At 40.9% G+C, this 115,343-nt stretch carries 100 protein-coding genes and 2 other annotated features (1 of these 102 running past the window's edge); of the genes, 15 read left to right on the top strand and 85 right to left on the bottom strand.

Going from position 1 to position 115,343, the window contains the following annotated elements:
* The 11 genes from I6N96_RS17160 to chvE form a co-directional block, all read right to left on the bottom strand.
* Positions 1–1,162, bottom strand: the 5' portion of a protein-coding gene (locus I6N96_RS17160; RefSeq protein WP_209558799.1) for an oleate hydratase. Its footprint begins 545 nt before the window's first position; the window shows 1,162 of its 1,707 coding nt (coding positions 1–1,162); its start codon is at positions 1,160–1,162; the stop codon falls past the left edge of the window.
* Between the two features lie 89 nt (positions 1,163–1,251).
* Entirely contained in the window at positions 1,252–1,833 is a 582-nt protein-coding gene (locus tag I6N96_RS17155) for a TetR/AcrR family transcriptional regulator (protein ID WP_209558798.1), read from the bottom strand.
* A gap of 419 nt (positions 1,834–2,252) precedes the next feature.
* Positions 2,253–2,459 (bottom strand): hypothetical protein, encoded by a 207-nt coding sequence (locus I6N96_RS17150; RefSeq protein ID WP_209558797.1) that lies wholly within the window; start codon positions 2,457–2,459, stop codon positions 2,253–2,255.
* Positions 2,460–2,663: 204 nt separating this feature from the next.
* The gene (locus tag I6N96_RS17145) at positions 2,664–3,584 is read right to left on the bottom strand and encodes a helix-turn-helix domain-containing protein (RefSeq protein WP_209558796.1); all 921 of its coding nucleotides are present in this window, start codon (positions 3,582–3,584) and stop codon (positions 2,664–2,666) included.
* Between the two features lie 209 nt (positions 3,585–3,793).
* Positions 3,794–4,807 (bottom strand): Holliday junction branch migration DNA helicase RuvB, encoded by a 1,014-nt coding sequence (gene ruvB / locus I6N96_RS17140; protein WP_209558795.1) that lies wholly within the window; start codon positions 4,805–4,807, stop codon positions 3,794–3,796.
* Between the two features lie 16 nt (positions 4,808–4,823).
* Positions 4,824–5,429: a Holliday junction branch migration protein RuvA gene (ruvA, locus tag I6N96_RS17135; RefSeq protein WP_209558794.1), complete on the bottom strand. Its 606-nt coding sequence runs from the start codon at positions 5,427–5,429 to the stop codon at positions 4,824–4,826.
* 383 nt (positions 5,430–5,812) lie between these two features.
* Complete coding sequence (locus I6N96_RS17130; protein ID WP_209558793.1) at positions 5,813–7,495, bottom strand: peptide ABC transporter substrate-binding protein; 1,683 nt, start codon at positions 7,493–7,495, stop codon at positions 5,813–5,815.
* Between the two features lie 437 nt (positions 7,496–7,932).
* On the bottom strand, positions 7,933–8,271 hold the full coding sequence (locus tag I6N96_RS17125; protein WP_209558792.1) for a PTS sugar transporter subunit IIB: 339 nt from the start codon (positions 8,269–8,271) through the stop codon (positions 7,933–7,935).
* A 23-nt stretch (positions 8,272–8,294) separates the two neighbouring features.
* Positions 8,295–9,497 (bottom strand): multiple monosaccharide ABC transporter permease, encoded by a 1,203-nt coding sequence (mmsB, locus tag I6N96_RS17120; RefSeq protein ID WP_209558791.1) that lies wholly within the window; start codon positions 9,495–9,497, stop codon positions 8,295–8,297.
* Positions 9,481–11,031, bottom strand: coding sequence for a multiple monosaccharide ABC transporter ATP-binding protein (mmsA, locus tag I6N96_RS17115; RefSeq protein ID WP_209558790.1), 1,551 nt, complete (start codon positions 11,029–11,031; stop codon positions 9,481–9,483). The genes mmsB and mmsA overlap by 17 nt, the downstream gene beginning before the upstream one ends.
* Positions 11,032–11,169: 138 nt before the next feature.
* Positions 11,170–12,210: a multiple monosaccharide ABC transporter substrate-binding protein gene (gene chvE / locus I6N96_RS17110; protein WP_430650174.1), complete on the bottom strand. Its 1,041-nt coding sequence runs from the start codon at positions 12,208–12,210 to the stop codon at positions 11,170–11,172.
* 304 nt (positions 12,211–12,514) lie between these two features.
* Here chvE and I6N96_RS17105 point away from each other — a divergent pair, with 304 nt between their 5' ends.
* Genes I6N96_RS17105 through I6N96_RS17095 form a run of 3 tightly spaced genes read left to right on the top strand, consistent with a single transcriptional unit; the run spans position 12,515 to position 16,480 of the window.
* Entirely contained in the window at positions 12,515–13,477 is a 963-nt protein-coding gene (locus I6N96_RS17105) for an ABC transporter substrate-binding protein (RefSeq protein WP_209558788.1), read from the top strand.
* Positions 13,478–13,488: 11 nt separating this feature from the next.
* Positions 13,489–14,931 (top strand): sensor histidine kinase, encoded by a 1,443-nt coding sequence (locus I6N96_RS17100; RefSeq protein WP_209558787.1) that lies wholly within the window; start codon positions 13,489–13,491, stop codon positions 14,929–14,931.
* Positions 14,924–16,480 (top strand): response regulator transcription factor, encoded by a 1,557-nt coding sequence (locus tag I6N96_RS17095; protein WP_209558786.1) that lies wholly within the window; start codon positions 14,924–14,926, stop codon positions 16,478–16,480. Before I6N96_RS17100 ends, I6N96_RS17095 begins: the two co-directional genes overlap by 8 nt.
* A gap of 101 nt (positions 16,481–16,581) precedes the next feature.
* Here I6N96_RS17095 and I6N96_RS17090 read toward each other — a convergent pair whose 3' ends face one another.
* The 9 genes from I6N96_RS17090 to I6N96_RS17050 form a co-directional block, all read right to left on the bottom strand.
* Entirely contained in the window at positions 16,582–18,321 is a 1,740-nt protein-coding gene (locus tag I6N96_RS17090) for a carboxylesterase family protein (RefSeq protein ID WP_347339095.1), read from the bottom strand.
* Between the two features lie 342 nt (positions 18,322–18,663).
* A complete protein-coding gene (locus I6N96_RS17085; protein WP_209558785.1) occupies positions 18,664–19,125 on the bottom strand; it encodes a GNAT family N-acetyltransferase in 462 nt (153 codons plus the stop codon).
* A 41-nt stretch (positions 19,126–19,166) separates the two neighbouring features.
* Positions 19,167–19,583, bottom strand: coding sequence for an SMI1/KNR4 family protein (locus tag I6N96_RS17080; RefSeq protein WP_209558784.1), 417 nt, complete (start codon positions 19,581–19,583; stop codon positions 19,167–19,169).
* Between the two features lie 170 nt (positions 19,584–19,753).
* Positions 19,754–20,188 (bottom strand): peptide-methionine (R)-S-oxide reductase MsrB, encoded by a 435-nt coding sequence (gene msrB, locus I6N96_RS17075; protein WP_209558783.1) that lies wholly within the window; start codon positions 20,186–20,188, stop codon positions 19,754–19,756.
* Positions 20,189–20,399: 211 nt separating this feature from the next.
* Positions 20,400–20,891, bottom strand: a complete 492-nt coding sequence (locus I6N96_RS17070; RefSeq protein WP_209558782.1) for an acyl-CoA thioesterase — start codon at positions 20,889–20,891, stop codon at positions 20,400–20,402.
* Between the two features lie 12 nt (positions 20,892–20,903).
* Complete coding sequence (locus I6N96_RS17065; RefSeq protein WP_209558781.1) at positions 20,904–21,467, bottom strand: Maf family protein; 564 nt, start codon at positions 21,465–21,467, stop codon at positions 20,904–20,906.
* 21 nt (positions 21,468–21,488) lie between these two features.
* Positions 21,489–23,636, bottom strand: a complete 2,148-nt coding sequence (mutL, locus tag I6N96_RS17060; protein WP_209558780.1) for a DNA mismatch repair endonuclease MutL — start codon at positions 23,634–23,636, stop codon at positions 21,489–21,491.
* A 24-nt stretch (positions 23,637–23,660) separates the two neighbouring features.
* Entirely contained in the window at positions 23,661–26,231 is a 2,571-nt protein-coding gene (gene mutS / locus I6N96_RS17055) for a DNA mismatch repair protein MutS (protein WP_209558779.1), read from the bottom strand.
* A 1-nt stretch (position 26,232) separates the two neighbouring features.
* Positions 26,233–26,604 (bottom strand): YlbF/YmcA family competence regulator, encoded by a 372-nt coding sequence (locus I6N96_RS17050; protein ID WP_209558778.1) that lies wholly within the window; start codon positions 26,602–26,604, stop codon positions 26,233–26,235.
* Positions 26,605–26,792: 188 nt separating this feature from the next.
* On the opposite strand from I6N96_RS17050, the gene I6N96_RS17045 reads away from it, so the two are divergent.
* Positions 26,793–27,125, top strand: coding sequence for a hypothetical protein (locus tag I6N96_RS17045; protein ID WP_209558777.1), 333 nt, complete (start codon positions 26,793–26,795; stop codon positions 27,123–27,125).
* Between the two features lie 59 nt (positions 27,126–27,184).
* Here the strand turns inward: I6N96_RS17045 and I6N96_RS17040 are convergent, their stop codons facing one another.
* From I6N96_RS17040 to rny, 3 genes are all read right to left on the bottom strand, one after another.
* On the bottom strand, positions 27,185–27,982 hold the full coding sequence (locus I6N96_RS17040; RefSeq protein WP_209558776.1) for a TIGR00282 family metallophosphoesterase: 798 nt from the start codon (positions 27,980–27,982) through the stop codon (positions 27,185–27,187).
* 353 nt (positions 27,983–28,335) lie between these two features.
* Positions 28,336–30,000: a peptide ABC transporter substrate-binding protein gene (locus tag I6N96_RS17035; protein WP_209558775.1), complete on the bottom strand. Its 1,665-nt coding sequence runs from the start codon at positions 29,998–30,000 to the stop codon at positions 28,336–28,338.
* A gap of 276 nt (positions 30,001–30,276) precedes the next feature.
* Positions 30,277–31,833, bottom strand: coding sequence for a ribonuclease Y (gene rny, locus I6N96_RS17030; protein ID WP_209558774.1), 1,557 nt, complete (start codon positions 31,831–31,833; stop codon positions 30,277–30,279).
* Between the two features lie 682 nt (positions 31,834–32,515).
* Between rny and I6N96_RS17025 the strand changes: the two genes are divergently transcribed.
* Positions 32,516–33,103, top strand: coding sequence for a TVP38/TMEM64 family protein (locus tag I6N96_RS17025; protein ID WP_209558773.1), 588 nt, complete (start codon positions 32,516–32,518; stop codon positions 33,101–33,103).
* A gap of 71 nt (positions 33,104–33,174) precedes the next feature.
* Positions 33,175–33,969 (top strand): LssY C-terminal domain-containing protein, encoded by a 795-nt coding sequence (locus I6N96_RS17020; RefSeq protein WP_209558772.1) that lies wholly within the window; start codon positions 33,175–33,177, stop codon positions 33,967–33,969.
* Between the two features lie 94 nt (positions 33,970–34,063).
* On the opposite strand, the gene recA is transcribed toward I6N96_RS17020, so the two are convergent.
* The 3 genes from recA to I6N96_RS17005 form a co-directional block, all read right to left on the bottom strand.
* Positions 34,064–35,116, bottom strand: coding sequence for a recombinase RecA (gene recA, locus I6N96_RS17015; protein WP_209558771.1), 1,053 nt, complete (start codon positions 35,114–35,116; stop codon positions 34,064–34,066).
* Positions 35,117–35,219: 103 nt separating this feature from the next.
* Positions 35,220–36,467 carry a competence/damage-inducible protein A gene (locus I6N96_RS17010; protein WP_209558770.1) on the bottom strand — a complete coding sequence of 416 codons (1,248 nt, stop codon included), beginning with the start codon at positions 36,465–36,467 and terminating at the stop codon, positions 35,220–35,222.
* 163 nt (positions 36,468–36,630) lie between these two features.
* On the bottom strand, positions 36,631–37,254 hold the full coding sequence (locus I6N96_RS17005) for an NAD(P)-dependent oxidoreductase (RefSeq protein ID WP_209558769.1): 624 nt from the start codon (positions 37,252–37,254) through the stop codon (positions 36,631–36,633).
* A 252-nt stretch (positions 37,255–37,506) separates the two neighbouring features.
* Between I6N96_RS17005 and I6N96_RS17000 the strand changes: the two genes are divergently transcribed.
* Positions 37,507–38,019, top strand: coding sequence for a hypothetical protein (locus I6N96_RS17000; protein ID WP_209558768.1), 513 nt, complete (start codon positions 37,507–37,509; stop codon positions 38,017–38,019).
* 190 nt (positions 38,020–38,209) lie between these two features.
* Here the strand turns inward: I6N96_RS17000 and lepB are convergent, their stop codons facing one another.
* The 9 genes from lepB to I6N96_RS16955 all read right to left on the bottom strand — a co-directional run bounded on the left by lepB (position 38,210) and on the right by I6N96_RS16955 (position 48,950).
* Entirely contained in the window at positions 38,210–39,106 is an 897-nt protein-coding gene (lepB, locus tag I6N96_RS16995) for a signal peptidase I (protein WP_209558767.1), read from the bottom strand.
* Entirely contained in the window at positions 39,103–39,786 is a 684-nt protein-coding gene (locus tag I6N96_RS16990; protein ID WP_209558766.1) for a hypothetical protein, read from the bottom strand. The genes lepB and I6N96_RS16990 overlap by 4 nt, the downstream gene beginning before the upstream one ends.
* A gap of 21 nt (positions 39,787–39,807) precedes the next feature.
* A complete protein-coding gene (locus I6N96_RS16985) occupies positions 39,808–40,929 on the bottom strand; it encodes a WxLIP family cell surface protein (RefSeq protein ID WP_209558765.1) in 1,122 nt (373 codons plus the stop codon).
* Between the two features lie 157 nt (positions 40,930–41,086).
* Positions 41,087–41,833 carry a WxL domain-containing protein gene (locus tag I6N96_RS16980; RefSeq protein ID WP_209558764.1) on the bottom strand — a complete coding sequence of 249 codons (747 nt, stop codon included), beginning with the start codon at positions 41,831–41,833 and terminating at the stop codon, positions 41,087–41,089.
* 83 nt (positions 41,834–41,916) lie between these two features.
* Positions 41,917–42,726, bottom strand: coding sequence for a WxL domain-containing protein (locus I6N96_RS16975; protein ID WP_209558763.1), 810 nt, complete (start codon positions 42,724–42,726; stop codon positions 41,917–41,919).
* Positions 42,723–43,127: an LPXTG cell wall anchor domain-containing protein gene (locus I6N96_RS16970; protein WP_209558762.1), complete on the bottom strand. Its 405-nt coding sequence runs from the start codon at positions 43,125–43,127 to the stop codon at positions 42,723–42,725. The genes I6N96_RS16975 and I6N96_RS16970 overlap by 4 nt, the downstream gene beginning before the upstream one ends.
* 15 nt (positions 43,128–43,142) lie before the next feature.
* Positions 43,143–46,751: a pectate lyase-like adhesive domain-containing protein gene (locus I6N96_RS16965; RefSeq protein WP_209558761.1), complete on the bottom strand. Its 3,609-nt coding sequence runs from the start codon at positions 46,749–46,751 to the stop codon at positions 43,143–43,145.
* Between the two features lie 194 nt (positions 46,752–46,945).
* Entirely contained in the window at positions 46,946–47,641 is a 696-nt protein-coding gene (locus I6N96_RS16960; RefSeq protein ID WP_209558760.1) for a winged helix-turn-helix domain-containing protein, read from the bottom strand.
* Between the two features lie 196 nt (positions 47,642–47,837).
* Positions 47,838–48,950 (bottom strand): tyrosine-type recombinase/integrase, encoded by a 1,113-nt coding sequence (locus I6N96_RS16955; protein ID WP_209558759.1) that lies wholly within the window; start codon positions 48,948–48,950, stop codon positions 47,838–47,840.
* A 1,732-nt stretch (positions 48,951–50,682) separates the two neighbouring features.
* Between I6N96_RS16955 and I6N96_RS16950 the strand changes: the two genes are divergently transcribed.
* Entirely contained in the window at positions 50,683–51,738 is a 1,056-nt protein-coding gene (locus I6N96_RS16950; protein ID WP_209558758.1) for an ankyrin repeat domain-containing protein, read from the top strand.
* A gap of 117 nt (positions 51,739–51,855) precedes the next feature.
* On the opposite strand, the gene I6N96_RS16945 is transcribed toward I6N96_RS16950, so the two are convergent.
* The 8 genes from I6N96_RS16945 to rplM all read right to left on the bottom strand — a co-directional run bounded on the left by I6N96_RS16945 (position 51,856) and on the right by rplM (position 58,983).
* Positions 51,856–53,565 (bottom strand): metallophosphoesterase, encoded by a 1,710-nt coding sequence (locus I6N96_RS16945; RefSeq protein ID WP_209558757.1) that lies wholly within the window; start codon positions 53,563–53,565, stop codon positions 51,856–51,858.
* 364 nt (positions 53,566–53,929) lie between these two features.
* The gene (locus tag I6N96_RS16940) at positions 53,930–54,583 is read right to left on the bottom strand and encodes a hypothetical protein (protein ID WP_209558756.1); all 654 of its coding nucleotides are present in this window, start codon (positions 54,581–54,583) and stop codon (positions 53,930–53,932) included.
* A 156-nt stretch (positions 54,584–54,739) separates the two neighbouring features.
* Positions 54,740–55,453, bottom strand: coding sequence for a hypothetical protein (locus I6N96_RS16935; protein WP_209558755.1), 714 nt, complete (start codon positions 55,451–55,453; stop codon positions 54,740–54,742).
* A gap of 85 nt (positions 55,454–55,538) precedes the next feature.
* Positions 55,539–57,035, bottom strand: coding sequence for a hypothetical protein (locus I6N96_RS16930; RefSeq protein ID WP_209558754.1), 1,497 nt, complete (start codon positions 57,033–57,035; stop codon positions 55,539–55,541).
* Complete coding sequence (locus tag I6N96_RS16925) at positions 57,028–57,372, bottom strand: hypothetical protein (RefSeq protein ID WP_209558753.1); 345 nt, start codon at positions 57,370–57,372, stop codon at positions 57,028–57,030. Before I6N96_RS16925 ends, I6N96_RS16930 begins: the two co-directional genes overlap by 8 nt.
* Positions 57,369–57,680 (bottom strand): TIGR04197 family type VII secretion effector, encoded by a 312-nt coding sequence (locus I6N96_RS16920; protein WP_209558752.1) that lies wholly within the window; start codon positions 57,678–57,680, stop codon positions 57,369–57,371. The genes I6N96_RS16925 and I6N96_RS16920 overlap by 4 nt, the downstream gene beginning before the upstream one ends.
* A gap of 468 nt (positions 57,681–58,148) precedes the next feature.
* Entirely contained in the window at positions 58,149–58,541 is a 393-nt protein-coding gene (rpsI, locus tag I6N96_RS16915) for a 30S ribosomal protein S9 (RefSeq protein ID WP_086348639.1), read from the bottom strand.
* Between the two features lie 13 nt (positions 58,542–58,554).
* Positions 58,555–58,983, bottom strand: coding sequence for a 50S ribosomal protein L13 (rplM, locus tag I6N96_RS16910; protein WP_236674733.1), 429 nt, complete (start codon positions 58,981–58,983; stop codon positions 58,555–58,557).
* Positions 58,984–59,228: 245 nt separating this feature from the next.
* Between rplM and I6N96_RS16905 the strand changes: the two genes are divergently transcribed.
* Positions 59,229–59,771: an AlkZ-related protein gene (locus tag I6N96_RS16905; RefSeq protein WP_209558751.1), complete on the top strand. Its 543-nt coding sequence runs from the start codon at positions 59,229–59,231 to the stop codon at positions 59,769–59,771.
* 135 nt (positions 59,772–59,906) lie between these two features.
* On the opposite strand, the gene I6N96_RS16900 is transcribed toward I6N96_RS16905, so the two are convergent.
* The 3 genes from I6N96_RS16900 to I6N96_RS16890 form a co-directional block, all read right to left on the bottom strand.
* A complete protein-coding gene (locus tag I6N96_RS16900; RefSeq protein ID WP_209558750.1) occupies positions 59,907–60,134 on the bottom strand; it encodes a hypothetical protein in 228 nt (75 codons plus the stop codon).
* Between the two features lie 202 nt (positions 60,135–60,336).
* Positions 60,337–60,753: a DUF3788 family protein gene (locus I6N96_RS16895; RefSeq protein WP_209558749.1), complete on the bottom strand. Its 417-nt coding sequence runs from the start codon at positions 60,751–60,753 to the stop codon at positions 60,337–60,339.
* A gap of 12 nt (positions 60,754–60,765) precedes the next feature.
* Entirely contained in the window at positions 60,766–61,338 is a 573-nt protein-coding gene (locus I6N96_RS16890) for a GNAT family N-acetyltransferase (RefSeq protein ID WP_209558748.1), read from the bottom strand.
* Positions 61,339–61,484: 146 nt separating this feature from the next.
* On the opposite strand from I6N96_RS16890, the gene I6N96_RS16885 reads away from it, so the two are divergent.
* Together I6N96_RS16885 and I6N96_RS16880 are read left to right on the top strand one after the other, a co-directional pair.
* On the top strand, positions 61,485–62,447 hold the full coding sequence (locus I6N96_RS16885; RefSeq protein ID WP_209558747.1) for an N-acetylmuramoyl-L-alanine amidase: 963 nt from the start codon (positions 61,485–61,487) through the stop codon (positions 62,445–62,447).
* Positions 62,448–62,550: 103 nt separating this feature from the next.
* Complete coding sequence (locus tag I6N96_RS16880; RefSeq protein ID WP_209558746.1) at positions 62,551–63,480, top strand: tyrosine-type recombinase/integrase; 930 nt, start codon at positions 62,551–62,553, stop codon at positions 63,478–63,480.
* A gap of 174 nt (positions 63,481–63,654) precedes the next feature.
* Here the strand turns inward: I6N96_RS16880 and I6N96_RS16875 are convergent, their stop codons facing one another.
* The 15 genes from I6N96_RS16875 to fitA all read right to left on the bottom strand — a co-directional run bounded on the left by I6N96_RS16875 (position 63,655) and on the right by fitA (position 80,010).
* On the bottom strand, positions 63,655–64,491 hold the full coding sequence (locus I6N96_RS16875) for a histidine phosphatase family protein (protein WP_209558745.1): 837 nt from the start codon (positions 64,489–64,491) through the stop codon (positions 63,655–63,657).
* Between the two features lie 410 nt (positions 64,492–64,901).
* Positions 64,902–65,741 (bottom strand): histidine phosphatase family protein, encoded by an 840-nt coding sequence (locus I6N96_RS16870; protein WP_209558744.1) that lies wholly within the window; start codon positions 65,739–65,741, stop codon positions 64,902–64,904.
* Positions 65,742–66,041: 300 nt separating this feature from the next.
* Positions 66,042–66,809 carry a tryptophan synthase subunit alpha gene (gene trpA, locus I6N96_RS16865; protein WP_209558743.1) on the bottom strand — a complete coding sequence of 256 codons (768 nt, stop codon included), beginning with the start codon at positions 66,807–66,809 and terminating at the stop codon, positions 66,042–66,044.
* Positions 66,806–68,002 (bottom strand): tryptophan synthase subunit beta, encoded by a 1,197-nt coding sequence (trpB, locus tag I6N96_RS16860; RefSeq protein ID WP_209558742.1) that lies wholly within the window; start codon positions 68,000–68,002, stop codon positions 66,806–66,808. The genes trpA and trpB overlap by 4 nt, the downstream gene beginning before the upstream one ends.
* Positions 68,002–68,601, bottom strand: a complete 600-nt coding sequence (locus I6N96_RS16855; RefSeq protein ID WP_209558741.1) for a phosphoribosylanthranilate isomerase — start codon at positions 68,599–68,601, stop codon at positions 68,002–68,004. Before I6N96_RS16855 ends, trpB begins: the two co-directional genes overlap by 1 nt.
* Complete coding sequence (trpC, locus tag I6N96_RS16850) at positions 68,598–69,356, bottom strand: indole-3-glycerol phosphate synthase TrpC (RefSeq protein WP_209558740.1); 759 nt, start codon at positions 69,354–69,356, stop codon at positions 68,598–68,600. Before trpC ends, I6N96_RS16855 begins: the two co-directional genes overlap by 4 nt.
* A gap of 1 nt (position 69,357) precedes the next feature.
* Positions 69,358–70,371, bottom strand: coding sequence for an anthranilate phosphoribosyltransferase (trpD, locus tag I6N96_RS16845; RefSeq protein ID WP_209558739.1), 1,014 nt, complete (start codon positions 70,369–70,371; stop codon positions 69,358–69,360).
* Positions 70,364–70,945, bottom strand: coding sequence for an anthranilate synthase component II (locus I6N96_RS16840; protein WP_209558738.1), 582 nt, complete (start codon positions 70,943–70,945; stop codon positions 70,364–70,366). Before I6N96_RS16840 ends, trpD begins: the two co-directional genes overlap by 8 nt.
* Complete coding sequence (gene trpE / locus I6N96_RS16835; protein ID WP_209558737.1) at positions 70,942–72,309, bottom strand: anthranilate synthase component I; 1,368 nt, start codon at positions 72,307–72,309, stop codon at positions 70,942–70,944. Before trpE ends, I6N96_RS16840 begins: the two co-directional genes overlap by 4 nt.
* A 195-nt stretch (positions 72,310–72,504) precedes the next feature.
* Positions 72,505–72,735, bottom strand: a binding site (T-box leader).
* Positions 72,736–72,816: 81 nt separating this feature from the next.
* Positions 72,817–74,046 carry a peptidase T gene (gene pepT / locus I6N96_RS16830; protein WP_209558736.1) on the bottom strand — a complete coding sequence of 410 codons (1,230 nt, stop codon included), beginning with the start codon at positions 74,044–74,046 and terminating at the stop codon, positions 72,817–72,819.
* 14 nt (positions 74,047–74,060) lie between these two features.
* The gene (locus I6N96_RS16825) at positions 74,061–75,698 is read right to left on the bottom strand and encodes a peptide ABC transporter substrate-binding protein (RefSeq protein WP_209558806.1); all 1,638 of its coding nucleotides are present in this window, start codon (positions 75,696–75,698) and stop codon (positions 74,061–74,063) included.
* A 206-nt stretch (positions 75,699–75,904) separates the two neighbouring features.
* Positions 75,905–76,138, bottom strand: a binding site (T-box leader).
* A gap of 132 nt (positions 76,139–76,270) precedes the next feature.
* The gene (locus tag I6N96_RS16820) at positions 76,271–77,224 is read right to left on the bottom strand and encodes a siderophore ABC transporter substrate-binding protein (RefSeq protein WP_209558735.1); all 954 of its coding nucleotides are present in this window, start codon (positions 77,222–77,224) and stop codon (positions 76,271–76,273) included.
* A 118-nt stretch (positions 77,225–77,342) separates the two neighbouring features.
* Positions 77,343–78,101, bottom strand: coding sequence for an iron chelate ABC transporter ATP-binding protein FitD (gene fitC / locus I6N96_RS16815; RefSeq protein ID WP_209558734.1), 759 nt, complete (start codon positions 78,099–78,101; stop codon positions 77,343–77,345).
* A complete protein-coding gene (fitB, locus tag I6N96_RS16810) occupies positions 78,098–79,066 on the bottom strand; it encodes an iron chelate uptake ABC transporter family permease subunit FitB (RefSeq protein ID WP_209558733.1) in 969 nt (322 codons plus the stop codon). Before fitB ends, fitC begins: the two co-directional genes overlap by 4 nt.
* Positions 79,063–80,010, bottom strand: coding sequence for an iron chelate ABC transporter permease FitA (gene fitA, locus I6N96_RS16805; protein ID WP_209558732.1), 948 nt, complete (start codon positions 80,008–80,010; stop codon positions 79,063–79,065). The genes fitB and fitA overlap by 4 nt, the downstream gene beginning before the upstream one ends.
* Before the next feature lie 379 nt (positions 80,011–80,389).
* Between fitA and I6N96_RS16800 the strand changes: the two genes are divergently transcribed.
* Positions 80,390–80,827 (top strand): YueI family protein, encoded by a 438-nt coding sequence (locus I6N96_RS16800; RefSeq protein ID WP_209558731.1) that lies wholly within the window; start codon positions 80,390–80,392, stop codon positions 80,825–80,827.
* 66 nt (positions 80,828–80,893) lie between these two features.
* Entirely contained in the window at positions 80,894–81,301 is a 408-nt protein-coding gene (locus I6N96_RS16795; RefSeq protein ID WP_209558730.1) for a hypothetical protein, read from the top strand.
* Positions 81,302–81,379: 78 nt separating this feature from the next.
* On the opposite strand, the gene I6N96_RS16790 is transcribed toward I6N96_RS16795, so the two are convergent.
* The 15 genes from I6N96_RS16790 to I6N96_RS16720 all read right to left on the bottom strand — a co-directional run bounded on the left by I6N96_RS16790 (position 81,380) and on the right by I6N96_RS16720 (position 102,075).
* A complete protein-coding gene (locus I6N96_RS16790) occupies positions 81,380–82,456 on the bottom strand; it encodes a ComEA family DNA-binding protein (RefSeq protein WP_209558729.1) in 1,077 nt (358 codons plus the stop codon).
* Positions 82,457–82,529: 73 nt separating this feature from the next.
* Positions 82,530–83,603: a ComEA family DNA-binding protein gene (locus tag I6N96_RS16785; protein ID WP_209558728.1), complete on the bottom strand. Its 1,074-nt coding sequence runs from the start codon at positions 83,601–83,603 to the stop codon at positions 82,530–82,532.
* Positions 83,604–83,882: 279 nt separating this feature from the next.
* Positions 83,883–88,097 carry an RCC1 domain-containing protein gene (locus I6N96_RS16780; RefSeq protein WP_209558727.1) on the bottom strand — a complete coding sequence of 1,405 codons (4,215 nt, stop codon included), beginning with the start codon at positions 88,095–88,097 and terminating at the stop codon, positions 83,883–83,885.
* Positions 88,098–88,111: 14 nt separating this feature from the next.
* On the bottom strand, positions 88,112–88,807 hold the full coding sequence (locus tag I6N96_RS16775; RefSeq protein ID WP_209558726.1) for a hypothetical protein: 696 nt from the start codon (positions 88,805–88,807) through the stop codon (positions 88,112–88,114).
* A 99-nt stretch (positions 88,808–88,906) separates the two neighbouring features.
* Positions 88,907–89,677 carry a hypothetical protein gene (locus tag I6N96_RS16770; RefSeq protein ID WP_209558725.1) on the bottom strand — a complete coding sequence of 257 codons (771 nt, stop codon included), beginning with the start codon at positions 89,675–89,677 and terminating at the stop codon, positions 88,907–88,909.
* Positions 89,678–89,739: 62 nt separating this feature from the next.
* Positions 89,740–90,756: a BsaA family SipW-dependent biofilm matrix protein gene (locus I6N96_RS16765; RefSeq protein WP_209558724.1), complete on the bottom strand. Its 1,017-nt coding sequence runs from the start codon at positions 90,754–90,756 to the stop codon at positions 89,740–89,742.
* A 74-nt stretch (positions 90,757–90,830) separates the two neighbouring features.
* Positions 90,831–91,727: a signal peptidase I gene (locus I6N96_RS16760; RefSeq protein ID WP_209558723.1), complete on the bottom strand. Its 897-nt coding sequence runs from the start codon at positions 91,725–91,727 to the stop codon at positions 90,831–90,833.
* Positions 91,728–91,832: 105 nt separating this feature from the next.
* A complete protein-coding gene (locus tag I6N96_RS16755) occupies positions 91,833–92,525 on the bottom strand; it encodes a winged helix-turn-helix domain-containing protein (protein WP_209558722.1) in 693 nt (230 codons plus the stop codon).
* A 343-nt stretch (positions 92,526–92,868) separates the two neighbouring features.
* Positions 92,869–93,963: a tyrosine-type recombinase/integrase gene (locus I6N96_RS16750; protein WP_209558721.1), complete on the bottom strand. Its 1,095-nt coding sequence runs from the start codon at positions 93,961–93,963 to the stop codon at positions 92,869–92,871.
* Between the two features lie 575 nt (positions 93,964–94,538).
* On the bottom strand, positions 94,539–95,237 hold the full coding sequence (locus I6N96_RS16745) for a glucosamine-6-phosphate deaminase (RefSeq protein ID WP_209558720.1): 699 nt from the start codon (positions 95,235–95,237) through the stop codon (positions 94,539–94,541).
* Between the two features lie 208 nt (positions 95,238–95,445).
* Positions 95,446–97,443, bottom strand: a complete 1,998-nt coding sequence (locus tag I6N96_RS16740) for an FtsX-like permease family protein (protein ID WP_209558719.1) — start codon at positions 97,441–97,443, stop codon at positions 95,446–95,448.
* Between the two features lie 6 nt (positions 97,444–97,449).
* The gene (locus I6N96_RS16735) at positions 97,450–98,205 is read right to left on the bottom strand and encodes an ABC transporter ATP-binding protein (protein WP_209558718.1); all 756 of its coding nucleotides are present in this window, start codon (positions 98,203–98,205) and stop codon (positions 97,450–97,452) included.
* A 188-nt stretch (positions 98,206–98,393) separates the two neighbouring features.
* Complete coding sequence (locus tag I6N96_RS16730; RefSeq protein ID WP_209558717.1) at positions 98,394–99,386, bottom strand: sensor histidine kinase; 993 nt, start codon at positions 99,384–99,386, stop codon at positions 98,394–98,396.
* Position 99,387: 1 nt separating this feature from the next.
* Positions 99,388–100,065 carry a response regulator transcription factor gene (locus I6N96_RS16725; RefSeq protein WP_209558716.1) on the bottom strand — a complete coding sequence of 226 codons (678 nt, stop codon included), beginning with the start codon at positions 100,063–100,065 and terminating at the stop codon, positions 99,388–99,390.
* A 180-nt stretch (positions 100,066–100,245) separates the two neighbouring features.
* Positions 100,246–102,075 carry a glycerophosphoryl diester phosphodiesterase membrane domain-containing protein gene (locus tag I6N96_RS16720; RefSeq protein ID WP_209558715.1) on the bottom strand — a complete coding sequence of 610 codons (1,830 nt, stop codon included), beginning with the start codon at positions 102,073–102,075 and terminating at the stop codon, positions 100,246–100,248.
* A gap of 581 nt (positions 102,076–102,656) precedes the next feature.
* Between I6N96_RS16720 and I6N96_RS16715 the strand changes: the two genes are divergently transcribed.
* On the top strand, positions 102,657–103,094 hold the full coding sequence (locus I6N96_RS16715) for a hypothetical protein (protein WP_209558714.1): 438 nt from the start codon (positions 102,657–102,659) through the stop codon (positions 103,092–103,094).
* 91 nt (positions 103,095–103,185) lie between these two features.
* Here I6N96_RS16715 and gshAB read toward each other — a convergent pair whose 3' ends face one another.
* The 4 genes from gshAB to I6N96_RS16695 form a co-directional block, all read right to left on the bottom strand.
* A complete protein-coding gene (gene gshAB / locus I6N96_RS16710; protein WP_209558713.1) occupies positions 103,186–105,471 on the bottom strand; it encodes a bifunctional glutamate--cysteine ligase GshA/glutathione synthetase GshB in 2,286 nt (761 codons plus the stop codon).
* A 155-nt stretch (positions 105,472–105,626) separates the two neighbouring features.
* Complete coding sequence (gene treR / locus I6N96_RS16705; protein ID WP_209558712.1) at positions 105,627–106,340, bottom strand: trehalose operon repressor; 714 nt, start codon at positions 106,338–106,340, stop codon at positions 105,627–105,629.
* A 191-nt stretch (positions 106,341–106,531) separates the two neighbouring features.
* Entirely contained in the window at positions 106,532–107,182 is a 651-nt protein-coding gene (gene pgmB / locus I6N96_RS16700) for a beta-phosphoglucomutase (RefSeq protein ID WP_209558711.1), read from the bottom strand.
* Positions 107,182–109,845, bottom strand: a complete 2,664-nt coding sequence (locus I6N96_RS16695) for a glycoside hydrolase family 65 protein (protein WP_245187019.1) — start codon at positions 109,843–109,845, stop codon at positions 107,182–107,184. Before I6N96_RS16695 ends, pgmB begins: the two co-directional genes overlap by 1 nt.
* A gap of 330 nt (positions 109,846–110,175) precedes the next feature.
* Between I6N96_RS16695 and treP the strand changes: the two genes are divergently transcribed.
* On the top strand, positions 110,176–112,173 hold the full coding sequence (treP, locus tag I6N96_RS16690) for a PTS system trehalose-specific EIIBC component (RefSeq protein WP_209558710.1): 1,998 nt from the start codon (positions 110,176–110,178) through the stop codon (positions 112,171–112,173).
* An 86-nt stretch (positions 112,174–112,259) separates the two neighbouring features.
* Here the strand turns inward: treP and I6N96_RS16685 are convergent, their stop codons facing one another.
* The 5 genes from I6N96_RS16685 to I6N96_RS19795 all read right to left on the bottom strand — a co-directional run.
* Positions 112,260–112,508 carry a hypothetical protein gene (locus I6N96_RS16685; RefSeq protein WP_209558709.1) on the bottom strand — a complete coding sequence of 83 codons (249 nt, stop codon included), beginning with the start codon at positions 112,506–112,508 and terminating at the stop codon, positions 112,260–112,262.
* 13 nt (positions 112,509–112,521) lie between these two features.
* Positions 112,522–112,710, bottom strand: coding sequence for a hypothetical protein (locus I6N96_RS16680; RefSeq protein ID WP_209558708.1), 189 nt, complete (start codon positions 112,708–112,710; stop codon positions 112,522–112,524).
* Positions 112,711–112,866: 156 nt separating this feature from the next.
* Positions 112,867–114,042 carry an LPXTG cell wall anchor domain-containing protein gene (locus I6N96_RS19965; protein WP_209558707.1) on the bottom strand — a complete coding sequence of 392 codons (1,176 nt, stop codon included), beginning with the start codon at positions 114,040–114,042 and terminating at the stop codon, positions 112,867–112,869.
* Between the two features lie 101 nt (positions 114,043–114,143).
* On the bottom strand, positions 114,144–115,049 hold the full coding sequence (locus tag I6N96_RS16670; RefSeq protein ID WP_209558706.1) for a hypothetical protein: 906 nt from the start codon (positions 115,047–115,049) through the stop codon (positions 114,144–114,146).
* Positions 115,050–115,079: 30 nt separating this feature from the next.
* A partial coding sequence (locus tag I6N96_RS19795; RefSeq protein WP_245187018.1) for a hypothetical protein occupies positions 115,080–115,343 on the bottom strand: 264 nt, incomplete at its 5' end.

Below are 115,343 nucleotides of genomic sequence, written 5' to 3'. Positions count from 1 at the left end.
AAAATGCTTCGATGCGTTTCAACAAGCTGTTTCCTCTACAGGTAACTGTGAAGCTTTGCCAATTGGTCTCCTGCTCGTTCCCAAAGAACGGCTCAGGATTCCCTAATCCTGGCTTCTTCGTCGCAATATTTCTCCACAGCTGTGCAGAACGCGGCATTTCAGTTGTTTCCGGCGCAGGCGTGCCCCAGCTTCCTTCGGTTGTACAATCCGTCATGGTTCCATTGGTCATCATCACGACATCATTATCTCCCAATGCCAGACTCGATCCATCCTTCAATACCAACTCTGTCACAGTGATTTTCGATCCCGGCTTAAAGACTAAGTCAACAACATCCATATTCAATGTAAAATCGACACCTTGCTTTTCCAAATGATCTTTCAATGGAAGAATCAAGCTCTCGTATTGGTTCAGCGGTGTTCTCGTCACCCCTTCCAATGTGTTGATTCTTGAAAATTCCAGGATCATTCGATTCATATAACGGCGAAGCTCAAACAAACTGCTCCACTTTTGGAAGGCAAACGTCGTCTGCCACATATACCAAAAATTCGTTTCAAAAAAGCCCGGTCGGAACCAGTCCTTTATCTTCAATCCATCCAGCTTTTCTTCCGGTAGTGCCAAAAGCTTAGTCATAGCAATCCGATCTTCATTACTGAAGCCCATTGTATACGTATCAACAATTTCTTGGTTTTTCGTGACTAATCGTGCCTGAGAATGTGTCGGATGCAGATTATCAAAATTCAATATTTCTTCAGTGACACTGTGATTCGGCCATTTAAGAGATGGGATGCTGCCAAAAAGCTCCCAAAGATTCTCAAAGGTTTCCTCATTTAGCATACGACCACCGCGAGCAACAAATCCTTGCTCATTCGTTCCTGTCCCGTCATTACTGCCGCCAAGAATATGACGTCCTTCAATCACGTGAATATTTTTTCCGTCAACATGCGCGTCACGAATCAAGTAAGCTGCCGCTGCCAGCATCCCAATTCCTCCGCCGATCAAATAGATATGTTGTTCCTTCAATTTCCGTTTTCCATGAAGCATCTGATTATTTCCAGTTTTTTTCTCTGTCTTGTTCTCTGTTTTTTCTGTGTGCACTTTTTTAGCAAGATACATTGCTCCTAATGCACCCATGATCGCTAAAGCTGCATTTCTCTTTTTCATAAAACACCATCCTATCAATAAGATAGGTATATATTACATTATTTCTTTATAAAAGTCTCTCTTTTTTTTCTTTTAGAAAAAATAATCAATCAAAAAACCGAATCATCAATATCTTGCTGATAAATTCGATAAGAAAAAAATTCGATATCTTTTGCCAACCGAAAAAGCTGTGTAGCAATCGTCAACGGTGTTTCCTGATAACCAGCCAGAATCCAATTCAGCAGCACGCCGCTGCAGCCGTAGGATAAAAAGCGGGCATAAAATTCCTTGTCTTCCGGTAAGAGTTCTTTGTCTGCATCCATCTCCTCGAACAAAGCAAATAACAGCTTCTTGGTTACAGCAGAAAAATCATTCTGGAGAATATCCGGGCAGGCCTTGACTGTATTGAAGAAAAAATCCTTCTCTTCGATAATCGCCTTCAGCATTTTCAATGCCTGCTCTTCCCAATTATCAATATTGACATCCTCTGTGTTCAAGTAAATAAATGCATCCTGCTGATAAATCCAGCGCAGCAAATCGAATTTATCTGAAAAGTGATAGTAAAATGTCTGCCGATTCAGACCGGCTTCTTTTGTAATATCCTGAACACTGATTTTATCAAATGCTTTTGTCTGGCTCAGCTTGATCAATGCCAGTGCAATCGTTCTTTTTGTTGCTGAAGATCCGCCCATCTATCTTCCTCCTCTATCAGAGATCTATCCTTTATCTTAAAACAGTTATTTTCTTGTATTATACTATACTGGCTTCGAGAGTTACATTCTGGATAAACTTTGGCAACAAAAATGGAAGGCTTCTCTCAACTTTTTTGTTTATGCTGTAGGCAAAGAACACTAATTCAACATTTGGTGTCGTCTCATTATAAAAATCAAGACAGAAAAAAGGACACCCTAGCTAAAAGTGTCCTCTTCTCCTCTATTATTTAACCAGACCCAATTAAGAACAATCTATCATTGCCCTATCTCTTTTATTATCGATAAATAGCACTTTATTGATTATTTACCGATAAGAAAAGAGGCATCCAACCACAACTAACACCATCTCCCCTTTCAAAACAAGTTGTTTATTAGAAAAATCGAACCATCTTTGATTGTTAGACAATCTCGGATATTTCAACTTTATCAACAATATCGCTGCTTAAGGAAAGAATTTTTTTTTCCCATTTCTTTAGCATGATGATCTTGAACAGCTCACCATTTAAAACTACCTTCAACAATTTTTCATTTTCCTCTTCATTATGGATGACAAGGTTTTGAATGGTTATTTGCTTGGTTTCTATAGAATACTCTACCTTATCCAACCGTTCTCCTCCTTTAATAAGCCACCCAATGTGCTCCTAATTTAATTAGAATTAGTAAACTGAATAGAACACGCATCTATACTGCCTCCTCTGCATTCATAGGTTTATTTAACATGAGTACAGTATAGATAATTACTAGATTATTCAACAGGACATAAATGTCCTGTAAAAAAAATCCAGACTATTTTAAGTCCAGATTTTCTCTTAATTCTGATAGTCGTTTTTGAATTTTTCCAAATCAATTTCCCATTCTTCTAAAATCTTTCCACTTAAAAATGAATCTCCGAACAACTTAGCACATTGTGCTCCATCTACATATTTCTGTTTTGCTTTTTCTACATCTTTTTGAGAGAAAAGCCAATATTTCCCTTCACACATATCAATAGCTGGCTTCTTTTGAAAATCTTGACTTATCTGCATGATAACATTTGAAACCTTGACAGCGTCTATCAATTTATTATAGTTATCGTATTCCATAAAAACGCTAATAGCTATCAACAAAAGTTTATTGAGTAAAAATAATTCAATATCTACAGAATAGTCTATCTGCTCTATTACTTTATTGAACAGAGACATAAACAATTCTTCATCATAATCTTTAAAATGAATACAGTGAAAATATAGTTCGATAATTAATAGGTCGTTAATAGAATACTCAGTTTTATTAATAATTTGAGAAAAGTAATCGCTAAGAATCCCTTCACCGAAATCAGCATTTTCTGCCAGATGAACATCCATCGTTGCTTGTTGCACATCAATCGCTAATTGTTCTTCTTCTGGTAAATTATCATAGTAGTTCTCATAAATTTCATCAAAATATTTTTCTCTTAGAGTCAATCTTTCCTCTTCGTTATAAGTAGCTACTTTATATAACTTATACTTCAACTGTAGATATCGTTTCGGCAATTCAATATGTTCTTCATCAATCAAGTGATGGATCGGTATGGCTAGGCGTTGTGAAATAAATGTCAATTTAGGCAATGTCGGTAGAGACTGTCCCGCTTCGATTCTCGTTAACTGTCTTACTGTCAGTTCAAGTTCATCGTCACAGAAATCTTCTCTAGTCAAACCCTTCTTTTCTCTAAGCAATCTGACTTTCTTCCCTAACTCGGCTTTTATATCCATAACTATCCTCCCCTGTTCCCTTTTTTCTTTATTGTATCTCTATTCACAAACATTAAGCAACAGCTATCTGGCAATTTACGTATAAATTAGCAATTTTTATGCAAACGTCATGAAGCCATCATCAGATTTAAAAGACTACTTAACATTTTTGTAATAAACCTGCCATTTTCCAATCAAATAACATATGTTTTTTATGAATTATGATAGAATCATTCTCGATCAAAGTAAGGGAAGTTGAAATGCTCATAGGCTCTTGCCGTCGCGATCCTGCCTCGAGGAGTCCGTTTGATAAAGCCTCTCTGGATCAAATAAGGCTCATACATATCCTCTACTGTTTCAGTCTCTTCTCCGATATTGACAGATAGCGTACTTAATCCAACCGGACCGCCTCCATATAGCTCAATCAACGTTCGCAGCAGCTTCTGATCAACATAATCCAGCCCTTGATTATCCACCTGTAGTAATGTCAGCGCTTGATCGGCAACAGACTTATTGATTACGCCATCTGACTGTACCTGTGCAAAGTCTCTTACCCGTTTCAACAGCCGATTAGCGATTCGCGGCGTCCCACGTGAACGTCTGGCGATTTCAAAAGCTCCTTCTTCTACAATTTCTGTTTGAAAGATATCTGCTGAACGAAGAACGATTTCCTTAAGATCCTGATCTTCATAGTATTCCATGTGAGACACGATCCCAAAGCGATCCCGTAAAGGGGCTGAAAGCATCCCTGCTCTAGTTGTTGCACCAATTAGGGTAAATGGCGGTAAAGGGAAATGAACTGGATGTGCCGTTGTTCCTTGACCTACCATGATATCTACAAAGAAATCCTCCATCGCTGAATACAGCATCTCTTCCACCACTCGAGGCAAGCGATGAACTTCATCGATAAATAGAACATCTCCCGGCTCCAACTCATTCAAGATTGCAACCAAATCACCAGGTCGCTCAATAGCCGGCCCGCTGGTGGTACGAATATTCACTGCCATTTCATTAGCGATGACCATTGCCATGGTCGTTTTCCCAAGTCCCGGTGGTCCATAAAGTAGTGTATGATCCAATGATTCCTGCCGTCTCTTCGCCGCTTCAATATAGATGCTCAATTCCTGCTTTACTTTATGCTGACCAATGTAGTGCTTCAATAATTTGGGACGCAAGGAGACTTCCAAAATCTCTTCCTGCTCGTTCCCTTCTGCTGAAAGCAGACGCTCTTCTTCGTTGTTCATTTGTCTGCCTCCTCCTTTAGCGCTTCATCATCAGCTTCAAGGCTGTTCGTAAATATTCATCCGTCTGTGCCGGTTCCAGTTCTTCCAGCTTCGGCGTGACTTTCTTGATTTCTTTGTCACTGTACCCCAATGCTCCTAGTGCTTCCAGGGCCTCTGTCAACGCTTGATTATTACTTGATGGTACTGATTGTGCCATTGCCGCTACCGCGGATTCCGAACGTTCAAGATCCCCTAATTTCCCTTTCAGGTCAAGAACCATCTGTTGTGCCGTTTTCTTCCCAACTCCCGGGAATTTCGTCAGATAAGCCGCATCTTCGCTTTCGATTGCGTTGATTAGCCCACCGTGATCTTCTGAGGCCATGATTGCCAACGCACTCTTAGGACCGATGCCGGAAACACTGATCAATTTCAAAAATAATTGCTTTTCTTCCAGATCGCCAAAGCCGTAAAGTACATGTGCGTCCTCGCGAATCACTTGATGCAGATACACCATAACTGCTTCCGTCTTTCCCGAATATCGGTAAGGATTACCGACAGAAATTTGATACCCAATACCATTTGTTTCTAAAACGATATAGTAAGGGCTGATATATGTAATTGTTCCAATGATATACTCGTACATGCTGTCTCCTCTTTGTCTTTTACTAGATATTTTCGCAGAATTATTGAAAAAATCATCGCTGCTTTTCATACCTGAATTGTCTATAGTTTATCATAAAGAGAGGCAAAGCAATAGCTTCTAACGTACGAACATCAGTTTTCTTAGCAATTCTTTAGAGTATGAAAATAAAGGACTAGGAACATCAGCCATATTGCCAACATTCCCAGTCCTTAAATACAATTGAGCAAAGTTTATACCTAAATACCGCAACTTTACTATTGTAAACTCCCCAACTTCTACGAGAATAACTTCTGTAAAACCACTCTCCAAAGCTGAGTTGACATCTATCGAAAGAATATAACACTGCACTCACTTAATCATTGAAAGAACCATTGGCATTTCAATTATTCTTCAATGTACGTCCATTTGTAGTCATATTGTGCACCAGCTGCGTGAGCAACTACACCTTTGACTTTTGAACTGCGCATATGTGCTTCTGATTTTTGGTACATAGGAATCACACCCATGTCATCCATCAATAGCTTCTCAGCTGCAACCATGTCATCCCAACGAGCTTCAGGATCAGCTGCATGAGTTGTGTTGGAAGCTTCGATCAGCTTGTCGTATTCTTTATTAGAGTAACGTCCTCTGTTATATGAGTTTCCTGTTACAAACAGGTCCAGGAAGCTGCTTGGATCAGCATAGTCGGCACCCCAGCCGCCCATGATTGCTTCGAAGTTCCCGCTGTTCCCTCTATCCAAACGTACAGAGAATGGTACAGGTGTTACCGTTACATTGATACCATCTAATGTGTCATTCAATGCGCCTTGAATATATTCCGTCAATTTCTTCGTTGAATCGGTATCATCATGCACGATATCCATATCAAATGTTTCGATACCCAATTCTTTCTTCGCTTTCTCCCAATACTCTTTTGCTTTGTCAGCATCATAAGTCAGAACAGTCTTATTCTCTTCTGAGAAGTCTGTATTATCTGTTGGAGAGAATGAAAGTTCTGAAGGTACTAAACCTTGTGAAACGATTGAGCCATCTCCTAAGATACTGTTGACCAATGCATCTCTATCAATTGCATAAGAAATTGCTTTACGCAGGTTTTCATTATGATATGGAGAGTCTGCATCACGCTGATTCAACTCCATGTAAACCGTACGACCATCTTTTTGGCTGACAAATTCTGGATCGTTCGCCATTTGTTGAGCCAGCTCACCATTAAGGATCACGTCATCCGCCTGACCATCTTGGAATAGGTTCAATGATGTCGGTGCTTCTTTTACCACGTCAACATTGATCTTATCCAGTTGGACAGTATCTTTGTCCCAATACTCCTCATTCTTCGTGTAAGACCATTGTGTATCTGTTCCTGGTCCATCAAAGTCCGTTAAAGTAAATGGTCCGTTATAGATTGCATTGTCGCTTGATGTTGCATATTCTTTGCCGTGTTCTTCCACAACTGACTGTTTTTGCGGGAAGAATGATGGGAATGCCAACAGGTAATCAAAATACGGCGTTGGTTTTTCCAGTGTGATTTCCAGTTCATGATCGCTCACTGCTTTGATCCCTAATTCTGACGCATCTTTTTCTCCGGCACTGACTGCTGCTCCGTTTTTAACTAATTCGAACAGGTATGCATATTCTGCCGCTGTCTCAGGGTTTGCTGTACGCTGCCAGCCATAAACATAGTCATCTGCAACAACAGGATCACCATTCGACCATTTTGCATCTTCACGCAACTTGATTGTATACGTTAAATTATCGTCGCTGATTTCAGCCATTTCAGCAGCTCCTGCTGCTTGAGGTTTGCTGTTCTCATCTAAACGATATAGACCTTCATAAACATTGTTCAACGCTGAAAAGCTGATTGTGTCTGTCGCTAAGGACAAATCCGCACTTGGCATTTCCTGTTGAACGACTACTCTAAATAATTGCTCCCCAGAAGCATTCTTTGAGTCTGAACCACCACTTGTACTTGATGAATCTGAGCTTCCTCCTGTTGATCCACATGCTGCTAGAACCAGCGTAGACAACAAAACGATACTGGTAAATTTCTTCACGCTATTCCTTTTCATCTTCTTCTCTCCAATGCTTCATATTTTTCTCTTTGTTTTCTAATTTTTAGAATATTCTTATAATACTAAAAAATAGGAAGCAGTGCAATCATTTTTTCTCGATAGAAAGAAAAAAGATTGTTTTTCTTAGAAGCAAACAGCTGCATAGCTTTAGACAATCTGTGATTAAATAATTATTAAAACCCTGTAGCCATCTTCTTTCTGTCTCATTTCGTTCATGTTTTTTATTTATGTTTTATGCCTAAATAAGCAAATAAAAAAATAAGTGAACAAAAGTCGTTTTCACAACTTTTGTCCACTAAGAGCATTGGATGACTGCAGAGTCTGTTAAATAAAAACTCTGAGGGGCTATCAGCCAATAGCAAAACTCTTCATTTTTAATTACGTGCCTCTTCTCTGAAAATGAGAAGTTCTCACAAAGGCCGTTTTGACTTTCCTCACGATCCTTGCAACAGCTGCAAGCTCTCCTTCAATACGGCTTCTCCATCTAAGGTTTCATAATCCTCTTTTGAAATCAGCTTGTAAGGTACTGCTTTATAGTTTAGAAAATCCTTCAATCGATTGACTTCATATTTGGATTGCGGTCCAATCAGCAACGCATCCACAGCCTGTGTCTGAATAATTTGCTCAGCAACGATAGCCGGAGCAGAATAGACATGAACATCTACACCTTGTTCATCTGCCGCCTGCTGTACATTTCTTACCAAAAGCCCTGTAGTGATCCCTGCTGTACAGATCAACAGGATCGTTTTTTGTGCTTCATTCTCGTTAGCCATTGCCTCTGTCCTTTCTTCCGTCTTTAAGAAATCTTTTTCTTCTTATTGTAGATATCCAGAACAACCGCCAGCAACAGGATCAAGCCTTTGATCGCCTGCTGCCAGTCAACCCCGATACCCAGAATCGACATCCCGTTATTCAGTACACCCATGACCAGACCACCGACAATCGCACCCATGATTGTTCCGATACCACCGGAAGTAGACGCACCGCCAAAGTAAACAGCTGCCATCGCATCCAGCTCCATTGACGTCCCAGCCTGTGGAGTTGCTGCATTTAGACGAGCAGCAAGAATCAATCCAGCCAAAGCTGCCATCGCACTCATATTGACAAACACCCAGAAGGTGATTTTTTTCGTTTTGATCCCAGATAGTTCGGCTGCTTTCTTGTTGCCGCCTGTCGCATAGATTTGACGACCGGCTACCGTTTTATTCGTCAGGAATCCATACACAGAAACGATGACACCCAAAATAATCAGGATGATCGGATACCCTTGATAGGCAGCAAATATGTAGGTCACGCCGACCACGATAATACCAGTAAAGATCGCTTTAATGAAGAACGCATTCATGGATTCTACTTCAAACAAATTCTTTTTACGACGTTCTCGTGTTCGCCACTGTCCCAATATCAACACTGCTGCAATGATTACACCAATGATCATCGAAAGGAAATGAAGATGTTCACCACCCGCTATATCCGGCAGATATCCAGTGGAAATTTTTTGAAAGGCGCTTGGAAACGGCGCTAGTGACTGCCCACCCAAAACAACCTGAGTCAAACCTCTGAACATCAGCAAACCCGACAGAGTAACAATAAACGCCGGAATCCCTACATAGGCAACCCAGAACCCTTGCCATGCACCAATCAGGGCACCGATACCGATACAAATCGGCACTGCCAGCCATGGATTCATTCCGTTATTTACCATCAGCATGCCGGCAATTGCACCGACAAACGCCATCACTGAACCAACCGACAAATCTACATGTCCCAACAGTACAACCAGCAGCATGCCAGCCGCCAGAACTAAAATATGACTATTTTGCAACACCAGATTGGTGATATTCAACGGTCGCCAGAAGATACCATCTGTCATTATTTGAAACGCAATCAACAGCACGACTAAAATGATTACCATACTATAGCGGCTGAAGATGTCCATTGCTTTATCTTTTAAGTTAAATCCTTTTTTCTCTTTTCCCAATTTATCTGTATTTTCCATATTCGCTCACACCCTCTTCTTCCATGGTCATCAAGTTCATCAATACCTCTTGATTGGCATCTTCTCTCATCACTTCTCCTGTGATCCGACCTTCATTCATCGTATAGATCCGATCACACATTCCAAGTATCTCCGGCAGCTCTGAGGAAATGATACAGATACTTTTTCCAGAAGCCGCCATTTCTTCAATGATTGTGTAAATTTCATATTTCGCACCAACATCGATTCCTCGCGTCGGTTCATCTAAGAAAAGAATATCCGGCTCAGTCATCAGCCACTTTGCCAGAACGACCTTCTGTTGATTTCCTCCACTGAGGCTGCCGACATTTTGGAAAACAGAGCTGGTTTTCGTCCGCATTTTTTTGCGGTATTTCTCTGCTGCCAAGACTTCTTTTTCCTTATCGATGACGCCGCTGCGGCTGATTTTCCCCAGACTGGCAATCGTTGTATTCTCACAGATATCCATTAAAAGATTCAGCCCTAATGCTTTTCGGTCCTCAGAAACATACGATAAGCCATTTTTAATAGCTGCCGGGACATCCTTCACAGATATTTCTTTTCCTTCTTTATAGACTTTTCCGCTGATGTTGCTTCCATAGGAATGACCAAACACACTCATCGCGAATTCTGTCCGTCCCGCACCCATCAAACCAGCAATACCAATGATTTCTCCCTTTCGAATCTTAATATTGACATTGTTGTTCATGATACGATTGCTATCAATCGAATGATGGACCATCCAGTCCTTCACTTCAAAATAAACCTCGCCGATGTTTGGGTGTCGATCCGGATAACGGTTTGTTAAATCACGCCCAACCATTCCTTTGATGATTCGTTCCTCGTTGATATCCTCGTTCTCCAACGTTTCGATTGTTTGACCATCCCGCAGGATCGTGATTCGGTCAGCAACCGTTACGATCTCATTCAGCTTATGGGAAATAATGATCGATGTGATCCCCTGCGCTTTAAATTCTTTGATCAGCTCCAATAGATTCGCACTTTCTTCTTCATTCAACGCTGCAGTCGGTTCATCTAAAATCAGTAATCGAACAGACTTGGAAAAGGCCTTAGCGATTTCCACAAGCTGCTGATGTCCAACCCCAATTTGTGAAACCAACGTATTCGGATCGATCTTCAATCCAACTGTTTTTAGTAAATTATCCGTCTTTTTCTCTGTCATATCCCAATCAATAATGCCGTGCTTTGCTTGCTCATTGCCTAAAAATATATTTTCTTTTATGGATAAATAGGGACTTAACGCTAATTCTTGATGAATAATAACAATTCCTTTATTTTCACTGTCACGTAAATCTTTGAATTTACAGAGTTCTCCGTCATAGATGATCTCACCCTCATAGCTTCCATAAGGATACAATCCGCTGAGAACGTTCATCAATGTCGATTTTCCCGCGCCATTTTCACCGCATAATGCATGAATCTCACCGCGTTCGATATTAAGATTGACATTATCGAGTGCTCGGACACCGGAAAATTCTTTGATGATATTCTTCATTTCCAGAATATGATCTGCCATCATTCCCATCCTTTCTTTTCATTTTTTAAGAGGTTGTGCCAGAAGTGCTGCGCTCTGAATAAAAGGCGACCAAAAGTCAGATGTCTCGGAAAGCTTCCGAATCCCATTGACTTTTGGCTCAACCTCTACCTTTACATGCTAGTTTTTCAACTCAGCTTCTGTGTAGTAATCTGTATCGATCAACTCTTCTTTGTAGTTGTCGATATCAACAGAAACCGGATTTGCCAAATACGTCGGAACGACTTTCACGCCGTTGTCATAGGTTTCCGTATCATTGACAGGAACATCTTCGTCTTTGTTGATGGCTTCAATCATTTCGATCGTGTTTTTCGCAAGAATACGAGTGTCTTTAAAAATAGTCTGCGTCTGTTCTCCGGCAATGATTGATTTCACACCGGCAACGGTCGCATCCTGACCTGTGATCACTGGTAATGGTTTATCCGTAGAACCATAGCCTACCCCTTTAAGAGAAGAAATGATTCCCAGACTGATTGGATCATATGGAGAAAGTACTGCATCCAATGTTTTGTCGGTATAATTCGCACTTAACAGATTATCCATCCGAGCCTGAGCCGTAGAACCATCCCAGCGCAAGGTTGCGATTTGGTTGAAGCTTGTCTGACCAGAAGGGACTTTCAGTTGATCGCTATCCAGATAAGGCTGGAAGACAGACATCACACCATTGAAGTTGATCAGCGCATTGTTATCATCCGGCGAACCGCCAAACAACTCGATGTTGAACGGACCTTCGCCGTCTTTCAAGCCCAGCTTGTCTTCAATATAGGAAGCCTGCAGGACACCTACGCCAAAATTGTCAAAGGTTGCATAATAATCAACATACTCGGAATTCATCAGTAGACGATCGTAGGCAATCACCTTGATATCTTCATTGTGAGCTTTTTCCAGAACATCTGTTAACGCTGATCCGTCAATTGAAGCGATAACCAATGTATCTACACCCTTCGTGATCATGTTCTCGATCTGAGCTACTTGGTTTTCTACCTTATCCTCCCCATATTGAAGGTCTGTTTTATACCCAAGCTTTTCAAGCTCATCGACCATGTTGTTGCCGTCAGCGATCCAGCGTTCCGCTGATTTAGTCGGCATTGCGATTCCAACATACCCTTTGTCGCTGCTCCCTGCAGAATCAGAGCCTCCGCTACAAGCTGTTAATATCATTCCTCCAGCCAATAACAATGCAGTGAGTGCCGCAGCTTTCTTAAATCCAACTTTCATCTTTATCCCTCCAGAATTTATAATTGCTTTACACTCAGAAGTATAGCCTTTAAAGACACCGCTTACATTAAATGTTTTTCATCTTTTCTGGAAATTCTTTTTGCTCGCTCCTGCACAAAAGATCTTTTCTAGGAATTCTTTTGATTCTCTTGATTTTTTTTCGTTTCCAACAAAGCAGCACCTTAAACAGGCAATAATTTGGTAAAATGAAGATAAGAAAACGCTTTATATAGAAAGAGGGAGGACTATGAAAAAATTACTGGCTGTTCTTTTTCCATTGCTGTTTCTTTTAAGTGCCTGTACAGCAGCTGCCGATGTAGAAGAAGAGAAAAGCTTGGTCATCGGCTTTTCCCAATCCGGAACAGAAAGTAAGTGGCGCAAAAGACATACAGACTCCATCAAGAATGAACTGGAAAAGGAAAATCAGGTACTGTATCGAAACGGCTACATGAGTCAGGAACGGCAAATTCAAGATATTCGTACCTTTATTGCCTACAAGGTGGACTTGATCGTATTCACTCCTTTGCAAGAGGATGGCTGGGAGCTCATATTGAAAGAAGCCAAGCAGGCTGAAATTCCTGTTATTGTCGTTGATCGCCATATCAGCGTCAGCGATCAAAGTCTCTATATCACACATATCGGTCCCAGCTTCAAAGCAGAAGGGAATCGCGGCGGTTTATATGTAACCAACTATTTTTCTGACAGCCCAAAAGAAGAAATCAATATTTTGGAGCTTGCCGGACTGACAGATACCTCACCGACGACCTTACGGACCGAAGGCTTTCAAGAAACGATTTCCCGTGATCCCCGCATGAAGGTAGTGGATACCTTATCCGGAGATTATGTCCGGATGAAGGGCAAGGAACAAATGGAGGCATACATCAAAACCCATGACCTATCTAAAATCGACGTGCTTTACAGCCATAATGACGAAATGACACATGGTGCTCTTGAAGCACTTGAAGAGACGGACATTATTCCAGGAAAAGATCTCGTGATTGTCACGATCGATGCACAAGAGGATATGATCAAAAAGCTCCGGGCCGGAGTCGTCAACTGTGTGGTGGAATGCAACCCGAATGCCGGCTGGTTTGTTGCTAATGCCATTAATCGATATTTTGACGGAAAAGATTTGTCCCATGAAATCTACATGCCGGAAACTGTTTTTTCTGAATCAAATCTGGATACGATCCCTACCAGAAACTATTGAAGGAGGGCCTTATGAAGAAGAAAACACCCAGCATTCAGCAAATTTTTTCTCAGGCAAATAAACTGATGTTTGCTCTGGCTGTCATTCCTTTACTGATCAGCATCCTCCTTTATTCCAGACAGCTGTTCATTTACCAACGAACAGTCGCCAATATTCAGGAAGCTAGTGCCATTGCCGCTAAGGTAGATGATACGGTGTTAGAGGAAATGTGGGATGTCGTGACTGGACAAGTACCGTTGAAGCAATATTCAAAGAACAGCATTGTCGATGAATTACGTACAGATATCTCCCATATTCAGGATAATATCAGCACAAAGGGGGAGCGGAGCATTCTTGAAGTTGCCTTGAGGATCATCGACTCCATGGAAAGCTATCAAGAAGATATTCTAAACAACCTGTCTGAAGAAAACTCCTATGAAAAAAACAAAGAAGTTATGACGCAGGTCGAATCTGTCACACAGCTGCTTTCAGATATTCTGCAGGAGTTCGTCCGGATCGAAATCAATCTTGCCAGTCAGAAAAATACTGAGATGGTTCAATCTGTGATGGTCCTCAGTGTTGTAGAGCTATTGATTGTTGTCGCTATTATCTATTTCGTTCGTAAAAATCGCCGCTTCTTGAATGAGCGGATTCAGGTTCCACTGAACGATCTGATCCACATGTCTAATGAGCTGGCAAAGGGTCATCTAGGCTATCGCCTAGCTTTACCGGAAACACCGGAGCTTTCTTCTTTAACGGAAAGTCTTAATAAAATGGCGGACGATCTTACACAGCTGTTGGAGGAAAACGCCTTGAAGCAATACCATCTGGCTCAAAGCGAGGTACGAGTACTTCAGGCTCAGATCACTCCGCATTTTGTCTACAATAGTCTGGACGCCATCGTTTCCTTGATCGAACAGGAACATTATGAGAAGGCGAAAGAAATGACCTTTGCCTTATCCGATTTTTTCCGTATCTCTCTGAGTAAAGGAAAGGACTGGATCAGTGTCGACACAGAAATCAAACACATTCAGGATTATCTGGTTATTTTACAGATCCGTTATGGCGAGATGCTGCAATTTAAGATTGATGTTCCTGATTCACTGCGTGACTACCAGATATTGAAAATGATTTTACAGCCATTAGTTGAAAATGCTGTTTACCATGGCATCAAGTTCATCCGTCGAGTTGGGCTCATTCAAGTCTCTTTAGAAGAGCAGGGAGAAAGTCTTGTTTTCACTGTCACGGATAATGGAATTGGTATTTTACCTGAACGATTGGATGAAATTCAAGAAGAGCTGGCAAAAGGTGTCGACTCTGATTTCAGTACCGGGTACGGATTATACAATGTCAACAAACGATTGCTGCTCTATTACGGCAGCGAGGCGGGGATAACGCTCGAAAGTCACTACCGGAAAGGAACGACAATCAAAGTGACCGTTCCTAAACGACAGGAGGGACAAAAAGATGTATAAAGTTTTTATTGTAGAAGACGAGCATTTGATTCGCGACACGTTACGTAAACAGATTGTACAACTTAGTGAGAATTACCCGATTGCCTTCAGTGGAGAGGCTGGAGATGGGGAAATGGCGCTCGCTTCGATCTTGGATCTGCAACCAGATATTATTTTGACAGATATCAAAATGCCATTCATGGACGGATTGACCTTCGCCAAAGAAGCCCGCAAGCTTTTGCCTTGGACGCGAATCATTTTTATCAGCGGCTTTGATGATTTCAGCTATGCCAAAGGAGCCATTCAGGTCCAAGCCGACGAATACCTGCTGAAGCCCTTCAAAAGCAGTGAGCTGGAAAACACCATTGCCAAGGTTGTGGAATTGCTGGATCGACAAAAGCAAGCGGCAGCTCCTAAAGCCAACTCAGATGCCTTTCTTTTAGATGTAAAAAAGAACCATTTTTTAAACGGTCTTTTCAAGGGAGAATTAGCGATTTCTGCAGCTATCAAGGAAGTGGAAAGCTTTCATCGGTCGATCATCGGAAAAAAATTTACCGTACTTTTAGCAACTAACCAGTTCAACAGTGCCTTTGAAGATTATACTCACTTCAGTGAATATTTGAATTTCCTTTTCAACGAGGATGATACCTTGCTCTTTTCCAGCGTCTCCTCTCGCTTCATCAAGTTTCTGATTTTTGACAGTAAAAAGGAAGCTGTGTTGGAAAAAAGCTATCAAATTGCGCATACCTTGATTCATGAATTGGAGCAAACTTCTCAGGATGACCTAGCTGTCGCAATTGGTCCTGTAGTTGATCGACTAAGTGAAATTCCAGATTCCTTCGAAAAAGCCAGAGAAATGTTGGGAACCTATGGTTATTTTCGAACAGAAAAAATCATCAGCTACGAGGATGATATGAAAGAAGGCGAGCTTTCCCCGACCCATCCATTCAAGATGGATCTTGCAAAGGAGATTTCTGCTTTGACGCAGGATAACAGTGAGAGCCTTATCCAAAAGCTGACACAGGAGCAAGGCAGCTTCGAACGTACGCGGATGATCCGCTTCTTTATTCTGACTGAACTGAACGGATTGGTAAAAAAGAAACAGCAGACTGCTGCCGTCGCCTTTCCTTCCCAAGATTCTCTGACTGATTTGATGAGTGTTTCCTCTGACAGTAAAAAGTACGACCAGCTGTTGCGGAGTATGATCCGTTATCTGATTGAGGTGAATATCCACCCATCCATGTCGAAATATCAAAGTGTGATTCATCATGCTGTTGCCTTTATTAATAATAATTATACAGATCCTGATATTTCATTAAACATGGTGGCAGATGAGCTGTCCTTGAGTCCCGCCCACTTCAGCACAATATTTTCTCAATCGATGGGAAAGACCTTTATTGAATACCTGACGGATCAACGAGTGGGGTTAGCCAAAAATTTACTAAAGGAAACCAATCAAAAGCTATCCGAAATCGCCTTTGAAATTGGATATAACGATCCGAATTATTTCAGCTTTCTTTTCAAAAAGAAACAAGGGATCTCCCCAAAGGAGTATCGACAAACACATTAGGATCAATTATCAGTAGACATAGAAAGGGTCTGAAGCCTTCGTCAAAAAGACGTTGCTTCAGACCCTCTTTGTATTGTTGTTAGACAGAAATAAGCTCTGTTCTACTTATCAAAAGTAGATAAATTTCCAAATTCTTCATCCAGTGTATGACTGAACCAACGTCCGTTCATGACCTCAGCTAACAAAATTTTCTTCTGTTCATCAGTAATCGAATCATCTTTTTTGATTGCTTCTATCACTTGCTCGTAGTCAAATTCTTTCTTGCCCATTTCAGCAGCTGCTGTTGATTTATCCGCATCAAGGAATAGAATATTCTTTTCTGCATCCTTTTTCCACTCTGTCCATTCAGTCAAATCAACCCCATTCGGATCACCGTTACTAATGAATTCAAACAGATAGTTTTGGAACATGACACTAAGCTCCTTTGCCCCATCTGATTCATAAGAATCAGTGACTAGCCCAGCATAGTTCTGACTGTCAGTATCTAGCAACGGGACAAATACACCATGGAATGAACCTAACTTCGCCATTTCTTCACTGACAGCATCTGCATTTTCTCCAAATAGAATTTCCATACCGTAAATAGGTGCTTCATAATTGTCACTCATCTTTTGTGCAGAATCTTCTAAATTGAACAGGCTATACAGCTGCCCGCCATACGTATTCACAAAGTCGTATTGATTGGAAATCTCTTTATCAGTATCGATTGAACCATCTGCAACGTACTCACCAAAATACGAATCAAAGCGACCGAACAGTGAAAATTCCTGCTCCCCTGTCAGCATCAATAGCGGAACAGAATTGTAGCTGGTTGTATCAAAACCGTCTTCTGGAATCACAGTCCCATCGTTGTATAAGTGTGGGAAGACACTCATACGAATCCCCGCATTCCCCATCAAGCTGACCAAGCGATCCCCATCTAAATCATAAAGATAGTCTTTAACCTCCGTCTCTGAAGTCAACAACCACTTTTCAGCCTCTTCTGTCGTTTCTTTTACGCCATCCTCAACAACCAATGGGGCAATCGCTTCTGCAAAAACAGTCTGACTCTTCTCCTCATCTGCAATGGTCATTCCTCCGCTGAATGAGACAGCTTTATCGAATTTCCCTTCAAACGTTGGAGAAATCAGCATAGCCATCACATCCCGACCACCTGCAGAAAATCCGGCAATCGTCACATTTTCACTATCTCCGCCAAAATTACTGATGTTTTCACGTATCCAATCTAATGATTTCGCCAGATCAAGCATCGTATAATTCCCAGAATTTTCCTCTTCACTTCCTGTTTTCAGTGCCGGCAATGGATTGAACCCTAGCGCACCCAATCGGTAATTTACAGAAACCACTAACGCATCATGAGTGCTTACAAAGGATGTCCCTGAAATTTCCTGTGCATGCCCTGTCTGGTTATTACCGCCATGCACATAAACAAGTACGGGTAATTTTTCTTTGTCATTATTCGGACGATAAACATCCAAATTCAACGCATCCTCTGATCCCACAACACCATCGGAACCAGCTTGTAACGCTAAGCTGCCAGCTTCTGTTGCATCCAACTCATCTGTCCAAGGTTCAGGATCGGTCGGCGCCTTCCAGCGGTTTTCTCCCGATGTATCTCCTCCATATGGAATCCCCTTCCAAACCAATGCCTTCTCGGACTCAAGTCCTTTTACCTTCCCAAATGCAGTTTCCCGAACGACAGTTGTAGAAATTTCTTCAGAGCCTGCAACCGTTGATTCAGAAGAATCGGTCCCTGCGTCCTTCTGCTGATTACATCCCCCAATAAATAATACTGTCACTGCTAAAACCGCTGCCCACTTCATTTTTTTTAGCTTCTTCACTTCTTTTCCTCCTTTAAAAAATATAAAAAACCTAAACACCTCCTGAAAATAATTTTCAAGAAATACTTAGGTTATGCCCGAATGGTAACATTCCATAGATTTTTCATTCAATTTTTTTATATTATATACTAATTGTAAAACGCATTCAATAACAATATTTATTTTTTATTTGAATTCCATTCAAAAACTATAAAAAATGGGGTTATTAATCACAGCGATTTTCGATATATTCTGTTCATTTTTCGGGCATTCTGCTTGCTTAAGATATGTGTACATTCCTTCAACTAGTTCTTCGAAATGCTTACCCACAGCTGATTTTACTCTTTGATAAAGAAGAGGTGCTCACGATAATAAATGTGCCATCGGTATAAAGCGAATACCATTGATACTTTGCTCCTGATCCAAGACTGTAAATCCAAGCCTTTGATAAGCAGTTACTGCGTAAGGAGAGGAATTGACTGTTACTGTGTTACAGCCAGTATTCAGACAATGATCGATCACTGTTGTGTATAGCTTCCGTGCGATGCCTTTACGATGATGCTCCTTAGCAACAAACAATAAGGAGATATGGCTGTTGTCCCGCACCGCAATCATACCAGCCAAGTCATCTGCTTCATAGAATCCCCAAAATATCAGGTTATCCTCTGCTATTTTTTCTCTTATATTAGTCGGAGCTATAAATTCTTTGAACTCTTGAATGCCCGCTTCAGAATAATCCGGCGCTTCAAATTCAAGAAACGTGCGCCACACTAACGCCAAAGCTTCGGCTAGTTCAATCGGATCGTTACTAATGTTTTTTATCATCGTTTCCCCTCACTTTTTTCCTATACACGCTCGTCTTTTACTCAGGATTCAAACGCCTCTGCATGTTGAATAAATTCCTTTAAATTTGAAAAAATTTCCTCCGGCTCCTCATGCTCATGGTTTTTATGATAAATCCTTGATTCCCCGCTCATCATACAAAGAAAATTCCCAGTTCCATTTTCTGCAATAGCAATAAACGCTGAAGGTAATCCCTCTGTTCTTTTCAGCTTTGTGTTTCTTACCACATCATCAAAGGTTTTCTTTAGATTGTTCTTGTCCTTTATAGGATAGAAGCACCATTCTCCATATTCCGGAGCATTCACGATTTTAATTAAATTCTTGTATTGTTCATCTAATAGTACAGCTAATAATTGTTCGGTTTCTTGTAAACATAAAGCGGATACTCCCTTTTTCTTTGTAGCACTTTTCTTTGCAAATTGCTCCATTTCATTCTCCATTGTCATCCTCCGATTTGTCCGGATATCGTCGTCCCTTTGTTATACTATTATTAGTATAACAAGTTTAAGAAGTCCTGAATACTGGCGTAAAATCATTGATGGGGTTTAACGATAATTAAAAAAGCTGTAATAAGCCTCCCTCATTCAGGTGCCCACTACAGCTTTTATGACTAAACAAACAAATCTTTGTATTCCCCGTATCCTTCTTTTTCAAGATCTTCAACAGGAATAAACTTCAACGCAGCTGAATTGATGCAATAGCGCAAACCACCAGCATCCTGAGGCCCATCCGTAAATACGTGCCCCAGATGTGAGTCAGCATCCTCACTGCGAACTTCTACACGATGCATGCCGTGAGAGAAATCCGCTTTTTCTTTTACTACTCGTTTTTTAATCGGCTGAGAAAATGCCGGCCAGCCGCAACCGGCGTCATATTTATCTTTAGAGCTGAATAACGGCTCTCCACTGACAACATCCACATAGATTCCTTCTTTGTAAAAATCATCATATTCCCCGCTAAATGGTCGCTCAGTCGCACCTTCCTGTGTAACTGCATATTCCATGTCTGTCAAGCTCTTCCTAAGTTCATCTTCTGATGGTTTCATAGTGAATCACTCCCCTGTATTTATTTTTATAGTAGCACGCCTTTTCAAAAAGCAGAAGCAGGAAGTCTTGTATCTATATAAATCCTGTTAATCAAATGACAATTACTTCTAATTCCTTTGCTATATGTTTCTGGCAAAGATCACTTTTCGTGCAGTACTATGTTTTCATCCTTCTATAAAAATAAACCCTGACAGCCTTTCAGAGATCACTTTACTTCCAGGGAGTATCTAAATCGATATGTGCTGCAAAATCCAAGCTTTCAGATCGTTTTTGTTGTCTAACAGCTCTTCGTTCCTCGTATCCTGCACAAATAAATCGTTCTTCTTCTGTAACAGGTTCAATCATCGGCAACTCATGCCCCTTAGGAACAACAAAGGTCATAAAGCTGGTTCCCGCAAGATAACGTTCACCAGAAACCAGATCCTCTCCAATCACCTTAGCAAAAACCTCCATGGAACGACGACCAGCTCCGGAAATAAACGTTTCTATGCATACAGAGTGTCCCGCTTTCAAAGGAGCTAGAAAATCCAGATGATCAACAGAGGCTGTAACAATAGGCACTCTTGCTAGACGAATCGCAGATATCCCTGCTGTCTCATCCAGCCAAGCCATCAACTGACCGCCAAATAGGGTTTCATGGAAATTCAAATAAGGAAATGTAATAATATGTGTCTGTACGGATCTTGTTTCAGAGCATTTCACAGTTGTTCACCTCTATATCTGTTCATAGTCATGCTTGAGCATTCTGGCTAATGTAGCAATCGGCAGCCCCATGATGGAGTAGTAATCGCCTTTGATTTCCTTCACCAGCAGCGCCCCTTGCTCTTGGATGCCATAAGCGCCGGCTTTATCCTTGTACTCATCGGTATCCAAATAGTCTTCGATTTCTTTTTCAGAAAGCCGATAAAACTCAACTTCTGCCGGAACAACCGTGGTCACTGTACGACCTTCTTCCATAACAGCAATAGCTGTATAAACTGTATGTGTCTGTCCGCTCAGCTTTTTTAAAATTTGAAAAGCATGTTCTCTTGAAGTCGGCTTTCCAATAATTTCGTCCTCGTACACAACAATCGTATCACAGCCAATCACTTGATCTTCTGGAAATTGTTCAAAAATACTGGCCGCCTTTTCCATAGCCATATCGTGAACATATTCAGTTGGCGTAATTCCCGGACGCACCTCTTCGTTGATGTCTGCAACTTGTATTTTAAATGACGGCACGACTCGCTTCAGCAGCTCCTGCCTACGTGGTGATTGGGAAGCTAATACTACACCCATCTATGACAACCTTTCTTTTGATCAATGCGGATCTTGGATTCGCTTGAACATTTTTTCCATATCTGAATTGGTAAAATGAATCAACACCGGACGACCGTGCGGACAGTTGAACGGGTTCGCACACTCTGCCAAATCATTTAGCAAGATTCGTGCCTGTTGCTCGTTCAAATAGTGATTGGCCTTGATCGAGCGTTTACAGCTCATCATGATCGCTGTCGCTTCACGGAATTTCTTCACATCGACCTGTCCTGTCAGCAGCAGCATATCGATCATGCCTCGAATGATTTCTTCCTCTTCGCCACCTGGATACCAGGTCGGATGAGCTCTGACTATAAAGCTGTTTTGCCCGAAGTCTTCCAGATAAATGCCGACACCTTCCAATTTCTCTTTTTGTTCATTGATTTTGATAACATCACTGTTTGGGTAATCTAATACGATTGGAACAAGCAACTCCTGTAAATCATTCGATACTTCACCAATTTTTTCACGGAAATATTCATACTTGATACGTTCTTGTGCCGCATGCTGGTCAATGATGTAAAGCCCCTCCTTGCTTTGAGCAAAAAGGTATGTACCATGCATTTGACCGAAATATTCCAGCACGGGAAAACGTTCCGGCTTTTTCTCATGCTCCAAACGATCCACTGTTCGATTCAGCTCTTTGACTGTATCCTTGCTTGTCATATCAAAAACAGGATGATTGCGTTCTTCCTCTTCCGCAGTAACAATAAACGAATCTGGAGATGGTTCTTTTACCTCCTGTTGTTGCACCTGCTCAATAGTCCCTTCAGGCAAATGCTCTTGCGGCAAGGATTCTGTTGTTTCTGATATTTCAATATTCTGTGTATCCAATGGGTGACCGGCTGTCTTTTCAGTCTCTAAAACTTTCTCAGCAGAATAATCGACCGCAGCACTCTCTTCAACTATCATTGCCTCGCGGTCAACGGTAGTGTCATCTGTAGTCGGACGCTCTGCTGTCTCAGCATTTTTTTCTCCTGCTACGAAGAAGCGGCCGCTTTCAGAATCATAATTCAGGCTGCCTGGTTTACGCACGCCGTCAGAGGTGTATGTGCTGGTTTCTGTTTTTTCTTCTGCTAACGGAATTTCCATCTGCTCGACAGCTTCCTGTCTTTCCACTTTTTTCTTAAATTGAAGATTCGCTGCAGCGTTTGGAATCAACTGTTCCTGACTTAGTGCCTCTTGAATTGCCTGTGTGATCAGTGCCATCAGCTCTTTTTCTTTACTCAGACGAACTTCCTGCTTCGTTGGATGAACATTCACATCCACTAATAGAGGGTCCATTGTCACCTCTAATACCGCAATCGGAAAACGACCAACCATTAATTTTGACCCATATCCATTGATGATTGCTTTGTTCAGCATAAAATTCTTGATATAGCGCCCATTGATGATGGTTGATAAGTAATTACGACTGGCACGGGTCACTTCTGGTAAAGAAACAAAGCCGCTGACTTCAAAATCCAAATCCTTTGCTTTGATTTCCAGCATTTTCTTAGCGGTACTGATTCCATAGATACCGGCAACTGTCTGCTTTAAATCACCACTGCCTGTCGTACTCATCATTTTATTGCCATCATGAACCAGTCGAAAAGCGATCATCGGATGGCTCAGTGCTAAACGATTCACGATATCCCCAACTGTTGCCAGCTCCGTCTGAATCGTTTTCACATATTTCAGACGAGCCGGTGTATTGAAAAACAGATTCTCTACGGTGATTTTCGTTCCTTTTCGAAGAGCACCAGGACGATGCTCTTCGACCTTACCGCCAATCAGCTTTACATAGCTGCCCTCTTCTTCATCAGCGACAGCTGTCTCCAACGTCACCTCTGAAACAGAGGTAATACTTGGTAAGGCTTCTCCACGAAAACCAAGACTGCGAATCCTGAACAAATCATCTCTAGTATGAATTTTACTGGTGGCATGTCGCTTAAAGGCGTTCAACACATCATCCTTCGCGATCCCGTCACCGTTGTCGATAACCTGAATGGTTTTCAAGCCCGCTTCTTCAATAAAAATATCGATTTGTGTACTGCCCGCATCGATTGCGTTCTCTACCAGCTCTTTGACGACAGATGCAGGCCGCTCAACCACTTCACCGGCAGCAATCTGATTCGCCAGCTGTTCGGATAGTTCTTTGATTTTTCCCATCGATTTTCCTCCTCTTATGGAGACTTAAATTCGTTTTTGCAGATCATATAAAACATTTAACGCATCCATCGGCGTCATTTCCAGTAAATTCATCTTTTTCAACGTATCGATCACGCTTAATTCATCCGTTGATACTTCCTTGAATAGAGACAGCTGTTCACTGTCCTCGTTGATTATCGGCGCTTCATTTTTGATTGGCGCATGACCGATTTCCTGTGATTCTAATGCAGATAGAATCGTTGCCGCTCGTTCAAGAAGCTCTGTCGGCAATCCGGCAATTTTCGCTACATGAATCCCATAGCTTTTATCAGCAGGCCCCTCCATGATTTTATGCAGGAAAACAACCTCGCCGTTTTTCTCTACCGCTCCTACATGGATATTTTTCAACCCCTTCAAGGATTCGTCTAAAACAGTCAGCTCATGATAATGCGTTGAAAACAAGGTTTTTGCCTTAACATTCTTCTGGATATACTCGATGATTGCCTGTGCCAGTGCCATCCCATCATAGGTTGCTGTTCCTCGACCCAGCTCGTCAAACAACACCAAGCTATTTGGCGTTGCATGACGCAATGCCTGATTGGCTTCCATCATTTCCACCATGAAGGTACTTTGACCGGCAATCAGATCGTCTGATGCCCCAATACGGGTGAAAATTTGGTCAAAGATCGGCAATTCTGCCGATTCAGCAGGAACAAAACAGCCAACTTGCGCCATTACAACCGTTAATGCCAATTGACGCATATAGGTACTTTTACCAGACATATTCGGACCAGTGATCAGTAGAATCAAATCTTCGGGATTCATATGAATACTGTTAGGGATATATTCTTGATGCCCCAAAACCTTTTCCACAACTGGATGTCGTCCTTCTTTGATATGCAGCTCGCCGTTTCCAGCCTTCAAGGTTGGACGGACATATTGGTACCGTTCACTCACTGTCGCAAAGGCTTGTAGAACATCTACCGTGCTCAATGATTTTGCCAAACGCTGTAGACGATCAATACTGCCTTTGACCTGTTCGCGTACTTCTAAAAACAGCTGATACTCTAAATCGACAGATTTTTCCTCTGCTTCAAGAATCAATTTTTCCATTTCCTTCAATTCAGGTGTGATAAAGCGCTCGGCATTCGCCAAGGTTTGTTTTCTATCATATTTTCCTTCTTCGAGGTTCGCCAGATTGGCTTTGGTTACTTCAATATAGTAACCAAACACTCGATTAAAGCCGACCTTCAATGTCTTGATGCCAGTTTCCTGACGCTCACGTGCTTCCAATTCAGCCAACCATTTTTTACCATTTCGCATTGCATCACGGTATTCATCCAGCGTTTCATTATAGCCGTCCTTGATCACATTTCCTTCTGTGATCTGAAGTGGTGCTTCCTCCATGATTGCTTCATCGATCAGCTCGACAATATCCTCAATCGGGTTCAGCTCAACCAACAGGTCATTCCACTCCCCCTGATTGATCCCGATGATCAATTCACGAATCATCGGCACTTGCTCCAAAGAGGTTTTCAACTGGATCATGTCTCGTCCATTGATACTACCGAAAGCCACTCGTCCGGCTAAACGTTCTAAATCATAAACTTTCGCAAATGCCGCCTGTAGATCCACACGTTCAAAATAAGCATTCAATAGAGACTGAACCATTTCCTGACGCTTGAATATCTGCTTCTCTTGAATCAGCGGACGATCAAGCCACTGCTTCAATAAGCGGCCGCCCATCGCTGTTTTCGTTTCATCCAGCAGCCATAATAGTGTGCCTTGCTTTTTCCCTGAACGGATAGAGCGAGTCAGCTCCAAATTAAATTTAGAATAATAGTCCATTTTCAAATAATGATTCGGCTGATACTCCACTGCCTGTTGAATATGTCCCAAACTTCTTTTTTGTGTAACTGCCAGATAAGTCAGAAGCTTTTGTGTCACGTCGATTTCAACGGGTTGTGACAATGTGCTTGTCAGAAAACTGAACTCTGCGTTCTCTTCTACTTCAAACTGCTCAGAAAAGACCACTGTCAAGCGTTGTTCCAAGACCAAAATCAAGGATTCCGGTACATTACTTCCAAGAACGATTTCCTTAGTTTGTAAAGCAGCCGCCTCATTCACGACATGCTCCTCTTCCGTCAAAGTCGTACTTTTCAGCTCTCCGGTAGATAGGTCCACATAAGCCAAGCCATACTGCCCTTCACTCTCTACGATCGCTGTCAGATAGTTGTTGTCCTTCGCTTCTAAACCCTTACTCTCCATAACAGTTCCGGGAGTTACCAGCTGAACAACTTCACGTTTGACCATTCCCTTGGTAGTCTTAGGATCTTCCACCTGCTCACAAATTGCGACTTTGTAGCCCATTTCAACTAATGTATCGATATACCCCTGTGCCGCATGATGAGGGACACCACACATAGGGATTGGATCGTCGGCATTTCGATTTCTACTTGTAAGCGTCAGTTCAAGCAACTGTGTCGCCTTTTCCGCATCTTCATAGAACATTTCATAAAAGTCACCTAAACGGTAAAAAAGAAAGGCATCCGGATACTGCCCCTTTATCGTCAAGTATTGTTCCATCATTGGTGTGTTTTTTGTTTTTTGAGGCAAATCATAGCCCTTCCTTCTCTAGTTGATCATTGATCCCGCGTTGGATCATTGCTGTAATATGCTGCAAGAGGTCATTCGCCTCACTTAGCTGTTCTCTGTAGGCAACGACTAGCGGGTGCTCATCAAATTGTGCGGTTAACTCATCTGCACGCTTGATTGCTTCCTGTTCAGCTGTCGGCTTACCGTAATGGGCAAACTGGACAGCATCCTTTTGCGCCTGCTTGATTTCTTCCACAAGCTGCGTCAGTTTTTCATTGTTCTTTACTCGTTGTTCAATCTGTTTATAGCGTTGGATCGTTTCATTTTGATCCAACATTTCCAGCAGCTTGTCCAGCTCTGCTTCAATATTTTTATCTCCAATGGAATAATCCATAGTTCACACCTTCACTCATTGATTTTATCAAAATATGTATATTTATTTTAACACATTCAGTTTTTTTGCCAAATCCGTTTTTCGCTTAAAAACACAACTATTTTTCCTTTTTTTGATTTCCTGATTTTACTCCTGCTATGGATTCTTTCTGATATACTGATATCATACTTAAACTAAGGAGGGTATCTATGGAAAAGAAAATGACTCCAACGCAAAAGAAAAAAATGCTATTTGGTACATTAGTTGCTGTTGCAATGATCGCGGCATTGATCCTGTTCATTATTTTTGGAACTGCAGGTGGGAAACGATGGCAGAAAAATCTACAGTCCAGTGTCAACAACGGCTTGAACCGTGAGATTTTAGTTTATAATGCCGACGGTTCTGTCATCTATGAAGAAACTGGCAAATTTGATATCAATTACGGTGATGGACGAATCGAATATATCGATGCCGACACCGGTCTCAAAACAAACATCTATATCGGCTATAATGCAACCGTGATCGTTAACGAACTGGAGTAAACAGTTCTGTCATAATAAAAAAGTTGAAGCACGTAACAGCTACCTGCTTCAACTTTTTATTACTCTTGAAACGGGCGATCTTCGCTGATTTGAATCAATTGAATATCTTTGGCACGCCCTGTTAAATCATCCAGCTCAATAAAGCAGGCAGATAAAATACTGCGGCCTTTTTCAACAACCTCAAACCTTTGAGGCAGCGCTGTCCAGAATTTCTCCAGTACTGCTTCTCTTTTCATCCCCAAAATTCCATCATATGGACCCGTCATCCCAACATCGGATAAATACGCTGTCCCATTTGGCAAAATTCTTCTATCGTTCGTCTGAACATGTGTATGTGTACCAATCACTGCGCTGACCTTGCCATCCAAGAACCAACCCATCGCTTGTTTCTCACTCGTTGTTTCTCCATGAAAGTCAACAAAAATCAGCGGTGTCCGCTTTCTTGCTTCCTCAACCAGCTGCTCGGCTTTTCTAAATGGATCATCCAAGTCCACCATGAATGAACGTGCCTGTAAATTAATGACTGCCAGCTCAAGCTGATTGACCTTGACATAGACGATTCCCTGACCCGGAGTTCCTTCCGGAAAATTCGCCGGCCGAACCATTTTTTTTGCATCATTGATAAATTCGAAGATATCTCTATTGTCCCATGTATGATTGCCTAGAGTAACGACATCAACACCATCCTGTAAAAACTTCTTATATATTTTCCCAGTGATCCCTCTGCCGGCTGCAGCATTCTCTCCGTTCGCGATCGTCACCTGCGGCTGGTACTTCTTCTTCAACTTCGGCAAGTATTCAGTGATCGTTTCTCTTCCAAGCGAACCCACAACATCTCCAATAAATAATATACGCAAACACTTTTCCTCTTCTCTCTTAGTCTTACTGTTTTATTATAGAGGTTTTCTTCCAGAATGAAAAGATTTGTTGATTAAATAAAGGAAAGCTGAACAGACTTGCTCAACTTCCGAGCAATAAAGGAACTTGACCCAATGATGCCCTTTATCATTGAGGGCAAGTTATCTTATTGTCGAGGAAGTTAGTCTGTGAAGCTGGATAAAAGGAAAGCTGAATGAGTTTGGGTAGGTTTTGAGTAACCAAGTAGGTACTGTTCAACATCAACTCATTCTTCCTTGTACTGCGCAACAACTAAAGAAAAAGAGAAGAAGCAATTTTCTGCTTCTTCTCTTTAATTGAATAGCTATAAAGCTTACTCTTCGATATATGCCCACTTGAAGTCATATTTCGCTCCAGTAGAGTGATAGAACATGTCTTTCACTTTTGGAGAACGTAAATGAGCTTCTGCTTTTTGGTAGATTGGGATAATACCCATGTCATCCATAATCACTTTTTCTGCATCCAGCATATCTTGCCAGCGAGCTTCCGGATCATTAGCATTTGCTGTAGACGCACTTTCAATCAGCTTATCATACTCTTCACTAGAATAACGTCCACGGTTATAAGAGTTTCCTGTCACAAACAAATCAAGGAAACTACTTGGATCTGCGTAATCTGCTCCCCATCCGCCAACTGCAACTTCAAAATCGCCCTTGCTTGTGCGATCCAAACGTACAGAGAATGGTACAGGACTGACAGTTACATTCAATCCTTCTAACGTGTCACCAAGTGAACCTTGTAGGAATTCAGCCATTTTCTTAGAACCATCTGTATCATCAACTAACAGATCCATGTCTAAAGAGTCGATTTTTAGTTCTTTCTTCGCTTTTTCCCAATATTCTTTGGCTTTATCTTCATCGTAAGAAATCGGATTGCCCGCTTCTTCAGCAAAATCTTCGTTTGTATCAGGGTTGTTTGACAGCCCCTTTGGTACTAGTCCTTCAGCAACAGTTGAACCGTTAGCCAAAATTTGAGTAACCAATGATTCACGATCAACTGCATAAGCTAATGCTTTGCGTAAATTGATGTTATGGTACGGTGAATCTTCGTCTCTTTGATTCATTTCCAAATAAAAAGTAGACGCATCTTCAAGAATAAGATAATCAGGATCGTCTTTCATTTGTAGAGCCAGTTCACCAGTTAAAGGTGTATCATCTGTCTGACCATCTTGGTATAAGTTCAGAGATGTTGGTGCTTCTTTTACCACATCAACAACAACTTTATCCAATTTCACTGTATCTTTGTCCCAATAAGTATCATTCTTAGTGTAAGACCAAGCTGTATCCGTTCCCGGACCATCAAAATCAGTTAAAGTAAATGGACCATTGTATACTGCATTGTCGCTTGTTGTTGTATAGTCTTTACCGAATTTTTCAGCAATATCCTGACGTTGTGGTAAGAATGAAGGGAAAGCCAATAAGTAATCAAAGTAAGGTGTTACTTTTTCAAGAGTGATTTCCAATTCATAATCACTAACTGCTTTGATTCCAAGTTCTTCTTTATCCATTTTGCCTGCTGTGATTTTTTCAGCATTTTTTACAGGTGCAAACATATAAGCATATTCTGAACCTGTATCAGGATCTACCGTTCTCTGCCAACCATATACATAATCATCTGCTGTTACAGGCTCGCCATCTGACCAGACTGAATCTTCTCTCAGCTTGATTTTGTATGTCAGTCCATCTTCGCTGACCTCTGCTAATTCTGTAGCACCTGCTGGTTGCGGATGATTATCCTTATCCATACGATAGATACCTTCATATACATTGTTCAAAGCGATGAAACTCACTTCATCTGTTGCTAAAGATGGATCTGCACTCGGCATTTCCTGTCTTTCAATGTATTTTAATACTTGTTCCCCACTTGCAGAGCCACCGCTATCAGATGTATTGCCTCCTGTGGTTGTCCCACACGCAACCAAAGTTAACGTACAAATAGATGTAACAAGCCCTAAAGCTGCTTTTTTCTTGATCCCCATTAGAAAACCTCCTATATTTAATTAGACCTATTAGAAATATATCAAAGAAATACTAATATCGCAATGATATGCACCTCTACTAAACTAAGCAAATAGTAAGTTTTCATGAAGAATCAAATGAGAAATTTCCTATTTATTTTCTTCCCATACGCTATCCGACTGCACTTGCCATTGTTACTCGGCATTTTTTCTTTCTGATTTCTATTTTTCACTATAGTTACTTTTTAACCAACAAAAAAACTGCCTTCTATCGAAACTGATAAAAGGCAGTTCTTTCTATTTAGCGTAATCTACTGCTCTGGTTTCTCGAACAACAGTTACTTTGATATGACCCGGGTAATCCAAATCATCTTCAATTTTCTTACGGATATCACGTACTAAGCGTACGGCTTCCAGATCAGAAACTTCTTCTGGTTTTACCATTACACGAATCTCACGACCTGCCTGTACAGCAAAGCTTGATTCTACTCCGGCAAAACCATTCGAGATATTCTCAAGGTTTTCTAAGCGACGGATGTAATTTTCCAGAGATTCACTACGAGCACCTGGTCTTGCTGCTGATAACGCATCTGCTGCTGCAACCAGTACGGAAATAATCGATGTTGCTTCGATATCACCATGGTGAGAAGCAATGGCATTGATTACTGTTGCGTTTTCCTTATACTTCGCGGCTAATTCTGCCCCGATCTCCACGTGGGAACCTTCGATTTCATGATCCAAAGCTTTCCCTATGTCATGAAGCAGCCCTGCCCGTTTCGCCAACTGAACGTCTTCTCCCAGCTCAGCTGCAAGTACGCCTGTCAGTTTAGCAACTTCTATCGAGTGATTCAAGACATTTTGACCGTAGCTGGTACGGAAACGTAAACGTCCAAGAATCTTGATCAAGTCCGGATGCAGTGTATGAGCACCGACTTCAAACGCAGCCTGTTCCCCATACTCACGAATTCGTTCATCCATTTCTTTACGAGACTTCTCTACCGTTTCTTCGATTCTGGCTGGATGAATCCGTCCATCCTGAATCAATCGTTCAAGAGTCATACGTGCAATTTCTCTTCGAATCGGATCAAATCCGGAAAGTACTACTGCTTCCGGCGTATCATCAATAATCAAGTCGATCCCAGTCAATGTTTCTAATGTTCTGATGTTTCGACCTTCACGACCGATGATCCGACCTTTCATTTCATCGTTCGGCAAGCTTACTACCGAAACAGTCGTTTCAGATATTGAATCTGCTGCACAACGCTGGATTGCTAGAGAAAGCAGGTTCTTCGCTTTGCGATCTGCTTCTTCCTTCGCGCGCTGCTCTGATTCTTTTACCAGTACAGCAAGTTCGTGGTTCAATTCTTGTTCTGTTGATTTCATGATAATGTCTTTTGCTTCATCTTTAGATAGGGATGCAACACGTTCGATTTCCTGATGCTGCTTCTCTACCAGCTGTTCTACTTCTTTTTCCCGCTCATCAATTAATTGCCGCTTCGCGACCAGCTTGTCTTCTTTGTCTTCCAGTGAGCTTTCACGCTTTTCAAGAATGTCATCTTTACGATCTAATGTTTGTTCACGTTGTAATAGACGATTTTCCTGTGTTTTTAACTCTAATTTACTCTCTTTTAACTCACTTTCAATCTCTGAACGATACTTCTGGTTTTCTTCCTTGGCCTCCAGCAAAAATTCCTTTTTTAAAGTCTCTGCTTCTTTGCGGGCATCTTCAACAATACCGACAGCGGAGTTTTTTGCACCATCCACTGCCTTTTCATGACGGGATTTTGCAATTAAAAATCCTCCTCCAAGACCGACAATTAATGCGACGATAGCAAGGGGAATTACTAAACCCATTGTTTCCACCTCCATACTATCTATTCACTTCAATATTCATGTAGTTTTATTGACAAAAATTATTGTCATTATCAATACATCAATCATGTATGCACAGAAAATGCACACAACTTTATTCTAATTGTTGTCAATGAGTGTGTCAACTCAAAATAGCTATTCTACTCCACGCTCGCTCTATTGAAAACACCTGTTCTGAATCTAAAAATGGAGCACACAGAAAATCACCTGACTCTCTCGGATAAATACCGAAGAGCATTCATGCAAAAATCAATTCTAAATCCTGTAAATAAATGCCTGTCGATTTTAAGAAAGGCTTTTCATAATGTCCATTGTTCCAGTAATTCCCCCTGTAAATAATTGTACTTGAAACAGTGAGCCACTGTATCTAAAACGGCACTGTTGACAGTTCCTCTTCTCTCTCGTTCAAAGGATGCCCACTCCAAGAAAAAGGAAGTGATATAATGCTGATAATTGTTTAATTCAGGTAGAAGAATATATAATTGTGAAGAAACCATTCTTACTACAGTTATTGAATTAGCCTTTATCGCTATAGTGATTTATGCCTCGTTCTTCACCTGTGAAACACAGAGAAATTGAGGGTTATGAAATAGAAGAGGTGTTTATTAATAGGCAGTGAATAGCTGTAATTGAACATCTTATCTATTGAAAAGGAGGGCGCAGTATGACTCGTCTGCAGAAATTCATCCGTGTACTACCTTTTTTAGGACTATTCATTCTTTTCAGCTTAGTCTTGTACGGCCTACATCTAGGTATTTTCAAATCGCCAGTACTTCTAAAAAATTTCATTCATCAGTTTGGACAATGGGCAATCCTTGTCTTTATTCTGCTGCAAATCGTTCAAGTAGTCATCCCGATTTTACCCGGTGGTATTTCTTCAGTCGCCGGTATGCTGATGTTCGGGAATATCTATGGTCTTATTTATAGCTACATAGGTTTGATAATTGGTGAAGTGCTTGCCTTTTTACTAGTACGACATTACGGGAAAGGGTTCGTCAAAGCCATTTTATCCCCGAAAAAATATGAAGAATTTACAGACTTGGTCGGTACCAATGATGAGAAAAAAATCCAAAAGCTGCTGATCTGGACATTGCTCATTCCTTTTGCGCCAGATGACATTGTTTGTCTAGTTGCCGGTATGACAGATATCTCCTTCACAAAATTTTTAAGAATCATTCTACTCCTGAAGCCTTGGTCAATTGGTGTTTACAGCTATATCATGGTTTATCTGTTTGAGCATCATCCTTTTTGAGGCAGTCTAAGCAGCATTGCCAATTACCCGAATTAAACATGCCCTATTTTTTAAGATCGAAAGGAGCCGCTATGAAAAGACAGACAATCATCAATACTATTTTTAGAACCTTGCGTTTCATCCTCATTATCATTGCAGGTTATCTGGTCTACAAATCCTTGTTTGAAGAAATTCTAACGAGAAAAATCCACATCATCACATATGTCATTCTATGGCTGTTTAGCTCTTACCTCGTTCTTCCATGGATCAATAAAATAATGACCAATCGTTACTTACCTGATTATTTTATTGGCCGATCACGGACAAGCGACGGATTGCTTGGCGATCCCATCAATTTAGCCTTTATCGGCGGAGAAAACGAGCTTATCCAATTATTTGCAGACAGCGGATGGACCTTAGCAGAACCATTGAGCTTTCGCTCCAGCCTACACATGGTTCTAGCCAGTGTACTTGGGCGCTCCTACCCCAGTGCCCCAGTCAGTTCATTATTTCTATTTGGCAAAAAACAAGCATTGGCCTTCGAACAGGAGATTGAACATAATCCAAGAAGGAGACACCATGTCCGAATTTGGCAAACACCAGAGGATTGGTATCTACCGGGAGGAAAAGAAGCAGATTGGCTTGCTGCTGCAACCTATGATCGAAAAGTTGGATTTTCTGCATTTACCGGACAAATCACCCATAAAATCAATTCAGATATCGATGAAGAAAGAGACTTCGTTTTGAACACATTCAAGCAATCTAAGCTTCCTGTTACTGTTGAAGTCATCGAGCATTTCACCACTAGCTATCATGGACTTAATGGAGGAGGCGATACTATCTACACCGATGGGGCACTGCCATTCATCAAAATCGAGCCTAAATAGTTACTTAAGAAACCTAAAAACTGCTCCTGATGAACAAGAAGCCTTCTTGTCTCTCAGGAGCAGTTCTATTCTAGTAGAATAAATCTACTATATTCTATTCTTCGTCATCTAGAGGCAGTTCTTCTTGCCCTTCTACTTCTTCAACAACAATTGATCCATCACCGATACCAAATGCAGACCGCACTTTAACAGAAAGCTCCTCAACCATTTCAGGATGCTCCATCATATACGCTTTTACATTTTCACGTCCTTGACCAATTCGCTCGCCGTTGTAGCTGTACCAAGCACCACTCTTCTCTACAAGATCCTTTTCAACTGCCATATCCAGTAATTCACCTTCTTGGGAAATTCCCAAGCCGTACATTACATCAACTTCGGCTACTTTGAAAGGCGGCGCTACTTTATTTTTTACTACCTTGATTTTTGTTCGGTTTCCGACGATATCTGTTCCTTGCTTCAACTGTTCCGCACGACGTACTTCCAATCGGACTGTCGCATAGAATTTCAGCGCTCGTCCACCGGGAGTTGTTTCCGGATTACCAAACATCACGCCGACTTTCTCACGGATTTGGTTGATAAAGATAGCAATCGTCTTTGTTTTATTGATAGAGCCGGAAAGCTTACGCAACGCCTGAGACATCAAACGCGCCTGCAAACCAACGTGGCTGGCACCCATTTCCCCATCTATTTCCGCACGAGGGACTAAAGCTGCAACCGAGTCAATAACAACAATATCAATGGCACCACTTGATACTAAAGCATCAGCGATTTCCAAGCCTTGCTCACCTGTATCCGGTTGTGAAAGCAGTAATTCATCAATATTCACACCTAGTTTTTGCGCATACTGAGGGTCCAATGCATGCTCTGCATCGATAAAGGCAGCTGTTCCGCCTTGTTTCTGTACCTCTGCAATCGCATGAAGAGCAACGGTCGTCTTACCTGAGCTTTCAGGACCATAGACTTCAATGATTCTGCCTCGAGGATATCCGCCGACTCCTAAAGCAACATCTAAAGCCAGAGATCCACTTGGGATTGTAGATATTTGCTGGTCAATTTTCTCCCCCAGCTTCATGATTGAGCCTTTCCCGAAGTTCTTTTCTATTTTTTTCAACGCAGCATCTAATGCTACTTTACGATCATCAGCCAATTGATAATCCTCCTTATATATAAACATAGTTTTATTTCCAGTGATTATATCTTACCTGTTTTATCAATAAAAATCAAGAAAAAACGAACAGACATTCGCATTTTTATTTTTCCTTTAGAACTGCACGACGAATCAAATCCAAGCCTTTCATGGCAGCACTGTATCGAACATACTGTCGATCCCGACTGAAATGATAAAGTTCGGCAGTCGGTTTCTTGCCCTTTTCTGCAATCCCTATCCACACAGTTCCAGCTGGATGCCCTTCCAGTTCATCCGGACCAGCTGCTCCAGTAAAGGAAACCGCTAAATCTGATCCAACAAGTTGTAATGTACGTTCAGCCATAGCAATTGCACAAGCCTCGCTGACAGTTCCATGCTCTTTGATCAAACTTTCTGGGATTCCCAGCAATTCCGTCTTCATTGCTGCTGAGTACGTAACAAAGCCGCCTTGGAGTACTTTGGATGCACCCGAGACATTCCCAATCATACTCTGGAAAAGTCCTGCTGTCAGGCTCTCGGCGGCTGCCAGAGTCTTATTGTGTTTCGTCAATAGTCGAACAGTTGTTTCTTCCAGACTATTCTCATCGCCATAACCGTAAAAGAACTCTCCCACGATTGCCAGCACCTGCTCCTCCAACTGTTGAAGCATTGCCTCACCTTCAGCTTTTGACGAAACTTTGGCAGTTAAACGCAATGTCACTTCATTCGGCTTGGCGTAAGGAGCCAAAGTCGGATTGGTCTGCGCATCAATCAGCTCTTTCAAATCAGTAACAAGCTGTGACTCTCCAATTCCATAAAAACGTAAAACTCTTGAGAGCAACTGTTCCTTCGTTGGAAAAAGTTCCTGAAGCAACGGACGTACATGCTGAAAGAACATCGGTTTCAGCTCGCTTGGCGGTCCCGGCAACAATAAGTAGCTAGTTTCTCGTTCCATCACGAGTGTTCCGACAGCTAGTCCGGTAGGGTTAGGGATACTTATGCCGCCTTCTATGATCAATGCCTGCTGTAAATTATTCTCTGTCATTTTCCGTTGTGAAAATCGGAAAAATTCTAATAATTTAGCCATCCCTTCTGGGTCTTGAACTAGTTCTTTTTGAATGTGCAGTGCAACGCCATCCTTTGTCAAATCATCCTCCGTGGGTCCTAGTCCTCCACACAGAACAATTAAATCACTTCTTTGCTCTGCTTCATTCAATACATCAAGCAGACGTTGCAAGTTGTCTCCGACTACTGTATGATAATAAACTTCTATACCTAGATCTGCCAGCTCTTCTGAAAGAAAAGTTGCGTTGGTATTTACTACCTGTCCGAGCAGCAGCTCTGTTCCGACAGCGATAATCTCTGCTTTCATGTTTTACCTCTTCTCAATTAATCTACGTAAAAAAACATAATTTCATTTTAACACATAGAAAATTCCATTCAAAAACATTCTAAATATCGCAACGATTCACTTTACTCCTAAAAAACAGGGGGGAACAGCTATTTGTATGACCTATTACTGCCCAAAACAGAAATCATGAATAAACACTGATCCGCTGGTTCAAATGAGCAGCATGTTCAATCTCATCTGCCAACGCAATAGCATAATCAGCGTAACTGATATAGCTTTTCCCAGCTGCGTTTCGTGTAAGAACTTCTCCTGCCAGCTGATAATGACCAGTTCTTTCACCATGCGCATCAAATGTTTCCGCCGGACTGACATAAGTCCAAGTCACACCAGACGAGTGCTTCAACAGCTGCAGGCTCTCACTCATAGCAGTCGGAACTGCTTTATATTCCTTCGGAAAATCAGGGCTATCCTTCAATTCTATTGTTTGCTCTGCGTCTATATAGAGGCTGCCAGCCCCTCCCACTACCACTAACCGTACAGAAAGTCCTGCTAAAATAGTAAGCAGATGCTCCATAGAAGAAGAAAATTCTTCAACGTGGTCTCTAAAACCAAGCGCACAGACCAATACATCAAAGTCTTTGATATCATTTGCTGAAAGTGAGTAAATGTCCTTTTCAATTGTAGGTACCTTCTCTTCCAACTTGTTTTTCGACCGAACAATTGCAGTAACATCTAAATTCCTTCTTATAAGCTCTTTAATAATCAATGAACCGGCTTTACCATTCCCACCTAGTACAGCGATTCTCATGTCCAGACACCCCTTCTAGAATTTTTGACTGAAGATCGAGCCTTTATAGATAAGCTCAATGTTCCTTCTTACTACAGTAAATTCTACTGTCCTCAAGTGTTTTAATCAAATAAGACGAGTTTTTTTATTCATCAAATGAAACATAAATTTATTTTTAATTAATCTTGTGGATTTGCCTTTAAAAAACATGGTAGAATAGCGATAAAGAGAATTTACATATTTATTAGTTTTTGGCGCATAAGGAGGAAAAGTATGAAAAAAGGGATGTCTTTTATTTTATTAGGCATTTGCTGTTTTGCTATTGCTGCCTGCAGCAACAACGAAAAACCGGCAACATCCAATAGTTCAGCAACAACAACCAACAGCACCACCATCACTTCCAGTGAAGCTCCTGCACAGCCTCTCATCTCTGCACAGGAAGTTGTCCAGAAGTTTCAAGAGGCAGGCCTTGCAGTCTATGAAGAACGAGATATGACTGAAGCTGATTACGGCCTGGCACCTATGAAAGCTTCATCGGGTGTTATATTCGGTGTGTATTACTCAGAATACTCTGCTTCCTATTTGAATGGTCGCCTGACTGCTTATACCAATTTGGCAGACTTACAGGAAGCTAAAGCTTTCTATGACAATTTAACAGCTGAAAACGAACAGTACAAATCATGGACAGCTGTAAATGAAAACAAATTGGTCCTACTTCAAATGAATGGCGGGATCGACGAAGTGGCTTTCAGTGAGTTCCAATATGTTCTGGAAAATCTACAATAGATATCCCAGATCCAGATAACGATACACAATGACATAACGACAAAAAAGGCAGTGTTAAACAACCCGTGCGATTGCACCTAGTTGTTTAACACTGCCTTTTACTAATTATTGAGACTACCACAGTCTACCCAGACGAATAAAACCTGCTCATAATTTGTACGGAAAGAAATATTCTTCTTTCCGAGAAAAATTAAAACCCCGTAAGAACATTCAATGGCAATAGCCGAGCCTTTACTATACCAATAATCTGTTCACTGGTAATCAACCCGTACTCTCGACTGTCCGAGCCGTACTCTCGATTATCTGCCAGCACAAGATAGCACTTATCAGGAACAACCTGCGCCCCACTGATAGCCAATAACTGAAAGTCCTCTGTATATTGACCACCATTTTTCTGCGCTTCATTGATTTCATTAATAATAAACTTTTCATCAACAGCCTCGCCATTCACATAAAGAACATCATCACTATAATAAATCCGTTCCCCAGGCAAGCCAATCACGCGTCGGATCTGTTGTACTTGTCCCCGCTGAAACAGCACCATATCCATTCGTTCCACGTCTTTAGACTTCCGAATGAAGACAGTATCCCCATCCGTTAAAGTCGGCATCATACTGTATCCATTAACCTTCTCCACACCAAAGAAAAGAGTGCTGATAGCCAAGGAAGCAAGTGCCGTCACAAGTAGGACCGCCAAAAAATCATGAACACCCCTACGAACTCCTGTAAAGAAAATACGCTTGCGCCTTTTACTCTTTCGTTTTCCAAATAACCTTGTCTTAGACTGCTTTTTGAAAGAGGAAGCTAGCTTATTTATACGAGGCTGTGATTTTTTTGAAGACAGCCGTTGTCTTGGTTTCTTTCTTTTGGGTTGTCGTTGTAAAGATTGGCTTCTCTTATTCTCAGAGCATTGTTTTTTTTTCTTTGATTGCAGGTTTGCAGCACTCTTTCTTTTTGATGGTTGTTCGGTGTTTTTTTTGGCATTTTTTTCAACATTTCCAACAGATCGCTTTTGTACTGCACTTAGCTTTTCAGATTGTTTCTGCTGTCGCTGCCTAGGGTTCTTTCTTTTCTGTCCTTTTGTCATTCATCCTCACTTGCTCCTTCTTCCTCAAGCGCTGATTGATTGACCTTGAAATACTCAAAGGCTCCAGCTTCATGGGTAATAGCCTTTTCAATATCTACTTGAAATTCTGCTACCAGCTCGCTGCTGCCATAAAAGTTATTACTCACTCGTGTCGCATTCACTCCAAGTTCGGACAAGGCGCTATAGTAACGGTTCAGAGTAGATTGCCCCTCTTTAGTATTCAATGTACTCGCTTTTTTCGTTGAATACGCCGCCAGAGTAGTCGCTAAATAGCGGATATTTTGCTGAGAAGCAGCCTGATCCTCAGTCTGATCAGCCGCTTTCTCCAACTCTTCCTGAAAATCTCTCAAAAGATAGTAGGAACGGACAATTAGAGCAGAATCATCAGAGGAAAGATTGATGGACTGGTAGTAACTCGTATACCCAGCAGCGCCCCCGCTGCCGGCTGCCACTATTAATAAGAGAACAGCAAAGACAACGGACTTTTTTCGCTGTTTCTTTAATTTTATTTGCGCTGCCTTCCATCGCTTTCGCTTTTTTTTATTTTTTGGTGGACGCTGAGGCAGCTTTTTCAGCTTCTTGCTTTGAAATATACTCCTGACTAAAAAGTACATTCCAAAAAGAGCACAGAGAATCCCGCCGATTACAGCCCCCATAATGATCCAAGCCAGTATTGTCATATGTGCCGCTCCTTATCTTCTTTAAACTTTCTTCTTCCTTGATTCATTTCCTTTTTTCTTAGATTTCCCACCCTTTTGTTTCCCTTTCTTCCTTCGAAGAAGTGTGGCAACTAAGAAAATCACGACAACGAGCCCAACAAATCCACCGACAATCATCGCCACTAACGCCCAGTCGATTCCCGTTTCCTGAGTCAAGCCGACATCTCGTTCATTGTATTTCTGAGCTTCTTCATCCGAGATTTCAAACTCCTCTGTCCAATCCCAGCTCAGTTCCCCAGAGGTCGCGATCATACGAAGAGTGTATGTGCCTGCCTCCATTTGATCACCATTCATTGTAATCGGAAATTCCATAAAAGAATTCGGCGCCATCCGCATAGAGGTCTTTTTCGCTTCGTACAACACAGTACTGCTTCCTTGCTTCATTACCTGTGCTTCCACAGTCAGATCATTCAAATAAGCAGCAACCACATTCGAGAAGTTGGCATAAACTGAGTTACGGTAATTCAGCTGACCTGCATAAGCACTATTAAACTTCAAATCTGGAGTCAGATCCATCTCACTTTCCTGTAATAAAATGGAGATCACATACGCATATTGATTGATGACAGTCGAGCCTCCGCTTGTATCAGCATCCTCTGCTTGTCCAGCCCTCATCAACTGGATACCTCCAGCTACCACTCCTTCAAAACTAGTTTCCGGCATTTGTATTGATAGATCTACTTGTTTGGTTTCGCCAGCAGCCAAGTCAACTGATTCTGGTCCGGTCACTAAGTCCTCAAAAGCAAAGACAAGAGAAGCATCATTTTCAATTTCACTGTTCGCATATTCAATAACACCATTTTTATTTGTTTTTGCTCCATTCAAAGCTAAATCAATTGTTATTGCTTCTGAACTAGAGTTATTTAGAACGAAAGAAATAGTCTGTTGTTGCCCTGGTGTCATTCCCAATCGATAATACCCCAAGCTGCTATCTGTTTGATTTTCCGGATAAATTATATTGTATGTAAATCCCGAGGCTGAGACTGCAGAAGTTTCCTCTGCTTCTTCACTATCCGCTGTTCCCCAAGCTGTTGAGTTCCCTGTAAATGTTGCTGCAAAAAACAAAAGGGTAGTTAATAGGGTGATTCCAAATCTTTTTTTCATATCATTGACCTCATCATTCTTATTTGTGAGCAGAACAACTGCATTAGCCGCTTGTTCTATGTATACAGCTTTTAAATAGACAGAAGTAAGCTGGCGAGAAACTCACCAGCTTACTAGTGAAACATAAGATACTAGCTTATTAAAAGCTGATTGCTAATTAAGCAGTTGCACCCATTGTCCAAGTTACTGTTGCAACATAAGTTGCTTTTGCCATTGAAGAAGCAACGCTTGTAGGAATTTCTAAAGTAACAGATTCTGAATCAGTACCAGCAGCTCCTGTATAAGCAGCACTTTGTCCGAATTCCAGTGTCCACAAACCACTTCCTTCACCATTTGCAGCTTTAACGAAGTTTTGTGGTCCATTTTCTGTACTCAATGTTACAGAAGCTGATGGTGCCGCAGTGATTGATCCTGTACCAGAAGTTGCTAGTAATGGATTTGTATAAGTGATTGTTGAACCATCCAATGCTGCAGTTCCGTTACTAAATTGACTTGTCAGCTCAGCTGAAATTGTGTAACCTGTGTATTCACCAGTTACGTCACCAAATGAAACAATATTTCCACGAGTTTCGCCAGCTTTGCCGCCGATCAATTCAATCGCTTTTGCATTAGCTGTTGTTTTACCAATTGCGATCGTACCAAAATCTAAATCAGAAACCGCAATAATCCCTTTGTCTTTGATATCTGGATTTGGAGTAACGCCTGGAGTGTTAGGGTCAATTCCAGGTCCGTCTGGATCTTCCGGGTCAACGATGCTGTCTGGATCAGTTGGATCGATGATACCAGCGCCAACCTCTACTGTACCTTTAGAATCCAAATCTGTTTGAGCATATGCTCCTACTGGTACTAGTGATGCTCCAATAACTGTTACTAATGCTGCTGCACATAATGTCTTTAATTTCATTTCTTTGTTCCTCCTAAATTTTCTGTGTTTTTTATTTACAAATGGGATTATCCCAGTTTGTCTAACTTAAGGTAGTGCGTGTGTTATTCCGTTGGTCCAGCTTCTAACGTCCATGTTAGAGTCGTTGTATACTGAACAGGATAAATCTTAGTCGTATCAGGTACTGTCAAAAATACTGCGCTATTGCTATGCGCCTGCTTATTGAAGGTTGTATCCATCACAGCATTCCCTTCTGAATCTTTCAAAGGTGACAGTGTGTTTTCCTGATTTGAGGTATTCTCTGACGAAGCACCAAAGGCAATCGACCAAACCCCTTTTCCTTCTTTGCTTCCAGCCGTAGCAACAGTATACGCAGTACCCATTTCATTAAGGCCTAGCGTATCTCTGCTAACCGTCGGCGTTCCGCTGCTTCCAGCAGAATTTGCCCAGCCATTGCCAAAAGAAAGTACTGCACCATCCAAGCTCTGATTCTCCAAATCTTGAATAATCGAGCTATGAAATTGGGCATCCTGAGACAAGGTTAGTGTCCAGCCCGCTGCTTCACCGCGGTAATCACTTACTTGAATATAGTAACCGCGAGCTTCTGTATCACTGTGAAACAGCTGTGCCAACGAATCAAATTGACGATCCGTTTTGGTAATTTCCGCCGACCCAAAGTTCAAAGCAGAGGCAAAATCAATTCTGAGGTCGCCTTTTGTCGACGGCCCTTCACCAGGGTCTACTTCTTCTCCCGGTTTTTCCGGATCTATCGGATCACTGGTATCTTTTCCTTCAACAGTTACAGAGCCGTTAACACTGTGTTCTGTTGCTTGTACCTGTTTTCCGCCAATTACTGTTGCACCGGATAAAAGAAGAACAGCTATAGAAGCTTTTAAACATTGACTTATCTTCATATTTGCTCTTCCTCCTTCTTCTTCCGTCGATTCCAAAGAATCAGTACAAACAGCAAGATAGCTCCTACACCTGCAAAGCTGTAATTACGAATCATTTCACCTGTACTTGGATACGATCCCTGAGGTTTTGTAGTACTACCGGAATTAGCTGCCGCCTCTGACGATGAATCAGAAGTGCTGCTGGATTCCCCTGGTACCTCTGACGAAGAAGTCGACGTTGAAGTCTCTGTCGTCGAGGACTCTATGGTTGAAGATTCTGTCGTTCCCTCATAGAATGTAATCTGACCTTTAACACTGACCTGACCTCCAGCTCCTGTTGTTGCCGAAGCTGCCGCTGAGAATCCAACTACACCAAGTAAAAATAGCCCTAAAGTCAGGAGAAACGCATTTTTTATTTTCATTTTTCCCCTTCCCTTCTATGGTTGTCCTGCCATGATTGTCCATGTGACAACACCGGAGTACTTACCAACACTTGAAACAGTTGTTTTCGTCGGATCAGCAATCAGCTTCAACCCGGGGTCATTTGATGTATTCCCCCAAGTACTTGTTATATCAAAGCTTCCGCCAGCACTGCTGGTGTAAACAGCCTGACTACCATAATCCAAAGTCAGTGGGATTTCATTCCCTGAGCTATCCACATACCATAAGGCTTCGTTCATGATTGAACCAGTGGAAACATTGATCATGTTTTCTGTCAGTTCTGCATAAAGTGTCCAACCATCAGTTGTATCTGCTCGTGTATCTGTCACAACTAAATCATCATCTGTTGTTGGATTGTCTACACGTTGTACCTTAGCATTGTACGTAAGGCTGCCAAAATCGACCGTTGCCGGTGCTGAAGTCAGCTCTAGAACACCTTTAAATTTATACGTTACGGTTGTTCCTGATGCGCTAACTACAATCCCAGCTTCAGAATCAGGACGATTTGTGATTACATAGCTTCGACCTTCTACATCTGCAATTGCGTCTAAGACACTTTGCGTCGTTGTCAGATCGACCGATTGACCGATATCTGCTGTAAGAACGATTTCTTGATGCAGCTCCTCATCCAATTCATTTACAAATTGAACAGTTACTGTACTTTCACTTTTTTCAACAACTACTGTAATCGTCTTCGTCAAGTTTTCGCCTGGAACACTCACTTCTACCTGATAACTGCCATCTAAAGAATTTAAGTTCAAGCTTCCCAAGTTTGAGACAACAATCTGATCTGTTAAATCAACTTTTGCATCATTTTCAATTTTGAAAGCAGCCGCATTACTCTCAGCAAGAATGAATTCTTTTAGCTCATCCAAGGTGTTGAAACCTCTTACTACAGCTACACTCGTCGTTACATCATCCGCTGTGATTTCACGGTCTGCTGCTAAAACGTGAAGTTTTGCTTCCCATGGTACATCACTTGGATTCATATTCGGGGAGGCATTGCCATCTGCATCAACTGCACGGTCTGCGACATCCAGCTTCACGTCATAAACGCCCACTGTTGTCATCCAACCGTCGATCATCGCTTGAGGACTTGCTGCATTATAGTAGGCATCCCAAACTGCCGGATTTACTCCTTTATCCGTAACGGAAGAAACAAACTCTGAAGCTGCTGGCGACGCACCGTTGACAACGCGATAAATATCCTTCGTTACAACCTCCGGTGCTGTTTTATCCAACACAACAGTCGTTGCATCATTTTCCTTACCATAGCGCCATGAATGTACACGGATCGTATCTCCTACATACAAGGTCACATCATTTGGTAAAGTAAATGTATAATCACCACTTGCATCCGCATTGACATGGTAGTTATAGCTAGTATTGCTTGCCCAATCATCTACTTCGTTTGCCTTATTCGCACCACTTAGCTTTTCCTCTGTTGAAGAACCCGCACGAGTGATATAGATAGTCACCATTGCCAACGGATTGGTACGACCTGAAATCTGTTGGCCGCTTAAAATCGTTTCATTGTCTGAGACTTCGCTTATCTCAACCTCAACATCCGGTATCCATTCATAAAGTACTCGATTGAAGCTTTCTGTACGATAATTAGTTACAAAATCATTTTTAGTCGCCGTTGACACACTATTTGCGACAACATCGGTTGTTCCAGAACGTGCATAAGTGATCTGAGCATTGTAAATCGGCGTCCACTCATAATTGGAAGCAGTTTTATCATCTGCAGAATTGCCTTTATTCCATGCATAAACTGCTTGAATATCCGCATTAAAAGTACCTGCCATATTTACCAGCTCTACATTGTCATTTCCTTGTGCATTCAAGTCAACTCGATAGGCATCTGCAAATGTGAAGCTTCCATTTCCGACATAGAACATGTTTCTGCTCCCTGTCCCATCATGAACCTTCATATCAAAAATACCTTTTCTCCCAACTGTAAATGATCCACTATCTACTTGAAGTATATTAGCTGTCGCACTGACATCATTTATAGAAGTTAGACTGGTAGTCCCTGTATAGGCCGTACCAGTTTGGCTTTTGACATCGAAATTAACTTCACCTTCGTCCTCCACCACAAAGCTAGAGTTAGCACCAACCATTTTGAGCGCTGATCCAAAGGAACCGTTCATATTCAAGTTGAATGCTGCTTTGGAAGAAACGTATATGCTGCTGTTCGCAGCCATCCGAATCCCCTGAACATAACCTAAAGCTGCTGTACGATAATACCGAGAATTTTCCATGGTAACATCTAAAACGGCGTTTTCGTCAGACAAAATGATTTTAGAATAAGAATCTAAAGTCAACCCGGAATAATATGGATAAGTAGCTGCTGTAACATTCGATATTCCTGTGCTGCCAACTGAACCAGTCTCCCATTGTTGTCCAATACGTTCATCAGTAATAATTTTCAACTCAGCATCTTTACCAATATTCACAATTGTATTCCTTGAACTGCTCCCGCCTGTCAAACGCATCCCAGCACGATGTGTACCAGTAACATCGACAGTCATTGAAGCTCCTTCATTAAGAATCAGACTACCGCCATTTTGAATATTAGCTCCTGCATTAACAACTCCACTACTCGCGTTATAAGAATAGCTCTCTCCACCATCACCCTTAGATGTAACGTTTAGTGTTGCATTTTTCTCTAAGTATGCATAAGGAGAATTCCCTGCATTTTGTGATAGGTAGCCGCCAATCAGCAAGCCATCTCCTTTTCCAGTGATGAAATTTGTTATACTATCTTCTAAAATAATCGCACGATGAGCTTCCAAACCAGAGGCAACTGTTGCAACACCATTATTAGTGACAGTATTAGTTACTCCATTAATTGTGTAAGTGTAGTTTGCATTTGCCGAAATCACCGTGTTTGTCCCTTTGAAAACAAGGGTTGCATAGTATGCAGCTGTCAGCTGAGAACCTTCATAAGTTATATTGTCATAAACAATATATTTGTTTTGATAGACCTCTGTAGAAAAACAGCCATACGGAGAAGAGCCATACATCGTTAGATTCTTCAGATAATATCCTCTAGCTGTAGATCCAGTCATCCAATACGAAATTTGTTGTGTATTCAGTTTATGACCATTTCCATCAACAACTAGGCTAGGTTTGGATGTTGATATGATTGTTGCCGTACTACCTCCCTGAGTTGTACTCGGGTTGTCAATATCCGCCATCAACTTAATATAAGTTGTTGTACTGTCAATCATAGCCGCATTAAATTCAGTCCAAGTTGAGACTTCCTTATACGCTGTACCGGATGGCACGGCATCTACATTTGGGTTACCCCATATTGAATACGTTTTGTCATCTGAATATGGTGGTTGTGTCGTATCGGCAAGGGGAGAAACTAAACTAGCCGGATCACTTGATACCTCATTTATCTCTGTTGAACCTCCTAAATCAGTAGGATCATCCAGCATGCTGTCTACATCGAACGAGCTCGCTAGAGTTGACGCATCTCCTGATTCTTCCGCTTGTATAGGATCTATTCCCTTAGATAAAAACACTCCCAGTCCGCCAACAGTCAATACTATTGTCGACAATAAAAAAATCATATGTTTCTTGCCTTTTTTCATTCTGTATTTTCATCTCCTTTCCTTTCATATTTGTTTGCATATCTAAAGGCAGATATACATCTATTTCAATTTTCTTAAAAATGACTGGTTGCGGATAAGATTTCATATTGTGCTTTCTCCAACATAACCCTTTCACTCTTTCAGAAAACGAAATACTTTCTAACGACCTCCTGAAACACGCGCCCAGTATCTATTTAAGCTTCAGACAGCATGTACCCTTTTGAACGAACTGTACGAATAAGTGTTGGTTCTACGCCAGATTTCTCCAGCTTGCTTCGCAAATGAAAAACTAGATTTGCTACTTTGTACTTATTATTCTTATATGGCTTCTGCCAAATATGCTCATGGATTTCCTGATAGGAGACACCTTTTAAATAGTTATTACACAGCAGTTGCATCAGTTGGAACTCCAACCTTGTCAGCGCTATTTCCTCTGTAGAATCTGAAAATTTGATACTCAAGTTATGTGGAATCAGTTCAATTCCATGTATATGTTCGGCAGGTTTTTTGATGACCTCCACCTGCTTCTCTTGATAGTATCTTTTTAATGAGTTATTGATGATTAGATTGATCGCTTCCGGCTCATCTTCTCCTGTAAATGCTCCATCGGCACCCATTTGGAGATAAATAATTTTTTGAATCGAAGATGGTTCCTCCGAAAATACCCATATGAGTGGATTGGATTTCTCTTTGATTTTCATGATCAAACCACAAATCTTTCCAATATTCTGATTCGTATCCTCTTTTAGAAAGACACCATCTAAGTTGCTGATTATCGCATCCATATTCTCCGAATCAACCTGAATAAGATTGCATTTGGAATTGCTCAAGTTTTCTATGTATGTGTGCTCAAAATCTTCCGTCGGTTGATTAACACCTATGTTGTACATTCTGCATCCTCCTTCTCATGAAATTACAGCATAATATTTTCAAAATTTTTACCAATGTTTTATTATTAATAAAGCAAACGAACAAAGAAAAACACTCTTCTTGTAATTTAGTATTACAAGAAAGCCTCTGTATTCCCTAGGGAATACAGAGGCTTCTAAATTTCTGACGGTTTTTCTGACGGCGAATAGATGACTATCAGAACTCTTTAAACTGCAATCGATCAATTATTTCAACTGCTTCTTTTCTTTTTTCCCACAAAGAATCTGTATAAGTATCTAAGGTCATTTTTACAGAATTATGACCCAACAGCTTACTCAATGAGGAAATGTCTACATTGTTTTCTATACACCTTGTGGCAAATGTATGCCTTAACACATGGAAATGAAATGTCCCTATTTCAGCTTGCTTAATCAATTTCTGCAATCTATAATTGATAACTCTTGGTTCCGCAAAGCTTCCATTGCTGGACACTACATAATCTGAATCATTGGTACTTCTTCGCTCCAGCAAATACTCCTTGAGATATTTAGCTAAAGGTATCTTCCTAAGAGAGCTTTTGGTTTTTGGTGTATCTATCAATACCTTTGTTCGGTTGAGATTTTCCGGATCCGGGATTCTCTGCAAAGTGCAATTCACATTGATTATTCCATAGTTAAAATCGATGTCTACCCACTTCAATCCGCAAATTTCTCCAATCCTCATTCCCGTTGCTAAACTAATGATAACTGCTGAACACCCAGGTTCCTCAAACGCTAACTCTTCGAGTTTTCGCTGTTGTTCAATTGAAAGTGCATGAATTTCCCGAGCCCTATTTTGGGCAGAAAAAGGCAAACCTCGACAAGGATTGACAACTAAATTACCTGTTTCAACAGCATAATTGAAACTACTGCTTAATATAGTAAAAATGTTTTGAATCGTATTCTCTGAATACTTTTCAGCAATTAAATGCTGTAAAAAAGTATTGATATGCTTCTTTTCTATTAAGTGAAGCTTTTTACTCCCAAGAAAAGGAACAATGTGGTTTCGAAGTTTAGACTCATAACTTGTCCAAGTTGATTGCTTCACTTGATTCTTAATGGCAATATGAAGCCAATAATCCAACCATTCAGAAAGTGTTCCGTCAAATGTACCAAGTGACATCTCAGGATAATATACGCGCTTTTCTGACATTTTTTCCCGAACTTCGCTATATTTCTTACCATATATATAGCCATATACAATCTGTCCATTCTTATTTCTAGATTTTTTGTACCTTCCTTCCCATCTTCCATCTTTTCTTCTATAAATATTTTCTCCTCTTTTAGCCATTCTTCTCCACTCCCATTTGACGCTTCATTTGACGACTTATTCGTCATTTCAAAAAGCAAACTACATAAAATAACTTACAATACATCAAAAATAAAAAAGTTTCTCTCATTTTTTTGTTTATTAATAAAAAAACATGAGAGATATTTTTCATTTTTAGTATAGACTACCGAAAAAATATGAATTATAATTTGATTACATCGAAATAATATCAATTTTTTCTTTTCTTGTAATACTAAATTACAAGAATCTTATTTTTTATATAAATAAAAAACAAAAAAATGCATAAACATATATAATCAAACACTATTTCCACCATGTTTCAGTATTATCCAAGCTATTTTCCTTGATGTCAATAGAAGTAAAGCTTTCAACCTCACTACCCCCTCTTTTAAGTAGCCTATTAAATAGCATTTTCTCTTCTATTCATAATCTTTTTTCCGTAAGTATAAAAAAACACTATTATTTTTATCAATTAAAAACTAAAACAATTTTTATTAATTGCATCAATATGAAAATTATCAACACATCTGACATTCCTTCATTTTCTTTCCCGCCTTCAAACTATATCAGAAGGGTTTAAATATCCTGAATCTCACCTTACCAACTTCAATATGCAGCTGCTCGAATCAAAGCTTTTCATTGCTGAGAGAAAAGAAAAAATAACAATTAGGGTGATCGTTCGTTTATCTATCTGTTTTTTACATAAATAATAGGAAAGCGTGAGACAATCTTTTGTCTCACGCTTTCCACACTGCCAATGCTGTTAGGTGTCTGGGTCTTACTATGCAGGGAATCGCTTGTTTATCAGGTCATAAATATAGTTTCATTTCTGAAAGCTGTTTAGCGATTGGCAGCATGTTGAAAAGTTTCCCGCTTAAAGCCTTTCATTTTCAGTAATAGCAGGTAAACCAAAAAAAAGCAGCATTGAGGGCACAAATGTCTACTCTCAATACTACTTTAATCAACAAATATATAGCCTGTTTTCTTCTACCCAATCCCGTTCGGCTCTTTCAAGAAGCCAATCCGAAACAATCATTTTTCTTTGTCCCCTCCCCATTCCAATTCTCCAAACAATAACATAAAGAGAAATAAAAGAGTGGAAATTTCCAATGAAATTGAGTAAAATAAATACAGGTCAACGCTCGCGTTGGCTGATTAAGGCAACTTGTATTGATAGGTCACACTATCCTTACAGGGCTTTGTTTCATGGTTGCCGCCATGAAGCAAAGTGCCTTTTTATTTTGATTTACACTACTATTACATGCTTTATTTTAAAGAGAAACCGTTTAATAGTCAAGCTAAAATAGCGGAATCACGGACAATTCTCACGGAATTCGAGCTATTACAGCTCTCTAAAAAACTTACTTCCCAAGTTAAATATACTTAACTGATCGTTCATCAAAACAGCTATTTTAACGAATCAAGAAAGTGAGCGATGTCACAGTAAGACTTTCCCATACCCTCCTACCCTATTTCATCGGACTACTACTAATCAAAAACCGCCGGTTCTTATCTTCTTTCTTACCACCTAGAATTCCCCCCAGACATTTGATTCAGCAGCAGCTCTCATCAATAGTAAATTTAAAGCTTACCTATGACGAAGCTACTCCTTTTCTTAGCCTACCCCGCTTTCTAGACTATCCTTTCATCTATCCATTGATTATAATAAATAAGAACGGAATAATATCGCTTACACTAAAACCTGATTGAAGAAAAATAAGGAGGGATTGATTTGGGAAAAAAGAGGCTGACATTACCCAAAGATTTTGCAGAGCTATGTGAACGAGGAGATCTTGACGAGCTGAGGGCTGTTTATCAAACGTGCGAATTAGAAGCTTATACCGGCTATAGTAAAGCAACTGCCTACAGCTGCTTTGGTATTCCCGAAGCTTTTATTATCTGGCTGAAGGAGAAAGGAGCAGATATCAATGCTCGAGATACTTACCAAAAAACAGCGTTGCATCATCATGCTGTCTATTGGAAGTCCAGTATTGAAGCATTGCTGAAAAACGGAGCTTCCGTTGCATTAACTGACTCTCAAGGAAACACCCCTTTACATATAGCAGCAGGAGCTTCCAGAACCACGGCAGTAAACTCCTTACTTGTTTATGGCACACCTGTTGATGTGAAAAACAAAATGGGACAAACACCTTTAGAAGCCTGTCTGGCACAATGCACAAATGCCAGCCTCACAGAAACGGCAAAAGTAGTTCTATTATTATTAGAGAGCGGGGCTCAAAAAACAAGCAAGATGACTGCCTATGTGGAAAAGATTGGAGAAACCTTTGAATTCTACCGCAGCAACTTCAATCCAGAAAGCCTTGCAGAAACCGAGACAGCACTACAAACACTATACACACTCTTCAGTGTTGCTCCCGCAGCCAGAAGAAAAGAGCACGATGGTACATCACCAATCGTACTAAGCACCAAAACCTGGCAAAAACAGCACGAAGAATTGTGGGAGTTATTGGTTCCCGGCAGTGGTTCTTGCCAGACATTGCAAGGGGAGGTTATCCGAATCACTGGAAAGGTAGCCGATGAAATCTTCCGTAATGGCGGAGGTAATTGGGATCGAGACTTCAACATGATGGTACATTCATTGAACAATTCCTTCAAAACCGGAACCCCTCTATCTGAAAATCAATTACAAGAAACCGCTCTGCTGACAAAAGCGATTGCCAGAGGAAACGGCGACGAGGAACTGGCACGACTTAGCGAACTAGCTGTTCACTGGGTGCTATTGAATCCTACGCCAATAGCACTGGAAAAACCAGCTTATAAAAGATAACGCAAATAAGCCTTGAAGACGATTTATCTTCAAGGCTTATCTTATAATCTGCTACATACAATTTCTGTGCATTTTCAAGAAATATCAGCTGCCAGTTCAACAAATATATTCTATTCTCTAATTTTCCAGACTACCATCAATCAAGCTCATCAACTCAAATCCAGTGTTCATATCAGAATAAATAGAACAGACGACAAACCGCTCTTTGCCGGCAAACTCTACTACTTTATATCGACCAAAGGCAGCAGGGATATGATGATGGCCGTGAATAGCACCGATGATATTGTATTGTTCAAATAATTGTTCAATCGCCGGTTCTGTGCAAACATACTCCTTGCTATAGGACTTACTTCGTGGCGATAGCCTACTCAACTCATTAAATAGCGGGGCATGGGAAACGATCACCGTAGGTATATCTTGTTCCTTACCAAGCAGTTTCTTCAGGGATTTCAAAATAAAGCTTTGCAGTTTCTTCCTTCGTTTGACCAATGCGACAGGAATCGTAAGACCGATGTAGCGAATGCCGCCATGGACCGTGCTACTATTATTAAGCACCTGCATTTTTGGGAAACGTTTCTCAATCTCACTTTTCACGACTTCATAATACTGGTGATCCCCCACAGGCAAAAGAGGCCATGCATCATCCGGGCTCTCTCTTATAAGCTTAAACCATTCATAGTTAGAGAAAGGAGCCCATTTTTGCCACTCTTCACTATTCACATCTGGATTTTCCGGCAAGACAGCAGCCAACTCATGGTTTCCTATCACATAGATACCGCTTATTTTTTCATTCGTCATATGTGAATCCATCACATCTCCAGCCAAGATATTAAAATGCTTGTTACTGAAGGGAAACTTCCCATCGATGATATGCATATCTGAAACGACATTGACTATATTCGTACTTTCTGTCGGCAGAACATTTTCAAAATATTGCTTTAATTCTTGAGGATCGACACTATGCGCCACATAATTTTTTCGAACATCGGATAATTCCTTTCCGAACTCTGAGCGTAAAAGCGGTTGGTTATTGGTAAGCATCGGCTGGGTGGTGTTGATGATCGAACGCTCAATATTTTGTTTCACTTCTTGCGGAAGCAGATCCAATGCCGGAGCAATATCCGAGTCAAAGGTTAGTTGCTTATGCATCTCATCATCTAGGGAAGCGTCTGATATCGTTGATTCCAGCAGCTTCATATTTTTTCCATCTGTCGTTAGCGGCAAGGCTTGTGTAAGCTGAACAACAAAGTTAAGATATTCAGAAACATAACCGGCAATTCCTGTTTTTACATTTTCACTAAACAAGAACTTCCCAGCCAGATTGGCTGAAAGCGGGCCTGTTTCGTCATGCTGCAGCAATCGTCCCAAAACTTGAATCTCAAGTAACGGGTTTTGAACAATTGCATTATAGGCTTGAACAACTTCAGGGGAGTCTTTACTTACTCGCTTTTTCGTTACTTGAAAAATGCTCAACACCAAGTATTGCTCTATGTTTGGTTTATGCATTTCTATGTAATGACGTACCTCTTCCGGATGGAGCAGGTATTGGATCGCTGCACGCTGAATATAATTCCTTGCTGTATCGTAAGGTATTGCCGAGTAGACAAGGTCGCCCCTAGATGAGATGGCCATAGAATGATCCCTCATGTTGCAGGTCAATTGAAAATAATCATTTCGAAACAGGGTCTTATTCACGGGACGCCGCTTATTTTCCGGATAAAGCTCAAAACGATCAGCGAGCTCCACCGGTAATCCTGCTTCAGACTTTATTGGTGAAAGTGACTGATTTTTTTTGATAATGAGTTCTTTGCCTCTATTCAATTTCATTCATGCACCTCACTTTTAAGGAATAGTAGTTGATTTTCTGTAGTTTTACAATTATGTATTTTATTAGGTTTATTATAGCATTTCTTCGGTTGTTGAGAAGGTAAGATTCTCGATCTGAAAAAAAGACACCATCCAAAATATGGAAAGTGTCTTAAATGCATTACATACATACTGACATAACTTCATGTGCTAAAATCCGATCTCTCTTAAGAGCTTACCATTCACAAGTCCTGTGAAACTTCAGCAGGTCATTTCACCGCACACTATCAGATTTTTGATTATTCGTAATGAAATAGAATCATTTACTTAGAAACGATCCCCTCAGTTCACTTCTTATCTTTATCGATAACTCTCTATAGAACCGTCAAGTCATTGGATACCATCCGGCATAAAAAACATATATTTTTTCTCTCAATTCTTTACTTAGCGCACTAGACACATCTTTAGAAATTGATTCTAAAACCAATTTATTTTTTTTATTTATTTCAACATAGCTCTCTTTATCCTTTGAATTAAATACAGGTGTCTTATAATTTACATAGAAAACCAACGCTGTGTTTTCAACTACATTCTCTATATTGCTGCCTTGCGTATAAGACAATTTAGATGTATTTGCAAAATTGTCAGGCTTTACCGAAAGAACCTCTACATACGTATTTTTCACTAAATCAATTCCTTGATCCTCATTCAGATTCTCACTATCCTTCAGAGATACTATCTGTTCTTCTGTCAACCGTTCGCAATGGACATTATTCCGCAAGTAAATATACTCTGAGCCCAGCTCGGAAATGCGAAAATAATACGGCTTTTCTTTTAGTAATTCAAAGTCATTTTCTTTAAGCGTTTTATCTATTTCCTTAAAATCATACAGACTATTCAAATAGATACTCAAATAGTTCAAATAATTCTTTTGAACCAAAAAATAGTCTTCCTTCTTGCCAATCCCTTTTTCCTCTGCTTCCTCTAAATCGAAGTCTAACGGATAGATTTCTGAACTAATTTCGCTTATTGATTTCATTGGTGGTCTTAAACTACAGCCACTTATAAATAAGAGCGATAAAATGAAAACAGTTAGAATTTTTCTATTCACGGAATTTTTAATCGGCATAGCATACCCCAATTTCTCATACTTTAATGATATTGATCTATTGCGTGATATTTATAAAGTAAACAATTATTTTATATTAAGGTTTTCAGTAAATAGAACTGTAACAGGAATACCTTCATTATTTTCTGATAATTCTTTTTCCGCGTTTGGAACAAACACCTCAGACAAAAAAGTCAATCGTTTATCATCTGTCTCTCCATCTAAAGAATTTCCTTCCTGATCATACTCGTTTTGATAGGCAACCTCTAAAACCACAGCTTCATTCAAAGCATTTGGTTTTAATGACCGGTCATAACTTGCATATTCTATCTCGCTCTCTTTCTGCCTTATAACCATTAAAAATGTCTTCTTTACAATTGCAATCAAACTAGAATCAGATGCAAAATTAGAGTCCTCTGCTTTTTCTAAAAAAGTATCAATATTTCCCTGTGACAGTCTTTCTACGTAAATATTATTTCTTAAATAAAAATAGTGTGTATTCAACCCAGAGGTTCCTTGATAAAAATCTTTTTTCTCCTCAGGGACAGATGGAAAATATAAAGAATTATTCTTTAATTCCGCATCAACTTTTACAATTGGGAGAATCCCTACTAGATAATTTTCAAGAATCCTTTTGTACATATTATGAACAACTTGAAAATTACTATTTAACTCTTCTCCTGAAGCCATCCCTTTTCGTTTAGCTTCCTTAAGATCATAATAATCGGGATAAGATTGCGTTTTGATCTCTTCTACACTGGGATTTAGAAGTCCATTATTTTTCAAAGCTTCTTGATCCATGCTATCTTCCTCCTTTTTCTGTGAAAAGCAACCAGAAAATATTAGTAGTGTCGTTAGAATACAAATTAAGCCTAAAGACTTTTTTTTATTCATAAGTGATTACCTCTAGATCTCCGTTTTTACATTCCTTTGTCTTTATTATATACCGTTCCCCCCACGAAGAAACGATTAAATTACCTTGATCGTCTATCCCAGTAACAGCCATGATATGTCCTTCATTTTTCCCCATAGTCATGTATTCTGACAATTCTCCGTTATCACTTTCCTTATAAATGGTTTCTCCTTCATAGATTTTAACCATTACATCTCCTTTTTTCAGCAAATCATTATAAGAATTTACTGATATTTTATGACCAGAATCAACGGAAGCACTTATTCCTGCGTTATGATCATCCAAATATTTTTGAATTCTATAATTACGATTATCTGAATTAGTTCCACTACCCGTCTGATCCTCAGTAATCTTATAATCTTTTTTATCTCCATCTGTTTTATCATAGTCTTCAAACTTATTAACTTTATCTCCTATCGTAAACCAAAGAAACTTATCTGCGTTATGGTTGTCTGTTGCACAGTATAAATCAACAATTAGTGCATTAAAATTATATTCCTTCTTACCAGAAGCGCTAGTCCGAAACATTGGAAAACCAAAAGTCTTTTCAAACTCCTCTTCTTTTCCTTTATATTGAATAAATAACGAGTTAGTAATCGCAACATATCCACATCCCTCATTGTTTAATCTGCTAAGAAGTATTTTCATTTCATCTTCAGTCATATTTGGGTAGTACTGCCTGATAATTTCATAAATTCTTTCTTTTTCCTCACCAGTTGCATAACGCGCTGAACCTTGATCCCCACCATATGGCTCCTTAAATATTTCTGGCTCCTTCAATTCTTCCCAGGTTTCATGTACCCGTGTTTGCCAATTAGTTTCTATTTTTGTAAATCCTTGTCCATTCCAAGATCCAGTTCCAATTTTTCCAGTTGAAATATCTCCCCCCAGTAACGACAAACCTTCATTCATCAAACCCTTAGTTTCTTCTGTAATACTAAAATAAGCGGAAGACTGCCCATTAAAAGTGAGCAGCTTATCCAACTTCTCTTTTAATTTGCCTCTTTCTTTTTCATTAGTTGCAATAGAGGATGCTAAGCTATTTATATACTCTTGATATTCCTCACGAATCGCTCCTTTTGTTGCAATATCTTGGCCCCTATACCACTGTTCTTGACTTGCTTTAGATGATTCCAGACTCTGAATAGATGAATCATAACTTGCAATTTGCTTTTCTAACACTTCAGAATCTAAAGATTTCCCTCCGCACATCGAAACATAACCATCTACATAAGCCTGATTCGCTTCCTCAATACCGTCCGCATGCATGATCATCGTTTTTGCTAACGCAGGATACATAGATGACAAATATGATTTAATTGAGTTACCCGTTTTGCCGCTTATCCCTATTTCCAACCCAATAGCTGATGCTACAGAATTTAAATTATTTGCACCTTCTCTCAAAGCTCTGCAATAAGATTTAATGTCTGCAGTTTGTGTCCGCACCTCTCCTAGATTCATTTTAACCATGTTTGCTCTCCTTTAGTTCTTTGCGTTCTTCCTCATACAAGGTCTCATTTTCTTCTGATAAACGCATGCTTTCTTTTGAAAGAAATCCCGAAATTTTTTCACTACTCTCTAAGAATCTATCTTCATCTCTACGTGTTTCTTCCAACCCATCCTCAAATAAGTATTGCTCCGGTTCACCATAAAAATATTCCAACACTTCCTCTTTCAATTGTCGGTTGTGGAAATAAGTTTGTCTTATCTCATCCTGTTGAAATTCAAATTTCTTTCGACTTAGCAATAATTCATCTTGAGCCTCTTCGTTTTTCCTTCTTTTTAAACGAATCTCATCTAATCTCATTTAAAAGCTCCTCCACTTAAAAATTGATTTACAGATGATACTTCCAACTGATTTTTAATTTTTTCATCCGTTCGAGTAAATGTTGAAATCACACTTTGGATGGCTTGGACATCACGAGTTAAAAGTTGCTGGGCCATTATTGTTCCTTTCGCCAATGATTCAAATGTACTTTTTGCATTGCTATTCCCTGAAATCGTCGTATTTTCTGAAAAAGTTACCGTCTTTGAAATAGACAACCTATCACTTGCCTGACAAATTTTCGTCGCTTGAGTACGTGCGGATATTGGATTAACATCAATTGCTCCCATTAGTTCCCCTCCTTTGATTCACTTCGACTGTCTTCATTCAGTTCGTACTTATACGTATCATTTTCATTTCTTAAAGCGCTAGCGTAATCGTACTAAACTCTTTGTTCACATTATACAAAATTTGTAAAATTAAGTAAAATTCACATTATTCAGTATCTACTTCTACATACTTGAAGACTGTAACTCATTATCGGTTTTTAAAATATTTATTATCCACTCTTTGTGCTCCAAATGAATTCTATCTCCTCGCTACTAAAGAAATCACTTTTAGCTGCACACTTTCTATCCACTACTTAAACAGCAGACTGAAGTTCGCTAGAGCCTATTTATTCAAATAAACAAAAAAAGACACCTTCCAAAAATTGGAAAGTGTCTTGAAACATTCTAATTGAATGGTACTCGATTTCCGTAGAAATCTCCGTCCCATACTGTATTCGTAAGCGAATAAATCCGCAACGACTCCAGCAATTAACGTTTTGAGAACTGTGAAGCTTTACGGGCTTTCTTAAGACCTGGTTTCTTACGTTCAACCATACGTGCGTCACGTGTAAGTAACCCAGCGCGTTTTAGAGCTGAACGGAAATCTGGATCTACTTGCAGCAATGCACGAGCGATTCCGTGACGGATAGCTCCTGATTGTCCAGCGTATCCACCGCCATTAACGTTTACTAAAACATCGTAAGCGCCTTTTGTTTCAGTCACGCCGAAAGGCTGATTGATAACTTCACGCAAGTCAGCGTGTGGGATATATTCTTCAACATCTTTTTTGTTTACAGTAATTTTACCAGTACCTGGTACTAAACGTACGCGGGCAACTGCATTTTTACGACGGCCAGTGCCGATATATTGTACTTGTGCCAATGAATTTTCCTCCTTAAATTAGGTTTGTGATATCTAAAACTTCTGGTTGTTGTGCAGCATGTGGATGCTCAGCTTCACCATATACGTTCAATTTAGTAAATTGTTTACGGCCTAAAGTGTTTTTAGGAAGCATACCTTTTACAGAATTTTCGATTAGACGACGAGAGTTTTTCTCACGCAGTTCACCAGCAGTAACAGACTTCAAACCACCTGGGTATTGGCTGTGACGGTAGTAAATCTTGTCAGTCGCTTTTTTACCAGTTAATTTCACTTTGTCAGCATTGATTACAATTACAAAATCTCCAGTATCCACATGTGGTGTGAATGTTGGTTTATTTTTTCCACGTAGCACAGATGCTACAACTGTTGAAAGGCGTCCCAAAGGAACATCAGTTGCATCTACTACGTACCATTTACGTTCTACTTCGCCAGCTTTGGCCATATATGTTGTACGCACGTTTTTTTCCTCCAATTTTCGATTCGATGTTTGACTTACACTTGAGTTTCCGGGGCTCTTGTGGGGCAAACAATACCATTTAACATAATACCGTCTATCTCGCATAAAGTCAATGATTTTCAAGCCTTTTTCTTTACTTTTCATGAATTTTTTTCAGAGTATTTACTGAAGAGGGAATATTTCTCGCTACCAAAGACATGATATAATAAATAAAAAGGAGAGCTGCTGCTGTGACCGATAAATCATTAAAAGAACATTTAGCCCATTTCGGACTGCTGACCTGTAACTCTACATCGACGATGCCTAACATTACTGATTTAGGATTCAGTTGGTCTGATGCTACAAATTTAATTGATAAACACGAATTATTCTATTGCAAGTCCCATAAAAATCGAACAACCTACTTATCTCCGGAGGCTTATTATCTTATAAAGAAATACAAGAAACAGAAACCTATGAACGCCCAGGCAAAACAGATCTACCAGCTATTAGAACAAAACGAAATGGAGACGATCGAGCTCAAAGCCGTTTCCTTCATGAAGCAAACGGAATATAAAAAAGCCTTCGACTTCCTATTGAAAGAGCGCTACATAACAGCCATCAGAAATGGGCGGATACTCAACCCTAACTGGTCAACCTATGTTTATGCTGCGGCAGAAAAATGGGAGAGCTATACACCTGAACCTACGCTTGGTCCCAACTCAAAAGAACAACTTATCGCCCTGTTAAGCGTCTTTATGACTGATAGGGAGATAAAGAATTTTTTAGATTAGATAAACAGAAAAACACCTCTGCTGCTTCGGCTTACCGAACAAACAGAGGTATTTCTTTATCTTTAATTATTCAAAAGTTTATCTTTCTCCTTCGGATCAAATCGCTATCTATATCAAAAATCTATCCACACTTCACTATTTTAAGGATCTGATCGTTTCCTTAAAATCTTCCACTTCATCTCGTATCGTATATTTCAACTCGCGTCCTTCTTCTCGCATCCCTTTGACCGTCGAGGTGATCTCGCTTCTCAGGTCATTCATGGAGCTTCTGATTTCCAGTGCTCCAACACCGGCCATCCCCAGAACACAAATGATCCCGATCGATACCATGATAGCTGTTGTTGCTTTTTGTAGTCTTCTCATTTGTCATCCCTCCAACGCTTCCTTCTTATAGCTCTATTTTATAGGAAATCAGCTGTTGTTTCATCGTGCCTGAGACTGAAAATGACACGGAACTTTCTCCAACCTAGGTCCCAAACATCTCTGGCGCCTCTTCATTTAGATACCAAAATAAAGAAGGCTTGAAAGCAACGGAACTAACTCATTGTTTTCAGACCTTCTTTATTTATAACAAACGAAACTGGATCAGCTTCAGTGCATCCCTCAATAGCTCCTCACTATCAATATCAAAAACTAACCATTTACCACCGTTTAAAAAATCATATTTTTCATAAGCCAGCTGGATTCGGTTATCAGATACTGCAATCAATGCCTCGATTTCGGCTTGATACTGCTGATTGGCAATGATCAACACCTGAACTTTCCCTTCCTGTGGATAAGCTGTGCATAAGTTTTTTCCCTTTTTCTTGAACTTCATATTCCAACCAGGGATCGAACACCGACTATGCTCCAGCTTAGGCTTAGCGCCAATCACTTCAGTCAACTCATGAAAAAGTACATCCCATTCCTTCGTATCGATATACTCAGCAACATCGGCTATTTCCGGCTGATTTTCTCTGGAAAACTTCTCATTCCATTCCATATTTTTTGCCTCCTACTGCTTATTCATGTCCTCCCAGTCCCTAACTGTTATTCCTTTGATAACATCTGTCGCGATTTTACCTTTACTAATGCGAGCATTTGGAATTATTCCTTCTTCCTTCATCCCCAACTTGTCCATTACTTTTCCGGAATTCGGATTATCTATATCATACTTAGCATATACCCTGACTAGATTCAATTTTTCAAAGCCAAGCTGAATCAGCGTCCGACCAGCCTCCGCAACGATTCCTCGACCCCAATAAGCCTTATTCAGTGTATAGCCGATTTCAGCGATTCGATTGGTTTCATCTACACGTAAGTCGATTGAACCGATCATTTTCCCATTTTCCTTCAGCTCAATGCCGTATTTGCCCAAGGGGTCTTTTATAAAGTAACCGGCAATTGAAGCTTCGGTATCCTCGATTCTATAGTGAACGGGAAAAACGTAGGTTGCTGTTTCTTCATCTGACGCATATTCAAACATGTCCTCAGCATCATTCAGAGTCACTGGTCGAAGGAGCAGACGCTCTGTTGATAAGTACTGATTTTTTGCCAAGATTAAATTATAATTGATCATCATTTCCATCTACTTCACCTGCTTTTTATTTTACTTTAACGAACTGACACGCAAACTTCAACCTAAATTAGCCGATTTCTATTTTTTTTATTTAAGTCCGTTTTAAGCTTGAATCGGTATCTTTAGAACATCAAAAAGAATGACGGGGACAGAATATGAGGAGTAAAAAGCGACGAACAAAGCGAGTATTGTTTTTTCTTACTATTATTTTAGGGGTTGGTACTGCCAGCTATTTTAAGTTTCGTACAACAATTTTAGGAACGAACGCTGCAGACGAAGCAGTTGCCGAGAAAGAATCACAAAAAACATTGGCCATTGCCAGTACGAATGAAACATCAGAAGCAGAAAGCCTAACGACAACAGTCGTTCAAATCGGTGAGGAGGATATCCCACTATACAGTCAACCTGATGCAGACAGCACAGAAATAACGACAGTGACACGGGGTGAGTATGTAGAGTTTATTGATGAAAGCTATGATTGGTATCATGTTGTTGTGAATGGAGAATACGAAGGTTATGTATCTAGCTTATACAGTGAGTTATTGGATATCGATGAACCCGTTACTCCCACCTCTTTAGAAAATACGGTAGTGGTTCTTAACCCCGGACACGGGGGAGACGATACCGGCGCTCTCAGTAATGATTATTACTACTATGAAAAGGATATTACTTTAGCTACTGCTCAGGTTATTCAGGAAACGCTGGAGGCTGTCGGCTGTACCGTCATCCTCACTAGAGACTCTGATACGACAGAATCCTTGGATGAAATCTGTGAAGACAGCATCGATAATCAGGCAGACTTTTTCTTTAGTCTGCACTACGATTCCACGGACTATATGAATGATGCATCAGGAATGACGACCTACTATTACTATGAAAAATATGCAGCTTTGGCTGAAACTATCAATCAGGCTCTGGCCTATACATCTCCATTGGAAAATCGTGGGGTAGAAGTGGGGAACTTTCAAGTACTGCGTCAAAATACCAGACCCGCTCTACTCTTGGAGCTTGGCTATATGAACAACGATTATGATCTGGCAACCTTTGTCACAGAGTATTATCAGCAACAGGTTGCGGACGCTTTATTGGAAGGAATTACGGAGTATATCCAATCTTAATGAATGCTATTACGATAAATAAAAAATCCAAATAACACATACCTTATCTTCTCCATATCTTTTGATTATACTTATCAATAAAAAGATATGGAGGATTTTTATTTTGAATCAATGGATTTCAGATTTTTTGATTTACAAAAAGAACTACCACAACTTATCTTCACGCACCATCAAGGCTTATGAATCAGATCTCAACTTACTAGCCATCTTTTGTTTGGATAAAAAGATCCCCGTAGCAGATGGCATCATTCCTTTTATAAATAAATTAAATCAAGAGGATCAATTGAAAATATCTTCTCTGAAGCGAAAAATGATTACCTATCGAATGTTCTATAAGTATTTGGCGAGTAATAATATCATCCCTAGGAATCAGCAGTTTGAAGACTCCCGCATCAGTTATCCCATACAAAAGAAAATGCCTAAAACATTGAAAATCAGTGACATCGACCACTTATTATCAACGATGTATTTTCGGTCACAAAATGAAGCAGTCAGTATATACCAAAGAAAGAATTGCACCCGAGATATTGCACTCCTCGAATTGCTCATTTCTACAGGAATACGTATCAGCGAAGCCAGTAGCATTGATTTATCTGACTATGATCAAATGGATAATTCTCTTCTTATTCACGGAAAAAACGGGAAAGAGCGGTTGATCTATCTTTCCAGTCATGAAACAAAACAAGCAATAACTACCTACTTAAAAATCAGAGGAACTTATCATCCTGTTGATCAAAGCCTGTTTGTTAATAAGTATGGAAAACGCCTTTCGATTTATGGCATTGAAGATATATTTTCTAAATACTTAAAATTGGCTGATATCCAGACTCCAGCAACTCCGCATCATCTAAGACACACCTTCGCGACAGAGTTGCTGAATAACGGAGCAAACATACGAGAAGTTCAAGAACTACTTGGTCACTCAAGCATCGTGACTACCCAAATCTATACAGAAGTCTCTATGGAACGAAAACGCCATGTACTGGACACCTACAATTATAGAAACTCTTTGATCATAAAAACCTCCAAATAACTACAAATTATTAGTACATTATACCGAAGTATTCGTGTTTTAAACACCATCATTTTTTACAATAACTATGGAATAGTTATTTAATTACTTCAAAAAATTACATAAAAACCGAATTTACTTCCATTAGGAGTGATCCCCTTAAAGAAGTAATTCGGTTATTTATTTATTTTTATTCTATTCCTTCTCCCCATTTTCCACATAAGTCATGTCATTGACAGCGCCCACGCTGTACTTGCCATCCTTATAGGTCACGGTAGAGATACTCGCGTTTTTCAGTCCGGTTGGTGGAAGCTCCGCTTCGCTGTCCAGATGTCCCAGCAGCGTGATGATGCTCATGCCGTGCGAAACTACTAATACATTGCTATGCCCTTCTTTTTCTGCATCTGCAACGATATCATCCAATGCAGCAGTCAAGCGGTCAACGATGGTCTGGCTGTCTTCTGCTGCCCAGTTGACGCCCTCTTCAACGTTTTCTTTATCTAACTCCGCCAGAACATCTGCAAAGTGCAAAATGGATTTGTAGAAGCCGTCTGTCTGCATGTCCTCCATAAACTCTTCATAGGTTTTTCCATCTGCTTCGGCAACGGCGCTCTGCATCTCTTCATTCATCATACCTTCGTAAGTTCCAAAGTTATACTCTCGCAGGCGTTTGTCTCTTGTATACTCCATGTCCTTTTGACCATTGTTTTCCAAAATCAGTTCTGCAGTCTCCATCGTACGGCCGGAGCTGCTAGTATAAACCTTGTCAAAAGTAATGTCGGCCTCCTTCAGCCCTTTCCCCAAGTACTCAGCTACTTCGATTCCAGCGGGCGTCAACGGTGCATCGATCCACCCCTGAGAGCGATCCACAGTATTCAGCATCGTCTTACCATGTCGGGCAAAGTAAATCGTTACCTCTCCGTTTGCCGGTGTCGTACTTTCTACGGTGTTTTCTGCCTTATCTGCTCCCCCAGCACATCCAGTCAAAAATACCGCGGCCGCCATTCCTACCAATAATTTCTTCACGTTCATTTTTATGCTCCTCTTCAAATTATTTGCCGATAGTCGATAATGACTCGAGTGGTCGCCCCCTTCTTTAAAAAAAAGAAAAAACCCAACCATACTGATTCCCAAAAGAATCTGCATAATTCGGTTTAGCTTGTCTAAAACAATCACTATCCTACTATTCAACTACTTACAGTATACAATTAAACGGAAAGAATGAAAACCCTTTCTTTTTATATTGTTTATTTCTTTCGTTTATTGAAAAGACAGAGCACGCTTCAATTGAAACGTGCTCTGTCCTTAAAAATTATTAGTGTATCAAAAACCGGCTTGTATTCTATGCAAGTGATTCTCTCAGCCTTAAGCTGCTCTGCTCCGACATTGCTGCATATACTTTACGCCCACATGCTATCTCTTGTTTGCACTGAGGATAACGACTACTCTTCATTCGCAGAATCAGTATAGCTTACGTCATTGACAGAGGTCACACGGTATTCACCATCCTTGTGGGTCAATGTAGATATGCTTGCATTCTTCATGCTAGTCAGTTGAAATTCTTCTTCGGTGTCAAACTGCCCTAAGATCGTGATGATGCTCATCCCATGGGAAACAACCAAGACATTTTCATGACCTTCCTTTTCTGCATCTGCGACGATTTCATCTAAGGCCGTCAGTAAACGATCCAAAATGGTCTGGCTGTCCTCCGCCAGCCACGTTTTTCCTTCTTCTGCATTTTCCTTATCCAGCTCTGATAAAACGTCTGCCAAGTGCAGGACTTTCGGATAGTAGCCATTCTTTCTAAGGTCGCCGACGAACTCTTCATAGGTTTCTCCATCAACCTCAGCAACCGCCGTCAGCATTTCCTTATTCCGCGCACCCTCATACGTACCGAAATTATATTCTCGTAGACGTTCATCTTTTGTATAGGTCATATCTTCCTGCCCATTGTTTGCCAAGACCAGCTCTGCTGTTTCCTGTGTCCGACCACTCGTACTGGTATAGACTTTATCAAAGGTAATATTTGCTTCCTTCAGCCCTTTTCCTAACGCTTCAGCTCCTTTGATCCCCTCAGGTGTTAATGGCGCATCCGTCCAGCCCTGTGCACGTTCTGCGGCATTCATCATCGTTTCACCATGTCTGGCAAAATAAATCGTTACCTCACCGTTCTCTTGTTTTTTACCGTCCGCGGCTGTCTTGACCTTGTCTGCTCCCCCAGCACACCCTGTCAAAAATAATGCGGCTGTTGCCATCCCTACCAATAATTTCTTTGCGTTCATTCTTAAACCCCTATTCATAAATATTGCTGACAGCTTGATAGTGAGACACAGCTTCTTTTTTTCATAAAAAAGAAAAACCAACCTATGCCGATTTCCAAAAGAAACCTGCATAACTCGGTTTAACTTATCCAATGTACTCACAATCCAACTATTCAACTAGTTATATTATACATTCAAAAAGAAAGATTTAAAAGACTTTATTGAAGATTGTCTCTATTATTTTATCCTGCAATAAAAAAGTGATCGCTAGTTACTGAAACAGCTACCCATACCTTTGCAGAAGTAAAGGACTTGAGTTCCTTATACTGCTGAGGCTTCCTTAACAAAGACGGCTGCTTCAGTTCCTTTGCCTTCCTTCAGCAGCTGAACGATTTTACTACCGACGACCACACCGGCACAACTCTCTCTAAAGCGTTTGACATGGTCGACTGTCGACACACCAAATCCAGCCAGAACTGGCTTATCACTTACCTTTTGAATATACTTCAAATGCTCATCCAGTTCTGATTGATACTGTCTGCCAGTGCCGGTCACACCATTGACTGCAACAGCATAAATAAATCCTTCTCCTTGTTCTGTCAGCAACTCTATACGCTCTTTCGGTGTAGTCAATGCCACAAGCGGAACCAATGAAATATCCGTCTGTTCCAGTAAAGGCTCTAAGTAGCCTCGATGCTCATACGGCAAATCAGGAATGATTAATCCCTTCACAGGGGTATTCTGCAGTTCAGCGACCAACTGTTCCAAACCGAAAGAATACAACGGGTTAAGGTAGCTCATGATGATCAATGGAATTTCTGTATCCAGCTGTTGAAGTACCTTGATGATCTTTTCCAATGTCACGCCTTGCTTCAGCGCGTCTAGTCCTGCCGCTTGGATTACTGGACCATCTGCAACAGGATCAGAGAAGGGGATACCCAACTCGATCGCACCGGCACCAGCCTCCTCCAGCAGACGAATTTCCTCACTTAACTGGTCTAATCCCTGCGCTCCCGCCATGATATAAGGAACGATGATCGTCTCACCATTCTCCTGTTTCTGCTTCAACTGTTTGTCCAATGTCTTCATTGCTTTGCCTCCTTCTCTAAACGTTCCTTGATTTGCATAACGTCTTTATCGCCTCTACCTGATAGACAAATAATCAACTGCTTGTCAGGTCCAAGCTCTTTAGCGACCTTTACTGCATGGCTAACTGCGTGAGAGCTCTCCAATGCCGGAATGATCCCTTCCGTTCGACACAACAATTGGAAAGCTTCAAGTGCTTCATCATCTGTTACAAACGCATAGCTGGCACGGCCAGTCTCATCTAAATAACAGTGCTCAGGTCCAAGTCCCGGATAATCCAGACCAGCAGAGATCGAGAAGGCTTCCTGAACCTGTCCGGCGTCATCCTGCAGCAGCTTCATCATTGCACCATGTAAAATACCTGTCCGTCCTTTGGTGATTGAAGCCGCATGTGCACCAGTCTCCAAGCCCAAGCCTGCCGCTTCGACGCCGATCAGCGCCACATCATCATTGATGAATGGATAGAATATCCCCATCGCATTACTGCCTCCGCCGACACAGGCAACGACTGCGTCCGGTAGCTTCCCTTCCTCTGCTAGAAATTGCCTTCTAGCTTCCACACCAATCACACTTTGATAATCACGAACGATTTCAGGAAAGGGATGCGGACCTAACACTGAGCCCATGACATAATGTGTATCCTCTACATTGGCAACCCAATAACGCAGCGCCTCATTTACCGCATCCTTCAGGGTTTTACTCCCCGATTCCACACTTTCAACCGTTGCACCCAACAACTCCATGCGAAACACATTCAACGACTGGCGAGCAACATCCACAGCTCCCATGAAAATTGTACACTCCATACCGAACAACGCCGCCACTGTTGCAGTTGCTACCCCGTGCTGTCCGGCACCTGTTTCTGCTACAACCTTCTTTTTCCCCATTTTCTTCGCTAACAGAATCTGTCCAATCGTATTATTGATTTTATGGGCACCAGTATGATTCAAGTCCTCACGCTTCAAATAAATTTTTGCTCCGCCGATTTGTTCTGTTAAACGCTGTGCGTAATATAGAGGATTTTCTCTCCCTACATACTGCTTCAAATAATAAGCCAGCTCTTGTTGAAATTCTTCATCTGTCTTTGATGCCTCGTAGACTTCCTCCAATTCCTTCACAGCATACATCAATGTTTCCGGAATGAACTGACCGCCGTAATTCCCATAAAAGCCTTCTTTTGTTGGTTGATTGTACATTATATTTCCTCCTTCGCACGCTGCAAAAATTGTTTAATTTTTTCAAGATCCTTTTCTCCGTTGGTTTCTACACCACTGGATACGTCAACCGCATAAGGATCGAATACTTTTTTCGCCTTTTGGACATTTTCAACAGTCAAACCACCAGCAATAAAAACCTTCCTATCTTCTAATGGTTTAAGATCCAGTGTTTCCCAGTCAAAGGTTTCCCCATTTCCACCAGCATATTGCTTCGGTGGAGCATCAAAAAGTACATACTCAGCTGCTTTTGCTGTTTCGAGAAATCGATGGTTTCCCTTGTTGACCGATACAGCAGAAATGCAAGGGACAGAGGGTGTTTCTATTAGCTGTTCCCCATGAATCTGAATCATATCCAGACCGGCCGCTTTGACTGTCATTTCCACCTCATCAAGCGTTGGTGAAACAAAGACTCCAACTTTTTTTACATCCAGTGGAACATCGGTCGTGATCTCTCTGACTAATTCAGGTGCTATCCTCCGCTTACTTTTTGCAAAAACAAAACCGATGAAATCTGCTCCGTTGTTGACTGCGGTGTCTACCGCCTCTTTGGTTTTCAATCCGCAAATTTTGACCTTCATCGTATCACCCGCAATTCTTTGACTTTTTCGGCTGGCGAAGCGGCTCGCATCAACGTTTCTCCAACCAATACTCCCTGATACTGCTCACGAATGCTCTCTACTTGTTCTGCCGAGGTAAAGCCTGACTCACTGATGTAGACTGCGTCTGTTTTCTGCAGAGCCCCTAGTTTTTGACTAGTCTCGATTGATACCTCGAAGGTTTTTAAATCTCGGTTGTTTACACCGATCAGCGGAGCCTTCAAGGCCTCTGCTGTTTGCTGTTCAGCTAAATCATGTACCTCCAACAACACCTCTAAGCCCAACTCCTCTGCTTTAGCAAAAAGACGAGACAGCTGCTCTTCATGCAATGCTGCAACAATCAACAGAACCATCGTTGCTCCGGCATTTCTCGCACGAATCAACTGCTTTTCATCGATGATAAAGTCTTTACAAAGGACAGGGATCGTCACAGCTGATGCAACTTCTTTTAAGGTTTCGATCGATCCATTGAAAAATTGCTCATCCGTCAATACGGAAATCGCAGAGACTCCTGCTGCTTCATAAAGCTTTGCCTGCTGGATACTGTCCACCCCCAGATTGATCGCTCCCTTAGACGGTGAAGCCCGCTTGATTTCTCCAATAATATGAACTTGATTTGGTTGTTCCTTCACTCGTTCGACAAAGGAGGTCGTCTGCCTCAACGGCTGAAGCTCCTCTGCTGCCATTGCTATAACCTCTGATTGCTTTTGCAGCAGTATCTTTTCTAAGAAATCCATTCTAGGCTACCTCCTTCTGTACTTTAAGAAATTCCTGCAGCTTATCCATTGCCGCCCCATCTTTAACACATTGACGAGCGAGATCGATCCCCTCAACAACAGAAGCTGTTCTTCCATTGCTGAAAAATCCAAGCCCGGCGTTCAACAGGACTGTATCCAAATAAGCACTCGCTTTATTTTTTAAAACGGAATATAAAATCGCTGTATTCTCTGCTGCATTCCCACCGCGAATTTCCTCTAACGTGATACGTTCAAAGCCCAACTCTTCCGGTTCGATTGTGTGGACTTGAATGCCGCCATTTTCCAGTAATGCATAGTGTGTCGTTCCGGTGAGGGAAGCCTCATCTAAGTGCCCTCCGCCGTTTACTACTACTGCTCGTTCACGACCTAACTCACCCAATGTTTTCGCTGTTTCCTCTAGCAAATCCAGTCGATAGGTACCCATCAGCTGCGAACCTAACGCAACTGGATTCGTCAATGGTCCAATCAGATTTAGAATCGTCGGTGTTCCCAACTCTTGACGAACCTTCATCACGTGGCGCATCTTCGGATGCATATGAGGCGCAAATAGAAATGCCAGCCCTACCTCATCCAACAACAGCTCCAGCTTATCTGCCGAGAGATTCATATCAACCCCTAAATGTTCAAAAATATCCGCACTGCCGGAACGACTGGAAATACTGCGATTCCCATGCTTGGCAACCGTTACTCCGCCAGCTGCCAAGACAAACGCTGCAGTCGTACTGATATTGAAGCTATTAGACTGATCGCCGCCGGTACCGCAGTTATCCATGATATTCTCCCTGCTACTCTGAATCTTCATCGCCTTACTTTGGATCGTTTCTGCAATTCCTGCCATTTCTTCAGCCGTTTCCCCTTTACATTTCAATGCAGTCAGAAAGGCGGCCAGCTGGCTATCCGTCAAACGTCCTTCAAACATGTCTTCCGCAATCAGCTTCATCTCTACCCGTGATAAATGCTGTTTCTGATATATTTTTTCAAAAAGTTCATTCATTGTCTTTCCCTCCGCATAGTTGAATAAAATTATGGATCATTACCGCTCCCTCACTCGTTCCAATCGACTCCGGATGAAACTGGATCCCAAAGACTGGGTAAACCTTATGCTCGATTGCCATGATCTCCTGATCCTCTTCAGAGCGTGCCGCAACCTTAAAGTCCTTCAACGCTGATGCGCTGTCGATAACCAGTGAGTGGTAGCGAATCACAGAAAATGTCTCATTCAGGCCTTGAAATAAACGACCATTACTTTGTCTGATGACAGATGACTTCCCATGATAGATTTGTTCTGCCTGAGCGATCGTCTCGCCAAAGGCAAAGCCGATTGCTTGATGTCCGAGGCAAATACCTAGAATTGGTTTTTCTTTATAAAAACGACGAATTACTGTCAGTACTTCTCCTGTCTCCTTCGGCGTTCCCGGTCCCGGGGAAATAATGATGCCTTCCGCCTGCTCCGCATACATGCTCAACGACGGATCATCATTCCTAACGATAAGAAGGTCCGCTGTTTGACCAGCGAGCTGTGCCAGATTATACGTAAAGGAATCATAGTTATCGATCAATAAGATCATTTGCCCACCTCCAGCAACGCTTTTGCCTTTTGCAGTGTCTCTTCATATTCTTTCTCTGGGTCTGAATCGTATACAATGCCTGCTCCTGCCTGAACATATGCTTTGCCTTTATGAATGACCATCGTTCGGATCGCAATCGCAAAATCTGCTTGATCATTCTTAGACAGGTAACCGACAGCCCCGGCATAGATTCCTCGTTTGACCGGCTCCAGCTCGTAGATTCGCTGCATCGCCCGAATTTTAGGAGCACCACTGACAGTTCCTGCCGGCAAGGTTGATTTTAGCGCGTCCATTGCTGTATAGTCCTGTTTCAGCTTTCCTGTCACAACTGAGACAATATGCATCACGAAACGATATTTCTCAACGATCATATAGGTTGGGATCTCCACCGTCCCCAACTCGCTGATTTTACCGATATCATTTCGTCCCAGATCGATCAGCATCAAATGCTCTGCCCGCTCTTTTTCATCCTCCAGCAGCTCCAACTCCAAGCGCCGATCTTCTTCCACTGTTTCGCCTCTTTTTCTAGTACCGGCAATTGGATTGGTTGTGACGATCCCCTCCTTGACACTGACTAAGCGCTCCGGTGAAGAACCAACAATAAAAGTGTCTGTAAAGTCTATAAAATAAAGGTAGGAGGATGGATTCTCCACCCGTAGTCTTCGGTAATAATCAAATGGTTCATCGAGACAATCTGCTGTCAGCCGCTGAGAAGGGACCATCTGAAACATATCTCCGGCAGTGATATAGGATTTGATTTTTTTGACTGTCTCTTGAAATCCCTCTTTGGAAAAATTACTTGTGTAGTTCATCCGCTGCAGCTTCACTTGCTTACTTTCCTCAGCCGAGGGCAGCTGTAATTCTGTTTCTATTTGCAGCAATGCCTCTTCAAGCGCCTCTTCAGATCGCTTGGAATAACTGTCTGATTCCACTAATAAAATACTTTCATTGATGTGGTCAAACACCAGAAACGAATCAAATAGATAAAAATGAATATCCGGAATCCCCGTTTCATCTATAGGAATTTTCCCTAGCTCTTCATAATTAGCGATTACATCATAGCCGACATAACCGATGGCACCGCCTTGAAATGGAAGTCCCTCTATCAGCGTTTCGGAGACAAGGATCTGTTGCTCTAACTCCTTTAGCGGATCATCTACTTGATAAGGAGAGGCTCCGGAAATCTTGAAGCTCTTCTCTTTTACAGTGATTTCCTTTACCGGATTCCACGCAATGATCGTGTACCTTCCTTGGCTTTTATCTCTGGGTATGCTTTCCAACATACATTTATTTCTCCCTTGAATTCTCAAAAATGCGGAGACCGCTGTTAAATAATCCGCTTGTATTTTCTTCGTTTTCTCCATGATTTTTCCCCTCCATCTCAATCTTTTCTCGCTTTTACGCCAAACAAAAAGCCCTCAGAAAACAGACCTGCTGCTTTCTGAGGGCGAATAATCAGTTTATCCACGGTACCACCTCACTGGAAAAATGTTTTCTTCGATCATTGAACGACCTGCCCTGAATAAAACAAAAAACCCCCAAACCATAAAAAACTATGGTTTGAGGGTGAATATTCACGGTGCCACCTCAATATCGAAAGAATCACTCTTTCCTCTCTGTCAGTCGTCTAACAACGACCTTTCTCTATAACGGGAGTTCCCGGAAACACCTACTTCTATTCAGCATTTCGCTCGAAAGTCCATTCACAATCCCTTCCCTGCTGATTTCCACCGCCATCAGCTCTCTGTAAAGTACCGGAAATTGCTACTCCTCTTTCTCAAAGCTTTGATATTGTTAACTATCATATTAGAGAATTCTCATTTTGTCAACAAGTTTTTCTTACTTTTTTGATAAAAGCATACTACAGGCATTTAGCCCATATTTTCCTTAACGATCTCAACAATTGTCAACGCTGCCTGTTCCATCGCTTCCAGGGTGATAAATTCGTATTGTCCATGAAAGTTCTCGCCGCCTGTAAACAGGTTTGGTGTCGGCAATCCCAGATAAGAAATTTTCGAACCGTCCGTTCCTCCGCGAAATGGAGCGATCTTCGGTTCTATCCCGAGATTTTTCATCGCCTGTACAGCCAGTTCCACCGGACGCATATCCTTCTCAATGATTTCCTTCATATTGTAGTACTGATCCTGAATGGAGATCGTACATCTAGGACGGTCCAGTTGTTCATTGATCAACTGAACCTGTGCCTGTAAGAACTCTTTCCGCTTTTCAAATAAGCCCTTGTCATGGTCACGAATGATATAGACTAGTTCCGCATGATCCAGTGTTCCTGAGAATTTATTCAACAGATAGAAACCCTCATAGCCTTGCGTTCTTTCAGGTACTTCTTCCTTAGGCAGTAAGGCATCCAATTGCTCCCCCACCTTTATTGCATTGACCATCATGCCGTAGGCCGTTCCAGGATGCACGCTGGTACCCTCGATTTCAACCACTGCCTGTGCAGCATTGAAGGTTTCATATTCAAAGCTTCCGACTCTGCCGCTGTCTACTGTATAAGCAAACTGAGCAGGAAAGTTTATTACATCAAAGCGATCCGCTCCTCTGCCAATTTCCTCATCTGGACCAAATGCGATCCAGATATCCCCGTGGATGACTTCCGGATGAGCAAGTAAATATTCTACTGCTGCAAGAATTTCTACAATACCCGCTTTGTCGTCTGCACCCAACAGAGTTGTACCATCTGTTGTGATCAGGGTTTGGCCTTGGTAGTCCTTCAAATTGGGAAACTCTGTCACTTTCATCGTTATCCCTTGTACGTCATTCAGCACTACGGCATTTCCATCATAGTCAGGAAAGAGTTGAGGATCGATCCCTTCAGCATTGAAATCTGCTGTATCCAGATGGGCAATAAATCCGATTGCCGGTACGGTATGTTCCGCATTCCCTGGAAGTCTTGCAGTCAAAAAGCCATTCTTCTCGTTGTAACGAATGTCTGCCAGAGTCAATGCCGTCAACTCTTCTTCAATGATCTTAGCCAGTTCTACTTGACCGATCGTTGTTGGTATACGTTCACTTCCTGCATCAGAACGAGTATTGACCTTCACATAGCGAATAAAACGTTCCAGTAGTTTCTCTTTATCCATCTTATCTCTTACTCCTATTCTTCAAGATACGCTGTTCGCAGGTTGAAATAATCACCATACAGATGGTAGCTGATTCCTTTCAATGCCGGATTGATCAAGTAATTTGAAGCACTTTGATAGATTGGTACTTGTGCCGCATCTTCATTCAACAGGATGTCCTCTGCCTTTTTGTAATCTTCGAATTGCTTGTCTGGTGTATTTGCATCAACAGTTTTAGCAGCATTCACCAGCTTATCATAGGCATCATTTTTGTAGCCGCCATAGTTATAAGCTGAACTTCCTTCATACAAATTGAAATAAGAATCCAGATCACTGCTGCCGGCAATCCAGCCAGATAGAGACAATTCATAATTTTTATCTTTACGTGATTGTGTCACATTGTTTTTCGGCTGTGCAGAAATCACGATTTCCAACCCATCCAAATTGTCCTGCAATTGACTTTGGATGTATTCTGCTACCTTCTTCCCTTGATCATCATCAGAAGCAAGCAACGTCAGCTTCACCGTATCGCCCAATTCCTTCTGTGCTTTTTCCCATTCTGTTTGTGCTTGGTCGACATCATAAACTAGATAATCACCACTGTATGCTCGGAAGTCCTCTGATGTATTCGGATTAGCATACAAATTTGCAGGAATCAAGCCGTTCAAAGGTTTAGAACCGTCATTCAACACGCTGGTTGTCAGAGCTTCTTTGTCAATAGACTGTGCAATTGCTTTACGAAGATGCACATTTGCCAGTGGTGTTCCTGCTTTTTTATTGAAATCCAGATAGTTATTCGCCACATCTGAATGCGTAATATATCCTGGATCATCACTGTACTGCTGCACATATTGTCCGCTGATACGTGTCAAATCCAACTCATCAGACTGATATAGATTGATCCCTGTATTCTCTTCTTTCACTGTACTGACTGCCACTTCGTCCAGTTTTACTTCATCTGCTGCATAATACTCAGTATTTTTCTTCAGCGTCCATGTATCAGAAGAAGCATCCCAATCTGCTAAAGTATAAGGTCCGCTGTAAATCAGGTGTTCACTATCTGAACCATAAGACTCGCCTTGCTCTGTCACATATGCTTCATTTTGAGGCGCCAACCAGCCAATCGATACCACTGCTAAAAATGACGGCTGTGCTTGATCCAGAGTCACGATAAACTGATCATCAGTTGCCTCGATCCCCAATTCTTCTACCGGTTTTTCTCCTGTTCGAATAGCCTTGCTGTTTTTCACATTATCTAATAAATACGCATTCGGCCCAATCGTTGCAGGGTCAACCAGACGTTTCCATGAAAATTCAAAGTCTTTTGCTGTGATCGGTTCCCCATTGCTCCAGTTGATATCGTCCCGCAGCGTAAATGTATATGTCAAACCATCTTCACTGACATCTACCTTTTCAGCTAAGCCCGGGATCGGATTGCTGTCATCATCGAAACGACAAAGCCCTTCGAATAAGTGCTGAATCATGGTAAAGGTATTTTTATCCATTGCCTGTGTCGTATCCAAGGTTGAAATTGGTGCCGGCGAACTGATTGATATTTTCTGTTCTATTGCCGTTCCTTCACTTGATTTCGTTGTTTCTGCCGCCCCGCCGCCGCAAGCCGTCAATAATAAACCAATAATGACAAGTCCTGCTGAAATTGCTTTTTTCTTCATACTTCTTCCTCCTCGTTTATCTACACTATCTACAGTGACATGAATAACACTTGAATCAACGACCTTGAATGTACCTTCCATTACTTGTAAGTGGATGCTTTTATATAGAACTTTCGTCACCTCTGACATCCACTGTTTCATCAATCAAGAAAACCTCACGAAATTTCTGATATGGCCCAAATGTACACAAAAAAGCCCTCATCCTTAAAAAGGACGAGAGCTTGAGCTATCGCGGTACCACCTTTAATTGACTATAAAAAAGTCCACTCTACCAGTACAAACATACTGTGGCGCTGTAACAGGCGCTCCTGTATTGGTTTAAAAATAGTCAACCAATCTGTTCAAAGGCCATTTTCTTCTTCAGCGTCACTGTCTCTTCCCACCATTCGAGACTCTCTTGGAGCTATTCTGAAAAGTACTTTCCTTCTCTTCACATTTCTATAGATAACATATTAATGAGAAGTTTAACAGATTTTTTTTCTGTAGTCAATTTGTTTTATTACCTTTTTTTAATTTTAAAAAAATCCCGGTAAATGTCATAATTTACCGAGATTTTTCCTATGATTTATTTTTTAGTCTAATGCTTTTGTTACGTCTTCGATCATCAGATGAACAGATTCCAGTCCGCCGCCGCTCAAATACCATACGTCAGGCTGTAATGTGATCACTTTGCCGTTTTTACCGGCATTTGTTTGTTTGATCAGTTCATTGTCTGTGATGTTGTCATTTGTTGTATCCCCACCGATTGCTTGTGTACGGTCTACGACGAATAGAATATCCGGATTTTGTTCCAGAACATATTCATAAGAAACACTTTGACCGTGTGTAGATGCTTCAATGTCTTCATCTGCTTGTTTGAATCCGAATGTATCATGGATGATACCGAAACGAGAGCCTTCTCCATAAGCAGATAGCTGTCCTTCGTTCAGCAGTACAACTAATGCCTTTTCATCTGTTGCTTCTGCTTTTTCCTTCACATCCGTAATCTCATCTTCCAACGCAGCGATTTTTTCTTTCGCTTCGTCTTCTTTATCGAAAATTTCAGCTAATGTTTCAATATTTGTCTTTGTCGAATTCCATGTGTCTGAAGCATCAACAGAAAGATAAATGGTTGGAGCAATCTTGCTTAAATCTTCTTTGAAGTCCTGCTGACGACCGGAAATGATGATCAAGTCAGGCTGCAGCTCATTGATTTTTTCTAAATCAGGTTCTTTGATCCCACCTGCTGATTCTACATCTGCATAATCGCTAAGGTATTCAGGTAAATTAGAGGTCGGTGCACCAATAACTGCATCGCCCACACCTAAAGCATCTAGTGTATCCAATGAACCATTATCAAAAACGACAACTTTTTCCGGATTTTTCGGTACTTCGACAGATTCCTCAGAATCTTCTACCGTGATCGTTGTTGCTTCACTTACTGATGATGAGTCCGCAGACTCCGCCTTGTCCCCACTATTTCCACAAGCGCCTAATGCTAATAATGCTGCTGAAAATGCTGCAAAAGCTAAAATTCTCTTCTTCATTGTTTCCCTCCAAAATTTGATTGATCTTTTATTTGATTGATTCTTTTACTATGGGACTGTGACATGAGTATGTCGTAATCCTATAAAACCGAACAAACGGTGTGCTAAAGCTCATTTACTAACTAAAATACATGCAGAATCTTTTTCCCTCGATTTCGCAAATGCGAATATTCATATCATATAAACGATTCAATGTTTTCGACTGAATGATTTCATCTGTAGTACCATGAGCAAACAGTTTGCCGTCCTTCATTGCCACGATCTCATCCGCATAGCTTGCTGCAAAATTGATGTCGTGGAGCACGATCACAACTGTCTTGCCAAACTCATCCACCAGACGACGCAGTATCTGCATCATCTGAACCGCATAATTCATATCCAGATTGTTCAACGGCTCATCCAACAGGATATAATTCGTATCCTGTGCAATAACCATCGCAATATACGCCCGCTGCAGCTGTCCTCCTGAAAGAGTATCGATCAAGGTATCTGCCAGCTCAGTCAACCCAAGATGAGTCATCGCTTCCTCAACCTTTTCATCGTCTTCCTTTTTCAGCCTCCCCTTTGAATATGGGAAACGTCCGAAACTGACCAGCTCTCTTACCGTCAGCTTCAAGCTGATATTATTTGCCTGCTTCAGAATTGAAAGCTTCTTCGACAGCTCATTTTGCTTCCACGTCTTGACTTCATTATGGTCAAGGTAGATTTCTCCGGTGTCCTTAGGGATCAATCGGCTCATCATGGAAAGCAGCGTACTTTTCCCAGCACCATTTGGACCGATAAAAGCAGTCAGTTTCTGCTCGGCAACCGGCAGCTGGACTTCTGAAACAACGAGCTTATCGCCATATTTTTTCGATACATTTTTGATTTCAATCATTTCTGCTGCTTCCTTTCACTAATTATTTTCCCGACAAAATAAACACCGCCGCCAAACTCAATAACAATACTTAAGGTCGTGTTCAGCGCAAAGACTTGCTCTACCAGAAACTGACCCAATACCAGTAATAAAATTGCTAATAGGCTCCCTCCGACAAATAGTTCTCGATGTCGGTACGTCCCCATCAGCTGATAGCTCATATTCGCCACGATAAATCCTAAAAATGTGACCGGTCCGACAAGAGCGGTAGACAGCCCGACGATACCGCTGATCACAATCAACAACAGCAACTGGAACCTTGAGACGTCGATCCCCAGATTCATCGCCTGGTCATTCCCCAGATGAAGCACATCCAAAGAGTGGCTCTGACTCCAAAGAAACGCAGTAAATATCAGCATCAGGATAGCTGCAAGCAGCAAATAATGACTATTTACATTGCCAAAGCTGGCAAATAATTTCCCCTGCAGCAAATCGTATTCATTCGGGTCCATGATCACCTGTAAAAAGGTACTGATACTGTTAAAAAATGTTCCTAAAATCATACCGATCATCAGTAATAGAAACAAATCGCTTTTCCCTTTTCCTAATAGAAACTTGGACAGCAAAATACTGACCATCATCATCAAAACGATGTTTCCCAAGAACTGAGGAATCGACTCTTGTCCCAAAATCACCTGACCACCCATAAAAAAGAATAGAACAGTCTGAATAAAGACATACAATGCATCCAGTCCAAGGATGTTCGGCGTCAGGAAATGATTTTGCGTGACCGTCTGAAAACTGATTGTAGAAAATGCCGCCCCTACACCAACAAGTACAAAAGCTGCTAACTTTTTCCCTCGCAATGCCAACGCAAAAGACCAGTTTCCATAGGTCTTATACGTTAAGTAAAGAAAGCATACAACGACTACCCCAACGAATAGAAGTAAAATTTTCGTCAAGGAATGATTCAAGAATCTCTTCATGCCGTTCGCCTCCTTAACAGGAGAGCGATGAAAATCACACTTCCCAGAACACCAACTACAACGCTGACCGGTATTTCATAAGGTGCAATCACTACGCGTGCCAGAATATCACAAATCAGCAAGAAAATGCTGCCGCCGATTGCTGTGACACTTAGGGTATTTTTCATATGGTCGCCATAATACATCGCTACCAGATTTGGAACAACAACACCTAAAAATGGAATGCTTCCTACCATGATCAGTACAACTGCACTGGATAAGGCTACAATACTTAAACCCAAAAGCTGCGTCCGCTGATAATTAAGTCCGACATTGGTTGCCATGTCTTCCCCCATACCTGCAATCGTAAAACGATAAGCAAATAAATAAACCAGAACCAGTAACGGCAGCGTTAGATATAACAGCTCATAGCTGCCCTTCATCACTGTCGAGAAGTTTCCCTGCAGCCATGAAGACATATTCTGCACCAGCTGAAACTGATACGCGAAAAACGTAGCGATCGATCCGATGATGTTCCCAAACATGACCCCAATCAAAGGAATCATGACCTGATTCTTTGCAGGCAGGAACCGTGTCAAGGATAGAAAAATCAACGTTCCTCCAAGAGCAAACAAAAAGGCAATCGCCGAGCGGAACAATAGAGGTGCCGTCGGGAAAAAGATCATGACCACCAATATGCCTAATCGAGCACTATCCATCGTTCCGGCAGTACTTGGTGAAACAAACTTGTTTTGCGTCAAATGCTGCATGATCAAGCCGGAAATACTGATCGTGCTGCCGGCGATCATTAAACTCACTGTCCTCGGAACCCTAGTAGTCAGCAGAACTAACTGCTGTTCAGAATCCCATTGAAAAAGCTGGGTAAAGGAAATGTCTTTTACACCAACGAATATCGATATGAAAGCCAAAAGGAGTAAAAACAAAAATAGGCCTATTTTTTTCATGCATATGCTCCTTTTTCTAATTGAGAATGATTTTCATTCTTATTTATAGTTTATGCGAAAATTTTTACAAAAGCAACAATTTTTGTGAAATTCTTCCCTAATTTCTGCTTAAGCAATGAAAGATATACTTTTCATCCCTCCATCTTTTTTTAGATAGTATGGTATAATCAAATTAGATGACTACACAGAAAAAAACCAGCTATAGTTAAGGATAATTAGTTTTCATCTTAAAAATTTCAGCCTTGTGACAGCGACATACTCAAAACTGACACAAACAGAATCTCGAATGAGAAATCCGCTGATTCATTTCACGAAAAAGGCGATCGCTCTTTTCACTTAGCCTGATAAAGCTGGGGTTAGACAATCGAAGGAGGCTACAATGGGACAAGATGAATTACAGAAACATCTGGATAAATCCCGCTACGGGACACCGCAGCTAAAGCCAGATGAACAGCGAAAATATATGGGAACATTTAGAGAGCGCTGCTTTCTTACCATGACAATTGCACAAATGAAAAATGAACGAGATAAAAAGAACTTTCTAAAAGAACTGGCGGCACATCCTCAGGGAACAGTTTTGCTAAATGGAAAGATGGATATTTCCTTACAGTCCGCTTATATCAAGCTGATCAATGCCCATGGTGGACATTTTACTGTTGTCAACGAAGCGCAGAGCAGTGAGCCGGAAGCTTTAGGGCTGGTGCTTGCTGCTGATCATGCTGTTGATGTAGCAGAGGTTGATATCGATAAAAAATACCCCGATACTCCGGAGCAAAAGCCTGCCGAAAAGAGTTTTTGGAAAAGCTTATTTCACTAGAATATTACCGAAAAAACCAGACACCACTGTACTTTTCAGCTGTGTACTACACTAGGAGGGAACGACATGATTGAAAAGCAATTATTGAAGGAAGAATTGGCACAGGCGTTGACGACTCATATCCGCTTATTGAAGGATGTGGAAGAATTCGAAAGTGAACATACAGATGCTTTATCGTTTATGATGCGCAGTTTTGGTTTCATGCTGGATGGTGCTCCCGGAACCCTTGTCAGTGAGGACGAAGAGGCTCTCCACTATATGATGTTTCAATATTACAGTCTATTGACCGAGCTCAAATATAATCTGATCCTAAATTTCCCTTACTCACAGTTGAATGGACGCAAGGTTATCGACGTGGTTGACCAATTCCCCATCACTTATGAAAAAGAGATGAAGCACTGGTGGGAAGCAATGACTGGTCTGGATGTGGAAGAAACAAAACAGACAATTGCTATTAAGGAATTGGAGTACTAAATTAATAAAGAACAGATATTCAGTGGTAGAAAAACTACATTGAATATCTGCTCTTTTATTTTGATTCGCTAAAAGTAATTAATTAAAGTAATCATATACTCTTGCCAAGCCCTGCGCTTTGATTTTTGCTACAGTTGCCGTGCCAATTCCTCTAACATTCAATAAATCATCCAGACTGTTGAAACCAACTGTCTCACGATATTCAATGATTCTCTGTGCCAGAGTCACACCAATACCATCCAACAACTGCAGCTCCTCATAGCTGGCCATTGTAATCGGCACATAGCGTTCCAATACAACTTGAAAATTACGGAAGCTGTATTCTGTTTGTTGACCAATCGTTTTCGCATCTACATCAACAAATAGACTGATATGACCCGCAAACCCGTCGGACAACGGCAAATAGAAGGTCTCATACGCACTTCCCTGATACGTGAATATTTGAGAAGTTTCATAGCCATGCTCTCGAACCGTACCGTAGTAATAATAAGGTGCAGAACCAACATTGCTGCCTACAGAAAACTGCGAGCTCACATCGCCCTTAGTTTTCGCTGCCTCAAATCGTAGGATTGGATACACATGATAAATTTCCTGTTCAGCCAAATCACTTCTTAATTGAGAAATTGCCTGTGCAGCTGTCGTTACTTGATTCGTATACAAAGTCCCCGTTTTAAACTGCTCATAAGAAAACTCAGGATCTTCTTCCTGATGCATCCGATTTTCTGTTCGAGTATAGCCAACCGCTACTTGCTTTGTATTTGCCGGATCCAACACGAAATAACCAGTCATATCTGTCCATGATAGTTGCTCTGAATAATCCTCTGCTGATATAGTAATCAACCCGTTTTCTCTGTTAAAGACATCGAAATACGGCAGCCCGCCGCCGACAAGCGACATACCTGTTGACTCACCATTTACTGCTTCGCTAGAAAGATTCGCAGTTCCAAAAGACCACGTCTCACCTGAATAAGCATCTGTAGTCTGAAGGATAGATAACGTCCCATCTTCATCAATTACAGGATTAAAATAAAACGACGTTTCCACACTTCCTTCAATAAACGTCCTAGCTTCTGCCTGCTCATTATCTAAACCAATAGCCATACTGAATAGAACGCCCACCGCAATCAAAGAGCTGTACACATTTTTTGCTTTCATTTTTTCCCTCTCCTTCTTAAATATACAAAGTTTTTTCACTTACCACGTATAGCCTCTTAAGAATCGATCCATCCTAATTAAAATAGTTTGACACTCTTGCCAGTCCCTGCGCGTTGATTTTCGCCAGAGTAGCAGCCCCAATCCCTTTAACATTCAGCAAGTCATCCAGACTGTTGAAACCAACTGTCACACGATATTCAATGATTCTCTGTGCCAGAGTCACACCAATACCATCCAACAACTGCAGCTCCTCATAGCTGGCCATTGTAATCGGCACATAGCGTTCCAATACAACTTGGAAATTGCGGAAGCTGTATTCTGTTTGTTGACCAATCGTTTTCGCATCTACATCAATAAACAGCTTGGATGGTCCGCAAAAATTCTCCGCCAACGGCATATAAAATTCTTGATATTCTCTGCCTTGATAATGATAGACTTGAGAGCCTTCACTTCCACCATGAAGAGGGATTTTCCCATATTGATTATAGGTATAATTTCCATTATTCCCAAGAGCAAACTGCGCTGTGCAGTCTCCTTTAACCAACGCTGCTTCGAATCGTAAAACCGGATGTGCAAAAATTTGATTCAGTCGAACTTCACTTTTCAGCATTTCCACTACCATATACAATGAGTGCGCCTCTGAGAACAATACCCCAGACTTCTCAGTCTCATAAGAATATTCTGAATACTCCGGTGTTTGCAGCCGTTTTTCTGTTCGTGTGTAGCCGATATTTACTCGATTTGTCTGATTAGAGTCAAAAACAAAGTAACCGCTATCATCTATATCGTAACTGTATTCTGATTCAACATCCGCCACCGTGAAAACTCCGCCAACTTCATCGAACTGCCTAAAATCCAACATATTACTTACCACATAAGCCACCTCGGGGCCAATAAGCTCACCGTTAGCAATTGATGTGATGCTTGCTTTTCTACCTGAAAACCAGTCTTCCCATGCATTCCCCTCAGCAGTTCGGTTGATTTTCAAGGTGCCGTCCTCTTGAACATTAGGAATAAACTGCAGAACAGTTTCTTCATTTCCCTCAATGATCATCTTTGCCTCTGCCTGCTCGTTCCCCAAACCAAGAGCTCCACCAAATAACGCACCCGCTGCAAACAAATAACCAAGTATACTTTTCGTCTTCATCTTCTTCCTCCCAAACGATATTTTATAACAAATGTTACAAAAATAATTATAGACTACAAAATCAACAAATTCAACACTTGAAGTAATTAAAAAAGCACATTCAATTCGCTTTAAAATAACATATGATTGTCATTTTTATCTACAAATATTTTTTCGAAAACAATGAAATATCCTCTCTCTAACTTCATCGTTTTATCTCCCGTTAAAGCAAAAAAACACTGCCCAGACAAATCACTTTGTCTGAACAATGTTCTTTTTTCACCCTTCAAGCCCATTACATTAAGGAATCAAAATCTTCCCAAAGTCATTGAGTGCATCCTTCCAACTATAATTTCCAGGATTGTCTGTTACCGGAGCTAGATAAATCGTTACCCAGTACTCCGTGTCATCCGTGAAATCAATCTGGATATCTTTAGAGGTATTCATACCTGTCGAATCGTACTCTCCATTAACAGAAGAGATCTTATAGCCTTTGTATTCATAATACTGAGGCGTGATCCAGGTCAGGCCATAACCCATATAGTCCTTGGAAATCGGCAATACATAATCTGAATATTTCGCAGATTGACTTTCTTTTCTCGAAGTCGTTGTGATATTCATTTCTTTGTCTGTAAATGTCCAGCTAGTACCTGGTTTTCCTTCTGTCAGGGTCATATACCCGGCAGTCGGAACTTTTACTTTCGTGTTGCTGTCAACAATCACCTGACGCACATGAAGCTGTGCCACAGATGGCGGAATCTCATAGACAAAGATAATGGTGATCTCATCTTGATTGGAAGGTACCGTATAGGCAGCATTTCCAGCTGCATTCAGTGGTCCCAACTGATCCAGATCTACTGTGGTTGGATCAGTTACCTGCCCATTAACCACATAGTATCCGATTGCTTTGTAGCCATCCGGCAACGTGTAATCTTTTGGTGCCTGTGTATTACTGCTGCCCTTCACTTCTTTTCGAGAAGCAATATCCCAGCCATCCATAAAGACTAGATTATCCGCATCCTGACCGTTGATCCCTACAAAATTGACAATCGTCTTTTTCTCATAGACAAAAATCACTGTCAGCTCATACCCATAATCACTTGGTTTAAATGAAGCTGCACCACTCTCAGTGCTTGTATAACCTGAAATATCTGTATCCGTTGCTCCGGCAGCTAATTCCCCACTGATCACTTTATACCCAACCATGACATAGTCATCATTTGAATAAACAGGTGTTTTTGAATGCGTGGTATCTTTTGCCAAGCGCTCTGAATTCATCGAAAAATCAGTAAGCAAATTGTCTGAAGCTGCACCTTTATCAGCAGCTACATAATGAACTAATGGTGCTTTTTCATAAATATAAACAACAGTATACTCATCTTGTCCGCTAGGAGGTGTATATTCAGCTTCTCCTCCACTGTTCAAGCTCTGAACGGCTGTTGTCAGGTCTAGTGTAGATACGTCTGTTACTTTGCCGTTGAAAATCTTATAACCAATGATCGCATATTCAGAATCGATCGCCCCGTCGTTCGGCTCATGGGTAAATACTGTATCTTTTGAGGTACGGATATTTTCATCCACAAAGTCGATAACACGGGTATAAGGAGATACACCTCTATCAGCACTGATAAAATAAGCCATTGGTGCTTGTTCGTAAACAACGATCACTGTCGCATCTGTTACAGATGTATCCCATGGAATTGTAAACACCATATTTCCTTCTGTATTCAAATCTACCACCCCTGTGACATTGACAGGATCTAAAGGTGGAGTTGTATAAACTATCTTATAGCCCTTGATCTTATAACCACTGGCTTCAGAAAGCGTTGGCGGTGTTCGAGTATATTCCATATCTTTAAACAGCTGATTTTCCGGATTTGGCGTCATAGAAAATTCATCGATTCGATTTCCCGAAGCATCGACACCAATATAATGAAGATTAACTAACGCATCCGGATTTACATCATAATGAAAACTATGCGTGTACACATCTGTTACTGCCAATTCTCCCGCTGTAGACGTGATATCATCACTATTATCAGCATCGACACCATTCAATGTATAAACTTTGCTGTCCGCCTGTGGTGTATACCAAACCCAATATTTCGTCAAATTAGCATCGATTGCTTCTAACTGAGCATCAGATAATTTGCTTACTTTCACTTCATCATAGCCAAATGTTGGCGGATTAGTGGTCGTTCCTATGATATTACCATTTGTTTCTAACGGGAACCCGACCAACTGATCAATACCGTCTTGCGTAATTTTTGTAATGTTTTCCGCGTTGGAGCTATACACTTCTCTACTCAGATCATTATGATCTACACCGACATGATCTAAATCAAGCTCTGTGTAGAAATTATCAAAGGTATACGCTTGTAGTGTATACGTTGTACGACCATAGGCTTCATCCTCTATCATAATCCACAGCTTACCGTTGTCCTTCGCAGAAGGTACGTCAAAAGCTACTGTTTTTGGTTCATCATCCGATGATATCGCTGTATCAACCAAATCGCCCTTGTTCGCATCGTCAGCACGGTTATACAGTTCTAAAAATTCATCTTTTGTCAAAGAAGACTTAGTAAAGTCTGCATCTGTTGTATCATAAGGTAAATAGACATATTTCAAATCCTTCAAGATTGCCTGCATATCAAAATTCATGTTTGCATCATGGAATGATGCCGGAAATGATGTTTCCACTGATACAGGGGTTTCTTCTCCCGTTGACTTATAAATCTTTTTCGGATTAGATTTGATGCTTAATCCGATATTGTCAATACTCGGCGAACCCCGCATCCACATTACTTCATAGGTATAACGATCATACAATCCATTAACCAGATCACCATTTTGATCATATTGACTTTGATAATCCCAGCCCCATGCAATTGAACCAGAACCATCATTCCCCCAACGAAATAGATTTCCATCTTCATCAATGAACATTGTTGAAGAGCGTTGACTGAATATAGCCGAGATTTTCGGAATTGGTGAAAATGCTAGATTCTTCCATTTGTCTTCCGAAGGGTCTGTATATTTCTTATCATAGATGGTTGGATGTAGTTGATTGAATGAATAGACACCATAGGTTCCAGCAGCCCTTCCCTCTTCAGGATCTTTTGGACTGGTATCATAAATCTGTGTATCTCCATCACCAATCACCTTAGGATATTGAACAGCTTCAGCCTCCATCTGGTCATTCGCATCTTCATACCCGCCTTCACGGCCAAAACCAAAATAGCGACCGCTTCCCAGTGCCCATGAACGACCGTACTGGTCGATAATATAGCTGACACTTTCACCGGCACTTACCGCTTTAGGAATTGGCGTATAGCCAACTTTCACTATTTCTGAAGCACTGAACTTGACCTCAACTGGTGTGTCATAGCTTGTCGTAGTAGCTGTTCCGCCACTTACACCAAAAATGGTACCCCATTGCCAAACACGACCATTTTCATCCAACGCTATATTCCAGCGATAACTACTGCTTATATCCACAAGCTTACTCATACCAGCAGTAGTACTTACAGGAATTTTCACCGGTGTCGATGTATACTGTGCACCAGATCCCATACCACTGATTCCTAGCACATTTCCATTGTTTGTCCCCCATGCCCAACGATCACCATTGCTATCAATGACATGAATATATGGACCATACGCATAAGATGCAATAGAAACCTTAACAATATCAACATTTTCACTGAAAACAACTTGGTGAGGAGTTGCTTGATAAGCGTTGGTACTTGTTGTATTTCCTTGACCGTGTATACCATAGTTGTTGGCGCCCCAAATCCAAAGTGAACCGTCTTCGCCAATTGCTGCTGCTGCCATATACGTATCATAGCCATTCGTTCCTGAAATCGATTTGATTTTAGGAAGTCCCGCTACTTTTACAGGAATATTTTGAGAGTTATTAATCGCAGCGCCAGTTGTCATGTTTCCGCCAACAAATCCAAGCTGTTGACTTCTGTTATCTCCCCAAGCATAGACATTTCCTTGGTCATCCAGAGCATAATAACTGTAAAATCCTGCTGCAATCTCAACAATATTGATATTATTATCAACAAAGTATGGTACTCGGACAATCCCACCGGCATAAGCAACACGAGTACTCGTTGATGTACCAGTTCCGGCAAATTGCTTACCATTTCCCAGCTGTCCAAAACGGTTATCTCCCCATGTCCAGACCTTCCCCGCAGAATCCAGCGAAGCGCCACCTAAATAACCGGCAGCAGCTTTAGTAAACTTGACTGCTGACAAGATACCAATACTAGGTGCATCCCATGCACCCACACCCTGATATCCATCATTGGTTTTATCATAATCTGTTGGCACACCAATAGAGAGGGGCTCCCCCAACTGCTGTTTAACAACCGATCTGTTTTCATTGCTTTCATTTGCTTGAATTTCTGTTGTTTGCATCGCATAACCTACACCAGCCAAAAGGGCTAGTAATGAAATGATCGTTACGACGGAAGCAAGTAGTTTATGCTTCTTGATTGTTTTCCACATTGTCTAGCTCCTTTCTAGTCGGCCAATGCCTGTAATGCCTCGTCAATTGATTTCAATGGATCATTCACCTGTGCAGTATCCTTATCCGTATTCCACCAAGAAACGCGATATTCATTATTTCTGGCATCAACAGCTTCAGATTTTACTACAATTTGGAATGATGCATCACGATATGCTTCTTTTGTTTCGTCATCTCTAAATTTGATCGTAACGCCCTTGAACAGGATCTGACTGTCAAGCTCGTCATTATCAACCTGTTCTTTTGTCTGTCCAGAGTCCAATACACCAAGATAGTAATAATACCCATCATCGCCCAACTGCCATTTATTTTCTTCAAATGTCGTTGTCGTGTTGGCATCATCGTAGACAAGCTCTATCCCATCCGTGATCGGCAATGGTACTTGACCTTCATCTGTTGTTTGATATGCAACTGGAAAAACCATAACTCGAACAAATGCTGCAAGGTCTTCTGGATTAAAGACACCTACTTTTTTCGGAACCAATTGATTCGGAGAAACAGTTTCCTGCTTTTCAAATTCATCTACCAGCTCGACATCAAAATCAAAGTCAGAGGTAAATTCATTATCTCGTGCATCAGTTCCGGAAAACCAAGCAAAGGTGGACGCAAGAACGAAGATGATTGTACAAACAGATGCAATAATCCCTAATACAGGTCTATTTTTAAGCAGCATCTTAAATTTTTTCTGCATAATCACACCTCACTTTTTTAGTAAAAAAGGGTACATGAAATACATGCACCCTTCATTTAACATCCATGATCATTTCGTACGCTTGTGGAACGATCGAAATCAGTTCGTACCTTCTGTATCTGAATCTTTTCTAATATAAAAAATATAGAATAAGATAGCCGTTATAATCAGAAAGATTCCACCTAAAGTAAAGAGGATCTTCGCTGGCAGCTCACCCGTACTTGGGTAGCTTCCAGTTGGTTTTGATGTAGACGGTTTGGTCGCCGATGAGGAGATTGGTTCTTCCTTACTAGAAGAAGAAGGCTCCGTTGTCGACGGCTCAGTTCCAGAAGTTGATGGTTCTGTTTCGGTCTCAGCTACGAAGGTCCAAGTAACAACCGCTTTACTCGGCCCAGACATAAACTCATCAAAAGGGATGTTGTTTAATACTCTTAAATTGATAGCTATTGTCTGTTCCGAGCCGGCGGCAATAGTTCCAAGGTCAACTTCCCTTGAATCTACTGTCGCACCATTTTCATCACTTGAAAGATTGCCTTCATAAATAAGGCGGTCGTTTTGAGTAAAAGTCATTTCTATGCTTTCGATCAAATTGACTGGTCCTTCATGAGATTTTGGTGTGATGATCATCTTTAATCGATAATCCTCCGAACGATTGTTTTGGATAATCAAATTCCGAGTTATAGTATCTCCAGGCATCAGATCGTCAAGGTTGAAAAAGTAGCCCCCATCTTTCGTTACACTGATTCCACTGTCATCCCCGATGAGAAATCCATCAGGGATATTGATTTCTTCAGCTTCAACTAAATTGGGAAAAGCCAGACAAAAGAAACCAATTACCAGACAAGCCAGTAATTTTGTTATTCGATTCATCGTTATCCCCCTTAAAGTCATCTGCTTTGTTGGAGATGATACTCTTTAATTTTTCTAAATAATTAGTTCGTTGCAGCTGCTTCTAATGCTGCTTTCAGAGCTGCATTTGCAGTAGCACCTGGCCAAGCTTCGATTGCTTCTGCTGTTCCTTGCAATGCTTCTGTTTTAACTTGTAGTGTGTAATCCATATACATGTAGCTGTTTCCTGCTGATTTGTCTAGCGTTACAGATGTCATCAACAATGGTGATACTGTTCCTGAAGGAACGATACCTACATAGTAGAACCAGCCGTCAGCGACATTGTAGTACCATTTGTCAGCAGTTGGTGTTGCAGCGATGTTTGCATCATGGTATTGCAGAGTGATCAAGTTATCTGATTCGAATCTGCCGATGTCGCCAGTACCAACGAATAATGGTCCAGCTGTCCAGTTGAATGTTTTCACAGTGTCTTTTTCATAATAATCATACGTAACGTTTGCCGCAGTGATTGTTTTAGCTGTGCTGTCGATTGTCCAGTCTGCACTTACTTTACCATTTTGATCAGAAACTGCTAATACAGCATATTCTGACAAAGTAGCAGAAGCAGCGATTTCTTTCACATAAACAGTTACACCAGCAGGTGCGCCTGTTACAGTGAATCCTTCAGCAGCTGCTGTAGTCCAAGAAGTAGTATCCGTTACTGGAACTGGCATGAATGTGCCGCCGTTAGCAAACAAATCAGCATCTGCTTTTTTAGCTGCTTCTTTGAATACTGTCAAGTTTGGCTGAGCCGCACCATCGTTCTTGAATTTGTGAACCATTTCTTCAAATGACGCACGTACAAATACATCAGACTCACCTAAGTTGGATACCCCAACATCTTTTTGAACTTTTGTTCCAGGTGTTGCTTTTTCCGCTTCTTCTTCGTCAAAGATTTCCCATACCTTAACAGATCCATCAGGAATCCCGCTTGTCTTGAATTCGTTATCCACTGAATCTTGTGCTGAGAACCATGCAAAAGTTCCTGCTGCCAACATCAATAATGTCAAGGCTGCCGACGCACCCGTCACAAATTTTTTGTTCTTTCTTAGATTTTTCATCCTTGTGTTTCCTCCTAATAAAATTTTTATTTATATAAATCTTTGCCTACATGCTTCTTGATGCATGCAAAGAGCTATATCCTTTTTTTAGTGTTCTTTCTTTTTTTTGTTTCCTTTTTTTCCTCTTCCGGCGCAAAATACTGTCGCAGTAAAATGACCAGCAAGAAAAAAGAAACAACAATGATAATGACCGGAATCGTATGATTCTTGATCAGACTGAGAATTTTCCCGGCCTTCGGAATGGCAAACTGGACAACACCAATCACACGATCTCCGGTGACCGGCGGATCAGCCATATTATTGGCATCCCCCTGTGTTGTGAAAACAGGGTAGCTTTCAACTGTTTTTACCTTGCCGTCCGCCACTTCCGGTTCGGCCTTTTCAGGCTCTTCTTTCGCAATAACTCTGTGGGTCAGATAGGTGTCCGGTGACTGTTGATTCGGTACAAAAGTGATAATATCTCCGACCTTGATTTTTTCCGAGTTCTCAATTTTGACAATAATCATATCTCCAGCAATGAAATTCCCTTTTTGACCATCCTGTGTCTTTCTCATTGAGTTCGTGTATACTTCATAAAAACGATAGCCGTAAAAGGATTTATCATTTTTTTCACTGATTGTGAAAACCGCAGCTCCTCCAAGCATCAACAAAATGAAAACAAAGAACAAAACATCAAACAACGCTGCAATGATCTTGTTGGATTTTTTCTTTTTGCCTTGTTTACTTGTTTTACGTACATCAGCTTTTTTTAATGTTTTTTTCTGCTGAGTTTTTCGCTTCTTCTTTTTATTCCCACTCTTATTCAACGTATTCTTTTTTTTATTCTCAGAAGAAGAATCAATTGTTCGTTCTTCCGAAGGTCGCTTTTTTCTTTTTTTCCCATTCGACCTGTTCGATGCTTTTGGATTTTGTTTGCTTTCACCGTTCTTTTTCTTTGGACGTTTTACCATCTGTGTTTCCTGTATGGTCAAATCTTTCTGCCTCCTGACTTTACAAATGACCGAGTATACCAAGCGCTGAACAGCACAGGGCAGTACCAGCTGTTCGCTTTTTCGATTCTGGCTCTCATTCAACACTTACTTCGATACAATCAACATATATCCTCTTGAACGGATGGTTTTGATATATTGCAGATTTAGCATGTCTTTTTCAATTTTCTTTCTTAAATGAAAAATCAAATTTGCTATACGCGCTTTAGAGACTACTTGTTTATCGCCCCATATTTCTTGATGGATTTCTTCATAGCTCATTGCCTTACCACAGTTCTCGTACAACACACCAAATATTTGAAACTCCAATCTAGTTAAACTCACTTCTTTTTCACCTTCGATAGAAACACTTTGATTCGCATGATTGAGTTGGATATCCACCGCAGGCTTCTCCTTTTTCGTCGCCTTTTCTTTATCCCGTTGACTACTGTTCAGTGTATTGCGAATGATCAGACGAAGTTCTTCCGGATCACACTTTTGCTCAATATTTCCTGAAGCTCCTAATTGCAAATAAACCAATCGATTCACACTTGGGATATTCCTTGAGGCAGTCCAAACAAGCGCCTGAGATTCTTTTTTGATTGACAAAATGAGATTACAGACCCCACCTACATTTTCCTGATTTTCATCAAAAATAATCACACCATCAACCTGCCGAATAGTATCATCCAAATTTTGCTCAGATTCGATGGAAACAACCTGATAGTGCTCTTTTTCCAGACTATCTATGTACTCTTGCTCCAATTTTCCAGATATGTTCAAAACGCCTATTGTATGCATAATACTTCTCCTTTCCTGATTTCTTTCATATAATTTATGGGATAGACAAAAACTGACTATCGTTATTCAGCAGTTAAAAATAATGAAGTTTTGTATGGCGGCAGACCATTTAGCACGTTTTTTATAGCTTTCTTGTTTTTACTAAAAACAAGAAAAGAGAAATAAACATTGTTAAATCAAAGAGAAATATTTTTTTGACGGTCAAATTGACGGCGGAAATGAAAAAGAGGGAGACCCTAATCAATAGGTATATTGATTAGGGTCTCCCTCTAAAAATGAATAAACATTGATTCCGTTGATATTTTCTTGAATAGCTTAGCTTCATCCTTGCATCCCATCCTTCTCAGGAAACTAACAGTTCTACTGCCCGTCTTTCTTCACTCCGAGTTGAATTTGTATATATGTCCAATGTTAGTTTGACCGATGTATGTCCAAGCAGTGATGAAATTGCTGCTACGCTGATCCCGCATTCCAAACAGCGCGTAGCAAATGAATGTCTCAATGAATGAAAACTGATCGATAATAGTGGTGTGTTGGCAATAATACGCTTAAAATGATTGCTGATCGTTCTTGGTTCCATCGGTTTTCCTTGTACAGAAACTACATATTCACTATCAGATTCTTTCTTTCGTTTCCTTAAGCATCGAATCATTTTTTTTGAAAGCGGTAGTTCTCTTTGTGACATTTGAGTTTTCGGACTTCCTTCCAACAAGATGGTTTTCTTTCCTTCAGAAGAAAACGTCTGAACACGCTGTAACGTTCTGGAAACGGTCAACGTTTTAGATGAAAAATCAATATCCTCCCACTTTAAACCTGCAATTTCCCCAATCCGAAGACCTGTTTCCAATGAAAGTATGATTGGAAAACCGTAGCTGTCTTTTTCCGCCAACTTCGTGATTAATTGACGTTCATCTAAAGAAAGAGTTTGTACCTTTCGCTTGTTTACTTTCGGCAGCTGAATATCTTCCAATACGCAGCTCTCTATAAGGCGTCTCTTTTCCGCCTCCTTCAAACAGCTTTTTACAATTTGAAAGACTGTACGAATAGAAGAAGCTGATAATTGTTTTTCCTGCATCTTTATCATTTGATTCAGTTGTCTGGATGATAAAATTTTTAAGGTCAAATGTCCGATATGCGGCTTAACATACCGTTCTAATTTATTTTTATAGCTATTATAAGTGCTGATTTTTACAGTTCCACTGATCATTTCCAACCAATAATCAATCCAAATCGCGACATTTCCTTCAAAATCCGCTTGTTCCGGGTCTGTTTGTTTCAACATAAATTTTTGTGTGATAAGCTTCTCTTTTATTTCCTTATAAGAATAAGCATACAAATAACCATAACGAATTTTCCCATCTTTGTTTCTTCCTTGAACATAGCGGCCCTCCCAACGACCATCTTTACGTTTGTATATATTTTCTCCTCTGCGAGCCATAAAAACTCTCCTCTTCTTTGTTTTTTTGACGGCTAAGATGACGGCAAATATAAATAATAAATGGATATTTCTCAATTTTTTTCACTTTTAATAAAAAATATGATAGAATATTAAAAAATTAATGTTGTATAATAGATTTATTCAGAGCAACAATAAATTTAAATTAAATTATTTCAAACGAATAAATAATTTAACATGAAATGATCTCTACATATTGAATTTTTCCCCCTTTCTTGTTTTTAGTAAAAACAAGTTTTTTTATTTTTGTTTTTATTTATTTATCGATTATTACATATAAAACAAATCAAAAGCGAGTTCTTTTTCAGGCTATTCTTATAATCATTTTGAAAATTGTTTTTCTATTCCCGCAATTGTTACCAGAAGAATCCATATAGATAGGCATAACAACCCAATTGATTAAAATAAAAAAAGGATATATTCATACAAATATCCTTTTTTGCTCATCTCATTCTTTAATTTAAATAAATGTATTCTGTGTAAACACAAATAAAGAGGAGCTGCTTTTGCTGAAGCGGCGCCTCTTTATTTTAATCATGTTTATTTAGTAGCTATCGTTATTTTTCCAAAGCTGCTGCAGCTTCTTTATCCAAAATCACCGTCAGATTTGGATGCAGTTGTAAAATTGATGCCGGCACCTCTTCACTTACCGGTCCAGTCAGAACTCTTCTAACCATCTCAGCCTTCTCAGAACCATTAACAATCAAAATTAAATGCTTTACACGCATGACGCTGACAGGTCCCATCGTAACAAAAGACATTCCCTTTTCCATCATTTCAGGCACAAACCATGATTCTTCACCAGTCACCGTTACCTTATACGTCAGTTTGTTGAATGCTGTCGTTCCAGGCATATTGCCGCAGAAATGCCCATCCTTTCCTAAGCCGATCAGCATCGCATCCAGACCGCCTGCATCTTCCAATGATTGATCCTGCGCCACATAATTTTCAGGCGTCAACGGATGGATATTCTCTTCATTAATTGCGGCTGGCGTCAAGTATAATCTTCTTAAGTCACTGATTGTGATCCCTTCTTTTTGACCTTCTACAGGAATCTCATCAAAATTATAATAATGGACATTCTCATAATTCGGGTTCTCTTTTACTGCCGTTACCATTTTTTCATAGACCTTTACAGGTGTATTTCCACCAGTGATTGACAGATTCACTCGCTTCGCCTCTGTCATATGCCCTAATAAAATATTTTTTGCTGTTTCACTCATCGCTTCGAAATCGCTTTCAATAATAACTTTCATTCAATTGTACCTCCATTTATCTTTTTCTTGATTATAATTTGTGGGAACAATCCCATGTCAAGATAAAAAATACAAGAAATTGGAAATCCTTATGAATCGGAAAAAAGCGATGATACCGCTGTGATGCAAGTCCTTGAAACAGAATAAACGATATCTTCAAAAAACTGCTATCAGCAGTTTTTGAAAATACCGTTATTCGTTTATCCGCTTATCTTTCTACTAATCGATAATAAACCTTTGATGTCCGCCAATAAATAATGAAGTAGCAGAGAACGAAGATCCCCACACAAACAGTGGTTGTCATCAACAGTAATGCACCATTTGTCAAACCAAAAAGAACCAACAACTTTTTGATGATCGGAAAAGCAAAGGATAGATGCAGGACAGCTACAACGATCGGCAGGAAAAAGACCAGTAGAATCTGATGCTGGATCGTCTTATGCACCTCTTTATGACTCAAGCCAACCTTCTGCATGATTTCAAAGCGGTCATGATCATCATTGCCCTCTGAAATCTGTTTATAGAAAATAATCAGCGTCGTTGCAATAATGAAGCTTAACCCGAAAATCACTCCAATGAACAGGAAACCACCCATCATCACTTGATTGGATTCTCGATCTTCATCAAGAGAAGATACCGTCACATCCAGCTCTTCCATCCCCGCCTGCTGTCCAAGGACAGCGAAGTCGTTACGTAATGAGTCAACTACAGTCAGCCGCTGCTCTACAGTACCCTCCAGCTCAAAAAGCACACTACTTTCCAGCTCTCTGGAAAACATAAAGGCACTCTTTTCAAAATCCTTCTCTACATTTGACAGTATTTGTTCAAACTGATCATCTGGGACAAAAACAAGGAAGCCTTTTAATGTCTCATCTTCTTTTTTAGGTGACAGAACAAATTCCTCCGGTACATCCTTTACCGTGAATTGCTGTGAACCAATCGTTATTGTTGAACCTGTATAGCCGCCATATACCGGGTAAAGAATCACTTCATTATCATTCAGCTGCTCATTTTTCTGTTCAACACGGTTGTACTCACTTAGTTTGATAAACTGAAACCCATTCACATCGCCATAATTACTGATGGATTCCTCTTCCGGAATATAGATGCCCTCTGATTTTCTTACAGTGAGTGCACTGGAGGACGAAGTGATATACTGTAAATTTTTCACAGGGACACTATTATTTTGTGCCGCAGCCTCTACGATTCCTTCTACTTCTTCAGCCGGTAGATTGGCACTGATTGAATTTTGAAAAGGATTGCGGTTTTTGATCATATCTTCTCGCCCCACGTAGAGAGAGACAGTGGTTGAAATTGTCACTAACGCCATCGTACATAAGATACAAATCGTTGCCAGTCCCGCTCCATTTTGTTTCATTCGGAAAATCATACTTGAGATAGAAATGAAGTTAGAGGGTTTGTAATAAAAACGCTCTCTGCCCTTCAAAAATTTCAACAGCGTGATGCTTCCTGCAACAAATAAGCTGTAAGTACCGATAATAACCAAGACAACGGCTACGAAAAATAATGTCAATGCTTCCACCGGTGATTGGATTGTCAAGGAAATACCATAGCCAACGCCCAAGCAGCCGATACCAAGAATAGCCATTATCCATTTAGCTTTCGGTTCTTTTTCACCAGATTTCGCCTGACCAAGCAGTTCGATCGGCTTAGATTTTCGTACCTCCCACATATCATAAAGGAAGGTTACCAGAAAAATTGCCGCAAACAATGTCACTACTCGAAGCAGCGAAGCAAAGGATAAATCGAACACAAAATCATCACCGAAACCAGTCAGTTTTTTCAGCACCAAAAACATCAGCTTTGAAAAAATCACACCGGAAATGACCCCACCTACCATCACAATCAAGAAGGTGTATAGATTTTCAAACAGCATCATGATCGTCAGGTTGCCTTTATCCATTCCCAAAATATTGTATAAACCCAGCTCCTTCTTTCTGCGCTTGATCAAAAAGCTATGGGTATAAAATGTAAAGACGACAGAAAAGATCATGATCACGATACTGCCAAAGCTGAACATCGCCTTCACAGACATTGCCTGCGGCAGAGAATTCATCCCGTCATTATGGAGCATCACTTGCATGATAAGGTTTAGTATGACGGTAAAAATCGTTGCTAGACCAAAGGGAATATAGACAGCGCTGTTCTTTTTCAAATTATTGTATGCTAAACGTGAATACAGCATGTCTCCTCACCCCTTTGCCAGTAATGTCGTCATTGTTTTTGAAATTTCCTCAAATAGCTGTTCATTGGTTCGCTGACCTCTGTATAGCTGATGAAACACCTGACCATCCTTGATAAACAGAATACGGTTAGCTCTGCTTGCCGCCAGTGCACTATGGGTAACCATCAAGATTGTCTGGTTTTGATGATTGATTTCCTGAAACAGCCCCAATAGATTTTCTGCACTTTTAGAATCCAATGCTCCCGTTGGTTCATCTGCCAAGATGATCTGCGGCTTGGTGATCAATGCTCTAGCCACTGCGACCCGCTGCTTTTGACCTCCCGATATTTCATACGGGTATTTTTCTAAAAGCTCTGTGATACCCAGAATTTCTGCTAATGGCTGTAGACGCTGAGTCATCTCACTAACTGACGTCTTTGACAGTACTAGCGGCAGGAAGATATTATCTTTTACAGAAAAATTATCCAATAAATTGAAATCCTGAAAGACAAACCCAAGATTTTCTCTTCGAAAAGCAGCCAGCTTGCCTTCGGGAATATCTGTAATATTCTTCCCTTTCAGCTGTACCGATCCCTGTGTCGGCATATCCAAGGTTGCCAATATGTTCAGCAGCGTACTTTTTCCGGAGCCCGATTCACCCATGATTGCAATGTATTCTCCTTCTTCCACCTGAAAAGAGATATCCTTTAGTGCAGTTACCTGATTACCGCCGAAACGGGTTTGATAAACCTTTTGTATATGTGTTACTTCCAGCATCGTCATTCTTGTTCCTCCTTTGAAATAGGTGTGACAACCAGCTTGTATGAGACGCAATCCCTTGTGTTTTCTCTGACCTTTCGTCGTTGGAGATGCTGTGTCGCGACCTCTCGCTTTCTTCTCCTTTATGGTAAACAAAACAGCAGTCGAAAGCTACTTACACTTCGGCTGCTGCACTTACATTGATGTAAGGTTCATTCCATTTTATAGCGATGCTGGCTCAGGTTCAGCCAGGCTTTCGTCCCTGAGCCCACTTCAGAGGTCAGATAGATTTGATGCCCCAGTTTTCGCATGATCTCTCGACTCATATAAAGTCCCAGACCTGTTGCTTTTTGCTCATTATGACCGTTATAGCCTGTATAGCCCTTTTCAAACACTCGATCGATATCCTCCTGTAAAATACCGATTCCAGTATCCTCGATTACAAGCTCCTTTGGCTTATTGGGATTACTATATATCTTAATACCGCCTTGACGTGTATACTTGATTGCATTCAAAAGGATTTGCTCCAACACAAAACCCAGCCATTTTTTATCACTGATAATTACTTGACCTGTATCTTCCAGAGAAAAAGACAGCCCTTGATAAATAAAGAATGTCGCATACTTCTTGACAGTTTCCTTGATCAGCCGATCAATGTCTACTTCCTCAAAAACAAAGTCCGTCTCTGTGTGATTCAACCGCAAATACTGAAGCATCATATCCAGATACTGATCGATCTTGAACAGCTCCTGCTTCAGCACGGTATGATCCAATTGATTTTCCTGCATTTTCAAATTCAATACAGCTAACGGTGTTTTGATTTGGTGACTCCACATACTATAGTAGTCCATCAAACGATAGTTTGCCTGCTTTGAAGCAGCCACATCCTCTCGGCATTCCCGATCTAATGTCTCTAAAAGGCGCTCATAATCCTCCTCGATCAGCTGGCACTGAGATTTGCGGCTTTGTACATACAGCCGTACAGCTTTCTTGCCATTCAAAAGCTTCAAATGCTGTTTTCGATAGCGAATATATTGCACTGCAGTCACAAGAATCAGTAAAAATCCGGAAAAGAGCAACGCATCTCCGTACACCTCAAAGGGCACATCATATAAAAAAAATGTACTGATGAAAAGTGCCACCATCCCAATATAAGTAAGAAGAATAACCCTTCTATCCGATAAATAGCGGAAAAATAATTTCATCCTACTCATCCTTTCCTAAGCGATACCCTGTTCCCTTCTTCGTTTGAATATACGTATCCAGTCCAATCTCACTGACTTTCTTTCTAAGACGGGCCATATTGACTGATAAGGTATTGCTGTCAACAAATGCTTCATTTTCCCACAGCTTTTCCATGATCAGTTCCTTGGCAACCACTTTTTCAGGCTGTTGAAAAAGCAGATCAAGGATTTTCGTCTCATTCATGGTCACTGGAATACAGCGATCCAGCAAACAAACCTCAAAAGCTTCTAAGTCTAATAAATAGTCGCCATAACTTAAGGTTCGCTTATCGGTAAAGCTGGGATTCCTTCTTAGGATTGCCTGGATTTTTGCCACAAGCACCTCCAAATCAAAGGGCTTGGGAATAAAGTCATCTCCGCCCATGTTCATTGCCATCACAATATTCATATTGTCACTGGCTGAAGATAAGAACACAATCGGCACATCTGATTGCTTACGAATCTCATTGCACCAGTGATAGCCATTATAAAAGGGCAGTGAGATATCTAAAATAACCAAATCCGGCTGATATCTGTCAAAATCTGCCAGCACCTGTTGGAAATCGGTCACTGACTGTACATCAAAATTCCATTTTTCCAAAAATGCTGCAACTGTTTCAACAATTCGGCTGTCATCTTCAACAATAAATATTTTCTTCATTTGCTGCTCTCCCTTACCCACTACTCAACTACGTCTTTTTCAGTTTACCATATGAGCGCTTCGTTACAATAAAAAATCCGTACATACTGATACAAACAAAAAATGAGTGGAACCATGTGCGTCCCGCTCATCGCTTATTTCTCACACAGAAGTGCCTTGACAGCATAGAAAGATTCAACCCTAATTTCTCTGCCAGTCCTCTTCCTCCAGATAGACTCTATTTGTTTCCTTTTGAAATTCATTGACTGCCTCTGTTCCCCACTCCGGATAATCAGTGACTAATCCAAGGACACCTAGATCAAGTAATTGTCTCATGCTTTCCTTTTGATTGACTGTCCAGACATAAACCGGCAGCCAAGCTCTACGGAACTCCATGAGATATTCCCTTGTTGCCATCCATTCTTCAATGAAAACAAAATCGATATTCATGGTTCGAATCACACCCGGATCAAGGACCCCCATACCGCCAAATATGCAATAACCGCTGATTGTTTTAGGGTATTTGGTATTCATTTCATCAACCAATCTATACTCCAATGATAAGAAAATCGATTCCTCCAGTAGTCCATGCTCTTTCAATACATCTGCTACTTCATCCACTAGATTTTCTTTTTCGTGACCATGCCGCTTCAATTCAACTGCCAAATTGATTTTCCCTTTAGTCAGCTGAGCCACCTCTTCCAACGTTGCAATTTCGCCCACCATGCCGTTTTGCTTCAAAGCAATCTTACCTAGCTCCTCTGCTGTCAGCTCATGAACGGATTGGTCAATATCTGCCAAGCGCTTCAACGAATCATCGTGGATAACCATCGGGATACCATCGGCAGATAATAGAATATCGATTTCTGCATACTCGGCTCCTGCATCGATCGCTCCTTGAATAGCAGCGAGTGAATTCTCCACACCGGCAACACTCCCCCGATGCCCGATCACGATTGGCTCATGGAGATCTTCTGCACCCTCGATCATTCGATAGAAGGACCCAATCATCGGAACAATGATCAAAACTGCCAGAAGCAGCACGACGCCTTTTTTACTCGTAAGTTTTTTTCCAAAAACCCCTATGGACTTTTGGGCAGCTGCCAATTTATTGTCCACAGCCTGTTCCTTCTCCAAATCGATCACCTGATTATTTTCCGGAGAATAAAACATCACGACCATTGAAAGTAGGATCGGCATCAAAACAAACTTTCCTATATAATAAAACAGCAAAATAACGCTAAAGCCCAGTGTCGGCATCGACAAGCGATAGGTCTGATAGATTGCCTCAAAATTGACTGCTGTTGAATGAAGCATTCGGAGAAACACCTCACGGGGCAGCCAGTCAGCTACCAGCCAAACAACACCATATAGGGCAAACAGCTTGAAAACTGACTGCTTATTTTTCCATACATAATAAATGCTGCGCTTAAATGCTTTGAAAAAACGCCATTGTTCTAAGACCATCATTGGGATCGTATAAATAAATAGAAAGAATAACAATGTTATCAGTCCGTAAATAAGGAAATTCGCCAGACCGCCCCAGCTGTGTTTAGTAAGCTCACCTGTAATAAAATTAGGGATCTGAAACCGTGAAAACAAAGCACTGCTCAACCCCATTCCTGATACAGGCAGAAAAATAAACACATAGAAAAAGTACCCAACTAAACTAATGCCTCGTAAGCTGGAAAAGGTCGTAAGCGCCTTTTTTATTGCGTCCTTCAACGACAACAGCTTGCCGCTTTTCAAATATTGACTCAAAATAACAATTACTGAAAATTCCAGATAAGCGGCATATGAAGCAATTCCGATAATTAGGAGCGCCGCCAGAATAGCCTGTGGTGTAGAAAAAAACGAAAGCATATCTGTATTAAACAGTACTTGATAGCCTGTAGTTTGTAGTGCCATAAAGAAAATAAAATTTGTCAACGGCTGTAAAATAAGCCTGTGCAAAACATTCACGACCAACATAAACAACACCAATTGACCCGTCCATTTCAATAATAACTGCCTATTTCCCCTTATATCCATACTTCTCCACCTTTTCGTCCTATTTTATAACAATCGTTATCAACAAGGATATTATAACCTACTTCACGCTGAATAATTAGCTAAAATTGATGCCTACCCATTTTTCTGATAACGATAAACAAAAAAGGAGCATTCTACTCCTCTACCAGAAAAAATAAGTCTTAAAGAGATGTTTTTACAACAAATATCGCAATAAGTATTAACATACGTACGAATTAATGTTAAAATTACTTTATAAAAAGTAAGGAGGGGTATGCAAATGTGGATTGATATCGTTCAATATTGGTTAAACGTAACATCTAACTTCTTCAACTTGTTCAGATAAGAGCATCTGAAGACAATGTATTACAAACTTAAAGCCCTTTGGATAAGACAGTATCTGGTCTTGTCCATTTTTTTGTTTTCAGCAAAACACATTGGCCGTCAATAAACAAAGTTTTTCTCTTTTGCCTCTTTTAGCTGTCATGCCCCTATGCTATACTTGGCATTCAAAGAAGAATTGCCTAATGCAGTAATTGGTTGCTATGCATTTACAGGACTCTTTGAACATTAAAATAAAGCTTGATAGGGGAGCGAAAAAAATGAAGAAAAAGTGGATATGGTTACTGGGGATCATGTTAGTTGTAGTGGCAGGTTGTGCCTCCAGTACTGCCGAGGAAATCGAAATAAACGATGATAAGATTCCATCTGTTTACAAGGTACTCGGAGAAAAGAAAATCACCGGCACAAACAGCAGTATCAAGGATGATGTACGGACGACAGAACTCACTTACAAAGCCGGCAGTATCAGCGAAGAAGAGCTCGTTGAGTACATGACCTACCTAATAGAAGAAGAAGGGTTTATTCCTACTATCGATACAAAAGAAGAGGATGGCAAGCTGACTAACCAATTAGGGGCAGAATCCGTAACAGATGAGCATATCGTTCTTATTGATCTGACCTGTTCAACAGATTTTGAAGGATCAACTGTCATCACTTACCGATCCGGACCAGGACAAATCACAAAAAATAACGAATAAACAACATCATAAAAAAAATAAACAACCCGCAGTTGATGTCTTGCCCCTTTAATGGGATGAGATATCAACTGCGGGTTTATTACATAAATAATTATATAGAATCTGATTGCTCAAACAGCTCTGGATAAAGCAGCTTGAGAACATCCATGGTCAAGTGTCTGCCAGTTCCGGAATAAGGATAGATATGCATGTGCATCGCAGGATTGAAATTCGCTTCAATAATGCCGTATGTGTGCGCTCCCTTATCTGCCGGAATCGTCTTATCCGGAATGATCAAATCGATTCCGCAAATTCTAGCACCTAACGCAGCAACTGCATCGATTGCCAGTTTTTTGTAGCTTTCATCGAGCTGATCGGTAACATCGATCGAATCTCCGCCCGTACTGATATTGGAATTCTCTCTTAAATAGACTACCTGACCCTTTTCAGGAACAGCGCTAATGATCAACCCCTGTTCCTTCAGCATCAAACGCTCCAGTTCCCCTAACTGAATCAGCTCAAGGGGAGCTCGATGATTTGTGCCCCGCAGCGGATGAAGATTCTTTTCTGCAACCAGCTCTTCTACTGTCTGCACACCATCTCCTACAACATTGGCTGGGATTCTCAACAGGATCGCCTTCACTTCATTATCGAGGACAAAAAAGCGATACTCTGTCCCTTCCATGAATTCCTCGATCAAAATAGATGTATCTTCTTTAAAAGCCAACGACAGCGCTTCGAGATAATCCTTACCAGAAGCCCCATCTTTGAAAATGGATATTCCTACACCATAGTTTGTTGACTTCGGCTTGACTACAAACGCCTGATTTTCATATTTCAAATAGGCCCGTTCCGCATCTTCTAGAGAAGTGAATTCATCTCCTCCCGGCACTCGGAAGCCTGCCTGTTTCAAAATCTTTTTCGTGACGGTCTTATTCTCCATGATCAGAGGAACAATATACGTATCCAGACTGGTCATATTGGCGTTTTTCACATACTCTACATGAGCTTTATGCTTCAACTTCAAAAACTGCTCATTTTCATCCAATATCTCTACTTCCAGCCCTTTTTGAATGGCATCGAAAAGAAATACCTGTGTAGATAATTCCATATGACGAAAGCCAGCAAGCTGATAAGGACGTTCAAAAGCAATCGACTGGTATTCTTTACCATACACGATTCCCAGCTCAGTATTGGAATTCGCTTCAATAATCGTCCACATTTTTCCAGATATTGTCATTTCCGGTGTCCGCAGCTGCTCTTGATACGTCGTTAGCAGCTCCTTTTGACCATAAATGCCCAGCTCAGTAACCATATCCATCATTTCAGAAAAGATTCGGTCCCCCTCTGCCGGCAATGTAATTTGTGCAAAAGGATGCGTCAACGCAATCTGCTCATTCAACAGTTCGCCTGTCGCCACCCATTCATCAGCCTGCTCCTTCTCTTCTGTCCACAACAGAAACAGCATGAACAAGTGCATAAACTGCATCGTGTCGCCATCTATCCCCATAGGTGCAAATGGATTCAAATCAATATTTCTAAGCTCAATATAACGAATCCCTTTCTTCGGCAGATCCGCCATACATTTTCCGCCCCGTAAACGAACCGGTGCATAGAACTCCTTCTCTTCAGATAGAACCCCGTTCTCCACCATGGTTTGAATGTCATCAATATACTCTTCCAAAGAAGTATAGGACACCTTTACATCTTCACGGTTTCGATAGCCAAACGAGCTGTTGCGGATGCTTCGAACCGGCTCTGTCGGACGATTCTCTTCTTCTGTGAAGTAGCCCCACTCACTAACAGGCGACGCACCAAACAAATAGGTGATCAGCCAGCGATAGCGTAAGTAATTCCGTGACGCCTTCATATAAAGTACATTCTTGAATTGTTCAATTGTCTTACATTCTTCCTGTGCCTTATACATACGAGCGATCAGCTCTTCTCCATACTCAAAATTGAAATGGATGCCGCTGACCATTTGTTTTCTTTTACCATATTCTCTGGCAAGGTAACGTCTGTAAAGAATATCTTCGTACTTATCCAACTTGGCAATCTTGATATCCCGATCATTTTCAGGTAGTCTTGGCGGCATACTTAACGGCCAAAGCATCTCACTTTTTCCGGTTGAACGAATCGCCACATCATGAACAGCAGCTAGATACCGCAGAGTTTCCATGATCGAATCTGCTACTGGCGTGATCAGCTCCATCTGCGTCTCACTAAAATCAGTTTGAATATAGGGATGATAAGAACGATTTCCTAATATCTGCGGGTGTTCCGTTTGTGCAAGTGCACCATCCAAGGTTACTCGCTGACTCTCTTTTTCCAATCCAAAACGAGCAGACATCGCATAGGGCCGCACGTCAGTTTTGATCAACAATTCTTTTAAATTCATTTATTTTCGCCTTTCTGTCTGTCGAATAATTCACATCACTTACTATTATATAGAAAAATAAACAGAAAGAGAATCTTTCTGTTTAATAAAAATCGATTGTCTAAGAAAAGCAGTCTAAGCACATCGAAGTCTTTCACTTTCTACGGCTTGCTGTATCAGCCTTTTCTGCGACGGGCAAATTCAATAAAACGAAATTTATCCAAGCGGTGAATCGATTCAGTATATTCAAAGCACGTGGTATCTTCTAAATACACTAAACTTCGTACAACCACCACATGGCTGTCTCCATGCAGCGTCATCAGTTCCTGCATCTCTTGTGTCACAGGCTCCACAGTGATTTCCTTTTGTGCATAAGAAATAGCCAGCTGCAGATCATTTTCAAAATACTCATAAATCGAATCCTGCGCTCGTTCCTCAGGCAGCTCAGGCACGACTGACTGCAACAAATAATCCTTATCTAAAATTGCAATTTCGCCGTCGATCTTCCGCTGACGAATCAGCTTCCATGCCATCTCTCCCACTGTCCACGCTGTTTTTTCATTCAACTTTTCAGTGACTGGTACCTCTTCCAACACACGGACGATCGTCTCACTGGGAATACGCTGTGTTTCCTGCAGCTCCTTATAGCTCGTCAAGCCGGCAATCGGAAAATCAAACCTATTCAGGTCCAACACGATAGAGCCCTTTCCCTGTTTCTTTTGTATATATCCTGCATTCAGCAGCAAGTTCAACGCCTTGCGAATTGTCTCTCTTGAAACACCGTATACTTGGATCAGCTGGTTTTCACTTGGCAAAAGAGTATGTGCCGGATATTCACCTGCCAGAATTTTTTTCTCCAAATCCAGGAAAATCTCATTAAATTTATTCATCACTATCTCCTACCTCCGTCGATAGTTATTATAATGTCTAGTAAATCAAACTGCAACCTTTCCTAAAGCGTTTACTTTTTTATCCGTCGAAAAAATGGCTTTTCTCAAAAACCAGAACAACTTCTTCATACATAAAAATCCTTTTTATACTGCACCTATTAAAAGCTGCAGTATAAAAAGGATACTCACATTTATTTCATCAACAGCTGTTCGATGTCCAGCTCATCCAGACGATGAACCAGCTCGTCCGCTCCAGTCAACGGACCTTCCTCGATCACACCAACAGCATACATTCCTGCTCCATTGATTGCATCGATCCCAGCCTGTGCATCTTCAAAGCCAACCGCTTCTTGCGGTGTAATAGCTAATGCTTCCGCTGCCTTGAGGAAAATTTCCGGATCAGGTTTACCTTTTGCTAAGCTGTCCGGGTCGACAATATAGCGAAAATCTTCTAAAACACCCAGCTTTTCTAAAATAACCGGTGCATTTTTTGAAGCAGAGGCTAATGCACAAGGAACTTCTTTGGCTTTCGCCTGTGCCATAAACTCTTTCACTCCGGGAAGAAGATCAGCTGGTGTCAAGTCTTCCAGAAGACGAACATAGTGATCATTCTTCTTTTTAGCCATCTGTTCTTTTTCAGCTTGTGAAAAGTCATCAGATTTTCCGCCAAAGGCTAAAATCCGATCCAAAGAATCCATTCGACTGATTCCTTTCAACTGTTCGTTGAACACTAGGTCGATCGTAATGCCTATCGATTCTGCCAAATCCTTCCACGCAAGGTAGTGGTATTTTGCGGTATCTGTAATGACACCGTCCAAATCAAAAATGAATCCTTTTCTCATCACACATTGACTCCTTCATAGAATATTTCTTTTGGCTGACCGCCAATTAGAGAAACTGCTCTGCCTCCAACAGTCAGTGAAACTGATTGATCCGCTTTGATCCAGATTTTTTCTTTATCGATCATCACTTGATAGTGAACATTGCGGATGTTCAAACGGAACGTGATTTTCTGCCATTTCTCAGGCAGCTGCGGGTGAATCTCCAATGCTTCTTGTCGAATATCAATACCAGCAAAGGTTGTTAGCGTGATAAACAATGTCGCTGCCATCACTCCGGCATGAATCCCTTCTGCTGTCGTTCCGCCTTGAATATCCTGATAATCAGAATATAAGGCTTCCTGATACAGCTTCCATGCCAGTTCTTTGTCTTCCACGATAGAAGCCAGCTGCGCATGCACGATACGGGAAAGCGTCGAGCCATGAGACGTTCTTGCCAAGTAATAATCCAGATTTTTTTCAAGATAATCCTTCGGCAGTTCGTAGCCCAAATCCTCCAAGATTCGATCCACCATTTCTTTTCGGAAATTGTAGAAAATCATCAGACTGTCCGCCTGCTTCGCAACCTTATAATCGTCTGCGCTATGACCTTCTGCCCGTAAAATTCGATCCATACGATAAATATTCCCGTATTTTTCTCTATAGTAGTCAAAATCGACTTCCTTCAAATCAAAGTAGCCATCATATTGTGCGATGACCCCCTGATCATCAATCTGCAGATTCAATTCCTGTCTGATTCGATTCATCTGAGCCAGATCATCCTTCGTCAAACCAACCTTCTTTTGTACCGCCATTAAATCATCCGCATCATAAGCGGCATACAATTTTTCGATCTCTTCAAAAAGCCACACCACCATCATATTCGTGTAGGCATTGTCCGTCAAGCCGCCTTTTTCACTACCTGGATAAGCTTCATGAAATTCGTCCGGTCCCATCACACCTGAAATAGAGTAACGTCCCTTCTGCTCATCGTACATTGTAGTACTTAGCCAGAATTTCCCAATTTCCAGTAACAGCTCGATACCATAATGAACCATAAATTCCTTGTCTTCTGTATTCATATTGTACAGCCAGACATTATAGGCAACAGCTAAAGATACATGGCGCTGAAGCTTACTGTGATCTTCGCCCCATTCTCCACTGATTGGATTCAAATGCAGCTCTTGAGACTGCTCTGTTCCATCCAAGCCGGATTGCCAAGGGAACATCGCTCCCTGATACCCCGCTTTTTCAGCGCTGGTTTTTGCTGCTGGAAGACGATTGTAGCGATACATCAATGATTGGCGCGCAATCTCTGGGAAATGAATGATGTAAAACGGCAGGATAAATAGCTCGTCCCAGAATATATGTCCTCTATACGCCTCTCCATGCAGCCCTCTCGCTGTAATCGATACATCCAATGACGGATTAGCAGTCGGTGAACCGGAAACCAGCATATGATAGGTGTGCAGGTGCAGCATCTTTTCAGACATCATATCCCCTTCGACTGTCATTGCCGCTTCTTGCCAGTAGCCGTCCCAAACCTTCGCTGAAGCCTCCTGAATATCGGAAAAACCAGTAATTTGAAACTCGTCAAAGCTATGATTTACCTGTTGCTCCTCCGACTGGTAAACGTGGACCGCTACACTTTTTTCTAATGTATAGCCCTCGCCTTGAACAAGCTCAGCTGTTACAGACTGAAGAACCTTCTCTTCTGTCTTCTCGTTCTGCAAATCATTAAGGTCCAGCTCTTGACTGAACAGCTGTGCCTCCTGAACGATTGTGATATCTGAATCCAATGTTTTAGCAAGCAAGCGACTCTTCGAACCCTCTACTGCTGTTTCCGAAACAGCCAGATGCTGCTTCGTCAAGCTGCGATAACGGGCAACATTGTAATTGAATACTGTCCCATCCGCCTCTGTCAGAAAAATAACTGATCCACTGAAATTAAGCGGCGTCACTTGATAGGATACACTGTATTCGTGCATATTCGCCATACTCACAACACGCTTTGCAACGATTTCTACCTGTTTGCCGGAAGTCGTTTCGAAAATACCGGTTGCTTCAAAAAGACCCGTGCGCATATCCAGTGTACGCTTGAAGGCTTTCACTGTTTCTTCTGAAAATGACAGGATTTCTCCATCAATGTTCAGTGCAATATATTGCAGATTCGGTGCATTAACAAAATCTTCGTTTTTGATTTCCTGTCCTTCAACGATTGAGCTTGCTGTATTATATAGACCAGCAAGATATGTTGCCGGATACGTGTCTTCTGTAATACGCATCTCAGGTGTTGTTCCTCGTAAACCAATGAAGCCATTTCCAGTTGTTAGTAAAGCTTCTGCTGCGTATTCATCCTTCCCTTGACGGAAGTCATGATAGACGAGCCGCCAACTGCAGGTTTCCCGTTCATTTTGCAATGCCGCTTCAACAGTTGTTTCGATCGATTCGGCAAAAATAACCGGCATATTCAGCGCTTCTTCTAATAATAGACGAAACTTGTCTAGCTCTGCTGCTTCAATCGAAGAATTCTTTTGGCGAATCACACAGCCATCCAGCTTTTTCTCTCCCAATACCTCACTGAGCTGTTGAATACTTTCTGCACTATCATAAGAAAACTCCATCTTCTGTTCATCTGTTTCCACGAGTAATTGCTGTCCAATTACACTAATCGTTATATACTTCATGAGCCGCCTCTCCCTTACTTGTCTATACATGTTCAAAATCATTATACAATCCTTGATTCCTTTTTTCAAGCGTTATCATCAGGATCGGCAAATTCTCCTCATTTGTTTTTTTATCTTCTATGTAAATAGGTATATCCCAATCAAAACATTGAGGCACATGCAACTCCAAACTTGTCTATTCTACTTTATTTTTCTACTCGTTATTTTTATAAAAAATGGGGCAGAATAATTTTTTTATTGTAAAACGCTTGCATTTTTTTATATAAGCGGTTATTATTAAGTCGAATTAAACAACTTGTATACACAAGTTAAACGAAAGGAGTTTTTCTGATGGGTAAATACACAGCAGATGCAGAACAGCTATTAAAAGATATTGGCGGTAGAGAGAATATCGCGGCTGTCAGCCATTGTGCCACCCGTATGCGTTTTGTACTAAACGATCCGTCTCTAGCAGATGAAGAAGCAATCGAGAACATTCCAAGTGTAAAGGGGATGTTTACGAACGCCGGTCAATTTCAAGTAATTATTGGGAACGATGTGCCATTATTCTTTAACGATTTTTCAGCAGTTTCCGGAATTGACGGGGTTTCTAAAGAGCAGGGGAAAGCAGCAGCGAAACAAAATCTAAATCCCGTTCAACGAGCAATCGGTGTACTGGCAGAGATTTTCACACCAATCATTCCAGCGATTATCGTTGGTGGATTGATTCTCGGCTTCCGAAATGTACTTGAAGGTATTCAGTTCAGTTCCCTTGGTGGACAAACAATTGTGGAATCCTCTCAGTTTTGGAGCGGTGTCAATCATTTCTTATGGCTTCCGGGTGAAGCAATCTTCCATTTCCTTCCTGTAGGGATCACATGGAGTATTGCGAAGAAGATGGGGACAACTCAAATTCTCGGTATTGTACTGGGGATCACGTTAGTTTCTCCACAATTGCTGAACGCTTACGGCGTAGCAGGAACTGCCGCTGCAGATATTCCATTTTGGGATTTCGGCTTTGCGCAAGTTGATATGATTGGTTATCAAGCGCAAGTTATCCCGGCAATGCTGGCAGGATTCATGCTGGCTTATCTGGAGATTTTCTTCCGCAAGATCATTCCACAAGCCGTCTCAATGATTTTCGTACCATTCTTTGCCTTGCTGCCGACCATTCTTGCAGCTCATTTGATTTTGGGCCCAATTGGTTGGACGATCGGTAACTTTATCTCTAATATCGTGAATACAGGTCTTACTTCTGCCTTCAACTGGCTGTTCGGTGCTGTATTCGGCTTCTTATATGCACCATTGGTTATCACAGGTCTGCATCACATGACCAACGCAATCGATACACAGCTGATTGCAGACTTCCAGTCAACCAACCTTTGGCCAATGATCGCTCTGTCAAATATTGCACAGGGTTCTGCCGTGTTAGGTGTTATCTTCCTACACAGAGGCAACAAAAAAGAGGAACAGGTTTCCATTCCTTCTATGATCTCTTGTTATCTTGGTGTAACTGAGCCGGCAATGTTCGGTATCAACCTGAAATATGTATATCCGTTCGTAGCAGCCATGATTGGTTCCGGTCTGGCAGGGATGTTCGCTACATTAATGGGCGTACGTGCTAATGCAATCGGTGTTGGCGGGCTGCCTGGTATTCTGGCGATTCGTGCACAAGATTGGCTAGCATTTGCAATCGCTATGTTGATTGCCATTGCCCTACCATTTGTTCTAACGATTTTCTTCCGCAGACAAGGGATTTTCAACAAGCTTGATCCAGTCGATGAAGCGACAGGAGAATTATATGCTGATGAACTGGCAATGGCTGGTAATGTACCACAAAGCTTTGCAGTAGACGCAGTAGAAACAACAACAGCTACTCCAACAGGATCAGAAGAAGAAGCACTATTCGCGCCTGCTGATGGGGAAGTCATCACGATTTCAGAGGTAAATGATCCGGTTTTCTCGAAGAAAATGATGGGTGACGGCTTCGCTGTTCGACCAGTCAATGAAAAAGTGTACGCACCGGTTTCCGGAACGATCACAAACATTTTCGAAACAAAACATGCAATCGGTATTCTGACTGATACAGGACTGGAAGTACTTGTCCATATCGGATTAGACACCGTTGAACTGAAGGGTGAACCTTTCCGCCTTCATGTTAAAGAAGGGCAAAAAGTAACAGCAGATACATTGCTTGCAGATGTTGACTTTGAAAAAATCAAAGCAGCCGGCAAGGGCACTGATATCGTTGTCGTTATGACAAATATGGACCGTGTATCCAATGTATCTATTGATAAAACCGGCTCTACTTCTAAGCATAATGGAATTGGGCATGTAACAACGAAATAACAAAGAAACACAGGTAAAGAATCTGATCTTAGATTTCTTTCCTGTGTTTTATTTATTAAAAAAGAGGATTCAAAGAATGATGTGGATCATCCGTACTTTATCTTAACCTTATTTTTCATTTTACTGCTTTTAAGAATATACTCCTGTATCTTCAACCAACTTCTATCTAAATCATTGCTGCCGCAACCACTTCTGCTGCTGCATTCAATTCCTGTATTGCTTGCTTCACTGAACTGCTGCAGTTCCTTTTCGATAGTCCAATTACAGCCTCCTACTCCTAAAAAGTCTGTATGAGCTACTGTTGAAAAAGAGTGCAGCACCACGTTCGAAGCCATTTACTTGATTCAACTACTCTGCCTCTCTCCTTGTTGAAGCAGAGCATTCAAATCCACTTGTTTTGTCCACCTTCTTTGAATCCATCTTTTTTACGATTTCCGAAGAGCCTGCAGCCCAAGTCAGACCTTTGCTCTTGCTCGTTGCCAATCGAGCTGCAGCTCTTTTCCTACCGATGCATCGACGCTGTAAATCCCGTACCAACAAGGTCTCTTCTTATGTTCATTTCAGAGACGATCGACACGACACTTGTTGCCCGCACACATCTTTACATCAACATTTTTACATTCATTTGCTCTTGATAGTTTATTGTAATGAAGATATCCTGCCGTTTATTTCCATTCCTCTGACAAGATTCTTCTAGTTCTTTTTCCCAGCAAGCTTACGTGTAATGATCAATACTGCGGCAACCAGAACAGCAAAACTGCCTATAATAGAAAGTGCTGCGTTTACCGTTGCTCCGGTTTTTGGAAATTCTTTCGTTCCAGCCGGCTTCATGACAGTACTTGTAGAGTCCGTTGTCCCTGCTTTTATCGGTACTGCTGGAATCGTGTATTCATATTTTTCTCCAAATATACCATCATGAAATGGTTTTAAAGATATCGCTGTACCAGCTTCCAGTTCTCTTACTATAGTAAACTTCCCGTTCTCATCTGCTTGATACGTACCATAGGCACCATTCATAACCCATAATCCAATAGATGCATTTGGTGCGGTTTCTCCTGTAAGCGTGTGTGTCGCATGGTCATAAGACACATTCTTGATCTTCATAGAATTTATGAACGCCTCAGAAGGAATCGTATAATGGAAGGGCTCTCCCTCATTGCCAAAGCCGTCACCAGCTGTCAAAATAATCTCTGTTCCCGGTTCAAATTGATCTGTTACACTAAATAATCCAGCGCTATTTGCTGTAACCACATTCTGATCCTCTTTACCAGGAATAATTGCATATATCGTAACATTTGGCGCTGTTGCTCCGTTGAACGTCTGTGTTCCAATATCATAACTGACATAAGTAATATTCAAGGATTTCTCAACATTCGGCTCTTTTACCTTGATTTCATACTGCTCACTTTTTCGACCATCTAAATATGCTTCAAACTTGATCACTCCGGCAACCGGATTACTATACGTAAATATTCCAGATGCATCAGCTCTAAGTGTTCCGCCGTTTGAGTTTCCTGTATTTACATGGATGATCAGAACGTCTGCATTCGGTTCTGTTTTCCCTGTGATTTGGTCATTTTCAGCATCGTAAACAACATCCCAAATCTTCAATTCATTGGCTATCTTTGCTTGTCGTTTTTCCGTTATGTCAGGAGCAACCGTTTCTTCCTCAGTTGAACTTTCCTGAACGTCATTTTGGAGGTTCTCACTACTCTCCATTGCCTCTGATTCTTCACTTGTTTCCTCTGTGCTTATTACTTCAACCTGTTCACTGCTCTCTGCTGCGACTGATTCCGCAAAAACTCGACACGGAGCAACAGCAATCATTCCCAACAATAACCCTACACCTAGTAACCTAAACTTTTTCACGTTGAACGCTCCTTTCTACACATATATTACCCAACGAAATCTTTGTAACATAAACGAAATAAAAAACAAGAATATCGATTTTCCGACTGTTTCTATCTAAATTATTTTCTCGTTTTCACACGAATCTTGTAAAAACCACCTGCAAAGACTAAGAGGAATACACCGATTGCTGAAACAAGTCCGCCACTATTTTCTCCGGTATGCGGGAACCAGCCTTTCGCTTTTTCGGAATCTTCAGTTTTTTCAACAGTCGAGCTGCTTGTAGTTGTTTCTGTACTGCTTGTTTCCGAGGTCGCTGTTTCCGGCACCACAAATCTATAAGAGGCTCCTACCTGACCGTTGATGTCTGAAGCAGTAAAGATAACTTCCATGCCAGGCTCGAAATCATCTTGCACAGAAAATGCGCCACTTTCATCTGCCGTCACGAATCCTTCTCCCATGGTGCTTGGTACATACATATGAACTGTTGCATTCGGTGCTGTTTTCGCTGAAAATGTTTTTGTCTTCGTATCATAGACAACCTGTTCGATCTTCAATGACGGTTCACCATTTTTCTTGATTACTTCCACCATGACCGGAGCACTTACTTTCCCAGTAGTTTTTGACTTTGCCTGTATCTTGACATTCCCCGCAGGCGGAGCAATGACCACAAAACTCCCATCTTCGGCAACCTGGAAAATTCCTGCCTCAACAGCATCTTCAGAAGAATAGCAGGCAATAATTGTATCCGAATCTGCTTTACCGATGATCTGGTCCTTCTCCTCATTGTAGACCGCATCATAAATTTTCAAGTTTTCATCAATTTGATCTTCCGTTCCTTCTGCCCCAAAGGTTTCAATCATCGCATTTGACTCTTCTGTGACTTCCCCATTACTTTCCTGTGTAACAACCTCTTCAGTTGATGCTTCCATCTCCGTTGACTCATTTGATTCTCCGTATACCTCTGTTCCACCATATACTAATAAACCAATTAACAAACCTAACCCCAACAACTTTACCTTTTTCATTTCAATCACTCCTGTTTAGAAATATTTAAGTCACTCTTTCGAAACAATTGTAACACAACTGAAATATAATGAACAACCATTTTTATTTCTTAAGGTTTTCTTAATAAATAAATGACAGATGTTTTGGAATAGAGAGGAATCAATTTGAACAGCAGCAGAATATAACAAAAAGAGAGTGGGACAATAGTCTACTCTCAAAAAGAAAACAAGTCTGATTTTGATGATCAATATCAAAATCGGGCTTGTTTTTTCTTCTTTCCGTCTCTTTCTCTCCATGTGCTTCCCTAATTTCCT

Origin of the sequence: Enterococcus larvae, assembly GCF_017830045.1 — a bacterium.
GTDB classification, from domain to species: Bacteria; Bacillota; Bacilli; order Lactobacillales; family Enterococcaceae; genus Enterococcus_L; species Enterococcus_L larvae.
Note: the sequence above shows the minus strand (reverse complement) of the source record. Positions and strands in the feature narration are given on the sequence as shown.

Bases quoted from the DNA above. Each gene is read 5' to 3' on its own strand.
- I6N96_RS17125 (WP_209558792.1), bottom strand. From the start codon at position 8,271: ATGGCTAACGAGAATGAAGCACAAAAAACGATCCTGTTGATCTGTACA.
- fitB (WP_209558733.1), bottom strand. From the start codon at position 79,066: ATGAAGAGATTCTTGAATCATTCCTTGACGAAAATTTTACTTCTATTC.
- I6N96_RS16790 (WP_209558729.1), bottom strand. From the start codon at position 82,456: ATGAAAGCAAAAAATGTGTACAGCTCTTTGATTGCGGTGGGCGTTCTA.
- I6N96_RS16685 (WP_209558709.1), bottom strand. From the start codon at position 112,508: ATGGCTTCGAACGTGGTGCTGCACTCTTTTTCAACAGTAGCTCATACA.
- I6N96_RS17020 (WP_209558772.1), top strand. From the start codon at position 33,175: ATGAAAAGACAGACAATCATCAATACTATTTTTAGAACCTTGCGTTTC.
- I6N96_RS16755 (WP_209558722.1), bottom strand. From the start codon at position 92,525: ATGCATACAATAGGCGTTTTGAACATATCTGGAAAATTGGAGCAAGAG.
- msrB (WP_209558783.1), bottom strand. From the start codon at position 20,188: ATGAAACCATCAGAAGATGAACTTAGGAAGAGCTTGACAGACATGGAA.
- I6N96_RS16940 (WP_209558756.1), bottom strand. From the start codon at position 54,583: ATGAAATCAATAAGCGAAATTAGTTCAGAAATCTATCCGTTAGACTTC.
- I6N96_RS16945 (WP_209558757.1), bottom strand. From the start codon at position 53,565: ATGAAATTGAATAGAGGCAAAGAACTCATTATCAAAAAAAATCAGTCA.
- I6N96_RS17155 (WP_209558798.1), bottom strand. From the start codon at position 1,833: ATGGGCGGATCTTCAGCAACAAAAAGAACGATTGCACTGGCATTGATC.
- fitC (WP_209558734.1), bottom strand. From the start codon at position 78,101: ATGATTGAAATCAAAAATGTATCGAAAAAATATGGCGATAAGCTCGTT.
- I6N96_RS16825 (WP_209558806.1), bottom strand. From the start codon at position 75,698: ATGAAGAAAAAAGCAATTTCAGCAGGACTTGTCATTATTGGTTTATTA.
- I6N96_RS17130 (WP_209558793.1), bottom strand. From the start codon at position 7,495: ATGAAAAGGAATAGCGTGAAGAAATTTACCAGTATCGTTTTGTTGTCT.
- I6N96_RS16750 (WP_209558721.1), bottom strand. From the start codon at position 93,963: ATGGCTCGCAGAGGAGAAAATATATACAAACGTAAAGATGGTCGTTGG.
- treR (WP_209558712.1), bottom strand. From the start codon at position 106,340: ATGAATAAATTTAATGAGATTTTCCTGGATTTGGAGAAAAAAATTCTG.
- I6N96_RS16670 (WP_209558706.1), bottom strand. From the start codon at position 115,049: ATGAAAAAGGTAAAGTTGTTGGGGTTAGGTTTGTTAATTGGTTTATTA.
- I6N96_RS16870 (WP_209558744.1), bottom strand. From the start codon at position 65,741: ATGAACGCAAAGAAATTATTGGTAGGGATGGCAACAGCCGCATTATTT.
- I6N96_RS16695 (WP_245187019.1), bottom strand. From the start codon at position 109,845: ATGAAGTATATAACGATTAGTGTAATTGGACAGCAATTACTCGTGGAA.
- pepT (WP_209558736.1), bottom strand. From the start codon at position 74,046: ATGGATAAAGAGAAACTACTGGAACGTTTTATTCGCTATGTGAAGGTC.
- I6N96_RS16775 (WP_209558726.1), bottom strand. From the start codon at position 88,807: ATGCAGAAAAAATTTAAGATGCTGCTTAAAAATAGACCTGTATTAGGG.
- I6N96_RS16720 (WP_209558715.1), bottom strand. From the start codon at position 102,075: ATGGATATAAGGGGAAATAGGCAGTTATTATTGAAATGGACGGGTCAA.
- I6N96_RS16980 (WP_209558764.1), bottom strand. From the start codon at position 41,833: ATGAAATTAAAGACATTATGTGCAGCAGCATTAGTAACAGTTATTGGA.
- I6N96_RS16745 (WP_209558720.1), bottom strand. From the start codon at position 95,237: ATGAAAGTTATTATTGAAAGCGATTTCGAAGCGATGAGTGAAACAGCA.
- I6N96_RS16785 (WP_209558728.1), bottom strand. From the start codon at position 83,603: ATGAAGACGAAAAGTATACTTGGTTATTTGTTTGCAGCGGGTGCGTTA.
- I6N96_RS16895 (WP_209558749.1), bottom strand. From the start codon at position 60,753: ATGGAATGGAATGAGAAGTTTTCCAGAGAAAATCAGCCGGAAATAGCC.
- I6N96_RS16795 (WP_209558730.1), top strand. From the start codon at position 80,894: ATGATTGAAAAGCAATTATTGAAGGAAGAATTGGCACAGGCGTTGACG.
- I6N96_RS16770 (WP_209558725.1), bottom strand. From the start codon at position 89,677: ATGAATCGAATAACAAAATTACTGGCTTGTCTGGTAATTGGTTTCTTT.
- I6N96_RS16740 (WP_209558719.1), bottom strand. From the start codon at position 97,443: ATGCTGTATTCACGTTTAGCATACAATAATTTGAAAAAGAACAGCGCT.
- I6N96_RS16780 (WP_209558727.1), bottom strand. From the start codon at position 88,097: ATGTGGAAAACAATCAAGAAGCATAAACTACTTGCTTCCGTCGTAACG.
- I6N96_RS16855 (WP_209558741.1), bottom strand. From the start codon at position 68,601: ATGAAGGTCAAAATTTGCGGATTGAAAACCAAAGAGGCGGTAGACACC.
- mmsB (WP_209558791.1), bottom strand. From the start codon at position 9,497: ATGGAAAATACAGATAAATTGGGAAAAGAGAAAAAAGGATTTAACTTA.
- I6N96_RS17050 (WP_209558778.1), bottom strand. From the start codon at position 26,604: ATGGATTATTCCATTGGAGATAAAAATATTGAAGCAGAGCTGGACAAG.
- I6N96_RS17010 (WP_209558770.1), bottom strand. From the start codon at position 36,467: ATGAAAGCAGAGATTATCGCTGTCGGAACAGAGCTGCTGCTCGGACAG.
- I6N96_RS16960 (WP_209558760.1), bottom strand. From the start codon at position 47,641: ATGTACAACATAGGTGTTAATCAACCGACGGAAGATTTTGAGCACACA.
- I6N96_RS16925 (WP_209558753.1), bottom strand. From the start codon at position 57,372: ATGAGATTAGATGAGATTCGTTTAAAAAGAAGGAAAAACGAAGAGGCT.
- I6N96_RS16970 (WP_209558762.1), bottom strand. From the start codon at position 43,127: ATGAAAATAAAAAATGCGTTTCTCCTGACTTTAGGGCTATTTTTACTT.
- I6N96_RS17065 (WP_209558781.1), bottom strand. From the start codon at position 21,467: ATGGGTGTAGTATTAGCTTCCCAATCACCACGTAGGCAGGAGCTGCTG.
- I6N96_RS17100 (WP_209558787.1), top strand. From the start codon at position 13,489: ATGAAGAAGAAAACACCCAGCATTCAGCAAATTTTTTCTCAGGCAAAT.
- I6N96_RS16885 (WP_209558747.1), top strand. From the start codon at position 61,485: ATGAGGAGTAAAAAGCGACGAACAAAGCGAGTATTGTTTTTTCTTACT.
- treP (WP_209558710.1), top strand. From the start codon at position 110,176: ATGGGTAAATACACAGCAGATGCAGAACAGCTATTAAAAGATATTGGC.
- I6N96_RS16840 (WP_209558738.1), bottom strand. From the start codon at position 70,945: ATGATCTTATTGATCGATAACTATGATTCCTTTACGTATAATCTGGCA.
- ruvA (WP_209558794.1), bottom strand. From the start codon at position 5,429: ATGTACGAGTATATCATTGGAACAATTACATATATCAGCCCTTACTAT.
- I6N96_RS16725 (WP_209558716.1), bottom strand. From the start codon at position 100,065: ATGAAGAAAATATTTATTGTTGAAGATGACAGCCGAATTGTTGAAACA.
- fitA (WP_209558732.1), bottom strand. From the start codon at position 80,010: ATGAAAAAAATAGGCCTATTTTTGTTTTTACTCCTTTTGGCTTTCATA.
- I6N96_RS17085 (WP_209558785.1), bottom strand. From the start codon at position 19,125: ATGATAAAAAACATTAGTAACGATCCGATTGAACTAGCCGAAGCTTTG.
- I6N96_RS16715 (WP_209558714.1), top strand. From the start codon at position 102,657: ATGAAGAAAAAGTGGATATGGTTACTGGGGATCATGTTAGTTGTAGTG.
- I6N96_RS17080 (WP_209558784.1), bottom strand. From the start codon at position 19,583: ATGGAGAATGAAATGGAGCAATTTGCAAAGAAAAGTGCTACAAAGAAA.
- trpE (WP_209558737.1), bottom strand. From the start codon at position 72,309: ATGGAGAAAACGAAGAAAATACAAGCGGATTATTTAACAGCGGTCTCC.
- I6N96_RS16765 (WP_209558724.1), bottom strand. From the start codon at position 90,756: ATGAAAAATCTAAGAAAGAACAAAAAATTTGTGACGGGTGCGTCGGCA.
- I6N96_RS16985 (WP_209558765.1), bottom strand. From the start codon at position 40,929: ATGAAAAAAAGATTTGGAATCACCCTATTAACTACCCTTTTGTTTTTT.
- I6N96_RS16965 (WP_209558761.1), bottom strand. From the start codon at position 46,751: ATGAAAAAAGGCAAGAAACATATGATTTTTTTATTGTCGACAATAGTA.
- I6N96_RS16930 (WP_209558754.1), bottom strand. From the start codon at position 57,035: ATGGTTAAAATGAATCTAGGAGAGGTGCGGACACAAACTGCAGACATT.
- I6N96_RS17105 (WP_209558788.1), top strand. From the start codon at position 12,515: ATGAAAAAATTACTGGCTGTTCTTTTTCCATTGCTGTTTCTTTTAAGT.
- I6N96_RS16900 (WP_209558750.1), bottom strand. From the start codon at position 60,134: ATGAGAAGACTACAAAAAGCAACAACAGCTATCATGGTATCGATCGGG.
- I6N96_RS16975 (WP_209558763.1), bottom strand. From the start codon at position 42,726: ATGAAGATAAGTCAATGTTTAAAAGCTTCTATAGCTGTTCTTCTTTTA.
- I6N96_RS17025 (WP_209558773.1), top strand. From the start codon at position 32,516: ATGACTCGTCTGCAGAAATTCATCCGTGTACTACCTTTTTTAGGACTA.
- trpB (WP_209558742.1), bottom strand. From the start codon at position 68,002: ATGTACAATCAACCAACAAAAGAAGGCTTTTATGGGAATTACGGCGGT.
- I6N96_RS17035 (WP_209558775.1), bottom strand. From the start codon at position 30,000: ATGGGGATCAAGAAAAAAGCAGCTTTAGGGCTTGTTACATCTATTTGT.
- I6N96_RS16735 (WP_209558718.1), bottom strand. From the start codon at position 98,205: ATGACGATGCTGGAAGTAACACATATACAAAAGGTTTATCAAACCCGT.
- trpA (WP_209558743.1), bottom strand. From the start codon at position 66,809: ATGAAGACATTGGACAAACAGTTGAAGCAGAAACAGGAGAATGGTGAG.
- I6N96_RS16800 (WP_209558731.1), top strand. From the start codon at position 80,390: ATGGGACAAGATGAATTACAGAAACATCTGGATAAATCCCGCTACGGG.
- trpC (WP_209558740.1), bottom strand. From the start codon at position 69,356: ATGGATTTCTTAGAAAAGATACTGCTGCAAAAGCAATCAGAGGTTATA.
- I6N96_RS17000 (WP_209558768.1), top strand. From the start codon at position 37,507: ATGAAAAAAGGGATGTCTTTTATTTTATTAGGCATTTGCTGTTTTGCT.
- I6N96_RS16730 (WP_209558717.1), bottom strand. From the start codon at position 99,386: ATGAAATTATTTTTCCGCTATTTATCGGATAGAAGGGTTATTCTTCTT.
- lepB (WP_209558767.1), bottom strand. From the start codon at position 39,106: ATGACAAAAGGACAGAAAAGAAAGAACCCTAGGCAGCGACAGCAGAAA.
- I6N96_RS16875 (WP_209558745.1), bottom strand. From the start codon at position 64,491: ATGAACGTGAAGAAATTATTGGTAGGAATGGCGGCCGCGGTATTTTTG.
- mmsA (WP_209558790.1), bottom strand. From the start codon at position 11,031: ATGGCAGATCATATTCTGGAAATGAAGAATATCATCAAAGAATTTTCC.
- pgmB (WP_209558711.1), bottom strand. From the start codon at position 107,182: ATGAGAAAAGGATTCATTTTTGATTTGGACGGTGTCATTACAGATACC.
- I6N96_RS17095 (WP_209558786.1), top strand. From the start codon at position 14,924: ATGTATAAAGTTTTTATTGTAGAAGACGAGCATTTGATTCGCGACACG.
- ruvB (WP_209558795.1), bottom strand. From the start codon at position 4,807: ATGAACAACGAAGAAGAGCGTCTGCTTTCAGCAGAAGGGAACGAGCAG.
- I6N96_RS16955 (WP_209558759.1), bottom strand. From the start codon at position 48,950: ATGGCTAAAAGAGGAGAAAATATTTATAGAAGAAAAGATGGAAGATGG.
- trpD (WP_209558739.1), bottom strand. From the start codon at position 70,371: ATGAATGAACTTTTTGAAAAAATATATCAGAAACAGCATTTATCACGG.
- I6N96_RS16820 (WP_209558735.1), bottom strand. From the start codon at position 77,224: ATGAAGAAGAGAATTTTAGCTTTTGCAGCATTTTCAGCAGCATTATTA.
- chvE (WP_430650174.1), bottom strand. From the start codon at position 12,210: ATGATATTAACAGCTTGTAGCGGAGGCTCTGATTCTGCAGGGAGCAGC.
- I6N96_RS17145 (WP_209558796.1), bottom strand. From the start codon at position 3,584: ATGGATATAAAAGCCGAGTTAGGGAAGAAAGTCAGATTGCTTAGAGAA.
- I6N96_RS16890 (WP_209558748.1), bottom strand. From the start codon at position 61,338: ATGGAAATGATGATCAATTATAATTTAATCTTGGCAAAAAATCAGTAC.
- rny (WP_209558774.1), bottom strand. From the start codon at position 31,833: ATGGGTTTAGTAATTCCCCTTGCTATCGTCGCATTAATTGTCGGTCTT.
- rplM (WP_236674733.1), bottom strand. From the start codon at position 58,983: ATGGCCAAAGCTGGCGAAGTAGAACGTAAATGGTACGTAGTAGATGCA.
- I6N96_RS17045 (WP_209558777.1), top strand. From the start codon at position 26,793: ATGGAAAAGAAAATGACTCCAACGCAAAAGAAAAAAATGCTATTTGGT.
- I6N96_RS16990 (WP_209558766.1), bottom strand. From the start codon at position 39,786: ATGACAATACTGGCTTGGATCATTATGGGGGCTGTAATCGGCGGGATT.
- mutL (WP_209558780.1), bottom strand. From the start codon at position 23,636: ATGGGAAAAATCAAAGAACTATCCGAACAGCTGGCGAATCAGATTGCT.
- I6N96_RS16935 (WP_209558755.1), bottom strand. From the start codon at position 55,453: ATGGATCAAGAAGCTTTGAAAAATAATGGACTTCTAAATCCCAGTGTA.
- I6N96_RS16920 (WP_209558752.1), bottom strand. From the start codon at position 57,680: ATGGGAGCAATTGATGTTAATCCAATATCCGCACGTACTCAAGCGACG.
- gshAB (WP_209558713.1), bottom strand. From the start codon at position 105,471: ATGAATTTAAAAGAATTGTTGATCAAAACTGACGTGCGGCCCTATGCG.
- I6N96_RS17005 (WP_209558769.1), bottom strand. From the start codon at position 37,254: ATGAGAATCGCTGTACTAGGTGGGAATGGTAAAGCCGGTTCATTGATT.